The organism is Streptomyces sp. NPDC001156 (assembly GCF_053598275.1).
On the sequence record NZ_JBSFJX010000006.1, the window covers coordinates 56,631 to 171,973 of the forward strand.

Annotated in this window: 100 protein-coding genes and 1 pseudogene (2 of these 101 cut by a window edge); 34 read left to right on the top strand and 67 right to left on the bottom strand. The window is 71.1% G+C overall.

Going from position 1 to position 115,343, the window contains the following annotated elements; genetic code table 11:
• Positions 1–937, top strand: partial view of an NAD(P)H-dependent flavin oxidoreductase gene (locus tag ACWDA7_RS05235; RefSeq protein WP_450602835.1) — the 3' portion only. 122 nt of this gene lie to the left of the window's left edge; 937 of the gene's 1,059 nt are visible here — the last part of the coding sequence; its start codon lies beyond the left edge, outside the window; it ends in the stop codon at positions 935–937.
• Here ACWDA7_RS05235 and ACWDA7_RS05240 read toward each other — a convergent pair.
• Genes ACWDA7_RS05240 through ACWDA7_RS05250 form a run of 3 tightly spaced genes read right to left on the bottom strand, consistent with a single transcriptional unit; the run spans position 921 to position 3,557 of the window.
• Complete coding sequence (locus ACWDA7_RS05240; RefSeq protein WP_450602836.1) at positions 921–2,078, bottom strand: acetyl-CoA C-acetyltransferase; 1,158 nt, start codon at positions 2,076–2,078, stop codon at positions 921–923. The two genes, ACWDA7_RS05235 and ACWDA7_RS05240, sit on opposite strands and share 17 nt — an antisense overlap.
• A 39-nt stretch (positions 2,079–2,117) precedes the next feature.
• Entirely contained in the window at positions 2,118–2,729 is a 612-nt protein-coding gene (locus ACWDA7_RS05245) for a TetR/AcrR family transcriptional regulator (protein ID WP_450602837.1), read from the bottom strand.
• Between the two features lie 42 nt (positions 2,730–2,771).
• The gene (locus tag ACWDA7_RS05250; protein ID WP_450602838.1) at positions 2,772–3,557 is read right to left on the bottom strand and encodes an SDR family oxidoreductase; all 786 of its coding nucleotides are present in this window, start codon (positions 3,555–3,557) and stop codon (positions 2,772–2,774) included.
• A 59-nt stretch (positions 3,558–3,616) separates the two neighbouring features.
• Between ACWDA7_RS05250 and ACWDA7_RS05255 the strand changes: the two genes are divergently transcribed.
• Positions 3,617–4,756 (top strand): acyl-CoA dehydrogenase family protein, encoded by a 1,140-nt coding sequence (locus ACWDA7_RS05255; protein WP_450602839.1) that lies wholly within the window; start codon positions 3,617–3,619, stop codon positions 4,754–4,756.
• Positions 4,756–5,712, top strand: coding sequence for an acyl-CoA dehydrogenase family protein (locus tag ACWDA7_RS05260; protein ID WP_450602840.1), 957 nt, complete (start codon positions 4,756–4,758; stop codon positions 5,710–5,712). The genes ACWDA7_RS05255 and ACWDA7_RS05260 overlap by 1 nt, the downstream gene beginning before the upstream one ends.
• A 21-nt stretch (positions 5,713–5,733) precedes the next feature.
• On the opposite strand, the gene ACWDA7_RS05265 is transcribed toward ACWDA7_RS05260, so the two are convergent.
• On the bottom strand, positions 5,734–6,453 hold the full coding sequence (locus tag ACWDA7_RS05265; protein WP_450602841.1) for a vWA domain-containing protein: 720 nt from the start codon (positions 6,451–6,453) through the stop codon (positions 5,734–5,736).
• Positions 6,454–6,598: 145 nt separating this feature from the next.
• Between ACWDA7_RS05265 and ACWDA7_RS05270 the strand changes: the two genes are divergently transcribed.
• Positions 6,599–7,510, top strand: a complete 912-nt coding sequence (locus tag ACWDA7_RS05270; protein ID WP_450602842.1) for a rhomboid family intramembrane serine protease — start codon at positions 6,599–6,601, stop codon at positions 7,508–7,510.
• A 129-nt stretch (positions 7,511–7,639) separates the two neighbouring features.
• Here ACWDA7_RS05270 and ACWDA7_RS05275 read toward each other — a convergent pair whose 3' ends face one another.
• The 3 genes from ACWDA7_RS05275 to ACWDA7_RS05285 form a co-directional block, all read right to left on the bottom strand.
• On the bottom strand, positions 7,640–9,103 hold the full coding sequence (locus ACWDA7_RS05275) for a glutamate synthase subunit beta (RefSeq protein WP_450602843.1): 1,464 nt from the start codon (positions 9,101–9,103) through the stop codon (positions 7,640–7,642).
• Complete coding sequence (gene gltB / locus ACWDA7_RS05280; protein ID WP_450602921.1) at positions 9,096–13,694, bottom strand: glutamate synthase large subunit; 4,599 nt, start codon at positions 13,692–13,694, stop codon at positions 9,096–9,098. Before gltB ends, ACWDA7_RS05275 begins: the two co-directional genes overlap by 8 nt.
• 366 nt (positions 13,695–14,060) lie before the next feature.
• On the bottom strand, positions 14,061–14,792 hold the full coding sequence (locus ACWDA7_RS05285) for a VIT1/CCC1 transporter family protein (RefSeq protein ID WP_450602844.1): 732 nt from the start codon (positions 14,790–14,792) through the stop codon (positions 14,061–14,063).
• Positions 14,793–15,061: 269 nt separating this feature from the next.
• On the opposite strand from ACWDA7_RS05285, the pseudogene ACWDA7_RS05290 reads away from it, so the two are divergent.
• The 6 genes and pseudogenes from ACWDA7_RS05290 to ACWDA7_RS05315 all read left to right on the top strand — a co-directional run.
• Positions 15,062–16,069: pseudogene (locus ACWDA7_RS05290) on the top strand (ADP-ribosylglycohydrolase family protein); the annotation flags it as partial.
• A gap of 641 nt (positions 16,070–16,710) precedes the next feature.
• A complete protein-coding gene (locus tag ACWDA7_RS05295; RefSeq protein ID WP_450602845.1) occupies positions 16,711–17,841 on the top strand; it encodes an ADP-ribosylglycohydrolase family protein in 1,131 nt (376 codons plus the stop codon).
• 7 nt (positions 17,842–17,848) lie between these two features.
• Positions 17,849–19,003 (top strand): ADP-ribosylglycohydrolase family protein, encoded by a 1,155-nt coding sequence (locus ACWDA7_RS05300; RefSeq protein ID WP_450602846.1) that lies wholly within the window; start codon positions 17,849–17,851, stop codon positions 19,001–19,003.
• 1 nt (position 19,004) lies between these two features.
• Entirely contained in the window at positions 19,005–20,378 is a 1,374-nt protein-coding gene (locus ACWDA7_RS05305; protein WP_450602847.1) for an ADP-ribosylglycohydrolase family protein, read from the top strand.
• A complete protein-coding gene (locus ACWDA7_RS05310) occupies positions 20,375–21,565 on the top strand; it encodes a CoA transferase (RefSeq protein ID WP_432926581.1) in 1,191 nt (396 codons plus the stop codon). Before ACWDA7_RS05305 ends, ACWDA7_RS05310 begins: the two co-directional genes overlap by 4 nt.
• The gene (locus ACWDA7_RS05315; protein ID WP_450602848.1) at positions 21,562–22,407 is read left to right on the top strand and encodes an HpcH/HpaI aldolase/citrate lyase family protein; all 846 of its coding nucleotides are present in this window, start codon (positions 21,562–21,564) and stop codon (positions 22,405–22,407) included. The genes ACWDA7_RS05310 and ACWDA7_RS05315 overlap by 4 nt, the downstream gene beginning before the upstream one ends.
• Before the next feature lie 81 nt (positions 22,408–22,488).
• On the opposite strand, the gene lgt is transcribed toward ACWDA7_RS05315, so the two are convergent.
• The 11 genes from lgt to hisI all read right to left on the bottom strand — a co-directional run bounded on the left by lgt (position 22,489) and on the right by hisI (position 31,850).
• Entirely contained in the window at positions 22,489–23,574 is a 1,086-nt protein-coding gene (gene lgt, locus ACWDA7_RS05320; RefSeq protein ID WP_450602849.1) for a prolipoprotein diacylglyceryl transferase, read from the bottom strand.
• 120 nt (positions 23,575–23,694) lie between these two features.
• On the bottom strand, positions 23,695–24,471 hold the full coding sequence (locus ACWDA7_RS05325) for a DsbA family protein (RefSeq protein ID WP_450602850.1): 777 nt from the start codon (positions 24,469–24,471) through the stop codon (positions 23,695–23,697).
• Positions 24,472–24,591: 120 nt separating this feature from the next.
• Complete coding sequence (gene trpA, locus ACWDA7_RS05330) at positions 24,592–25,407, bottom strand: tryptophan synthase subunit alpha (protein WP_432926588.1); 816 nt, start codon at positions 25,405–25,407, stop codon at positions 24,592–24,594.
• Positions 25,404–26,690 (bottom strand): tryptophan synthase subunit beta, encoded by a 1,287-nt coding sequence (trpB, locus tag ACWDA7_RS05335; protein WP_450602851.1) that lies wholly within the window; start codon positions 26,688–26,690, stop codon positions 25,404–25,406. Before trpB ends, trpA begins: the two co-directional genes overlap by 4 nt.
• Positions 26,691–26,917: 227 nt before the next feature.
• A complete protein-coding gene (gene trpM / locus ACWDA7_RS05340; protein WP_359389319.1) occupies positions 26,918–27,109 on the bottom strand; it encodes a tryptophan biosynthesis modulator TrpM in 192 nt (63 codons plus the stop codon).
• A 79-nt stretch (positions 27,110–27,188) separates the two neighbouring features.
• Positions 27,189–27,998: an indole-3-glycerol phosphate synthase TrpC gene (gene trpC, locus ACWDA7_RS05345; protein ID WP_432926592.1), complete on the bottom strand. Its 810-nt coding sequence runs from the start codon at positions 27,996–27,998 to the stop codon at positions 27,189–27,191.
• A 178-nt stretch (positions 27,999–28,176) separates the two neighbouring features.
• On the bottom strand, positions 28,177–28,635 hold the full coding sequence (locus tag ACWDA7_RS05350; RefSeq protein ID WP_450602852.1) for a DUF2752 domain-containing protein: 459 nt from the start codon (positions 28,633–28,635) through the stop codon (positions 28,177–28,179).
• A gap of 102 nt (positions 28,636–28,737) precedes the next feature.
• Complete coding sequence (locus ACWDA7_RS05355) at positions 28,738–28,977, bottom strand: HGxxPAAW family protein (protein ID WP_359389311.1); 240 nt, start codon at positions 28,975–28,977, stop codon at positions 28,738–28,740.
• 158 nt (positions 28,978–29,135) lie between these two features.
• Entirely contained in the window at positions 29,136–29,765 is a 630-nt protein-coding gene (locus ACWDA7_RS05360) for a TIGR02234 family membrane protein (RefSeq protein ID WP_433132491.1), read from the bottom strand.
• Positions 29,766–29,943: 178 nt separating this feature from the next.
• A complete protein-coding gene (locus ACWDA7_RS05365; protein ID WP_450602853.1) occupies positions 29,944–31,437 on the bottom strand; it encodes an anthranilate synthase component I in 1,494 nt (497 codons plus the stop codon).
• Between the two features lie 11 nt (positions 31,438–31,448).
• Positions 31,449–31,850, bottom strand: coding sequence for a phosphoribosyl-AMP cyclohydrolase (hisI, locus tag ACWDA7_RS05370; RefSeq protein WP_450602854.1), 402 nt, complete (start codon positions 31,848–31,850; stop codon positions 31,449–31,451).
• A gap of 82 nt (positions 31,851–31,932) precedes the next feature.
• Here hisI and ACWDA7_RS05375 point away from each other — a divergent pair, with 82 nt between their 5' ends.
• A complete protein-coding gene (locus tag ACWDA7_RS05375) occupies positions 31,933–32,568 on the top strand; it encodes a TIGR03085 family metal-binding protein (RefSeq protein WP_450602855.1) in 636 nt (211 codons plus the stop codon).
• Positions 32,569–32,655: 87 nt separating this feature from the next.
• Here the strand turns inward: ACWDA7_RS05375 and ACWDA7_RS05380 are convergent, their stop codons facing one another.
• The 10 genes from ACWDA7_RS05380 to hisD all read right to left on the bottom strand — a co-directional run bounded on the left by ACWDA7_RS05380 (position 32,656) and on the right by hisD (position 40,426).
• Entirely contained in the window at positions 32,656–33,900 is a 1,245-nt protein-coding gene (locus ACWDA7_RS05380) for an MFS transporter (RefSeq protein WP_450602922.1), read from the bottom strand.
• 52 nt (positions 33,901–33,952) lie between these two features.
• Positions 33,953–34,543, bottom strand: a complete 591-nt coding sequence (locus ACWDA7_RS05385; RefSeq protein ID WP_450602856.1) for a helix-turn-helix domain-containing protein — start codon at positions 34,541–34,543, stop codon at positions 33,953–33,955.
• A gap of 137 nt (positions 34,544–34,680) precedes the next feature.
• Complete coding sequence (hisF, locus tag ACWDA7_RS05390; protein ID WP_450602857.1) at positions 34,681–35,436, bottom strand: imidazole glycerol phosphate synthase subunit HisF; 756 nt, start codon at positions 35,434–35,436, stop codon at positions 34,681–34,683.
• A gap of 25 nt (positions 35,437–35,461) precedes the next feature.
• Positions 35,462–35,854, bottom strand: coding sequence for a RidA family protein (locus ACWDA7_RS05395; protein ID WP_450602858.1), 393 nt, complete (start codon positions 35,852–35,854; stop codon positions 35,462–35,464).
• On the bottom strand, positions 35,851–36,576 hold the full coding sequence (priA, locus tag ACWDA7_RS05400; RefSeq protein ID WP_360989269.1) for a bifunctional 1-(5-phosphoribosyl)-5-((5-phosphoribosylamino)methylideneamino)imidazole-4-carboxamide isomerase/phosphoribosylanthranilate isomerase PriA: 726 nt from the start codon (positions 36,574–36,576) through the stop codon (positions 35,851–35,853). Before priA ends, ACWDA7_RS05395 begins: the two co-directional genes overlap by 4 nt.
• Positions 36,577–36,579: 3 nt before the next feature.
• Positions 36,580–37,236 (bottom strand): imidazole glycerol phosphate synthase subunit HisH, encoded by a 657-nt coding sequence (gene hisH / locus ACWDA7_RS05405; protein ID WP_450602859.1) that lies wholly within the window; start codon positions 37,234–37,236, stop codon positions 36,580–36,582.
• The gene (locus tag ACWDA7_RS05410) at positions 37,227–37,391 is read right to left on the bottom strand and encodes a hypothetical protein (protein ID WP_360989265.1); all 165 of its coding nucleotides are present in this window, start codon (positions 37,389–37,391) and stop codon (positions 37,227–37,229) included. Before ACWDA7_RS05410 ends, hisH begins: the two co-directional genes overlap by 10 nt.
• Positions 37,392–37,395: 4 nt before the next feature.
• Complete coding sequence (gene hisB / locus ACWDA7_RS05415; RefSeq protein ID WP_432926613.1) at positions 37,396–37,998, bottom strand: imidazoleglycerol-phosphate dehydratase HisB; 603 nt, start codon at positions 37,996–37,998, stop codon at positions 37,396–37,398.
• Positions 37,995–39,104: a histidinol-phosphate transaminase gene (locus tag ACWDA7_RS05420; protein ID WP_450602860.1), complete on the bottom strand. Its 1,110-nt coding sequence runs from the start codon at positions 39,102–39,104 to the stop codon at positions 37,995–37,997. The genes hisB and ACWDA7_RS05420 overlap by 4 nt, the downstream gene beginning before the upstream one ends.
• The gene (hisD, locus tag ACWDA7_RS05425; RefSeq protein ID WP_450602861.1) at positions 39,101–40,426 is read right to left on the bottom strand and encodes a histidinol dehydrogenase; all 1,326 of its coding nucleotides are present in this window, start codon (positions 40,424–40,426) and stop codon (positions 39,101–39,103) included. Before hisD ends, ACWDA7_RS05420 begins: the two co-directional genes overlap by 4 nt.
• A gap of 440 nt (positions 40,427–40,866) precedes the next feature.
• On the opposite strand from hisD, the gene ACWDA7_RS05430 reads away from it, so the two are divergent.
• From ACWDA7_RS05430 to ybaK, 4 genes are all read left to right on the top strand, one after another.
• Positions 40,867–42,447 (top strand): oxidoreductase, encoded by a 1,581-nt coding sequence (locus ACWDA7_RS05430; protein ID WP_450602862.1) that lies wholly within the window; start codon positions 40,867–40,869, stop codon positions 42,445–42,447.
• A gap of 152 nt (positions 42,448–42,599) precedes the next feature.
• Positions 42,600–43,604, top strand: coding sequence for a hypothetical protein (locus ACWDA7_RS05435; protein WP_450602863.1), 1,005 nt, complete (start codon positions 42,600–42,602; stop codon positions 43,602–43,604).
• A gap of 35 nt (positions 43,605–43,639) precedes the next feature.
• Positions 43,640–44,380, top strand: coding sequence for an LON peptidase substrate-binding domain-containing protein (locus ACWDA7_RS05440; RefSeq protein WP_450602864.1), 741 nt, complete (start codon positions 43,640–43,642; stop codon positions 44,378–44,380).
• Between the two features lie 25 nt (positions 44,381–44,405).
• The gene (gene ybaK, locus ACWDA7_RS05445) at positions 44,406–44,906 is read left to right on the top strand and encodes a Cys-tRNA(Pro) deacylase (RefSeq protein WP_359389258.1); all 501 of its coding nucleotides are present in this window, start codon (positions 44,406–44,408) and stop codon (positions 44,904–44,906) included.
• Between the two features lie 269 nt (positions 44,907–45,175).
• Here ybaK and ACWDA7_RS05450 read toward each other — a convergent pair whose 3' ends face one another.
• From ACWDA7_RS05450 to ACWDA7_RS05465, 4 genes are all read right to left on the bottom strand, one after another.
• The gene (locus tag ACWDA7_RS05450; protein WP_450602865.1) at positions 45,176–45,862 is read right to left on the bottom strand and encodes an AAA family ATPase; all 687 of its coding nucleotides are present in this window, start codon (positions 45,860–45,862) and stop codon (positions 45,176–45,178) included.
• 34 nt (positions 45,863–45,896) lie between these two features.
• A complete protein-coding gene (locus ACWDA7_RS05455) occupies positions 45,897–46,715 on the bottom strand; it encodes an ABC transporter permease (RefSeq protein ID WP_450602866.1) in 819 nt (272 codons plus the stop codon).
• Between the two features lie 91 nt (positions 46,716–46,806).
• Positions 46,807–47,781 (bottom strand): ABC transporter ATP-binding protein, encoded by a 975-nt coding sequence (locus ACWDA7_RS05460; protein ID WP_450602923.1) that lies wholly within the window; start codon positions 47,779–47,781, stop codon positions 46,807–46,809.
• Between the two features lie 111 nt (positions 47,782–47,892).
• Complete coding sequence (locus ACWDA7_RS05465) at positions 47,893–49,107, bottom strand: NYN domain-containing protein (protein ID WP_450602867.1); 1,215 nt, start codon at positions 49,105–49,107, stop codon at positions 47,893–47,895.
• A gap of 222 nt (positions 49,108–49,329) precedes the next feature.
• Between ACWDA7_RS05465 and ACWDA7_RS05470 the strand changes: the two genes are divergently transcribed.
• Positions 49,330–49,509 (top strand): hypothetical protein, encoded by a 180-nt coding sequence (locus ACWDA7_RS05470; RefSeq protein ID WP_359389246.1) that lies wholly within the window; start codon positions 49,330–49,332, stop codon positions 49,507–49,509.
• A 112-nt stretch (positions 49,510–49,621) separates the two neighbouring features.
• Here ACWDA7_RS05470 and dnaE read toward each other — a convergent pair whose 3' ends face one another.
• The gene (gene dnaE / locus ACWDA7_RS05475) at positions 49,622–53,158 is read right to left on the bottom strand and encodes a DNA polymerase III subunit alpha (RefSeq protein ID WP_450602868.1); all 3,537 of its coding nucleotides are present in this window, start codon (positions 53,156–53,158) and stop codon (positions 49,622–49,624) included.
• Between the two features lie 328 nt (positions 53,159–53,486).
• Between dnaE and ACWDA7_RS05480 the strand changes: the two genes are divergently transcribed.
• The 4 genes from ACWDA7_RS05480 (at position 53,487) to ACWDA7_RS05495 (ending at position 58,405) form a co-directional block, all read left to right on the top strand.
• Entirely contained in the window at positions 53,487–54,812 is a 1,326-nt protein-coding gene (locus ACWDA7_RS05480) for a DUF2252 domain-containing protein (RefSeq protein WP_450602869.1), read from the top strand.
• 90 nt (positions 54,813–54,902) lie between these two features.
• Positions 54,903–55,592 (top strand): hypothetical protein, encoded by a 690-nt coding sequence (locus ACWDA7_RS05485; RefSeq protein ID WP_450602870.1) that lies wholly within the window; start codon positions 54,903–54,905, stop codon positions 55,590–55,592.
• 74 nt (positions 55,593–55,666) lie between these two features.
• On the top strand, positions 55,667–56,509 hold the full coding sequence (locus tag ACWDA7_RS05490; RefSeq protein ID WP_359389235.1) for a thioredoxin domain-containing protein: 843 nt from the start codon (positions 55,667–55,669) through the stop codon (positions 56,507–56,509).
• 234 nt (positions 56,510–56,743) lie between these two features.
• Positions 56,744–58,405 carry an alkaline phosphatase D family protein gene (locus ACWDA7_RS05495; RefSeq protein ID WP_450602871.1) on the top strand — a complete coding sequence of 554 codons (1,662 nt, stop codon included), beginning with the start codon at positions 56,744–56,746 and terminating at the stop codon, positions 58,403–58,405.
• An 18-nt stretch (positions 58,406–58,423) separates the two neighbouring features.
• Here the strand turns inward: ACWDA7_RS05495 and ACWDA7_RS05500 are convergent, their stop codons facing one another.
• Entirely contained in the window at positions 58,424–58,993 is a 570-nt protein-coding gene (locus tag ACWDA7_RS05500; protein ID WP_450602872.1) for a dienelactone hydrolase family protein, read from the bottom strand.
• A 105-nt stretch (positions 58,994–59,098) separates the two neighbouring features.
• Here ACWDA7_RS05500 and ACWDA7_RS05505 point away from each other — a divergent pair, with 105 nt between their 5' ends.
• Entirely contained in the window at positions 59,099–60,208 is a 1,110-nt protein-coding gene (locus ACWDA7_RS05505) for a mechanosensitive ion channel family protein (RefSeq protein WP_450602873.1), read from the top strand.
• Between the two features lie 12 nt (positions 60,209–60,220).
• Here ACWDA7_RS05505 and ACWDA7_RS05510 read toward each other — a convergent pair whose 3' ends face one another.
• The 6 genes from ACWDA7_RS05510 to ACWDA7_RS05535 form a co-directional block, all read right to left on the bottom strand.
• The gene (locus ACWDA7_RS05510) at positions 60,221–60,961 is read right to left on the bottom strand and encodes an SDR family NAD(P)-dependent oxidoreductase (protein WP_450602874.1); all 741 of its coding nucleotides are present in this window, start codon (positions 60,959–60,961) and stop codon (positions 60,221–60,223) included.
• 90 nt (positions 60,962–61,051) lie between these two features.
• A complete protein-coding gene (locus ACWDA7_RS05515) occupies positions 61,052–62,635 on the bottom strand; it encodes a Na+/H+ antiporter (protein WP_450602875.1) in 1,584 nt (527 codons plus the stop codon).
• An 89-nt stretch (positions 62,636–62,724) separates the two neighbouring features.
• Complete coding sequence (locus ACWDA7_RS05520; RefSeq protein ID WP_450602876.1) at positions 62,725–63,192, bottom strand: GNAT family N-acetyltransferase; 468 nt, start codon at positions 63,190–63,192, stop codon at positions 62,725–62,727.
• Positions 63,189–64,133: an RluA family pseudouridine synthase gene (locus tag ACWDA7_RS05525; protein WP_359389212.1), complete on the bottom strand. Its 945-nt coding sequence runs from the start codon at positions 64,131–64,133 to the stop codon at positions 63,189–63,191. The genes ACWDA7_RS05520 and ACWDA7_RS05525 overlap by 4 nt, the downstream gene beginning before the upstream one ends.
• Before the next feature lie 52 nt (positions 64,134–64,185).
• Positions 64,186–64,812 carry a signal peptidase II gene (lspA, locus tag ACWDA7_RS05530; protein ID WP_450602877.1) on the bottom strand — a complete coding sequence of 209 codons (627 nt, stop codon included), beginning with the start codon at positions 64,810–64,812 and terminating at the stop codon, positions 64,186–64,188.
• Between the two features lie 82 nt (positions 64,813–64,894).
• Entirely contained in the window at positions 64,895–66,769 is a 1,875-nt protein-coding gene (locus ACWDA7_RS05535; RefSeq protein ID WP_450602878.1) for a TraR/DksA family transcriptional regulator, read from the bottom strand.
• Between the two features lie 628 nt (positions 66,770–67,397).
• On the opposite strand from ACWDA7_RS05535, the gene ileS reads away from it, so the two are divergent.
• Positions 67,398–70,538: an isoleucine--tRNA ligase gene (gene ileS, locus ACWDA7_RS05540; RefSeq protein ID WP_450602879.1), complete on the top strand. Its 3,141-nt coding sequence runs from the start codon at positions 67,398–67,400 to the stop codon at positions 70,536–70,538.
• A gap of 201 nt (positions 70,539–70,739) precedes the next feature.
• Here the strand turns inward: ileS and ACWDA7_RS05545 are convergent, their stop codons facing one another.
• From ACWDA7_RS05545 to rsmH, 16 genes are all read right to left on the bottom strand, one after another.
• Positions 70,740–71,867: a DivIVA domain-containing protein gene (locus tag ACWDA7_RS05545; RefSeq protein ID WP_450602880.1), complete on the bottom strand. Its 1,128-nt coding sequence runs from the start codon at positions 71,865–71,867 to the stop codon at positions 70,740–70,742.
• Positions 71,868–71,919: 52 nt separating this feature from the next.
• Positions 71,920–72,210, bottom strand: coding sequence for a YggT family protein (locus tag ACWDA7_RS05550; protein ID WP_359389193.1), 291 nt, complete (start codon positions 72,208–72,210; stop codon positions 71,920–71,922).
• A gap of 50 nt (positions 72,211–72,260) precedes the next feature.
• Positions 72,261–72,902 (bottom strand): cell division protein SepF, encoded by a 642-nt coding sequence (gene sepF / locus ACWDA7_RS05555; RefSeq protein WP_450602881.1) that lies wholly within the window; start codon positions 72,900–72,902, stop codon positions 72,261–72,263.
• 129 nt (positions 72,903–73,031) lie between these two features.
• On the bottom strand, positions 73,032–73,751 hold the full coding sequence (locus ACWDA7_RS05560) for a YggS family pyridoxal phosphate-dependent enzyme (RefSeq protein ID WP_450602882.1): 720 nt from the start codon (positions 73,749–73,751) through the stop codon (positions 73,032–73,034).
• Positions 73,752–73,757: 6 nt separating this feature from the next.
• Positions 73,758–74,486 carry a peptidoglycan editing factor PgeF gene (pgeF, locus tag ACWDA7_RS05565; RefSeq protein ID WP_450602883.1) on the bottom strand — a complete coding sequence of 243 codons (729 nt, stop codon included), beginning with the start codon at positions 74,484–74,486 and terminating at the stop codon, positions 73,758–73,760.
• On the bottom strand, positions 74,483–75,679 hold the full coding sequence (gene ftsZ / locus ACWDA7_RS05570) for a cell division protein FtsZ (protein ID WP_450602884.1): 1,197 nt from the start codon (positions 75,677–75,679) through the stop codon (positions 74,483–74,485). Before ftsZ ends, pgeF begins: the two co-directional genes overlap by 4 nt.
• Positions 75,680–75,957: 278 nt before the next feature.
• Positions 75,958–76,743: a cell division protein FtsQ/DivIB gene (locus tag ACWDA7_RS05575; RefSeq protein WP_450602885.1), complete on the bottom strand. Its 786-nt coding sequence runs from the start codon at positions 76,741–76,743 to the stop codon at positions 75,958–75,960.
• A 185-nt stretch (positions 76,744–76,928) separates the two neighbouring features.
• Complete coding sequence (gene murG, locus ACWDA7_RS05580) at positions 76,929–78,023, bottom strand: undecaprenyldiphospho-muramoylpentapeptide beta-N-acetylglucosaminyltransferase (protein WP_432926670.1); 1,095 nt, start codon at positions 78,021–78,023, stop codon at positions 76,929–76,931.
• Between the two features lie 33 nt (positions 78,024–78,056).
• A complete protein-coding gene (gene ftsW / locus ACWDA7_RS05585; RefSeq protein ID WP_450602886.1) occupies positions 78,057–79,391 on the bottom strand; it encodes a putative lipid II flippase FtsW in 1,335 nt (444 codons plus the stop codon).
• A gap of 202 nt (positions 79,392–79,593) precedes the next feature.
• On the bottom strand, positions 79,594–81,021 hold the full coding sequence (murD, locus tag ACWDA7_RS05590; protein WP_450602887.1) for a UDP-N-acetylmuramoyl-L-alanine--D-glutamate ligase: 1,428 nt from the start codon (positions 81,019–81,021) through the stop codon (positions 79,594–79,596).
• Positions 81,003–82,076 (bottom strand): phospho-N-acetylmuramoyl-pentapeptide-transferase, encoded by a 1,074-nt coding sequence (gene mraY, locus ACWDA7_RS05595; RefSeq protein ID WP_359389167.1) that lies wholly within the window; start codon positions 82,074–82,076, stop codon positions 81,003–81,005. The genes murD and mraY overlap by 19 nt, the downstream gene beginning before the upstream one ends.
• Positions 82,073–83,488 carry a UDP-N-acetylmuramoyl-tripeptide--D-alanyl-D-alanine ligase gene (locus tag ACWDA7_RS05600; protein WP_450602888.1) on the bottom strand — a complete coding sequence of 472 codons (1,416 nt, stop codon included), beginning with the start codon at positions 83,486–83,488 and terminating at the stop codon, positions 82,073–82,075. The genes mraY and ACWDA7_RS05600 overlap by 4 nt, the downstream gene beginning before the upstream one ends.
• Positions 83,489–83,492: 4 nt before the next feature.
• Positions 83,493–85,013 (bottom strand): UDP-N-acetylmuramoyl-L-alanyl-D-glutamate--2,6-diaminopimelate ligase, encoded by a 1,521-nt coding sequence (locus ACWDA7_RS05605; protein WP_450602889.1) that lies wholly within the window; start codon positions 85,011–85,013, stop codon positions 83,493–83,495.
• Between the two features lie 216 nt (positions 85,014–85,229).
• A complete protein-coding gene (locus ACWDA7_RS05610; RefSeq protein ID WP_450602890.1) occupies positions 85,230–87,227 on the bottom strand; it encodes a peptidoglycan D,D-transpeptidase FtsI family protein in 1,998 nt (665 codons plus the stop codon).
• Positions 87,228–87,232: 5 nt separating this feature from the next.
• Complete coding sequence (locus ACWDA7_RS05615) at positions 87,233–87,796, bottom strand: septum formation initiator family protein (protein WP_450602891.1); 564 nt, start codon at positions 87,794–87,796, stop codon at positions 87,233–87,235.
• 189 nt (positions 87,797–87,985) lie between these two features.
• The gene (gene rsmH, locus ACWDA7_RS05620) at positions 87,986–88,942 is read right to left on the bottom strand and encodes a 16S rRNA (cytosine(1402)-N(4))-methyltransferase RsmH (RefSeq protein WP_450602892.1); all 957 of its coding nucleotides are present in this window, start codon (positions 88,940–88,942) and stop codon (positions 87,986–87,988) included.
• Positions 88,943–89,380: 438 nt separating this feature from the next.
• Between rsmH and ACWDA7_RS05625 the strand changes: the two genes are divergently transcribed.
• The 4 genes from ACWDA7_RS05625 to ACWDA7_RS05640 all read left to right on the top strand — a co-directional run bounded on the left by ACWDA7_RS05625 (position 89,381) and on the right by ACWDA7_RS05640 (position 95,077).
• On the top strand, positions 89,381–89,923 hold the full coding sequence (locus ACWDA7_RS05625) for a beta-class carbonic anhydrase (protein ID WP_450602893.1): 543 nt from the start codon (positions 89,381–89,383) through the stop codon (positions 89,921–89,923).
• Between the two features lie 272 nt (positions 89,924–90,195).
• On the top strand, positions 90,196–91,218 hold the full coding sequence (locus tag ACWDA7_RS05630) for an AAA family ATPase (protein ID WP_450602895.1): 1,023 nt from the start codon (positions 90,196–90,198) through the stop codon (positions 91,216–91,218).
• Positions 91,218–92,576 carry a DUF58 domain-containing protein gene (locus ACWDA7_RS05635; protein WP_360989198.1) on the top strand — a complete coding sequence of 453 codons (1,359 nt, stop codon included), beginning with the start codon at positions 91,218–91,220 and terminating at the stop codon, positions 92,574–92,576. The genes ACWDA7_RS05630 and ACWDA7_RS05635 overlap by 1 nt, the downstream gene beginning before the upstream one ends.
• Entirely contained in the window at positions 92,573–95,077 is a 2,505-nt protein-coding gene (locus tag ACWDA7_RS05640; protein WP_450602896.1) for a transglutaminase TgpA family protein, read from the top strand. Before ACWDA7_RS05635 ends, ACWDA7_RS05640 begins: the two co-directional genes overlap by 4 nt.
• Before the next feature lie 421 nt (positions 95,078–95,498).
• On the opposite strand, the gene ACWDA7_RS05645 is transcribed toward ACWDA7_RS05640, so the two are convergent.
• From ACWDA7_RS05645 to ACWDA7_RS05655, 3 genes are all read right to left on the bottom strand, one after another.
• Entirely contained in the window at positions 95,499–95,891 is a 393-nt protein-coding gene (locus ACWDA7_RS05645; protein WP_450602897.1) for a DUF3040 domain-containing protein, read from the bottom strand.
• 451 nt (positions 95,892–96,342) lie between these two features.
• On the bottom strand, positions 96,343–97,113 hold the full coding sequence (locus ACWDA7_RS05650) for a methyltransferase (protein ID WP_450602898.1): 771 nt from the start codon (positions 97,111–97,113) through the stop codon (positions 96,343–96,345).
• A gap of 263 nt (positions 97,114–97,376) precedes the next feature.
• The gene (locus ACWDA7_RS05655) at positions 97,377–97,916 is read right to left on the bottom strand and encodes an SAV_6107 family HEPN domain-containing protein (protein WP_450602899.1); all 540 of its coding nucleotides are present in this window, start codon (positions 97,914–97,916) and stop codon (positions 97,377–97,379) included.
• A gap of 192 nt (positions 97,917–98,108) precedes the next feature.
• Between ACWDA7_RS05655 and ACWDA7_RS05660 the strand changes: the two genes are divergently transcribed.
• The 4 genes from ACWDA7_RS05660 (at position 98,109) to ACWDA7_RS05675 (ending at position 103,867) form a co-directional block, all read left to right on the top strand.
• A complete protein-coding gene (locus ACWDA7_RS05660) occupies positions 98,109–99,089 on the top strand; it encodes an ATP-binding cassette domain-containing protein (protein ID WP_450602900.1) in 981 nt (326 codons plus the stop codon).
• Positions 99,061–101,145 (top strand): YhgE/Pip family protein, encoded by a 2,085-nt coding sequence (locus ACWDA7_RS05665; protein WP_450602901.1) that lies wholly within the window; start codon positions 99,061–99,063, stop codon positions 101,143–101,145. The genes ACWDA7_RS05660 and ACWDA7_RS05665 overlap by 29 nt, the downstream gene beginning before the upstream one ends.
• 56 nt (positions 101,146–101,201) lie before the next feature.
• Positions 101,202–101,834 (top strand): TetR/AcrR family transcriptional regulator, encoded by a 633-nt coding sequence (locus ACWDA7_RS05670; RefSeq protein ID WP_450602902.1) that lies wholly within the window; start codon positions 101,202–101,204, stop codon positions 101,832–101,834.
• A gap of 536 nt (positions 101,835–102,370) precedes the next feature.
• Positions 102,371–103,867 carry a phytoene desaturase family protein gene (locus ACWDA7_RS05675; protein ID WP_450602903.1) on the top strand — a complete coding sequence of 499 codons (1,497 nt, stop codon included), beginning with the start codon at positions 102,371–102,373 and terminating at the stop codon, positions 103,865–103,867.
• Between the two features lie 36 nt (positions 103,868–103,903).
• On the opposite strand, the gene ACWDA7_RS05680 is transcribed toward ACWDA7_RS05675, so the two are convergent.
• The 5 genes from ACWDA7_RS05680 to ACWDA7_RS05700 all read right to left on the bottom strand — a co-directional run bounded on the left by ACWDA7_RS05680 (position 103,904) and on the right by ACWDA7_RS05700 (position 108,521).
• Positions 103,904–104,836, bottom strand: a complete 933-nt coding sequence (locus tag ACWDA7_RS05680; protein WP_450602904.1) for an SCO2102 family sporulation regulator — start codon at positions 104,834–104,836, stop codon at positions 103,904–103,906.
• A 56-nt stretch (positions 104,837–104,892) separates the two neighbouring features.
• Positions 104,893–105,816 (bottom strand): methylenetetrahydrofolate reductase [NAD(P)H], encoded by a 924-nt coding sequence (metF, locus tag ACWDA7_RS05685; RefSeq protein WP_450602905.1) that lies wholly within the window; start codon positions 105,814–105,816, stop codon positions 104,893–104,895.
• A 100-nt stretch (positions 105,817–105,916) separates the two neighbouring features.
• On the bottom strand, positions 105,917–106,567 hold the full coding sequence (gene thiE, locus ACWDA7_RS05690) for a thiamine phosphate synthase (RefSeq protein WP_450602906.1): 651 nt from the start codon (positions 106,565–106,567) through the stop codon (positions 105,917–105,919).
• A gap of 111 nt (positions 106,568–106,678) precedes the next feature.
• Positions 106,679–107,044, bottom strand: coding sequence for an Rv2175c family DNA-binding protein (locus tag ACWDA7_RS05695; RefSeq protein WP_450602907.1), 366 nt, complete (start codon positions 107,042–107,044; stop codon positions 106,679–106,681).
• A 250-nt stretch (positions 107,045–107,294) separates the two neighbouring features.
• Positions 107,295–108,521: an NAD(P)/FAD-dependent oxidoreductase gene (locus tag ACWDA7_RS05700; RefSeq protein WP_450602908.1), complete on the bottom strand. Its 1,227-nt coding sequence runs from the start codon at positions 108,519–108,521 to the stop codon at positions 107,295–107,297.
• Between the two features lie 371 nt (positions 108,522–108,892).
• Between ACWDA7_RS05700 and ACWDA7_RS05705 the strand changes: the two genes are divergently transcribed.
• From ACWDA7_RS05705 to ACWDA7_RS05720, 4 genes are all read left to right on the top strand, one after another.
• Positions 108,893–109,423, top strand: a complete 531-nt coding sequence (locus tag ACWDA7_RS05705) for a PadR family transcriptional regulator (protein ID WP_450602909.1) — start codon at positions 108,893–108,895, stop codon at positions 109,421–109,423.
• Positions 109,420–110,163, top strand: a complete 744-nt coding sequence (locus ACWDA7_RS05710) for an ABC transporter ATP-binding protein (protein WP_450602910.1) — start codon at positions 109,420–109,422, stop codon at positions 110,161–110,163. The genes ACWDA7_RS05705 and ACWDA7_RS05710 overlap by 4 nt, the downstream gene beginning before the upstream one ends.
• A gap of 3 nt (positions 110,164–110,166) precedes the next feature.
• On the top strand, positions 110,167–111,987 hold the full coding sequence (locus tag ACWDA7_RS05715; protein ID WP_450602911.1) for an FtsX-like permease family protein: 1,821 nt from the start codon (positions 110,167–110,169) through the stop codon (positions 111,985–111,987).
• A 91-nt stretch (positions 111,988–112,078) separates the two neighbouring features.
• Complete coding sequence (locus ACWDA7_RS05720; RefSeq protein WP_450602912.1) at positions 112,079–112,321, top strand: hypothetical protein; 243 nt, start codon at positions 112,079–112,081, stop codon at positions 112,319–112,321.
• Between the two features lie 330 nt (positions 112,322–112,651).
• On the opposite strand, the gene ACWDA7_RS05725 is transcribed toward ACWDA7_RS05720, so the two are convergent.
• The 3 genes from ACWDA7_RS05725 to ACWDA7_RS05735 all read right to left on the bottom strand — a co-directional run.
• Positions 112,652–113,152 (bottom strand): GNAT family N-acetyltransferase, encoded by a 501-nt coding sequence (locus ACWDA7_RS05725; protein WP_450602913.1) that lies wholly within the window; start codon positions 113,150–113,152, stop codon positions 112,652–112,654.
• A gap of 498 nt (positions 113,153–113,650) precedes the next feature.
• Positions 113,651–114,340 carry an HAD family hydrolase gene (locus ACWDA7_RS05730; protein ID WP_450602914.1) on the bottom strand — a complete coding sequence of 230 codons (690 nt, stop codon included), beginning with the start codon at positions 114,338–114,340 and terminating at the stop codon, positions 113,651–113,653.
• A 532-nt stretch (positions 114,341–114,872) separates the two neighbouring features.
• Positions 114,873–115,343, bottom strand: part of the annotated coding region (locus ACWDA7_RS05735) for a GntR family transcriptional regulator (RefSeq protein WP_450602915.1) (this coding region is incomplete at its 5' end). Its footprint extends 208 nt past the window's final position; 471 of its 679 annotated nt are in view.

Below are 115,343 nucleotides of genomic sequence, written 5' to 3' on the forward strand. Positions count from 1 at the left end.
GGCCTCCGCGACGATGACGCCCGACCGGCTGCGGGAGGCGATACGGGAGGTCGCGTCCCGCACGGACGCCCCGTTCGGGGTGAACCTGCGGGCAGACGCCGGGGGCGCGGGCGACCGGGTACGGATCATGATCGAGGAGGGTGTGCGCGTCGCCTCCTTCGCGCTGGCGCCCTCGCGGGAGCTGATCGCCGAACTGAAGGCGGCGGGAGTGGTGGTGATTCCGTCCGTGGGGGCCCGGCGGCACGCGGAGAAGGTGGCCGCCTGGGGCGCGGACGCGGTGATCGTGCAGGGAGGTGAGGGCGGCGGTCACACCGGCGAGGTCGCGACGACCGTACTGCTGCCGCAGGTGGTGGAGGCGGTGGACATACCGGTGGTGGCGGCGGGCGGCTTCAGCGACGGACGGGGGCTGGTCGCGGCGCTGGCGTACGGGGCGGCCGGCATCGCGATGGGCACGCGGTTCCTGCTGACCTCGGACTCGACGGTGCCGGAGGCGGTCAAGGCGCGGTATCTGGCGGCGACGGTGAAGGACGTGACGGTGACGAGGGCGGTGGACGGTGTGCCGCACCGCATGCTGCGTACGGAACTGGTCGACGCCCTCGAACGGTCCGGCCGCGCGAGGGCCCTGCTGCGGGCCGTGCGCCGGGCGGAAAGGCTGCGGAAGCTGTCCGGGCTCAGCCGGCGGCAGATGATCCGCGACGGTCTTGCCCTCAAGCAGGGCAGGGAGTTGACGTGGGGACAGGTCCTGCTGGCCGCGAACACGCCGATGCTGCTCAAGTCCGCCATGGTGGACGGGCGGACGGACCTCGGGGTGATGGCCTGCGGGCAGGTCGCCGGAGTGATCGACGACCTGCCGTCGTGCGCGGAGCTGGTGGACCGGATCATGGCGGAGGCGGAGGAGGTGCTGAAGGGCCTGGAATCGCTCAGAGCCGTTCGATGATCGTCACGTTCGCCTGGCCGCCGCCCTCGCACATGGTCTGCAGACCGAAACGGCCACCGGTCCGCTCCAGTTCATGGAGCAGGGTCGTCATGAGCTTGGCTCCGGTCGCGCCCAGCGGATGGCCCAGAGCGATGGCGCCGCCGTTGACGTTGACCTTCGCCGGGTCGGCGCCGGTCTCCTTGAGCCAGGCGAGGACGACCGGGGCGAACGCCTCGTTGATCTCGACGAGGTCGATGTCGTCGATCGTGAGACCGGTCTTCTTCAGGGCGTGCGCGGTCGCCGGGATCGGGGCGGTCAGCATGCGGATCGGGTCCTCGCCACGTACGGAGAGGTGGTGGATGCGGGCGCGCGGGGTCAAGTCGTGTTCGCCTACGGCCCGTTCCGAGGCCAGCAGCAGGGCCGCCGCGCCGTCGGAGACCTGGGAGGAGCAGGCGGCGGTGACGGTGCCGCCCTCGATGACCGGCTTCAGCCCGGCCATCTTCTCCAGCGAGGTGTCCCGGCGCGGCCCCTCGTCGACGATGACGTGCCCATAGGGGACGATCTCCCGCTCGAAGCGGCCCGCGTCGATGGCGCGCAGTGCGCGCTGGTGCGAGCGCAGCGCGAACTCCTCCTGGTCGCGCCGGGTGATGCCCCATTTGGCGACGATCGCTTCGGCGCCGTGGAACTGGTTGACGGGCTGGTCGCCGTAGCGGGCGCGCCATCCCTCGCTGCCCGCGAACGGCCCCTGGGTGAGGCCCAGCGGTTCGGCGGCCTGGCGGGAGGCGAAGGCGATCGGGATCTGGGACATGTTCTGCACACCGCCCGCGACCACCAGGTCCTGAGTGCCCGACAGCACGGCCTGCGCGGCGAAGTGCACGGCCTGCTGCGAGGAGCCGCACTGCCGGTCGACGGTCACACCCGGTACCTCCTCGGGCAGCCCGGCCGCGAGCCACGAGGTGCGGGCGATGTCCCCGGCCTGCGGTCCGACCGTGTCGAGACAACCGAAGACGACGTCCTCCACGGCTGCCGGGTCCACACCGCAGCGCTCCACCAGCGCCTTGAGCACATGCGCCCCCAGGTCGGCGGGATGGACCCCGCTCAGACCGCCCCGGCGCCGCCCGACGGGCGTACGGACCGCTTCGACGATGTAGGCCTCGGTCATGGTGGACTCCCTTGGAGAGGAAAGGGGTTGATGTACGGGTTACTCCCGTACGGCGATGCCGTCGAGCACCATCGACAGGTACTGCCGGGCGATCTCCTCCGGACTGTGCTGCCCGCCGGGCCGGTACCAGGACGCGGCGACCCACACCGTGTCGCGCACGAACCGGTAGGTGAGCCGGACATCGAGGTCGGACCGGAAGACCCGGGCGGCGACCCCGTGCTCCAGCGTGGACAGCCATGCCTTCTCGAACTTGCGCTGTGACTCGGCGAGGAACGTGAACCGTTCCTGTGCCACGAGTTGCTTGGACTCCTTCTGGTAGATCGCGACGGCGGCGCGGTGCCGGTCGATCTCCCGGAAGGACTCGGTGACCAGCGCCTCGAGCGTTTCGCGCGGGCCGAGTTCGGCGTCCAGGACGGTGTCGTAGCCGTCCCAGAGCTCGTCGAGGAACGTGCGGAGGATCTCCTCCAGCATCGATTCCTTGGAATCGAAGTGGTAGTAGAGGCTCCCCGCGAGCATCCCGGCGTGGTCCGCGATCTTGCGTACGGTGGTGGCGTTGTAGCCCTGCTCGGCGAAGACCTCGGCTGCGGTGTCGAGGAGTTCGCGGCGGCGCGCGGGCGCGGCGGTCACCTGGGGCTTCTTCTTGGTCGGCACGGGTCCATTGTGATCCCGGTGGAGCTGGTCCATCGCACGGCTCTAGGCGTGCTGGCTGCTGACGGCGACGACCTCGCCGGTCATGTAGGAGGAGTAGCCGGACGCCAGGAAGACGATCACATTGGCCACTTCCCATGGTTCCGCGTACCGTCCGAAGGCCTCACGCGTGGTCAGTTCCTCGAGGAGTGCGGGGGTCGTCACCTTCGCCAGGTAGGGGTGCATGGCGAGGCTCGGCGCGACCGCGTTGACCCGTACTCCGTACTCCGCGGCCTCGATCGCGGCGCAGCGGGTCAGGGCCATGACGCCCGCCTTCGCGGCGGCGTAGTGGGCCTGTCCGGCCTGGGCGCGCCAGCCGATCACGGAGGCGTTGTTGACGATCACGCCGCCCTCCGTGCCCTTCATCGCGCGCAGGGCCGCCCGGACACAGCGGAAAGTGCCACCCAGGTTCACATCGAGCACCTTCGACCACTGCTCGTCGGTCATGTCGGCCAGGGCCGCGGTGCCGCCCAGTCCGGCGTTGTTGACGACGATGTCGAGCCGGCCGTGCGACCTGGCGGCCGTGTCGAAGAGCGCCTGCACCTGGGACTCGTCGGTGACGTCGCAGGCGACCGCGGTCACCGCGCCGCCGAACTCCCGGCCGAGCTCCCGCTCGTACTCCTCGAGGCGGCTCACATGGGCGTCGCTGATCACCACGCGTGCGCCTTCCTCCAGGAACCGGCGCGCGGTCGCCGAGCCGATCCCCGCCCCGGCCGCGGCGGTGATGACGGCGGTGCGGCCCTTCAGCAGCCCGTGCCCGGGCACGTACGACGGACTCTCGACGCCTGTCATGGGCCCACGCTAACCTACCAAACACTTGTTAGGGAAGCCGCCTTCGAAGGGTACCGGACGTGGACCTCACCCACTCACCCGCCGACCAGGCCTTCCGCGCCGAGGCCCGGTCCTGGCTCGCCGCGCATGTGCCCGCGGACCCGCTGCCCTCCCTGGAGACGGAGGAAGGGTTCGCGGCCCACCGCGCATGGGAGGCCGAACTCGCCGCGACCCGCTGGTCGGTGGTGTCCTGGCCACGCGCGTACGGCGGACGGGACGCGGGTCTTGTGCGGTGGCTGATCTTCGAGGAGGAGTACTACGCGGCGGGCGCACCGGGCCGCGTCGGTCAGAACGGCATCAATCTGCTGGCGCCGACCCTGTTCGAGCACGGTACCGAGGAACAGCGGGCCCGGGTGCTCCCGCCGATGGCCACCGGCGAGGAGGTCTGGGCGCAGGCGTGGTCGGAGCCCGAGGCCGGCTCCGACCTGGCCTCCCTCAGGTCCAAGGCCGTACGGACGCGGGGGGGCTGGCTGCTCGGCGGGCAGAAGACGTGGTCCTCACGGGCCGCTTTCGCCGATCGCGCATTCGGTCTGTTCCGCAGCGATCCGGAGGCGGCCAGGCCCCACCACGGCCTCACCTACCTCATGTTCGACCTGCGCGCTCCTGGTGTGACCGTCCGGCCCATCGGCCGTCTCGACGGCAGGGCCGCCTTCGCCGAGATCTTCCTGGACGACGTCTTCGTCCCGGACGAGGACGTGCTCGGCGAACCCGGTCAGGGCTGGCGGGTCGCGATGGCGACGGCGGGCAACGAACGCGGGCTCACCCTCCGCTCTCCCGGCCGCTACCTCGCCGCCGCCGACCGACTGCTGGAGCTGTGGGGGGCCCACGGCAGCCCGCCGTCGGCGAGCGACCGGGTCGCCGACGCCCTGATCGGCGCCCGCGCCTATCAGCTCTTCACCTACGCGGGCGCCTCCCGGTTCCTGGACGGCGAGCCGATCGGTGCGGAGTCCAGCCTGAACAAGGTCTTCTGGTCGGAGTTGGACATCGCGCTGCACGAGACCGCGCTCGATCTGCTGGGCGCGGACGGCGAATTGGCGGACGGTGCCTGGACCGAAGGCTATGTCTTCTCCCTCGCGGGCCCCGTCTACGCTGGCACCAACGAGATCCAGCGCGACATCATCGCCGAGCGTCTGCTCGGCCTGCCGAAGGGCCGCCGCTGATGCGTTTCCTGCCGACCGACGAGCAGCGCGCCTTCGCCCGCTCGCTGGACGCACTGCTGACCGACGCCGACACGCCGGCGGTCGTACGGTCCTGGAGCGCGGGCGACCACACGGCCGGGCGAGCACTGTGGTCCCAGATCGCGGAGGCGGGGGTCTTCGCGCCGGCGGCCCCCGAGGCGTACGAAGGGGCGGGCTCGCTGCCCGTGGAGCTCGCGGTGGCCTTCGTGGAGCTTGGGCGCCACGCGGTACCGGGTCCCCTCGTGGAGACGGTGCTCGCGGCGGTCCTGCTCGCGGACCTACCCGAGCGCGCCCAGGGGCTGCTGCCCCAGTTGGTCTCCGGCAAAGCCGTGGCCACGGTCGGTGCGCCGTACGCCCTGGACGGGGACATGGCCGATGTCGTCCTCGCACTGAGCGACCGTCAGGTGTGGCTGTCGCCCGGCTGCCGACCGGGGACGAAGCCGTCGCTCGATCCGGCACGGCGGCTCGCCACACCGCTCCCCGGCGGAGAACTGCTGTGCGCCGGGGTTCCCCCGTCCGCGCTCGGCTGGGCGCGCCTGGCCACCGCCGCCCAGGCCCTGGGCGTGGGCCTCGCTCTCCTCGAGCGGACGGTCGCATACGTCAAGCAGCGCGCTCAGTTCGGCGTGCCCATCGGCTCGTTCCAGGCGGTCAAGCATCGGCTGGCCGACGCCCTGACCGCCTTGGAGTTCGCACGCCCGCTGCTCTTCGGAGCCGCCCTGACGATGACCCCGGCAGACCTCGCCGCGGCCAAGGTCGCGGCCTGCGAGGCGGCGTACACGACCGCACGCACCGCACTGCAACTGCACGGCGCGATCGGCTACACCGCCGAGTACGACCTCTCCCTCTGGCTCACCAAGGCACGTGCGCTGCGCACGGCGTGGGGCGGGCCGGCGGAGTGCCGCGCCGCCGTACTCAGCGGCGCCCGCCCGCGCGGCTGAAGGCCGGCGTGACCGGCGCCCTCACCTCACGATGCCCTGGGCCCGGGCCGCTGCGAGCCACTGGGGGAACTCGCCCACCAGCCGGTCGTACAGTTCGGCGTCGGACACCTTCCGCGGGTCCGAACCGGCGTGGAAGAAGCCCGCGTTGTCGACCATGCGCTTCTGCGGTACCGGCAGCTCGTCGAGTCTGCGCAGGAAGTCGAACTGCTTGCTGTCCGGGTCCCCGAACCCGATGAACTGCCAGAACATCGGCAGCTTGGCCGCCTTGCACAGATAGCGTTCCGCGGCGGCCCTGTTGATGGGGCCGCCGTCGGTCTGGAAGACGACGAGGGCCGGGTCCTTGGAGCCGCTGTCCAGGTAGTGGTCGATGACGGCGTCCATCGCCAGGTGGTAGCTGGTTTTGCCCATGTGCCCGAGTCCGGCCACGATCGTGTCGATCCGGCCCTGATGGTGGTCGAGCGATATCGCGCTCACGGCGTCGATGTCCGTGGAGAAGAAGACGAGCGGCACGCTGCCGTCGTCGTCGAGGTGCGCGGACAACCCGAGCACCCGCTCGGCGAGCGCCTGCACACTGCCGTCCTTGTAATACGGCTTCATGGACCCGGAGTAGTCGACGACCAGGTAGACGGCGGCCCGCTGTCCGCCCAGCCCATGCTTGGTGAGGGACACCCCGGCGCTCTTGTACAGGCTGACCAGCGCGGGGGCGGTCTCCTCGACCTTGCGGAGGCTGATCGCGGCCATGCGAACTCCTTGCGCCGGGCGGGACGGGAGGCCGACGTTACGCCACCGCCGCCCCCGCCGATCGCCTTCCCCGTAGGTTCGCTATTTTGTTCGCCGCCGTCCCCACCGGCTCACCACCCGTCCAACCCCGTTCGAGGAGCCGGCTGTGGAGTCCGAGTCCACCGTCACCACCTGCTACCGCCACTCCAAGGTGGAGTCGCATGTGCGCTGCGTCCGCTGCGACCGCTACATCTGCCCGGACTGCATGCGCGAGGCGGCTGTCGGCCACCAGTGCCCGGAGTGCGTGAAGGAGGGGGCCCGGTCGATCCGCCAGGCCCGCACGGCGTTCGGTGGCCGGATCACCACCGCCCCCGTGGTGACGTATGTGCTGATCGGCCTCAACGTGCTCGCCTACCTCGGTGAGCTGGTGCGCCCCGCGATCGAGGACCGGTTCGCGATGCTGGGGGCCGGGCTCCGGGACGCGATCGGCGGACACTATCTGTGGCAGTACCCGTATTCGCCCGAGTGGCACGCCGAGGGTGTCGTGGCCGGGCAGTGGGAGCGCCTGCTGACCGGCGCGTTCCTGCATCTTCCGCCCACTCAGGGGACGTTCGGGATCCTGCACATCGTGATGAACATGGTGTCGCTGTGGAACATCGGGCGGGTGGTCGAGGCACAGCTGGGCCGCGTCCGCTACCTCGCGCTCTATCTGCTGTCGGCCCTCGGCGGGTCGGTGCTCGTCCTGCTGCTCGCGCCCGGCACCTCGACGGTCGGCGCGTCCGGCGCCATCTTCGGGCTGGGCGCCGCGTACTACGTCATGGCCAAGCGGCTCGGCGCCGACATGAGCACCGTCAACCGTTTCATGGCGGGCCTGCTGGTGTGGCTGCTGATCTCCGCCGGCCTCACCTCCTGGCAGGGGCACCTCGGCGGTCTGCTGGCCGGCGGGCTGGTCACGCTGGTGTACGCGTACGTGCCCAGGGGCCCGCGTCGCGGCATGATCCAGACGGCCGCCTGCCTCGGACTTCTGGTGCTGCTGGTGCTGCTGACGGTGGGCAAGGTGACGGAGCTGACGGGATGAGCGGCGCGGACCGCCGTCGTTGAACCGTCCCCGGACGCGCCGCGGCGCCCGCCCAGAGTCCGGTCGGGGACAGAGGCGGGCGCCGTGCTCAGTTCCGTACGCCGTTGTACGGGACGTGGGTGGGGGCCGTCAGACCGCCAGACTACGGTCCGTGGGACGGATCGGGGCGGGCAGGTCGCTGGCGCCCGTGAGGAAGCGGTCGACACCGCGGGCGGCCGAGCGGCCCTCCGCGATCGCCCACACGATCAGGGACTGGCCGCGGCCGGCGTCGCCCGCCACGAACACGCCCGGAACGTTGGTCTGGAAGTCGGCGTCGCGAGCGATGTTGCCACGCGCGTCCAGCTCCAGGCCGAACTGCTCGACCAGGCCGTTCTGCTGGTCCGTGCCGGTGAAGCCCATGGCGAGGGTGACCAGCTGCGCCGGGATCTTGCGCTCGGTGCCCGGCTTCTGGGTCAGCTTGCCGTCCACGAACTCGACCTCGGCCAGGTGCAGCCACTGCACATTGCCGTCCTCGTCGCCCTCGAAGTGGGTCGTGGAGGCCGAGTAGATGCGCTCGCCGCCCTCCTCGTGGGCCGAGGTGACCTTGTAGAGGACCGGGAAGGTCGGCCACGGCTGGCTGACCGGGTGCCGCTCGTCGTTCGGGCGGGGCATGATCTCCAGCTGGGTGACGGAGGCCGCGCCCTGGCGGTGGGCGGTGCCGACGCAGTCCGCGCCGGTGTCACCGCCGCCGATCACGATGACGTGCTTGCCCTCGGCCGAGATCGGCGAGGTCACGTAGTCGCCCTCCTGCACCTTGTTGGACAGCGGCAGGTACTCCATGGCCTGGTACACACCCTTGAGCTCGCGGCCGGGGACCGGGAGGTCACGTGCGGTCGTCGCGCCCGCGGCGATGACCACGGCGTCGTACCGCTTGCGCAGGTCCGTCGCCTTGAGGTCCTGGCCGATCTCGACACCGGTACGGAAGCGGGTGCCCTCCGCGCGCATCTGCTCGATACGGCGGTTGATGTGTCGCTTCTCCATCTTGAACTCGGGGATGCCGTAGCGGAGCAGACCGCCGACACGGTCCGCGCGCTCGTACACCGCGACCGTGTGGCCGGCCCGGGTCAGCTGCTGGGCGGCGGCGAGACCCGCCGGACCGGAGCCGATGACCGCGACGGTCTTGCCGGACAGGCGCTCGGGGGCCTGCGGCTTGACGTCACCGCTGTCCCACGCCTTGTCGATGATCGAGACCTCGACGTTCTTGATGGTGACCGGCTGCTGGTTGATGCCGAGCACGCACGCCGACTCGCAGGGCGCCGGGCACAGGCGGCCGGTGAACTCCGGGAAGTTGTTCGTGGCGTGCAGCCGCTCGGAGGCCTCGGTCCAGTCCTCGCGGTAGGCGTAGTCGTTCCACTCGGGGATGAGGTTTCCGAGCGGGCAGCCGTTGTGGCAGAACGGGATGCCGCAGTCCATGCACCGGCTGGCCTGCTTGCTGATGATCGGCAGCAGCGAGCCGGGAACGTAGACCTCGTTCCAGTCCTTGACGCGCTCACCCACCGGACGGGACGTGGCGACCTCGCGGCCGTGCGTCAGGAAGCCCTTGGGATCAGCCATTGGTCGCCGCCTCCATCATCTTCTCGGTGATCTCGGTCTCGGTGAGACCGGCTCGCTCGGCGGCGTCCTTGGCGGCGAGCACTGCCTTGTACGTGCTGGGGATGATCTTGCTGAAGCGCTCCACGGAGACGGGCCACTCCGCGAGGAGCTTCTCGGCGACCGTGGAACCGGTGTCCTCGGCGTGGCGGCGCACCACGTCGTGCAGCCACTGCTTGTCCGTGTCGTCCAACGGCTCGATGGAGCCCTGGTTGCCGGCGTTGACGTTGTCGCGGTCCAGGTCGACGACGTAGGCGATACCGCCCGACATGCCGGCCGCGAAGTTGCGGCCCGTGGGTCCGAGCACCACGGCCTGGCCACCGGTCATGTACTCGCAGCCATGGTCGCCCACGCCCTCCGACACCACGAGCGCACCCGAGTTACGGACACAGAACCGCTCACCCGTACGACCGCGCAGGAACAGCTCACCACCGGTCGCGCCGTACGCGAGGGTGTTGCCCGCGATCGTCGAGTACTCGGCGAGGTGCTCGGCGGCGCGGTCCGGGCGCACGATGACCCGGCCGCCGGACAGGCCCTTGCCGACGTAGTCGTTGGCGTCGCCCTCCAGGCGCAGCGTGATGCCGCGCGGCAGGAAGGCGCCGAAGGACTGGCCCGCCGAACCCGTGAAGGTGATGTCGATGGTGTCGTCGGGCAGGCCCGCCCCGCCGAACTTCTTCGTCACCTCGTGACCGAGCATGGTGCCGACCGTGCGGTTGATGTTGCGGATCGCGACCTGGGCGCGCACCGGCTGGGCGTCGGCCTGGGAGTTCGCGGCCAGCGCGTCGGCGGCGAGCTTGATCAGCTCGTTGTCGAGCGCCTTCTCCAAGCCGTGGTCCTGGGCGATCACCTGGTGGCGCACCGCGCCCTCCGCCAGTTCGGGCACGTGGAACAGCGGCGCCAGGTCCAGGCCCTGGGCCTTCCAGTGGTCGACGGCCCGGGTGACGTCGAGGGCCTCGGCGTGGCCGACGGCCTCCTCGATGGAGCGGAAGCCCAACTCCGCGAGGAGTTCGCGGACCTCCTCGGCGATGAACTGGAAGAAGTTCACGACGAACTCGGCCTTGCCGGTGAAGCGCTCGCGCAGCACCGGGTTCTGCGTGGCGATGCCGACCGGGCAGGTGTCCAGGTGGCAGACGCGCATCATGATGCAGCCGGAGACGACGAGCGGCGCGGTCGCGAACCCGAACTCCTCGGCGCCGAGCAGCGCGGCGATGACCACGTCACGGCCGGTCTTCAGCTGTCCGTCGGTCTGCACGACGATGCGGTCGCGCAGGCCGTTGAGCAGCAGGGTCTGCTGGGTCTCGGCGAGACCGAGCTCCCAGGGACCGCCGGCGTGCTTCAGCGACGTGAGCGGGGAGGCGCCGGTGCCGCCGTCGTGACCGGAGATCAGGACGACGTCCGCGTGCGCCTTGGAGACACCCGCGGCGACCGTGCCGACGCCGACCTCCGAGACCAGCTTCACGTGGATCCGCGCCTGCGGGTTCGCGTTCTTCAGGTCGTGGATCAGCTGGGCCAGGTCCTCGATGGAGTAGATGTCGTGGTGCGGCGGCGGCGAGATCAGGCCGACGCCCGGCGTCGAGTGCCGGGTCTTGGCCACCCACGGGTAGACCTTGTGGCCGGGCAACTGGCCGCCCTCGCCGGGCTTCGCGCCCTGGGCCATCTTGATCTGGATGTCGTCCGCGTTGACCAGGTACTCCGAGGTCACTCCGAAGCGACCGGAGGCCACCTGCTTGATCGCCGAGCGGCGCGCCGGGTCGTACAGGCGGTCCGGGTCCTCGCCGCCCTCACCGGTGTTGGACTTGGCGCCCAGCTGGTTCATGGCGACGGCGAGCGTCTCGTGCGCCTCCTTGGAGATGGAGCCGTACGACATGGCGCCGGTGGAGAAGCGCCTGACGATCTCGGAGACCGACTCGACCTCGTCGATGGAGATCGGCGCGCGGTCGGACTTGAAGCCGAACAGGCCGCGCAGCGTCATCAGGCGCTCGGACTGCTCGTTCACGCGGGACGTGTACTTCTTGAAGATGTCGTAGCGGCCGGTGCGCGTGGAGTGCTGGAGGCGGAAGACCGTCTCCGGGTCGAACAGGTGCGGCTCGCCCTCGCGGCGCCACTGGTACTCGCCGCCGATCTCCAGCGCGCGGTGCGCGGGAGCGATGCCGGAGGCCGGGTAGGCCTTGGCGTGGCGGGCGGCGACCTCCTTGGCGATGACGTCGATACCGACGCCGCCGATCTTGGTGGCCGTGCCGTTGAAGTACTCGTCGACGAAGGCCTCGTCCAGGCCGACGGCCTCGAAGACCTGGGCGCCGCGGTAGGAGGCGACGGTCGAGATGCCCATCTTGGACATGACCTTCAGGACGCCCTTGCCGAGGGCGTAGATCAGGTTGCGGATGGCCTTCTCGGTCTCGATGCCCGGCAGGAACGTCCCTGCGCGGACCAGGTCCTCGACGGACTCCATCGCCAGGTACGGGTTGACCGCCGCGGCGCCGTAGCCGATCAGCAGGGCGACGTGGTGGACCTCGCGGACGTCACCGGCCTCGACCAGCAGGCCCACATGACTGCGCTGCTTGGTACGGATGAGGTGGTGGTGGACGGCGGCGGTGAGCAGCAGCGACGGGATCGGCGCGTGCTCGGCGTCCGAGTGGCGGTCCGACAGGACGATCAGGCGGGCGCCGTTCTCGATGGCGGCGTCGGTCTCCGCGCAGATCTCCTCGAGGCGCGCGGCGAGGGCGTCGCCGCCACCGGAGACCCGGAAGAGACCGGAGAGCGTCGCGGCCTTCATACCGGGCATGTCGCCGTCGGCGTTGATGTGGATGAGCTTGGCCAGCTCGTCGTTGTCGATCACCGGGAAGGGCAGCACGACGCTGCGGCAGGAGGCCGCGGTCGGCTCCAGCAGGTTGCCCTGGGGGCCGAGCGACGAGCGCAGGGAGGTGACCAGCTCCTCGCGGATGGCGTCCAGCGGCGGGTTGGTGACCTGCGCGAACAGCTGGGTGAAGTAGTCGAAGAGCAGACGCGGACGCTCGGACAGCGCGGCGATCGGCGAGTCGGTGCCCATCGAGCCGATCGGCTCGGCGCCGGCCTTGGCCATCGGCGCGAGGAGGACGCGCAGCTCCTCCTCGGTGTAGCCGAAGGTCTGCTGGCGGCGGGTGACCGAGGCGTGGGTGTGCACGATGTGCTCGCGCTCGGGCAGGTCGCCCAGCTCGATCTCACCGGCCTCCAGCCACTCCTGGTACGGGTGGGCCGCGGCGAGCGTCGCCTTGATCTCGTCGTCCTCGATGATGCGGTGCTCGGCGGTGTCGACGAGGAACATACGGCCGGGCTGCAGCCGGCCCTTGCGGACGACCCTGGCGGGGTCGATGTCGAGGACGCCGACCTCGGAGCCGAGGACGACGAGGCCGTCGTCGGTGACCCAGTAGCGACCGGGGCGCAGACCGTTGCGGTCGAGCACGGCGCCGACCTGGGTGCCGTCGGTGAACGTGACACAGGCGGGGCCGTCCCAGGGCTCCATCATCGTGGAGTGGAACTGGTAGAAGGCGCGCCGGGCCGGGTCCATGGACTCGTGGTTCTCCCACGCCTCCGGGATCATCATCAGCACGGAGTGCGGCAGGGAGCGGCCGCCGAGGTGCAGCAGCTCGAGTACCTCGTCGAAGGACGCGGAGTCCGAGGCATCCGGGGTGCAGACCGGGAAGATCCGCTCCAGCTTCTCCTGGGGGCCGAACAGGTCGGACACCAGCTGCGACTCGCGGGCGCGCATCCAGTTGCGGTTGCCCTTGACCGTGTTGATCTCGCCGTTGTGCGCGACGAAGCGGTACGGGTGGGCGAGCGGCCAGCTCGGGAAGGTGTTGGTGGAGAAGCGCGAGTGGACCAGCGCGATGGCCGTGGCGAAGCGACGGTCGGACAGGTCCGGGAAGAACGGCTCCAGCTGGCCGGTGGTGAGCATGCCCTTGTACACGATCGTGCGCGCGGACAGCGACGGGAAGTACACGCCGGCCTCGCGCTCGGCGCGCTTGCGCAGCACGAAGGCCTTGCGGTCGAGGTCGATGCCCTTGGCGGCGTCTCCCGCGGTGACGAAGAGCTGACGGAAGGCGGGCATCGTGGAGCGGGCGGCCGCGCCCAGCAGCTCGGGGGCGACCGGGACCTCACGCCAGCCGAGGACGGTCAGGCCCTCACCGGCCGCGATCGTCTCGATCTGCGAGACGGCCTCGGCGGCGCCCGGCTCGGGCAGGAAGGCGATACCGACGGCGTAAGCGCCCGCCTCGGGCAGTTCGAATCCGGCCACCTCACGGAAGAAGGCGTCGGGCACCTGGGAGAGAATGCCGGCACCGTCACCCGAGTCGGGCTCGGAGCCGGTGGCACCGCGGTGCTCCAGGTTGCGCAGTACGGTCAGCGCCTGCTCGACCAGCCCATGGCTCGCCTCGCCGGTGAGGGTGGCCACGAACCCGACGCCGCAGGCATCGTGCTCGTTGCGGGGGTCGTACATACCCTGCGCAGCAGGGCGAGCATCCATGAACGACCAGTTCTGGCCATTCGCGGAATGCTGGGACGGCTGGCGCGGCGTACGCATCGGCTCTCCCGTCGTCGTCATGTGGCATATGGCAGTGCCGAGGGACGACGTTGGCCCTCTGCGAAAAAATTTCGTGCAGGTTACATGATGGAGCGCTTCTCGGGAACCGGATAGATCGTTCCAGCATGCGGACGTCACCGGCACGTTGCACGGGTTTCACGTGCGGCGAAGAAAGGGAGGCGTTTGCGGACAGATCAGTGTCCGAAGACCCAGGGTACGGCAGGCTTCATCGCCCACTGTGCAGTGCGGTGCAGGCGTCGTTGCCCGCGGCGCTTACGGCTCATGCCCGCTGGTTAAGCAGTCGAAACCGCCGAGTAACAGAGGGACGGCTACTTATGCGGTCCCTCGCATAAGTCGCCCCGCGCGTCATCCTATGGCGGTACCGAACAGGCTGCCCAGGAGGTAGGTCACACCTGCGGCCGCGCCTCCGAGGGCGAGCTGCCGCAGACCGCTGTACCACCAGCTGCGTGCGGTCACCTTGGCCACGACCGCGCCGCACCCGAAGAGACCGGCGAGGGCGAGCAGCACGGCTGGCCACAGGGCGTGGGCGCCGAGCAGATACGGCAGCAGGGGCAGAAGGGCGCCGAGCGCGAACGAGCCGAAGCTGGAGACGGCGGCCACCGTCGGGGAGGGCAGGTCGCCCGGGTCGATGCCGAGTTCCTCGCGCGCGTGGATCTCCAGGGCCTGCTCGGGGTCCCGGGAGAGCTGCCTCGCGACCTCGCGGGCGAGCGCGGGGTCGACGCCACGCGCCTCGTACAACGCCGCCAGCTCCTCCTGCTCGTCCTCCGGATGCTTTCTCAACTCACGGCGCTCGACGTCGAGTTCGGCCTCGACCAGCTCACGCTGGGAGGCGACCGACGTGTACTCGCCCGCGGCCATGGAGAAGGCACCGGCGGCCAGGCCCACGAGCCCGGTGATGATGATGGTCTGCTGACTGACGGAGCCACCCGCGACACCGGTCATCAGGGCCAGGTTGGAGACCAGGCCGTCCATCGCACCGAAGACGGCCGGGCGCAGCCAGCCACCGTTCACATCGCGGTGGGTGTGGTTGTCGCGATGCGCCTCGTGCAGCGCCGCCTCGGTCTCGATGATGGCCATGCCCAGGTCCCCCAAAAGATGCTGGATTGGACTGCTTCCACTTTTCGACAACAACGAAAGTACGTCGGAAATTGCCTCGCCGCCAGCAAGGAAAGGCTGGGCTAACCTGCACTTTTACCTTCCCTTGCTCATACGAGTAAGGACTTGCACAGATGTCGGTCGGGTGATGCTGGGGCCCGTGAGGCTCTGCGGAACCGCTCCCGTGGCACAGATCCGCAAAGGGGTTCCACACCCCGGAACAGGGGGGTGCCCGAAAGGAGAGGCACCGTATGGCCATCGCCTGCATTCCCCCGGCCCCGGCGCCCGGCGACGCCGCCGGACTGCGCGAACGGGCGCGCGGCGCACTGCTCGGCCTCGCCGTGGGGGACGCGCTGGGGGCTCCCGCCGAGAACCTCAGGCCGTCCGAGATCCGCAACCGCTGGGGCCGCATCACCGGGTATGTGGCCGAGCGGCCCTCCGGCACGGACGACACCGAGTACGCGATCTTCTCGGGGCTGCTGCTCGCCCGGCACGGCTCGGCGCTGACCGTGGCGCATGTGGAGGCGGCCTGGCACCAGTGGATCGCGGACCGGGACGAGGGGCCGTTCCGCGGTGCGGGGTTCAGTGAGCGGGGCACGCTGGAGAACCTCCGCCGGGGCCTTGCCGCGCCCATCACGGCGCAGCACCGGCACGCCTGGAGCGACGGTCTCGCCATGCGCGCGGCGCCCTTCGGCGTATTCGCCGCGGGCCGTCCCGCGGAGGCGGCCCGGCTGGTGGCGATCGACGGCTCGGTGAGCCATGAAGGAGAGGGCATCTACGGCGGTCAAGCGGTCGCCGCCGGGGTCGCGGCGGCGATGGCGGGCGCGCCCACGGTCGCCGTGGTGGCCTCGGCCCTCGCGGTCGTCCCCGACGACTCGTGGACGGCCCGCTCCCTGCGCCGCGCGGTCGCCGCCGCCCACCGGGGCGCCCGAGCGGTGCGCTCCGCGGTCGTGATCGGCGGCTACCCCTGGACCGACCTCGCCCCGGAGGCGGTGGCCCTGGCCTTCGGCGCGTACGCGGCGGCCGACGGCGACTTCACGGAGTCGGTGCTCACGGCGGTCAACATGGGCCGTGACGCCGACACCACGGCGGCGGTCGCGGGCGCCCTCGCGGGCGCGACCCACGGGATCTCCGCGATCCCGGCCGAATGGGCGGCGGCGATCGGCCCGGCCCGAGGGAGCTGTCTGCCCTCCATGGAGGGCCACCACGTCCTGGACGTGGCGGAACTGCTGACGCCCGGGGACGGGAAGTGGGGGGCCGCCATCGCGGGGCTGTGGGGCAGGGGGACAGGCGTACGACCCGGCGTCCGGGTACGCCGCGAGGGCCACGCCCGGCGCGAGGGCGGCCCCGCGCGGCGCGGGGACACGGTGCGGGGCGGCCATGGGACGCGGGCCGGCGATGCGGTGCGGGACCGCGGTCCGGCGGGGCCGGGGCATCCTGCGCGGCGAACCGGCCGCACACGACGGGCCGACCCCGCGCGCCGCGGCGGCCCCACGCCACCGGCGGGCACCGCGGAACCCGACGAACACACAGAACTCGTTGGTACAGAAGAATGCGAGGAACCCGTCGGCACCAAAGAGCCCGGAAAACCCGTCAGCCTCGTGGAACCCGAGGACCCCGCAGAACCCGTCGGCACCAAAGAGCCCGAAAAGCCCGTCGGTCTCACGGAACCCGGGCATCCCTCGGAATCCGTCCGCGGCCTCACCGAACCCGGCGATCCCACGGAACCCGGCGATCCCGCCCCGTCGGCCGACCCCGCGAGTCACGGCCGCCCCGCACGCCACGGCGGCCCCCTGCCCCCTCGCGGCCCCGCGGCGCGCGTCCCGCGAAGGCAGCCCGGTCCCACGGTCCGCGAGGTAGCGGCGTACGTGGAGGTCCCGGACGAGGGCGAGGTGAAGCCGTGAGCGGCTCCGCGGCCCCGCGTCGTATCGAAGGCCTCCTGCTCGGGCTCGCCGCGGGCGACGCCGCCGGATGGCCCGCCGCCCGGCACCGGGCCGCCCGTATGCCCGAGTGGACCCGGCGGCTGACCCGGGAGCTGGACACCTTCGCGGAGCAGAACGCGACCACCACGCTGCCGGTGCCGATCGCCCTCAACCAGCCGCCGGAACCGCTCAGGCTCGGGCCCTCGGACGACGCCGAGTGGGCGGCGTTCGCGGCCCATGTCGTGCTGCGGGCCGGGGACGGCAGCGCGCTCGGCGACCTGGACCGGCAGCGCAGGATGCGCGCGGCCATCGATCTGTCCTGGAACGAGATCGCCGGCGAGGTCTCCGCCGCGGCCGACCGGGCCCCCGAGGTCGAGTCGGCACGGCTGACACTGCGCGCCCGTATCTCCGTACGCGCGGGTCTCGGCAACCTCGCCACCGGTCTGCGCCCGCCCGCCACCGGCCACGACAATCCGCACTACTTCGACGACGCGGCCTGCGTCCGGGCCTGCGTTCTCGCCGTGGCGCACCCGGGAGAGCCCCGGCTCGCCGCCGAACTGGCCGAGTTCGACGCCCGCTACACCCAGGACGGCGACGGGGTGCACGGTGCCCGCGCCATGGCCGCGGCACTCTCGCTCGCCCTCAGCGGTGAACCCGTGGACGCGTGCGTGGCCGCCGCGCTCGCCGAGCTTCCCGAGTCCACCGAGATCGGGCGCAACGCCCGGCACGCCCTGAAGCTGGCCCGTGACAGCGACGGGGCCTTCCCGGTGGTCCCGCAGCTGGAGCACCAGATCGTCGACCACGTCTACAGCTACGGCATCGCGGCCGCGGAGACGGTCCCGGTCGCACTCGCCCTGGCCACGGCCGCGCGCGGCCGGATCGCCGAGGCCGTGCCGGCCGCGGCCTGCCTGTCGAGGGTCGCCGACTCCGCCCCGGCCCTCGCGGGCGCGCTCACCGGGGCGCTCGGCGGCGGGCAGACGGTGCCGCCCGCCTGGCGGGACGCCTGCCGCACCCTCTCCGGCTGCGCGCTGCCCCGGCTCACCGGAACCGACCTCGTACACCTCGCCGAACTGCTGGAGACGACAGAACTGACCAGCCCAGGTGGATAATTCGGACATGACGCCCATTTCTGACGAGACGGTCCCTCTGGACGAACGCATCACCGGCGCCCTGGTCGGCGCCGCCGTCGGCGACGCCCTCGGCGGGCCCGTCGAGGGCTACTCCCCCGAGCAGATCACCGAACGGCATGGCGGCCGTGTGCACGGGATCGTCGGGCCCTGGCACGGCGACGACTGGCGCACGGCCCGCCCCGTCGCCCCGTACCACAAGGGCGACGGCCACATCACCGACGACACACTCATGACCCATGCGCTGGTACGGGTGTACGCGGCCGTCCGCGACCACCTCGACGCGTACGCGGTCGCCCGGCACCTGGTGCCCGACCTGATGACGAATCCGCGCTGGATCCCGGAGCTGGAGTCGGAGGCGATCCCCCTCCAGCGGATCTTCCTCGCGGAGAAGTGGCTGGTGGCCCGGCTGCACTACGGCCATGCCGACCCCCGCGAGGCAGGCGTCGGCAACATCGTCAACTGCGGTGCCGCGATGTACATGGCGCCGGTCGGCCTGGTCAACGCGGCCAATCCGGCGGGCGCGTACGCCGAGGCACTGGACGTGGCGGGGGCGCACCAGTCGTCGTACGGCAGGGAGGCCGCCGGTGTTTTCGCGGCGGCCGTGGCCGCGGCCTGCGAGCCGGGCGCGACCCCCGACTCGGTCGTCGCCGCATGCCTGTCCCTCGCGAAGGACGGGACACGCGCCGCCATCGAGACGGTCTGCGACGCGGCCTCCCGCTACTCGGACTTCGAATCGGCACTGCGGCCGCTGCGGGAGGCGGTGGCACCGTACGACACGGTCGGCCCCGACTACCGCGCGCCGTCCCTCGGTGCCCGCCGCCCCTCGCGGCTGCACACGATCGAGGAACTCCCGGTGGCGCTGGGCATGATGGTCGTGGCCCGCGGCGACTACCGCCACGCGGTGCTCGGCGCGGTGAACTACGGCCGGGACTGCGACTCCACCGCGACGATGGCGGGGGCGATCACGGGCGCCCTGGGCTCGGAGGTCCCCGAGTACTGGGCGAAGGCGGTGGCGGAGGCGAGCCGTCTGGACCTGCACGCCCCGGCACTGACCCTCACCGAGGTCACCCGCGAGATCTTCGCCCGCGACGTGAGCCGCCGCCGGGCCCACGAGGCGGCGTTCACCGGGATCGGAGGCTGAGGTGCTCCGACTCACCTGGGTCCAGCCGGAGGACCTCCTCGGACATGAACTGCGCCAGGCGGAGGAGGACGGCCGGGAACCGTCGGCCGTCGCGGCGCGGTGGGCGGCGGCACACGGCCCACTGGCCCCGCGGCGGGCAGGCGCGTCACCGGAACCGGCGTCGCCGTACCTGCGGCTGCTCGCCAACGACCTGCTGGACGAACTCGCGGATCTGCCGAGCGGGCTGGCGGAGCACGAGCCGACGGACCTGGCACGGATCAAGGCGCTGTGCCCGGCGTGGCCCCGCCCCCGGACCGCGGACGCGCGTGCCGCCGGACCGGCTTCGGAGGCTCGCCTGGAAGCCGCCTGGCTGGGCCGGGCCGCCGGCTGCCTCCTCGGCAAACCCGTGGAGAAACTGCCCCTGGACGGTATCCGTCAACTGGCCCGAGCCACCGGCAACTGGCCCCTGTCCACATGGTTCACGGCTCACGGAGTCCCCGAGGACCTGCTCGCCGCACACCCCTGGAACCGCCGCTCCGCCACCACCTCCCTCGCCGAGAACATCGACGGGATGCCCGAGGACGACGACCTCAACTACCCCCTGCTCAACCTGCTGTTGCTCGCTCGCCACGGCAGGGCCTTCACCACCGCCGACGTGGCCCGGCTCTGGCTCGACGAGATCCCCGCCGGCCGGACCTTCACCGCCGAACGCGTCGCCTACCGCAACCTCCTCTCCGGCATCGAACCCCCGTACACGGCCCGCCACCGCAACCCGTTCCGCGAGTGGATCGGCGCCCTCATCCGCGCCGACGTGCACGGCTGGACGAACCCCGGCGATCCGGCGGCCGCAGCCGAACAGGCCCATCGGGACGCCACCCTCACGCACACCGCGAACGGCGTCTACGCCGCCATGTTCACCGCGGCCACCATCGCCGAGGCGGCCACCGGCGCCCACGACGTGCACCACTGCCTGACCACCGGTCTCACCGTCGTCCCGCCCGCCTCGCGTCTGGCCCGGGCCGTCCGCCACGCGATCCGCCTGGCCGGCTCGACCCGGGACTTCGAGGCCGTCGTCGACGAACTCCACGCCGTCCACGGCACGTACCACTGGGTGCACGCCGTCCCCAACACCGCCCTGATCGTCGCCGCGCTCACCCACGCCGACGGCGACTTCACCGGCTCCGTCTGCGGGGCCGTGTCCGGGGGCTGGGACACCGACTCGAACGGTGCGACGGCGGGCAGCGTCGCGGGCCTGCTCGCCGGACACCCGAGGCGGCTCCCCGGCCGCTGGACGACCCCCCTCAAGAACCGGCTGGCCACATCCGTCGGCGACTTCAACGGCATCGGTTTCGACGCCCTGGCCCACCTCACGCACCGGGAAACCCACCGCTCATGACCGCACCCCTCACCGGCCTGCGCGTGCTCGATCTCGCCACGCTCTTCGCCGGTCCCCTCGCCGCCACCCTGCTCGGCGACTTCGGCGCCGAGGTCATCAAGGTCGAGCACCCGGCCAAACCGGACCCCTCCCGCGGCCACGGCCCGTCGAAGAACGGGACGGGTCTGTGGTGGAAGCTGCTCGGCCGCAACAAGCGCACGATGACACTCGACCTCTCCAAGCCCGGCGGCCGCACGACGCTGCTGCGGCTCGCCGGCACCGCCGACGTGATCGTCGAGAACTTCCGCCCCGGCACCCTGGAGAAATGGGACCTGGGCTGGGACGAGCTGTCGGCGGCGAACCCCCGACTGGTCCTGGCCCGGGTGACCGCCTTCGGCCAGTTCGGACCGTACGCGCGCCGCCCCGGCTTCGGCACGCTCGCGGAGGCGATGAGCGGGTTCGCGGCCATCACCGGGGAGCCGGACGGGCCTCCGACGCTCCCGCCGTTCGGGCTCGCCGACTCGATCGCGGGGCTGGCGACCGCGTACGCGGTGATGACGGCCCTCGCGGCCCGGGACCGCACGGGCACGGGCCAGGTGGTCGACATGGCGATCATCGAGCCGATCCTCACGGTCCTCGGGCCGCAGCCCATCTGGTACGACCAGCTCGGTCACGTCCAGCGGCGCACCGGCAACCGGTCCCAGAACAACGCCCCGCGCAACACCTACCGCACGGCGGACGGCGGCTGGGTCGCCGTCTCCACCTCCGCGCAGTCCGTCGCCGAGCGGGTGATGCGCCTGGTCGGCCGCCCGGAGCTGGTCGAGGAGCCGTGGTTCGCGACGGGCGCGGAGCGGGCCCGGCACGCGGACGTGCTCGACGAGGCGGTCGGCGAGTGGATCGCCCGCCGTCCGCGTGCGGAGGTCCTGAAGGCGTTCGAGGCGGCGGAGGCTGCGGTCGCACCGGTGCAGGACGTCCAGGACGTGATGACCGACCCCCAGTACGCGGCACTGGACACGATCACCACGATCCCCGACGACCCGGAACTGGGCCGGCTGCGGATGCAGAACGTCCTCTTCCGGCTGTCCGCGACGCCTGGCGCGATTCGCTGGGCGGGCCGTCCGCACGGCGCGGACACCAGGGCGGTCCTGACCGAACTGGGCCTTTCGGACCAGGAGATCGCCGCCCTGCAGACGGAGGGCGCCCTATGACGGGAAACCTGGCCTTCCCCCCTCTGACCTGGCTCTACGCTCCCGGCGACCGTCCGGAGGTGGTCGGCAAGGCGCTGGTGTCCGGGGCGGACGTGGTGCTGATCGACCTGGAGGACGCGGTCGCCCCGGACCGCAAGGGATACGCGCGTGCGGCGACCGCGGAACGGCTGGTCGAGCGCCCGCCGGTGCCGGTCCATGTACGGGTGAACGCGCTGGACAGTCCCTGGGCGGAGGCGGACCTCGCGGCGCTGACAACGTTGCCCGGCCTGGCCGGTCTGCGCCTGCCCAAGGTCACCTCGCCGTCGGAAGTCGTCCGGGTGGCGGAGGGCGCCGCCCCCGCGGAGGGCGGGGCGATCGCTCTCTACGCCCTCCTGGAGACGGCTCTGGGTGTGGAGCGGGCGTTCGCGATCGCGGCGGCCCATCCGGCCGTGCGGGGCATCGCGCTGGGTGAGGCCGATCTCCGGGCGGATCTCGGGGTATGGGAGGACGCGGGACTGGACTGGTCACGGGCGCGCGTGGTGGTGGCCGCACGCGCGGCGGCACTGCCTCCGCCGTCCCAGTCGGTCTATCCGGACACACGGGACCTCGAGGGCCTGGCGGCGTCCTGCGCCCACGGCCGCGCGCTGGGCTTCCTGGGTCGCGCGGCGATCCACCCGCGCCAGCTTCCGGTCATCGAACGCGCCTACGCACCCACCGCGGGGGAGATCTCCCGTGCCGAGGAGATCCTGAAGGCGGCGGCCAGGGAGCCGGGGGCCCAGGCGCTCCCGGACGGCCGCTTCATCGACACGGCGGTGGTCCGAGAGGCGCAGCGGACGCTGTCGCTGGCCCGCCGAAGACGCTGAGGACCCGGAGCGTCCTGAACACGCCGGGGGCGCCGTATCGTGCGATACGGCGCCCCCGGCGATGTACGGACGCGCTCAGGCCTACTTCGCCGACCCCGCTTCGTCCTTCGACGGCTTCGACGCCTCGGAAGCCTCGGTCGTCCCGGAGTCGTCGGCCTGCTCGGAAACCCCGGCGGTCCCGGAGTCCTCGGCGGCCGCAGACTTGTCGGCCGCCTCCGGGTCCTCGGTGGTCCGTGCCGCCTCCGTCTCCGTGGCGGCGGGCTCTGCGTCCTCCGGCTCGGACCCGGCCTTCTTCTCCGGCTCCCCTTCGGCGGAGTCCTCGTCGCTCGCGGGGGCACCGCCGTCGGTGGTCACGCCCGCCTCCACGACTTCCTCCCGGCCGGGCCGCAGCCGCGCCGACACCACGATGTAGGCCACGGCGAGCAGGAACACGAGCATCGCGGTCCAGTCGTTCAGCCGCAGGCCGAGGAAGTGGTGCGCGTCGTCGACCCGCATGTACTCGATCCAGCCGCGGCCCACGCAGTAGGCGGCCACGTACAGTGCGAACGCCCGCCCGTGGCCCAGCTTGAAGCGGCGGTCGGCCCAGATCACCAGGAGTCCGACCCCGATGCACCACAGCGACTCGTACAGGAACGTCGGGTGGTAGTAGCCCGGCACCCGGCCGTCCGTCGACGAGGTGATGTGCAGCGCCCAGGGCAGATCCGTCGGCCGTCCGTACAGCTCCTGGTTGAACCAGTTGCCCCAGCGGCCGATCGCCTGCGCGAAGGCGATGCCGGGCGCGACGGCGTCCGCGTAGGCGGGCAGCGGGATGCCCCGGCGCCGGCAGCCGATCCAGGCGCCGAGCGCCCCGAGCGCGATGGCTCCCCAGATGCCGAGTCCGCCCTGCCAGACCTTGAACGCGTCCACCCAGTTACGGCCGTCGCTGAAGTACAGCTCGTAGTCCGTGATCACGTGGTAGAGCCGGCCGCCCACGAGTCCGAAGGGCACAGCCCAGACCGCGATGTCGGCCACCGTGCCGGACCGGCCGCCACGGGCGATCCAGCGCCTGTTGCCGAGCCACACGGCTACGAAGACTCCGATGATGATGCAGAAGGCGTAGCCGCGCAGCGGAATGGGGCCGAGGTGCAGCACTCCGCGCGAGGGGCTGGGAATGTAGGCAAGTTCCATGGCAGGAACGACGCTACCTTGCCGGACACGCAGCGTGGCAACCCACCGGGCTACGGGTCCATAACGTAGCCCGCCCCCGGGCGCCATGGCACCGGGGGCGGTCACTGGACCACAGGCGCCTCAGGACTTGTTCTCTGCTTCCACCAACTGCTTCAGCTTGGCCGGTGTCATCGTCCGGTCCGCGTAGATGTCCTTCCCGCCGAGGAGGACGGTCGGCGTACCGCTGAAGCCGCCGCTCTGGAATGCGGCGTTCGACTTGGCCACCCAGCTGTCGTGCGTACCGTCCTTGGCGCACTTCTCGAACGCGGGGGTCCTCAGCCCCGGGACCTTGTCCGCCAGCTCGAGGAGCTTGCCGTTGTCCGCGTATGTGTCCTGCGTCTCCTTGGGCTGGTTCTGGTACAGCACGTCGTGGTAGTCCCAGAACTTCCCGGCGTCCTGCGCACAGGCCGCCGCGTTGGCCGCGCGGAGCGAGCCGCTGCCGCCCAGATTCCCGTCGATGAGGGTGACGAGGTGGTATTCGATCTTCAGGCGGCCGGCGTCGACCAACTCGTGGATGGTCGGGCGATAGGCGGTCTCGAAGGCCTGGCAGGCCGGGCAGCGGAAGTCCTCCCAGACCGTGAGGGTCGACTTGGCGGTGTCCTGGCCGACCGGGATCGCCAGGCCGTCCTTGCCCGTCGCCCCCGAGGGTGCGGTGGCGGGGCCCGAGGCGCCGCTCTTGCCGCTCTTGCCGGCGTTCGCCGCGAGGACGCCCACCACTGTCGCCAGGGCCAGGACACAGACGATCGAGGCGCCCACGATCAGCGTCCGGCGGCGCTTCTCCGCAGTCCTGCGCTTCTCTCGCTCGACCACCAGCCGCTCACGGGCTGTGCGCTTTCCATCACGGTTCTTCTCGCTCACATGTGGCAGAACGAACCGGGGAGGCGCAGCGCGCCTCCCCGGTCCCAGGTCCACCCGTTCGGGTGAGCGATTTTTTTCGTCATGGGGGACTTTCGCCCACATGAGTAATACCGCGAGGTGTCAGGCGTTGCCGCGCACGCCCTCGGCCAGCTCGCCCGCCAGGGTCCGCACGGCCTCGAGGGCGGCGGCCTCGTCCTCCGCGTCCAGCATGCGCTTGACGAACGCCGAACCGACGATCACTCCGTCGGCGAAGCCGGCCACCTCAGCGGCCTGCACGGCGTTGGAGACGCCGAGGCCGACGCAGACGGGCAGATCGGTGGTGGCCCGGGTGCGGCGGACCAGATCCTGGGCCTGCGCGCCGACCGTCTCACGGGTGCCGGTGACTCCCATCAGCGAGGCCGCGTAGACGAAGCCGGAGCCCGCCGCCGTGATCTCGGCGAGCCTCGCGTCCTTGCTGCTGGGCGCCACGACGAAGACCGTGGCGAGCCCGTGCTTCTCAGCGTGTTCCCGCCACAGGGCCGACTCCTGCACGGGCAGGTCGGGCAGGATGCAGCCCGCCCCGCCCGCCTCGGCCAGTTCGGCGGTGAAGCGTTCCACGCCGTAGCGGTCGATCGGGTTCCAGTACGTCATCACGAGCACCGGCTTCCCGGTCGCCTCGTACGCCTCGCGGACCGTGCGCATCACGTCGGCGATCTTGACGCCGCCGCGCAGGGCGATGTCGTCGGCGGTCTGGATGACCGGACCGTCGAGGACCGGGTCGCTGTGCGGCAGTCCCACCTCGACAACGTCGGCGCCGCCGTCCAGGACCGCCTTGACGGCCGCGATGCCGCCGTCGACGGTCGGGAAGCCGGCCGGCAGATAGGCGATGAGCGCGGAGCGCCCCTCGGCCCTGGCCGCGGCGAGGGTGTCGGACAGCAGTCGGATGTTCCCGCTCACTTGGCGTCCCCCTCGATCTCGGCGGCGTCGCTGTCGGTGTCCGCGGCGACGGCCGCGTCGGTGTCGTACAGGCCGAAGTAGCGGGCGGCCGTGTCCATGTCCTTGTCGCCGCGCCCGGACAGATTGACGACGATCAGCCCGTCCCTGCCCAGCTCCCTGCCCACTTCCAGGGCACCGGCGAGCGCATGGGCGCTCTCGATGGCCGGGATGATGCCCTCGGTCCGGGACAGCAGGCGCAGGGCCTGCATGGCCGCGTCGTCGGTGACGGCCCGGTACTCGCCGCGGCCGCTGTCCTTCAGGTACGCGTGCTCGGGTCCGATGCCCGGGTAGTCGAGGCCCGCGGAGATCGAGTACGGCTCGGTGATCTGGCCTTCGTCGTCCTGAAGGACGTAGGAGCGGGAGCCGTGCAGGATTCCGGGCTCGCCCGCGGTGAGCGTGGCCGCGTGCTCGCCGCTCTCGATGCCGTGGCCGGCGGGCTCGCAGCCGATGAGGCGGACGGAGGTGTCCGGGATGAAGGCGTGGAACAGCCCGATCGCGTTGGAGCCGCCGCCCACACAGGCGATGGCAGCGTCGGGCAGTCGCCCGGCACGCTCGAGGAGCTGCCGCCGCGCCTCCACACCGATCACACGGTGGAAGTCCCGCACCATGGCCGGGAAGGGGTGGGGGCCCGCCACGGTCCCGAACAGGTAGTGCGTGTGGTCCACGTTGGCGACCCAGTCGCGGAACGCCTCGTTGATGGCGTCCTTGAGGGTGCGCGAGCCGGACTTCACGGCGATGACCTCGGCGCCGAGCATCCGCATGCGGGCGACGTTGAGGGCCTGCCGCTGGGTGTCGATCTCGCCCATGTAGACGGTGCAGTCGAGCCCGAAGAGCGCACAGGCGGTGGCGGTGGCGACACCGTGCTGGCCGGCGCCGGTCTCCGCGATGACCCTCGTCTTGCCCATCCGCTTGGTGAGCAGGGCCTGACCGAGAACGTTGTTGATCTTGTGGGAGCCGGTGTGGTTGAGGTCCTCGCGCTTGAGGAACACCCGGGCTCCACCGGCGTGTTCGGCGAACCGCGGCACCTCGGTGAGGGCGCTGGGCCGGCCGGTGTAGTCGACGAGCAGGGCGTCGAGCTCGCGGGCGAACTCGGGGTCCGCCTTCGCCTTGTCGTACTCGACGGCGACCTCGTCCACGGCGGCGACGAGGGCCTCCGGGATGAACTTGCCGCCGAAGGCGCCGAAGTACCCCTCGGCGCTGGGGACCTGACCTTCGGGGTCGGGAATGAAGAACTCGCTGGGCATGCGCTTACCTCACAGGGGCAGAGCCCCGGTCGAGTGAGTTTCCGGGTGACGTCGGAAGCGTGCGCGCGCTGTCCATGGAGCCGTCTCCCCACGGCGCGAAACCGCCGTGGGCACATGGCCGCACCGCGAGGGCGACCGAGAACGGCAAAGTGGGTGTCGGACTCACCGCGGCCGCAGTGGGCGGACGACGGCAAGGCACCCCGGCCGACGGGCGAGGCCCGTTCAGCTCATCGCGGGTGACCGGCGCGCACGGGGCGACGCCATCGCATCCCGTTCACCTGACCCGGCTCGTCACCGATGACATACCGCACCCGTCGCCCGTGCACCCGCCGCGCGGGGGCCCGGCAGCCACGCGGCCGGCACCCACGGGCGAGACGGGCATACGGGTCCCTGGTCGCCACGGTCATCGGAAGCATCATCGACGCCAACCCTACCGGGGCACGGCCGCCCGCGTGACCGCCGGGTCCCGGCAGCCACTGGACCGATCCCGGCGTCACGTCAGTCCCGTCCGTGCCGCAGCGCCGGGTGGGCGCCCGCCGCCACCAGGTCGGCGACCGCCGTCTTCGGGTCGCGTCCGGTCACCAGGGACTCGCCGACGAGCACCGCGTCGGCACCCTCGTTGGCATACGCGATCAGGTCGTGCGGACCGCGGACCCCGGACTCGGCGACCTTGACAATGGTCTCGGGGATCTCGGGGGCCACCCGCTCGAACGTGGAGCGGTCGACCTCCAGGGTCTTGAGGTTGCGCGCGTTGACGCCGATCACCTTCGCGCCGGCGTCCACCGCACGGTCGACCTCGTCCTCGTCGTGCACCTCGACGAGCGCCGTGAGCCCGATGGACTCGGCGCGCTCGATCAGGGACTCGAGGGCGGGCTGGTCCAGGGCGGCGACGATCAGCAGCGCGAGGTCGGCGCCGTACGCCCGGGCCTCCCAGAGCTGGTACGAGGTGACGATGAAGTCCTTGCGCAGCACCGGAATGTCCACCCGGGCCCGCACGGCCTCCAGATCGGCCAGCGAGCCGCCGAAACGGCGCTGCTCGGTCAGGACGGAGATGACGGACGCACCGCCCGCCTCGTAGTCCGCGGCGAGCCCCGCCGGGTCGGCGATCGCGGCGAGGGCGCCCTTGGACGGGCTGGAGCGCTTGACCTCGCAGATCACCTTGACGCCTTCGCCCCGCAGGGCGGCGAGGCCGTCCTTGGCCGCGGGAGCCTTGGCCGCGCGCTCCTTGAGCTCGTCGAGGCTGACGCGTGCCTGCCGCTCCGCGAGGTCGGCACGGACTCCGTCGATGATCTCGTCGAGCACACTCACGCGAGCGGCCCCCTTCCTGACGGTTGATGTTTCAAGAGGCTCACTGGGGGTTGAGCCTTGGTCCACCGGACCGCCTCGGCGGGCGAAAACCGATGGTCACTGTGATGGTATCCGGAGGAAGGCGTAGGCCTCGCATCCGGTTGACGGCGGTCCCACTACCTGGACATTCGCCGGCTGATCAAGGGTGCAGCCAGCCTCCGAACGGCAAGTTCCGGACAACCGTGAAGACCAGCAGCAGGGCGCCCAGGCTCCACAGGTGCACGGGCCGCAGTTCGATGCGCAGCGGCCGTCCCCGCGCCGCGCGCACCGCCCAGAGGACCCAGACCACGGCGAAGAGGAGATAGCCGGCGACGGCCGGGGCGTTGTCCTGAAGTGCCGTCAGAAAGTCACCGTGGACGAAGGCGTGAGCACTGCGCAGTCCGCCGCAGCCGGGGCAGTACACGCCGGTGTAGCGCAGCAGCGGGCAGACCGGATAGTGCCCGGGCTGGTTCGGATCGACCGCCCCGACGTACGCGAAGGCCCCGAGGACGCCCGCGAGCACTCCGGCGGGAACGGCGGTCCGTCGCAATACGGCGGCGGCTCCGGTGTCCGGACGGGCGGGTGTCACGCTGGGGGATTCGGCGTTCACCCCACGCATTGTGCCGGTCCTCCGGTGGAGGCGCCCATCGGGCCCGGAAATGCGGGAGGCGGCCTCCGCGCTCATGGACGCGGTGCCGCCTCTCGTGAGCGGTCCGGGAGCTCAGCTCTCCGTGGCGCGCGCGGGCTGGTGCGCCGACTGGGCCTGGTGCTTCGGCTGGCCGAGGCCCATCTGGCGCATGAGGCCGCCGACGATGCCGCCGAGAGCGATGATCACCATGCCCGCCCAGAAGCCGATGGGCTGGGCCATCACGGTGAAGGCGCCCGCGACGCAGAAACCGACGAAGGCGATGATGACACCGGTCCAGGCGGCCGGGGTGTGACCGTGACTGCTGCCCGCCATGACTTGCTCCTCGTTTGCTGTATGTACATGTGTGAGCCGGACGCTCGGCGCCATTCTCCCGTACCCGCACGTATGAGGTGCGCTCGGGGTGGGGCCCGCACCGGGCACTCGGCATCCGGCACGCTTCTCCCCCGCCGGCCGGGGGGGCGGGCCGGCGGTCAGGCGCCTGTCGGGTCCTCGCCCCGGTCGAGGGCCTTCCACAGGTCCTCGGGGCGGTCCGGGTCGACGGGCCTCTCCTTGCGCGGACGAGGGGTGCCGTCGCGCTCGTAGCGGCCCGACATCGCGGGCCAGAGCCGCCCGTAGCGCAGCGCGAGCAGTCCGGCGACGAGGATCAGCGCGCCGCCGGCAACGGCCACGTAGGGCCAGGCGGTGTACGTGAGCCCGGTGGCGGTCGCGGCGGTGTCGCCGGCCGCCTGCGCGGCCTTCTCGTCGAGCGCCGAACTGTCCGTGGCGCCGAGCAGCGCCGCGGCGACGGTGCCCGCTCCGGAGAGCGCGAGGAGCCCGGCGACGAGCAGGCGCCCGCCCTTGCGAACCGCGAAGACGGCGACGAGTGCGGCGAGGCCCACTATGGCGAGGGCCGCGGGGACGCCGGTGACGTCGCTGCCCGTGACCTTCAGCGGGAAGTCGCCGCCGGCCACCGCCACGGTCCCCGCCGACCAGCGCTGGCGGGAGGCGAGCAGCGCCACGGCCGCGCCGAGCGCCCCGCACAGCAGGGCCAGAGCGAGGCTGCGGCGGCCGGACCGGTCGGGTGCGGCGGCCTCGTATCGAGGATGAGGTACGGCTGTCACACAACTACTATCACCCGAGCCGCCGGCCGGCCGTCACCCGGGTCGCGTCAAACCATGATCACGCAACTGTCGCGCCATGGCATTCCCGCGAACGTCACATGGAATTCCCAGGAACGGCGAAGGCGCCCCGCCCGGCTGCTCACTGCGGAAGGGCACGGCGGCCTTCACCGGCCGAACGTCACAGTGACACCAGCCTGTTGGCCGTGTGCACCGCGCGAAGCACGGCGGCCGCCTTGTTGCGGCACTCATCGTCCTCCGCGGCCGGGTCGGAGTCGGCGACGATGCCGGCTCCGGCCTGCACGTACGCCGTGCCGTCCCGCAGCAGTGCCGTACGGATGGCGATGGCGGTGTCGGAGTCGCCCGCGAAGTCCAGGTAGCCGACGCACCCGCCGTACAGGCCGCGCCGGGACGGCTCCAGTTCGTCGATGATCTGCATCGCGCGCGGCTTGGGCGCGCCGGAGAGCGTGCCCGCCGGGAAGCAGGCCGTCAGCACGTCGAAGGCGGTGCGGTCCGCGGAGACCCGGCCGGTCACGGTCGAGACGATGTGCATCACGTGCGAGTACCGCTCGATGGACATGAAGTCGAGGACCTCCACCGAGCCGGGCTCGCAGACCCGCCCGAGGTCGTTGCGGCCCAGATCCACGAGCATGAGGTGCTCGGCGCGTTCCTTGGGGTCGGCCAGCAGTTCCTCGGCGAGGGCCTGGTCCTCCTGCGGGGTGGCGCCGCGGGGCCGGGTGCCCGCGATGGGGTGGACCATGGCCCGGCCGTCCTCGACCTTGACGAGTGCTTCCGGGCTGGAGCCCACGACGTCGAATCCGTCGAAGCGGAACAGGTACATGTACGGGGACGGATTGGTGGCCCGCAGCACCCGGTACACATCCAGCGCGCTCGCCGTGCACGGCGTCTCGAAGCGCTGCGACGGGACGACCTGGAAGGCCTCGCCCGCGCGGATGCGCTCCTTGACGTCCTCGACGGCCTCCTGAAAGTCCTTGCCGCCCCACAGGGCCGTGTACTCGGGCAGTTCCGACGGCGGAAGGACCGCGGGCGGCTGGGCGACCGCACGGGAGAGGTCGGCCTCCATCGCGTCGAGGCGTGCCACCGCGTCCGCGTAAGCCTCGTCGACGCCCGTCTCGAGGTCGTTGTGGTTGATCGCGTTGGCGATCAGCAGGACCGAGCCCTCCCAGTGGTCCATGACCGCGAGGTCGCTGGTGAGGAGCATGGTCAGCTCCGGAAGCCGGAGGTCGTCCCGCTCCCCGGGGCCGATCTTCTCCAGGCGGCGCACGATGTCGTAGCCCAGATAGCCGACCATGCCGCCGGTGAAGGGCGGCAGGCCCAGGTCCTCGGCGAGGTCGCGGGGCGTGTGCAGGGTCTCGACGGTGGCGCGCAGGGCGGCGAGCGGATCGCCCTGGGCGGGGACGCCGACCGGCGGAGTGCCGAGCCAGTGGGCCTGGCCGTCGCGCTCGGTCAGCGTCGCCGCCGAGCGCACGCCCACGAAGGAGTAGCGGGACCAGGAGCGGCCGTTCTCGGCGGACTCCAGCAGGAAGGTGCCCGGGCGCTCCGCGGCGAGTTTGCGGTAGAGGGCGACCGGGGTGTCGCCGTCGGCGAGGAGCTTGCGCGTGACCGGGATGACGCGGCGGTCGGTGGCCAGCTTGCGGAACGTCTCGAGGTCCATGGCGGCCGACCCTACTGATCCGCGGACGGCACGCGGCGGGCGGCGTCCGCGAGCAGCACGTCGGCCTCGAAGCAGGTGCGGTCGCCGGTGTGGCAGGCGGCGCCCACCTGGTCGACCTTGACCAGCAGGGTGTCGGCGTCGCAGTCCAGGGCGACCGACTTGACGTGCTGGACGTGGCCGGACGTGTCGCCCTTGACCCAGTACTCCTGCCTGCTGCGCGACCAGTACGTGCAGCGCCCCGTGGTCAGGGTGCGGTGCAGCGCCTCGTCGTCCATCCAGCCGAGCATCAGCACCTCCCCCGTGTCGTACTGCTGGGCGATCGCGGGGAGCAGCCCGTCGGCGCTGCGCTTGAGGCGCGCGGAGATGGCGGGGTCCAGGCCGCTGGGCCTGTTGGGGTCAGACGTGCCGGTCATGCGGACCATTGTGCCGCGCCGCACCGGCGGGCCGGGCCACCGTCCGGTGGGCGGACCCTTCCCCGGGTCGTACGCTGACTGCATGTCGACCCATGCCAAGCGTGAACGACTTCTCCTCGCCGACCTGTTGGAGGCGACGGGCCCGGACGCCCCGACCCTCTGCGAAGGCTGGGACGCCCGTGACCTCGCCGCGCACGTCGTGGTGCGCGAGCGCCGCCCGGACGCCGCCGGGGGCATCCTGATCAAGCAACTCGCGCCGCGCCTGGAGAAGGTGATGGAGGAGTTCGCATCGAAGCCGTACGAGGAGCTGATCCAGCTCATCCGTACCGGGCCGCCGCGCTTCTCGCCCTTCTCGCTGAAGCAGATCGACGAGATGTCGAACACGGTCGAGTTCTACGTCCACACCGAGGACGTCCGCAGGGCGCAGCCCGACTGGACGCCGCGCGAGCTGGACCCGGTCTTCCAGGACGCGCTGTGGTCGCGGCTGGAGCGGACGGCCCGGCTGACCGGCCGGGGCGCGCCCACGGGTCTTGTACTGCGCCGCCCCGACGGGCAGACGGCTGTCGCGCACCGGGGCACGCCGGTCGTGACGGTCACCGGGGAGCCCTCGGAGCTGCTGATGTTCGCCATGGGACGGCAGCGGGTGGCGGACGTGGAGCTGGAGGGCGACAAGGACGCGATCGCCCAGGTGCAGGAAGCGAAGGAGCTGGGGATCTGAGAGCTGCTCCAGGCGCGCGCCGGGAGCGCGCGCCTGGAACACGCTCCCGGTCGCCGCGTTCGGCACCGTTGACGGCGGGCCGGGCGGTCAGCGAGGGAGTTCGGCGCGGCGCACGGGGCCCGAGCAGAGCGCCAGGATGCCGCTCACGGCGCAGATGACGGCACAGCCCGCGAAGACGGGACCGGTCCCCCATCGCTCCACGGCGACGCCGACCAGCGGGAAGGTGAGCGGTGCGACACCGAAGCTGACGAGGGTGGAGACGGCGGTCACCCGGCCGGCGTAGGCGGGGCCGGCCGCGGCCTGCACCAGCGCTCCGCTCAGTGCCCCGCCCAGCCCGGACAGCATCCCGATCAGCAGAGCGACACCGGCCGCGGCGGCCACGGCCGGCACCTGGGCGAGTGCGCCGATGGCCACCGCACCCGCGACTTCGGCCACCGCCAGGACCAGTCCCGCGCGGGGCAGCCGTCCGCGGAAGGTGAGCAGCAGTGACACGGCCCCCGCTCCGATACCGAACCCGGCGAGCACCCAGCCCATGCCGGACGAGCCCCAGCCGCGCTGCTGCGCCAGCAGGGTCAGCCCGAGGTTCATCGGACCCACGAAGCCGAGGTCGCTGAGGGCGATGACCGGGACCAGCGCGCGCAGGACGGGACTCCGGCGTACCTGCCGCAGGCCGTCGTGCAACTCGGCCAGGACGCCGTGCCGCTCCTCGATACCGTCGGGCCGGAGCGCCCCGATACGGAGGGTGGCCAGCAGCGGCAGGGAAGCGGCGATCAGCAGTGCGGCGAGTCCGAAGGCGCCCGCGGTGCCACCGAGCGCGACACCGAGTCCGCCGAGCGGCCCGCCGAGGACGGTGGCGAGCCGCACGGCGAGGCCCCGCATGCCCTGGACCCGGGCGAGCTGAGCCGGCGCGGCGATCCGGGCGGGCAGGGCGCCCGCGGCGGGCAGGAAGACCGCGTCGACGACGCCGAAGAGGACCGCCACCGCGCCCAGCGTCCACAGTCCGGGGCTGGTCGCGAGGAGCAGCGCCGCGGCGGCGATGACGAGGGCGCAGCGCACCGCGCTGCTGCCGACGACCACCCGGCGCGGTCCGTACCGGTCGGCCACCACTCCCCCGCCGAGCATCAGCAGCGCCCGCGGCATGGCACTGGCGGCCGTCACGAGCCCCGCCTCGGCGGGCGTCCCGGCCCGTACGGCGGCCCAGGACAGGGCGATGTAGTAGACGCTGTCGCCCATCGCGGCCGAGGTGTACGCGCCCAGCCAGCGCAGCACGTTCGGATCGCGGTGGGCGGGCCGGTCCACGGCGGAGGCCGGGCGTACGGCGGTGACGGTCATCGACGGGTCCCCCAGGGCGCGGGTCGTGGCACGGGCGCGGAGCAAGGGCGGATCAGATGCGGAACGGGAAGACGTTCGCGTGCAGGGCGACGGTCTCGCGGCCCTCGGTGTCCCCGGCCGCGTCGGCGGCCCGGCCGCGCTCCTCGTACCGGCGCAGGAGAGCCTGGAGTTCCTTGACCAGGGCGAGCAGTTCGCCGGGGGTCAGCCGGAGCACGGACTCCGTGGACTCGGCGGCGCGGTTCCACTCGGGGCCCCAGTACTCCCGCTCGTCCAGGTACCGCCGGTACATCTCGGCGCGCTGCTCGAAGAACAGCCGGCTCGCCGCCGTGTGCGCGGCCGCCTTCTCGGGGGCGTCGCGGAAGTCCTCGTGCCGGATGCTCACACCGTCGGAGGCGGGCTCCCACCAGCGCTCCCGGCTGTCGGTGCTGCGCGGTTCGGCCTCCTCGATGAGCCCGTAGTCGGCGAGCTTGCGCAGGTGGTAGCTGACCAGTGAGACCGCCTCGTCGACCTGCTCGGCCAACTGCGAGGCTGTCGCCGCGCGCGCGATGATCAGCCCTCGGTACAGCTTCATCCGCAGCGGATGAGCCAGTGCCTTGAGGGTGCCCAGGTCGGTGATGCGGCGGTCTCTCTCCTTGTCGCCCATGCCGCCAGGCTAGATACGAAAGAAAAATTGCGCAACGGATTTTGCGCAACTTCCCTTTCGCATCCGTCCGACCCGGTCCGGTCAGCAAGAAGCCCCGGCCGCCCGAAGGCAACCGGGGCTCGAGGCCCGGCGCATCGTCACCGCACCGGGTGTCCCGCTCCCCGCAGTGTCTCCTTCACCTCGCCGATCCGCAGGTCCCCGAAGTGGAAGACGGACGCCGCGAGCACCGCGTCCGCGCCCGCGGCGACGGCAGGCGGGAAGTCGGCCAGCTTGCCGGCGCCGCCGGACGCGATGACGGGCACGGTCACGTGCTTGCGTACGGCCGCGATCATCTCCAGGTCGTAGCCGTCCTTCGTGCCGTCCGCGTCCATCGAGTTGAGCAGGATCTCGCCCGCGCCCAACTCGGCGGCCCGATGTGCCCACTCGACCGCGTCGATGCCCGTGCCGCGGCGCCCGCCGTGGGTGGTCACCTCGAAGGCACCGGACTCCGTGCGGCGCGCGTCCACCGACAGCACCAGCACCTGCCGCCCGAACCGCTCGGCGATCTCGCGGATCAGGTCCGGGCGGGCAATCGCCGCGGTGTTGACGCCCACCTTGTCGGCGCCCGCCCGCAGCAGCCTGTCCACGTCCTCCGCCGTACGCACGCCGCCGCCGACCGTCAGCGGGATGAAGACCTGCTCGGCGGTACGCCGCACCACGTCGTACGTCGTCTCGCGGTTGCCCGAGGACGCGGTGATGTCCAGGAACGTCAGTTCGTCGGCGCCCTCGGCGTCGTACACCTTGGCCATCTCGACGGGGTCACCCGCGTCGCGCAGGTTCTGGAAGTTGACGCCCTTGACGACCCGGCCGTTGTCCACGTCCAGGCAGGGGATGACTCGGACCGCCAGGGTCATGAATCCACGGCTCCTCTTGCTGCTTCTAGCCTCTGAAGGCTTCCAGTTCCACTTCGACCAGAATGCGCGGGTCGACGAAGCCCTCCACGACCAGCAGGGTCGCGGCAGGGCGCACGGAGTCGAAGATCTCCTTGTGGGCCCGGCCCACATCGTCGACGTCCCGCAGATGGGTCAGGTACATCCGGGTCCGGAGCACCGACTCGGGACCGAGCCCGAACTCGGCGATCGCATCGAGCGCGCTGGTGAACGCCACCTTCGCCTGCTCGTAGGGATCGCCCTCCCCGTAGAGCACGCGGCCCTTGAAGGCCGTCGTACCGGCCACCAGCACGCGGTCGCCCGCCGCGACGGCCCGCGCAAAACCGAAGGTCTCCTCCCAAGGGCTTCCGCTCTGCACCCGCCGCACGGCATCCGACGTCATGACGACACAGCCTCCAAGGCCTCTTCCAGGGTGAACGCCTTCGCGTACAGGGCCTTCCCGACGATGGCCCCCTCGACACCGAGCGGGACGAGACCGGCGATCGCCCGCAGGTCGTCCAGGGACGACACGCCGCCGGAGGCCACGACCGGGCGGTCGGTGGCGGCGCAGACGTTCTTCAGCAGCTCCAGGTTCGGGCCCTGGAGCGTGCCGTCCTTGGCGATGTCGGTGACCACGTACCGCGCGCAGCCCTCCTTGTCGAGGCGCTCCAGCGTCTCGTAGAGGTCGCCGCCGTCGCGGGTCCAGCCGCGTCCGCGCAGGGTGGTGCCCCGTACGTCCAGACCGACGGCGATCCGGTCGCCGTGCCGGGCGATCACCTTGGCGACCCACTCAGGGGTCTCCAGGGCTGCCGTGCCGAGGTTCACTCGGGTGCAGCCGGTGGCCAGTGCGGCGGCCAGCGTGTCGTCGTCACGGATGCCGCCGGACAGCTCCACCTTGATGTCCATCGCCTTGGTGACCTCGGCGATGAGCGCGCGGTTGTCACCGGTGCCGAACGCGGCGTCCAGGTCGACCAGATGCAGCCACTCGGCGCCCGCCGCCTGCCAGGTGAGGGCGGCCTCCAGCGGGGAGCCGTACGAGGTCTCCGTGCCGGACTCGCCATGCACGAGCCGGACGGCCTGGCCGTCACGGACGTCGACCGCGGGGAGGAGTTCGAGCTTGGCCATGGTCTACAGGGTTCCGATCCAGTTGGTGAGCAGCTGCGCTCCGGCGTCGCCGGACTTCTCGGGGTGGAACTGCGTGGCCCACAGGGCGCCGTTCTCCACGGCCGCCACGAAGGGCTTGCCGTGCGTCGACCAGGTCACCTTGGGCGGGTGCAGCAGCGGGTTGGTGGGCTCCAGCCGCCAGTCGTGGACGGCGTAGGAGTGCACGAAGTAGAAGCGGGTGCCCGCGTCCAGGCCGGCGAACAGCTCGGAGTCGGCCGGTGCTTCGACCGTGTTCCAGCCCATGTGGGGGACGATGTCGGCCTCGAGCGGCTCGACCGAGCCGGGCCACTCGTCCAGGCCCTCGCTCTCCACGCCGTGCTCGATGCCGCGTGCGAACAGGATCTGCATGCCGACGCAGATGCCCATCACCGGACGCTCGCCGGACAGGCGGCGGTCGATGATCCAGTCGCCGCGCGCCTCCTTCAGCCCCTGCATGCAGGCGGCGAAGGCGCCGACTCCCGGCACCAGCAGGCCGTCCGCGTTCATGGCCACGTCGTAGTCACGGGTGATCACGACGTCGGCTCCAGCGCGGGCGAGGGCGCGCTCGGCGGAGCGGACGTTGCCGAAGCCGTAGTCGAAGACGACGACGCGCGGCTTCGTGCCCGTACTGCTCAATTCCACACCTCCAGCCGCATGACGCCCGCGACGAGACACAGGCCCGCGCTGATCGAGAGCAGCACGATGAGGCTCTTCGGCATCTGCTGCTTGGCGAAGGAGATGATTCCGCCGACGAGGAAGAGGCCGACGACGATCAGGACGGTGGACAGACCGTTCATGGATTTACAGCGCGCCCTTCGTGGAGGGGAGGATGCCGGCGGCGCGGGGGTCGCGCTCGCTCGCGTAGCGCAGCGCCCGCGCCAGGGCCTTGAACTGGCACTCCACGATGTGGTGCGCGTTCCGTCCGTACGGCACGTGCACGTGCAGCGCTATCTGCGCCTGGGCCACGAAGGACTCCAGGATGTGCCGGGTCATGGTGGTGTCGTACTCACCGATCATCGGGGCCATGTTCTCGGGCTCGGTGTGCACGAGGTAGGGGCGGCCGGACAGGTCGACCGTGACCTGGGCGAGCGACTCGTCCAGCGGGACCGTGCAGTTGCCGAAGCGGTAGATCCCCACCTTGTCGCCGAGCGCCTGCTTGAAGGCGGCGCCGAGCGCGAGGGCGGTGTCCTCGATCGTGTGGTGCGTGTCGATGTGCAGATCGCCGTCGGTCTTGACGGTCAGGTCGAACAGACCGTGCCGGCCGAGCTGGTCCAGCATGTGGTCGTAGAAACCGACACCCGTCGCGATGTCGGTCTTCCCGGTGCCGTCGAGGTCGATCTCGACCAGGACCGAGGTCTCCTTGGTGATGCGCTCGATTCTTCCGAGGCGCCCCTCGCGAGTCATGCGCTCTGCTCCTTCTTCAGTTCACGTACCGCGTCGAGGAACGCGTCGTTCTCCTGCGGGGTTCCGGCGGACACCCGCAGCCACCCCGGTACGCCGTTGTCCCGGACCAGGACGCCCCGGTCGAGGATCCTCCGCCAGGCTTCGTGGGCGTCGGCGAACCGTCCGAACTGCACGAAGTTCGCGTCGGACTCGGTGACCTCGAAGCCGATCGCGCGCAGTTCGGCGACCAGCCGGTCCCGCTCGGACTTCAGCTGCTCCACGTACTTCAGGAGCGTGTCGGTGTGCTCCAGCGCGGCCAGAGCGGTCGCCTGGGTGACCGCGGACAGGTGGTACGGCAGCCGTACGAGCTGGACGGCGTCCACGACCGCCGGGTGCGCGGCCAGGTAGCCGAGGCGGAGGCCGGCGGCCCCGAACGCCTTCGACATGGTCCGCGACACGACGAGATTCGGCCGACCTTCGAGCAGCGGCAGCAGCGATGCGCCGTGGCTGAACTCGATGTACGCCTCGTCCACGACGGCCATGGACGGCTTGGCCGCCTGGGCGGCCTCGTACAGGGCGAGGACCGTCGCGGCGGGCACCGCGTTGCCGGTGGGGTTGTTGGGGGTCGTGATGAAGACGACGTCCGGCCGGTTCTCGGCGATGGACTGCTCGGCGGCCGCGACGTCGATCGTGAAGTCCTCGCCCCGCGGGCCGGAGATCCAGCCGGTGCCCGTGCCGCGGGCGATCAACGCGTGCATCGAGTACGACGGCTCGAAGCCGATCGCCGTGCGGCCCGGTCCGCCGAAGGTCTGCAGCAGCTGCTGGATGACCTCGTTGGAGCCGTTGGCCGCCCAGACATTCTCGAGGCCGACCTCGTGCCCGCCGGTCTTCGTCAGGTACTCGGCGAGCCTGGTGCGCAGCTCGACCGCGTCCCGGTCCGGGTAGCGGTTGAGATCGCGGGCGGCCTCGCGCACGCGCTCCGTGATCCGTTCGACCAGCGGCTCGGGCAGCGGGTACGGGTTCTCGTTCGTGTTCAGCCGTACGGGGACGTCCAACTGGGGCGCTCCGTAAGGGGATTTGCCTCGCAGCTCGTCCCGTACGGGGAGATCGTCGATTCCGAAGCTCACTTGCTCTCAGGCACCTTCCAGCCGAACCTGGCCTTGATCGCCGCGCCGTGCGCGGGCAGGTCCTCCGCCTCCGCCAGCGTCACCACGTGGTGCGCCACATCGGCCAGCGCGTCCTTCGTGTAATCGACGATGTGGATGCCGCGCAGGAACGACTGGACGGACAGTCCCGAGGAGTGGCAGGCACAGCCGCCGGTCGGGAGCACATGGTTGGAGCCGGCCGCGTAGTCGCCCAGCGAGACCGGCGCCCAGGGGCCGACGAAGATCGCGCCCGCGTTCCGTACCCGCTCGGCGACCCGGGCGGCGTCCGCCGTCTGGATCTCCAGGTGCTCGGCACCGTAGGCGTCGACCACCCGCAGGCCCTCGTCGACTCCGTCCACGAGCACGATCGCGGACTGCTTCCCGGCGAGTGCCGGACGGATCCGGTCCTCGACGTGCCTGGTGGCCTCGACCTGCGGCGCGAGTTCCTTCTCCACCGCGTCGGCGAGCTCTGCGGAGTCGGTGACGAGGACGGCGGCGGCGAGCGGGTCGTGCTCGGCCTGGCTGATCAGGTCCGAGGCCACGTGCACCGGGTCCGCCGTCTCGTCCGCGAGGACCGCGATCTCGGTGGGTCCGGCCTCGGTGTCGATGCCGATCCTGCCGGTGAAGTAGCGCTTGGCCGCGGCCACCCAGATGTTGCCGGGGCCGGTGACCATGTCGGCGGGCGGGCAGGACTCGGTGCCGTACGCGAACATCGCGACCGCGGTCGCGCCGCCCGCCGCGTACACCTCGTCGACGCCGAGCAGGGCGCAGGCGGCGAGGATCGTGGGGTGCGGCAGTCCGCCGAACTCGGCCTGCGCCGGGGAGGCGAGGGCGATCGACTCCACGCCGGCCTCCTGCGCGGGCACCACGTTCATCACCACGGACGACGGGTACACCGAGCGTCCGCCGGGCGCGTAGAGGCCGACACGCTGCACCGGCACCCACTTCTCGGTGACCGAGCCGCCGGGTACGACATGGGTGGTGTGCGCGCTGCGGCGCTGCTCGCGGTGGACCAGGCGGGCACGGCGGATGGACTCCTCCAGGGCCGCGCGCACATCCGGGTCGAGCTGGTCGAGCGCCTTGGTGAGCGCCTCGGCCGGGACCCGTACGGACTCCAGGCGCACCCCGTCGAACTTCTCGGCGAAGTCGATCAGCGCCGCGTCGCCGCGATGATGCACGGCTTCGCAGATCGGACGCACCTTCTCCAGGGCGGCCTGAACGTCGAAGTCGGCTCGGGGCAGCAGGTCACGCAGGGCGGGACCCTCGGGGAGGGCGTCGCCGCGCAGATCGATTCGGGAGATCACAGGGCCAATTCTCTCAGACGGCCTTGCTCCGCTGGACGGCCGTATCAATGGCTGATACAGAGCGTGGGCACGCGGGCCGCTTCCGTGGCGGCCGGAGCGCGGGTGGTGACGCGGGCGGTGGGGACGGCCGGGAGCGGCGAAACGGGCACCACCCGGAACCCGCAGTCGCGCGTGTCGGACCCGCCGCCGCTGCGGCCACCCACCCGCGCCGCCCGGTCCCCGGCCCGGCCGCGGCGGCCAGGGGGCGCTGCCCGGCTCGCGGTTCCCGGGTCTCGCGGGCGGCCGGATCCGATGCCGGAGGCGGCGCCCTGGTGGCCGGATCAGGGTGACCGGTACCGAACCCGGAAGATCATCTTCACCAATAGCGTTCGGTCTGTCACACAGCGGGCATCAACGGTCGGTACGAAACCCGCGAGTAGCCGGGGAGGGAGGGAAGTGCTGTGACCGAGGGTGCCGGCATCCGCACCGGCGAGCCGCCGGAGGATCTGACCGCCGCCGAGGCCGGGATGTGGCAGGCCTTCCGCGACGGCAGCGTCTACGACCTGCGCAGCGGGGACGCCGCCGTGGACGATCCGCACGGCGACCACCCCTGGGGACCCGAGCGCAGCGTCCGGGCGCGGATCGTGGCATGGCTGCTCCTGGACGGGCCGCCCGCGCTGGCGGGCCGGGTCGCCTCCCTCAAGCTGACCGGAGTGCAGATAACGGACACGCTGGATCTGGCCGGCGGCACGATCGTGCCCTACGTGGAATTCAGTGGCTGCCGGTTCGAGAGGGAGGTCCTGCTGCCGGAGGCCCGCTTCACGACCGTACGGCTGGCGGACTGCTCGGTCCCGCGGCTGGAGGCAGCGCGACTGCAGACCGAGGGCGATCTGCACCTGCCCCGCTGCCGCTTCCACAACGGGGTACGGCTCACCGACGCGCATATCGGCACCGATCTGCTGCTCAACCAGGCCGTCGTCCACCAGGACCGGCGCGGCCGCTCGATCATCGCGGACGGACTGACCGTCGGACAGGACCTGCAGGCCGAGATGCTGGAGTCGCACGGCGAGCTGAGCCTGCGCAGCGCCACCGTCGGCGTCTCGCTGAGCCTGCGCGGGGCCCGGCTGAACAACCCGTACACCCGGTTGGCGCTGAACGCCCCCCAGCTGACGGTCGAGCGGACGCTGTATCTCACCCCCGCGGGCATCGGCAATCCGCTGCTGACCAGCGGCACCACACCCGCGCGCGGAACGCGGGTGCAGCGCTTCGAGTGCCGGGGCGGGGTCCGGCTGGACGACGGGCGGTTCGGTGACGCGCTCGACCTGGACCAGGCCCGGTTCGTGCTCGACGACGACCAGGAGCTGTCCCTGCGCCGGGTGCAGGCGCCCGAGCTGCGCTTCCTTGGCGAGCGGCCCGAGCGGGGGAAGGTGGTCCTCTCCGGAGCGAGGATCGTGACCCTCGTCGACCGGTGGACGAGCTGGCCTGCCCTCGGCAACCTGCACATGGGCGGCTTCACCTACGAGAACCTCGTCCCTCAGGACGCCTTCCCGCTCGCCCGGCGCCTGGAGTGGGTGGCGGCGGCGACCGCCGAGTACCACCCGGAGCCCTACGAGCGGCTCGCGACCGTGCTGCGCAACTCCGGGGAGGACGAGGACGCGCGGGAGGTGCTGCTCGCCAAGCAGCGCCGCCGCCGCGAGACCCTGCCACTCGCGGCCAAACTGTGGGGATACGCGCAGGACTGGACGGTGGCCTACGGCTACCGGCCGGGCCGCGCGGCGGTGTGGATGGCGGTGCTGTGGGCGGCGGCCTCACTCGCGTTCTCGCATGCGAGCCATCCGCCGGTGAACAAGGAGGGCCACCCGGCGTGGAACCCCTCCCTCTTCGCCCTCGATCTACTGCTGCCGGTCATCGATCTCGGCCAGGTGGGCCAGTGGCAGCTCAGCGGCGGCTGGCAGTGGCTGTCCGCGGTGGTGATCCTGCTGGGCTGGATCCTGGCGACGACGGTCGCGGCGGGGGCGACGAGGCTGCTGCGGCGGGGCTGACGGCCTCCGGCCGGGTGGTCTGCGCATAGGGGCCCAACACCTATGAAACAGTTGCATTTTACCTATTCTTGACTGCCGGGCGTACAACCAACCAGGGATTCCGTGACAGCTCTGGCGCATCCCCGACCTGCGGCTTTTCAATGGTCAGCACCATGGCAATGCTGCGCGCGTTCACCCGTCCGGGCCGGACTTCCCCCCACCTCGCCGCCGGGCTGCCCGCGGACGACGAGGTCCTGCTCGACGCGCCCGACGGGCGCCTCGCACCGGTGCTGGTCGCGGCGGGCCGCGGCGATCACGGCCCGGCGGCCACACTGCTCGCGACCACGCGGGAGGCCGCCGACTGGGAGGACCGCGACCGGTACGTGGTGCGGCTGGCGGCCTTCGCTCGCTCGCGCGGCGAGTGGTTCGCGGACTGGTGCGCCCTGGCACCGGACGATCCGGACGCGCTGCTGGTGAAGGCGGAACTGGCATTGGCCGGCGCCTGGGAGTCGCCCGCCCGCGCCGAACTCCTGCGCAAGATAGCCCCGTTGGTCAAGGCGGCCACCGAGGGCGATCCGCGCGACCCGGTGCCGTGGCGGGTGGCGCTGGACCACGCCCACGGCACCGGCGCGGGGCACCGTGAGTTCGAGCGGCTCTGGGGCGAGGCGGTGAGCCGCTCCCCGCACCACTACGGCTGTCATGTGGCGGCCCTGCGCCATCTCTCCTCGTCCTGGCACGGGTCGCACAGCGAGTGCTTCGACTTCGCCGAGACCGCCGCCCAGGACGCGCTGCCCGGCTCCCTGGTGCAGGCGCTGCCGCTGCGTGCGGCCTACGCCTATCTGCGGGACGACGGCGGGGCGGTCGTGGACCGCGGCCGGCTGGATGCGGCGGCGGACCGGGCGGCCGCATTGTCCGTGGGGTATGCGGCGGGCGACCCGGGGCTCGCCGAGGCACGCAACCTCCTCACCTTTGTGCTGGTCGGGCTGAGTCGCTGGGAGGACGCGCTGATGCAGCTGCGCATGACCGGCCCGTACGCCACGTCGTTCCCGTGGGACCGCGTCGGTGACGATCCCCTGGGTGTGTTCCTGGACCTGCGGCAGGGCGTGCTCCGGGAGGTGGCGGCGGCACGATCCGCGGATTCGGTGCGCCGGCTCCTTCCGCGGAGTGAGCATGCCTGACGCGCGCCCGCTCGCGACCATTAGGCTTTCCCGTCGTGACCACCGTCCGGCTCCCGCTCTTTCCGCTGAACTCGGTGCTGTTCCCGGGGCTCGTGCTCCCGCTGAACATCTTCGAGGAGCGTTATCGCGCCATGATGCGCGAGCTCCTGAAGACCCCCGAGGACGAACCGCGCCGCTTCGCCGTCGTCGCGATCCGCGACGGCCACGAGGTGGCGCCCAGCGCCCCGGGCATGCCGGATCCGACGGCGCTGCCCGCGCGCGGACCCGCCGCGGGCTTCGGCCCCGATCCGGCCAAGGCGTTCCACGGGGTCGGCTGCATCGCCGACGCGGCCACGATCCGGGAGCGGGCCGACGGCACCTTCGAGGCGCTCGCCACAGGGACTACGCGCGTCCGTCTGCTCTCGGTGGACGCGTCGGGCCCCTATCTGACGGCGGAGCTGGAGGAGCTGGCGGAGGAGCCGGGCGACGAGGCGGGCACGCTCGCCGAAGGCGTGCTGCGGGCGTTCCGGCAGTACCAGAAGCGGCTGGCGGGCGCTCGCGAGAGGTCGCTGTCGACGGGCGCGGACCTGCCGGACGAACCGGCGGTGGTGTCCTACCTGGTCGCGGCGGCGGTGATGCTTGACACGCCGACGAAGCAGCGGCTTCTCCAGGCCCCGGACACCGCCTCCCGGCTCCGTGACGAGCTGAAACTGCTTCGCTCGGAGACGGCGATCATCCGTAGTCTGCCGTCGTTGCCGGCGTCGGAGCTGACGCGCGGTCCGACAAGTCTGAACTGACGCGCACCCTCGAGGAACGGCCGGGATGGCTAAGAAGACGAAGAAACAGCAGCCGGGCGGGACGCCCGCGACGGTGGCGCTGACGGCCGCTGGGATGGAATTCACCGTCCACTCCTACGAGCACGACCCGTCGCACCCCTCCTACGGCGAGGAAGCCGCCGAGGCGATGGGCGTGTCCCCCGACCGGGTCTTCAAGACGCTGGTGGCGGACGTGGACGGCGCGCTGGTGGTCGGGGTGGTCCCGGTGGCGGGCTCGCTGGACCTGAAGGCACTGGCGACCGCGGTGGGCGGCAAGCGGGCCGTGATGGCCGACCCGGCGCTGGCGGAGCGCACGACGGGGTATGTGCGCGGCGGCATCTCTCCGGTCGGCCAGCGCAAGAAGCTCCGCACCGTGCTCGACGAGTCGGCGTCGGCGCACACCACGATCTGCGTCTCGGCGGGCCGCCGCGGCCTCGAGGTGGAACTGGCCCCGGGTGATCTGGCGAACGTCACGGAGGCGACCCTGGCGCCGATCGCACGCGCGTGACCGTCCGACGTGACCACTCGACGTACGGACCGTTCTCGGCTAGTACGGCAATATGTCGAAGAGGACGCGCAAGCGCAAATGGCGCATGAAGAAGGGCCACGCGAACCACGGCCACCGTCCGGCGTGAACACGCCTTGAATCCGGCGCCGGGCAGCCGCCCTCGGCTGCTTCGGCGCTCGGCGGAGTCCCGGGAGGGAACGGAGGCGGCAGCGGCCTTGATCCCACGGGCGTCCACCCGCGCCGTGGACCGTGTGAGCCGTGTACCCCTCTTACGCGGGCGGCACGGCCGATCCGTACGGTGCCCCGTACGGGTCAGGGTCGCGCGGGCCGAACAGGGCCGTGAGCCCGAGGTGGACCACCAGCGTGGCCACCGACCACGCCAGCAACGCACCCTTCGCGCCCAGCTTCAGCGGCGCGGAGAACGTCACGCCCTTGCCCACCGCCCTGGCGTGCGCGATCACGTTCTGCGAGGGACCCAGCCAGACCCCGACGCGCCAGGCGATCAGCGATCCGAGCAGCCCGCCCACGGCCAGCGCCACGACCAGCGGTACCCCGCCGCGCCTGCGCACCAGGAAGACGATCAGGGCGCTGACGACACCGAAGCCGATGGCGAGCAGGGTGAACGTTCCGTCCACCCCGATGGCCTGCTCCCCCTCGGTGTCCTTCAGATAGACGACCCAGTTCTTGTCGACCAGGTCCCCGACCAGCGGCACACGGGGCGCCAGCCACGCCCACAGCACTCCGAGCAGCACCCCGGCGAGCGCGACGCCCACCGTGATCACGGCTGCCTCCCGCACCTCGGTCTTCATACCGGGGCCCTCCGTCCCGTACAGGGAGGTGGCACCGTGCGGGGCGGGTCCGGCTCCCGGCGGGACGGACATGGCTTGCCAGGCATGGGGCGAAGAATGCGGGGACTGTTCATGCGGCGGCGGAGGCGGAGTCAACGGAGCGGTCACCTTCACATCCTGCCAGTCGAGTCTGTCAGAGGCGTCATCGGACGGCCGCCCGGCGGTAGGCCCAGGTCGCCAGGGCCAGCGAGGCCACACCGACGGCCGCGCACACGCCGAGGTCTCCGAGTACGGACGCCCAGTCAGGACGGTTCGCGAAAGTCCGCGCGAGCGCCTCCACACCGTACGTGGACGGCAGCAGATCCCGCGCGAACCGCACGGCCTCCGGCATCCGGTGCGCTGGCAGCACCCCGAGGAGCAGCGCTGCCGACATACCCAACTGGCCCAGCAGCGTGGCGAGCTCGGGCCGCGGTGCGAGCAGGCCGAGCGCGGCGCCGAGCCCGGACAGCGCGGCCCCGGCAAGGGGGATCACCGCGACCAGCACCCACAGATGGGCGAGCGGCAGCCCGAACAGCGCACTCCCGAACACGGCCGTCACCACGGTCCCCGGCACGGTGAAGGACGCGTACGCCCCCGCCGCTCCCAGCACCACCGCGGCCGCCGGCACCGGCAGGGTGGCGTAGTGGTCGAGCCCGCCGCTGCCGCGCAGCTGACCGAAGTACTGCGCCAGCAGGTTCAGTCCGACGTACGCGACCACCAGCACGGACGACCCGGCGACCACGGAGCGTGCGTCGGCCCCGCCGTTCACCACTCCCCGCATCATGATCATGATGCCGACCGACTGGAACGTCGCCACGAAGAGCAGCGGGATCCGCGCGACCCGGGCCCGGGACAGCTGCGCCCGGTACACGGCGGCGAGCGAAGGCCACAGCCGCGCCCGGGGGCCGAGGGCGGCCGCGTCCTGGAAGCCGCCGTCCACCGCCGCTGCGCTGGGCAGAACCTGTGCGGGTACGACACTCACGTCGCGCTGCTCCTCTTCGTTTCTGCCGCCGCCCCGCCCCCGACGGACACGGCGCCCTTACCGCTGCGTACGGCCACGGTGCCCCGCGCGCTCATGCCTTCACCAGCCCCTGGGTACTGCCGCCGCCGAGTGAGAGGTAGACGTCCTCAAGGCTCGGCGTGGCCAGTGTGAAGTCGTCGAGGGCGGTGAAGGCGGCACCGCCGGTGACGGTGGCGACGGCGGCGCGTGCCTCCTCGGGGGCCATCCGCAGCGACCATCGGCGGCCTGACTCGACCGCGCGGGCACGCAGCGCGGCCACCTCGGGCACCTCCAGCGGCGCCTGCTCGCGCCACACCAGCTCGACCCGCACCTCGCCCGCCACCCGCTCCTTGAGCCCCGCCGGGGTGTCGCAGGCGATGACACGGCCCCGGTCGAGCACGGCGACCCGGTCGAGCACGGTCTCCGCCTCGATCACGTTGTGGGTGACCAGCACCACGGTCGTCCCACGCTCGGCCCGCCGCCGGTCCACGGCAGCCCACACGGCCCGGCGGGCGACGGGGTCCATCCCGGTGGTCGGCTCGTCGAGCACCAGCAGGGGCCGCTCACCCACCAGCGCGGCGGCGAAGCAGGCGAGCCGGCGCTGACCGCCGGAGAGCTTCTTGAGCGGGCGGGAGGCGACCGCCGTGAGCCCGAGTTCCTCGAGGACGGCGTCCCGCTCCGCACGGGCCTGCCCGAGACCGAGACCGCGCAGCCTTCCGGTCGTCTCGGCGGCGAGCGAGACGGTCAGCTCGTCCAGGGCGCTGGACTCCTGCCCCAGATAGGCGAGGATGCGCGCGGCCCGCTCCGGGTGGCGCACGATGTCGTGCCCGAGGATCTCGACGCTGCCGCGGTCGGGGCGCATCAGTCCCGTCAGCTGCCGTACGAGGGTGGATTTGCCGGCGCCGTTCGGCCCGAGCAGCCCGAAGATCTCCCCGCGCCGGATGTCCATCCGCACGTCGTCGGTGGCCCGCACCTCGGGGGTTCCCGGCGTGCCGCGCCGGCCCCGTACCGCCGGGTAGGTCTTGGTCAGCCCGCGCACGGCGCACACGACATCGCGACCCTGCGGTTGTGCCTGTGCGGTGCGCGTACTCACAAGGGACGAGGGTACGGGGTGCGGCGCACCGCGCGGTTCCCGGGGCCCGGACACCGGCCCGGTGGGTCACTCCCCCACGGAGGCGTGCTCCGTCGCCGTGCGCTGGTCGATCTCCCGCCAGAACCCCGCCCGGATGGCGTAGCGGTCGTGCTCGTCGATCTGGTCGTCCTTGTGCGCGAGCAGGCCGAACCGCGCCGCGTACCGGAGCAGTTCCCCGTCGATGCGGTGCGGCACGCGCGGATACATGCCCGACAGCTTCTGCAGATGCGACTGGTCGGCGAGCCGCCCGATCCAGCGCCGCGCGAACACCTGTCCCACCTCGTAGGGATCACCGCCGACCGTGGTGATGTCCTCCTCGCGGTCGGCCCAGCGCTGCTCCGCGGTGGTCAGTTGAGCCAGCGTCGGCAGAGAGGCGGCGTCCGGCGACTCGGCCGCGACGGGCCGGTCCACCCAGCCCTTGTCGGAGGACCACCGCAGGGTGGCCCCTGCGGGCTGGTGCACCGCCTGGGGTCCGGGTGCCCGCAGTGCCGCGAGGTCCTTCGGCGTGGGGACGCCCCTGGGGGCCTGTGCGCGCTCCTGGGCCCCGTTCGGCGAGCCGGCCGCGACGGCGTGCTGCGGCTCGACGGACGGCCCCTCCGTGGCGGCGGGGAGCGCCGACTCGGGCAGCGGCGCCGACAGGATCGCGGCGATCTCCGGCCGCGGCGCGGGCGGGGGCGCGCAGATCCCGCCCAGTTCCTTGGCCCGTACGGCCTGGGTGATCCATGCCCGGTCGAGCACGCGCCGTTCGTCGGCCTCGGCGACCAGGTCCTCGGACTGGTTGTAGTCGCCGTCGGCCGCCTGCACGGCCCACAGGTGCACGGCGACCCCATGCTCCTTCGCGGCCATCATGCCCGGCAGCAGGTCTCCGTCGCCGGTGACGAGCACGACATCGGAGCAGGCGCGGTTGCGCGCCAGCTCGGTCAGCTCGGCGTGCATGGCGGCGTCGACGCCCTTCTGGGCCCATCGCCCGTCACTGCGGGTCAGTGCGCCGAGACGTACGGTCACCCGCGGCATCACCCGCAGCCTGCGGTGCTCGGGCTGCGGTACGCGGTCGGGGGCGCCGTCGAACCAGTAGATACGCAGCAGCGGTCGTTGCGTGTCCGCCTCGGCGCGTTCGCGCAGCCCCTGGATGAGGGCCGTGTGGTCGACAGTGATCCGGGACCTGGAGGGCTCCCCGGCGAGCAGGCTGGCGGCAGCCCCCAGCAGATACCCGGCGTCCACCAGGACGATGCAGCGGTCCACGCGTTCCACCCTCTTTCCGGGAGGTTTGCTTCGGGCTTCTTTCGAGTCTGCCCGACGGCGCCGAGGTTAACGGCCCGAACTCGATCTTCGGCGTGGCGGAACAGGGCCTTTCCTTCTCACTACCTTTGTCACACACGGTAATTGCACGAAATGCGTTCTTTATCAGCCTATGTGAATCTGGTCCCGGCCCTGGCCCCTAGATCCCCCACAGGAGGCATCACCATGGCCAAGAACAAGAACCGCAAGCAGGCCGGCCCGCAGAACCGCTCCTCGCAGGCCAAGGAGACACAGGAGCAGGCGCACAGGCCCGCAGCGGAGACACATCAGTCCTCGGTGCCGCAGGCCCAGGGCAGTCCCGCGGATGTCGCCCGTAAGAAGCAGAAGAGCTTCGGCCACAACTGAAGCCGGTGCCAGGGCCCTTGAAGCCCGGTGGGGCTGCTGAAGTCCCGACACGCACAGAGGGGCGCACCCATCAATGGGGTGCGCCCCTCGCGTCCGTGGGCGGTCCGGACGATCAGCCCGCCAGGCAGGCGGGTCCGAGCAGGACCTTCAGATCGCCGTAGAGCGCCGGGTCCGCCTTGACCCGGTGGCGGTCCAGCCTGAGGACGGTCGTCTTGCGCGGTCCCTGGAGCTTGATCCGCACCTCGCTGTCGCCCTTGTGCTGGCTGAGGATCTCGCCGAGGCGGCTCACCATCGGCGGGGTGACCTTCACCGCCGGGATGGTGAGCACCACGGGCGCGTTGGTGCCCGCGTTCGACAGGTCCGGGATCATCAGCTCCATCGCGACCAGCCGCGGCACGTCCTCGCGCTTGTCCAGGCGGCCCTTGACGAACACCACGGCGTCCTCGACGAGTTGGGTCGACACGAGCTGGTAGGTCGCCGGGAAGAACATGCACTCGATGGAGCCCGCGAGGTCCTCGACCGTGGCGATCGCCCAGGCGTTGCCCTGCTTGGTCATCTTGCGCTGGAGGCCGGAGATGATGCCGCCGATGGTGACCACCGCGCCGTCCGCGTGCTCGCCCCCGGTGAGCTGGGCGATGCCCGCGTCGGCCTTGTCGGACAGCACGTGCTCCAGGCCGAAGAGCGGGTGGTCGGAGACGTACAGGCCGAGCATCTCCCGTTCCTGGGCGAGCAGATAGGTCTTGTCCCACTCGTCGTCGGTGAAGGTGACGTCGAGGCCGAAGCCGGGCTCGCTGTTCTCCTCCTCCATGCCGCCGAAGAGGTCGAACTGGCCCTCCGCCTCCTTGCGCTTGACCGCGACCACGTTGTCGATCATCGGCTCGTACTGCGCGGTGAGGCCCTTGCGGGTGTGCCCCATCGTGTCGAAGGCGCCGGCCTTGATCAGCGATTCCGTGGTGCGCTTGTTACAGACCACCGCCTCGACCTTGTCGAGGTAGTCCGGGAACGACGCGTACTTCCCCTTGGTCTTGCGGGTCTTGATGACCGACTCGACGACGTTCGTACCGACGTTGCGCACGGCGGAGAGGCCGAAGAGGATCACTTCGTCACCCTGGGCGGCGAAGTTCGACTCGGACTCGTTGACGTTCGGCGGGAGCACCCTGATGCCCATGCGCCGGCACTCGTTCAGATAGACGGCCGACTTGTCCTTGTCGTCCTTGACCGAGGTGAGCAGCGCGGCCATGTACTCGGCGGGGTGGTTCGCCTTCAGGAAGGCGGTCCAGTACGACACCAGGCCGTACGCCGCGGAGTGGGCCTTGTTGAAGGCGTAGCCGGCGAACGGGACCAGCACGTCCCACAGGGCCTGGATCGCCTCGTCGCTGTAGCCGTTCTTGCGCGCGCCCGTCTGGAAGATGGTGAAGTTCTTCGCCAGCTCCTCGGGCTTCTTCTTGCCCATCACACGGCGCAGGATGTCTGCCTCGCCCAGCGAGTAGCCCGCGATGATCTGGGCGGCCTTCTGCACCTGCTCCTGGTAGACGATCAGGCCGTAGGTGACGTCCAGGACCTCCTTGAGCGGCTCCTCCAGCTCCGGGTGGATCGGCGTGATCTCCTGCTGGCCGTTCTTGCGCAGCGCGTAGTTCGTGTGGGAGTTCATGCCCATCGGGCCCGGCCGGTACAGGGCCGACACGGCGGAGATGTCTTCGAAGTTGTCCGGCTTCATCAGCCGCAGCAGGGAGCGCATCGGGCCGCCGTCGAACTGGAAGACGCCCAGTGTGTCGCCGCGCTGGAGCAGGTCGAAGGTCGTGGGGTCGTCCAGCGGCAGACTCAGCAGGTCGATGTCCGCGCCCTTGTTGGACTTCACCATCTTGACGGCGTCGTCCATGATCGTCAGGTTGCGCAGACCGAGGAAGTCCATCTTCAGCAGGCCGAGCGACTCACAACTCGGGTAGTCCCACTGGGTGATGGTCACGCCGTCGGTGTGCCTGACCCAGACGGGCACATGCTCGGTGATGGTCTCGCTGGACATGATCACACCGGCCGCGTGCACACCCATCTGCCGCACCAGGCCCTCGACGCCCTTGGCGGTGTCGATGACCTTCTTCACGTCCGGCTCGTTCTCGTACATCCCCCGGACCTCACCCGCCTCCGAGTAGCGGGGGTGCTCGGAGTCGGTGATGCCGGACAGCGGGATGCCCTTGCCGAGGACGTCGGCGGGCATGGCCTTCGTGATCCGGTCGCCCATCGCGTACGGGTAGCCCAGCACGCGCGCGGAGTCCTTGATGGCGTTCTTGGCCTTGATGGTGCCGTACGTGCCGATCATGGCGACCTTGTCGGCGCCGTACTTCTCCGTCACATACCTGATCACCTCGACGCGCCTGCGCTCGTCGAAGTCGATGTCGACGTCGGGCATGGAGATGCGCTCGGGGTTGAGGAACCGCTCGAAGATCAGACCGTGCGGGATCGGGTCGAGGTCGGTGATGCCCATGGCGTAGGCGACGATCGAGCCCGCCGCGGAGCCTCGGCCGGGGCCGACCGCGATGCCGTTGTTCTTGGCCCACATGATGAAGTCGGCGACGACGAGGAAGTAGCCCGGGAAGCCCATCGAGATGATGACGTCCATCTCGTAGTCGGCCTGCTTCTGGCGGTCCTCGGGGATGCCGCCCGGGAAGCGGCGCTCCATGCCGCGGTGGACCTCCTCCTTGAACCAGGTGACCTCGGTGTAGCCCTCGGGGATGTCGAACTTGGGCATGAGGTCGCGCTTCTCGAACATGCCGGTGGTGTCGACCATCTCGGCGACGAGGAGCGTGTTGGCGCACCCCTCCTGCCAGGCGTCCGAGGAGTCGATGGCGTACATCTCGTCCGTGGACTTCAGGTAGTAGCCGGTGCCGTCGAACTTGAAGCGGTCGGGGTCGGAGAGGTTCTTGCCGGTCTGGATGCACAGCAGGGCGTCGTGGGCGCCGGCCTCGTGCGCGTACGTGTAGTGCGAGTCGTTCGTGACCAGGGGCGGGATGCCGAGCTTCCGTCCGATCTCCAGCAGACCGTCGCGGACCCGGCGCTCGATCTCGATGCCGTGGTCCATCAGCTCCAGGAAGTACTTGTCCTTGCCGAAGATGTCCTGGTACTCGGCCGCGGCCTTCAGTGCCTCGTCGAAGTGGCCGAGGCGCAGCCGGGTCTGCACCTCACCCGAGGGGCAGCCCGTGGAGGCGACGATGCCCTCGGACCACTGGGCGATGGTCTCCTTGTCCATACGGGGCCACTTCTGCAGCCAGCCCTCGGCGTACGCGTCCGAGGACAGGCGGAAGAGGTTGTGCAGGCCGGTCCTGTTCACCGCCCACATCGTCTTGTGGGTGTAACCGCCGGAACCGGAGACGTCGTCCCTCTTCTGGTGCGGCTGGCCCCACTGGATCTTGCGTTTGTTGCGCCGGGACTCGGGGGCGACGTACGCCTCGATGCCGATGATCGGGGTGACGCCGGCCTTCTTCGCGGAGTGGAAGAAGTCGTACGCCCCGTGGAGGTTGCCGTGGTCGGACATGGCGATGTGCGTCATGCCCATCTCGTTGCACGCGTTGAACATGTCCTTCAGCCGCGCGGCACCGTCCAGCAGTGAGTACTGGGTGTGGACGTGCAGGTGCGTGAACGGCGGCTTTGACACGGCTTCGGCCTCCAAGGCGAACAGGCGTCGACGGGGGTCCGACAGGCTGCGGACAGTCTGGGGGACAGCGTCGAAGTCTATGCCTCGGCACTGACACCCGGCGGTCTTCCACACGTACCTTCATCCGGGGGACACGGGCCGCGCAGCCGTGCCTTCATGCGGCGGACACGGGCCGTGCACCCGTACCTTCGTGCGACGGACACGGGCCTTGTCGCCCGTGTCTTCGTGCGGGGGTCGCGGGCACTCGCGCGTACCGTCGTCCGTTGGAAGGGGGCGGACGGCTCCGTCCCACACGTCATGCATCACCTGTACCTGGAGGCACCCAGCGATGTCGGTTTCGCAGCTCAGCGCCGAGCAACGCGGCGAGGAGATCCTCGCCGTCTTCGACACCGCCTTCGGCGAGCTGCTCGCCGCCGACCCGGCCGCGTTCCGCGTGAAGTTCCGCAAGATGGCGGCCTCCGCCTTCGCGTTCTACCGGGGCACGGCGTGCCTCTTCTACCACGACGTGCACGCCGAGAAGCGCGGCGGTCCCTATCTGGACGAGCGCACCTCGCGCGTGTGGATCCACGGCGATCTGCACGCGGAGAACTTCGGCACGTACATGGACTCCACGGGCCGCCTGATCTTCAACGTGAACGACTTCGACGAGGCGTACGTCGGCCCCTTCACCTGGGACCTGAAGCGCTTCGCCGCCTCCATGGCGCTGATCGGGTACGCCAAGGCGCTCAGCGACAAGCAGATCACCGAGCTGGTCAAGATCTACGCCGCGGCCTACCGCGAGCGCATCCACGCCCTCGCGACCGGCGCCAAGCAGGACGAGGTGCCGCCCTTCACCCTGGACACCGCCCAGGGCCCGCTCCTGGACGCGCTGCGCGACGCCCGCTCCCTCACCCGCTTCGGGCTGCTGGACTCGATGACCGAGATCCGCGACTTCGAGCGCCGCTTCGCGCCGGGCGGCGGCTCCATCGAGCTGGACGCGGCCACCCGCTACAAGGTGCTCGCGGCCTTCGACGGCTATCTGGAGACGCTGCCGGAGTCGTCCCTGGCCCGTCCGGACTCCTACCGCGTCAAGGACGTCGTCGGCCGCCGCGGCATCGGCATCGGCTCCGCGGGCCTGCCGTCGTACAACATCCTTCTCGAGGGCAACAGCGACGCCCTGGAGAACGACGTCGTGATCTACATCAAGCAGGCCCAGACCCCCGCCGTCTCCCGGCACATCACCGACCCGGCGATCCGCGACTACTTCCAGCACGAGGGCCACCGCACGGTGATCTCCCAGCGCGCCCTGCAGGCCCACGCCGACCCGTGGCTGGGCTGGACCGAGCTGGACGGCTCCGGCCAGCTGGTCGCCGAGGTGTCGCCGTACGCCGTGGACCTGGACTGGAGCGACATCGACGACCCGGAGGAGATCGCGGCCGTCGTCGCCGACCTGGGCCGGTCCACGGCCACGATGCACGCGGCGGCGGACGACCAGTCCGGAGAGTCACTGGTGCCCTTCTCCACGGAGCGGGCCATCGACGCGGCGATCGCAGCCGACGAGGCCGGCTTCCCGGAGCTGCTCGTGGACTTCGCACACGGGTACGGGGCGCGTACGCGTGCCGACCACCAGATCTTCGTGGACCTGTTCCGCAACGGGCAGATCCCGGGCCTCTGAGCCGGCCCCGCCCGTCCCGCACAACGCTCCCGTAACGCATCCGGCCCTTTAAGGGGCCCTTACGGGAGCGCATGCGACACTCTCCACGCTATGGACATATCCGGGACCCAGCTCAGAGCCGTGCGCGCGGCGCTGTTCACGGCCGTGGTCGTGACGCTCAGCACCGCGTCGCACGTGCTGCTGTCCGAGGTCCCGCTGCCGACGGCGGCGGTGGCCGCGACCGCCGCCGCTGTCTTCGCCGTCGCGTACATGCTGGCGGGCAGCGAGCGCGGCTTCGGGAAGATCGCCGCCCTGCTGGTCCCCCTGGAGCTCACCGCCGACACCCTGTTCACCACCGGCCAGCACGCCTGCTACGGCCCGGCGGGCGGCCCGGTCACCGGTCCGCTGCACTCGGTCGGTCTGGACGTGCTGTGCAGCGGCGGCAGCGTGGGCAGCCCGCTGACCCAGGTCACCGGCACCGGCACCGACCGGGTCGCGGCCTTGCTCTCCCACTCCGACCCGGCGACCGCCTGGCTGCTGCTCGCCGCGCACGTGAGCGTGGGGCTCCTCGCCGCCGCCTGGCTGCGCCGGGGCGAGCGGGCTCTGGCCCAGTTGCTGAGCGCCGTGGCCGCGACCACCTTCCGGCCGTTCCTGGTCGCGGTGGCCGCCGTGACGGTACGGCTCGCCCCTGCGGGCCGGGCTCCGCGCCCCCTCCACCGCGTCACCACCACCGCCCGCACCCAGCTGTTCACGCACTCCCTGGGACGGCGGGGTCCGCCGCGCTCGGCCGCCTTCGCCTGAAGCATCCGAGCACCGGAAGTCCCCCTTACACATTCCGCGCACAGCGTGTGCGCGTTTCCCATGGAGATCACCCAATGAGCAAGCGAAACAGCCAGGACGCCAAGACGGCGGCCCGTGAGCGGCTGCGTGTCGAGCGCGAGCGGCAGGCCAAGCGGGCCAAGGTCAGGCGGCAGGTCATCGTCGCCTGTTCGGTCGTCGCCGTTCTGGCCGCGGCCGGTGGCATCGGTTACGCCGTCGTCCAGGCCAACAAGCCCGGCCACTGGGAGGCCATGAAGGACGAGAAGGTCGTCGCACCGGCCAACACCACAGGCACCGACGGCACGACCGTGGTCATCGGCAAGAGCAGCGCGCCCAAGACCCTCAAGGTCTACGAGGACCCGCGCTGCCCGATCTGCGCCCAGTTCGAGCAGACGGTCGGCTCGACCGTCAAGCAGGACATCGACGCCGGCAAGTTCAAGATCCAGTACATCGGTGGCACGTTCATCGACGGCGACGCCCTCGGCAAGGGCACGATCGGTTCGCGCGGCGAGGGCTCGAAGAACGCGCTGAGCGCCATGGGCGCCGCGCTCAACGTCAGCCCCGAGGCGTTCCTCGAGTACAAGACCGCGCTCTACTCGCAGAAGTGGCACCCCGACGAGACGGACGACAAGTTCAAGAAGGACGACTACCTCATCGAGGTCGCGAACACCGTCCCCGCGCTCAAGGACAACGCCAAGTTCCAGACCGCGGTGAAGAACGGCACCTATGACGCCTGGGCGATGGCGATGTCGAAGTCCTTCGACACCAACAAGGACGGCGTGACCGGCACCCCGAGCTTCGTCATGGACGGCAAGATGCTCACCACGCCGGGCAGCCAGAACCCGCCGATGACGGTGGCCGACTTCACCTCGGTGGTCGACGCGGCCCTCAAGGCCTGACCGACCGGCAGGGCACGGACACCAAGGGCCGTGGTGCGAGCGGGCGTTACCCGCCGCACCACGGCCCTCGTCCGTCGGGGCGCGAAGGCGCAGGACGACAACAACGGCTGCGGCAGCCGCTGTTGAACGGCGCGGTCTTCCACGACCGGATGCGATTCAACGCCGGTGGAAGAGCGGGCGAACTTTTGTCGGTCCGCCCGCTCAAGCGCCTACTGGCCAGTAATCTGAGCGCCCGTGACCAAACCAAACAGACCACTGGAGAGTGACAACTCCCTCTCCCCGCGTCGCCGTACGGTCGTCAAGGCCGCGGCCGCCACCGCCGTTCTCGGTGTTCCCCTCGCGGCCGCCCTCCCCGCGCGGGCGGCCGCCGAGGCCCCCGCCTTCCTGCACGGTGTGGCCTCCGGCGACCCGCTGCCCGACGGCATCCTGCTGTGGACCCGGGTGACGCCCACCTCCGACGCGCTGCCCGGCTCCGGAATCGGACCGGACACCGAGGTGAGCTGGGTCGTCGCCAAGGACAAGGCTCTGACCAACATCGTCGCCAAGGGGTCCCTCACGGCGACCGCCGCCTCCGACCACACCGTCAAGGCGGACATACGTGGCCTCGCCCCCGCCACGACCTACTGGTTCCGTTTCTCCGCCGGCGGCACTGACTCCCCCGTCGCCCGCACCCGCACGGCCCCGGCCGCCGACGCCGCCGTGCCCGGGCTCCGCTTCGGCGTGGTCTCCTGCGCCAACTGGGAGGCCGGCTACTTCTCGGCCTACCGCCACCTGGCCGTCCGTGGCGACCTCGACGCCTGGCTGCACCTGGGCGACTACATCTACGAGTACAAGAGCGGCGAATACGGGACCCGCGGCACGGTCGTCCGCCCGCACTCCCCGGTGAACGAGATCATCACACTCGCCGACTACCGGACCCGGCACGGCCGTTACAAGACCGACCCCGACCTCCAGGCCCTGCACCACACGGCGCCGGTCATCGCGATCTGGGACGACCACGAGTTCGCCGACAATGCCTGGTCGGGCGGCGCGGTCAACCACACCGAGGGCGCCGAGGGCACCTGGACGGCCCGCAAGGCGGCGGCGAAGCAGGCCTACTTCGAGTGGATGCCGGTCCGGCCGGCGATCGAGGGCACCACCTACCGCCGGCTGCGCTTCGGCAAGCTCGCCGACCTCTCGCTGCTCGACCTGCGCTCCTTCCGGTCGCAGCAGGCGTCCACGGCGAGCGGTTCGGTCGACGACCCGGACCGCACGATCACCGGACGCGCCCAGCTCGACTGGCTGAAGGCGGGCCTGAAGGCGTCCGACACCACGTGGCGGCTGGTCGGCAACTCGGTGATGATCTCGCCATTCGCCATCGGCTCGCTCACCGCCGACCTGCTCAAGCCGCTGGCGAAGCTGCTGGGCCTGCCCCAGGAGGGCATCGCCCTCAACACCGACCAGTGGGACGGCTACACCGACGACCGCCGCGAACTCCTGGCCCACCTGCGCGGCAACGCCATCAGGAACACGGTGTTCCTGACCGGCGACATCCACATGGCATGGGCCAACGACGTGCCGGTCGACGCCGGCACCTACCCGCTGTCGAACTCGGCGGCCACCGAGTTCGTGGTCACCTCGGTCACCTCCGACAACCTCGACGACATCGTCAAGGTCCCCGAGGGCACCGTCTCGGCCCTGGCTTCGCCGATCATCCGCGCGGCCAACCGGCACGTCCACTGGGTGGACACCGACCGCCACGGCTACGGCGTGCTGGACATCACCGCCGACCGGGCGCAGATGGACTACTACGTCCTGTCCGACCGGACCAAGGCCAACGCCACCTCATCCTGGACGCGTTCGTACCGCACGCGCACCGGCACACAGACGGTCGAGCGCACCTACGACCCGGTATAACCCGGCGGATCCGTATCGCTACAGGCTGTCGAGGAAGCCGAGCGCCACCCGCCAGGTGGCCTCGGCCGCCTCTTCGTCGTAGTCCGGCAGCTCCGGGTCGGTGTAGAGGTGACCCGCGCCGGCGTACCGGTAGATCTCCACGTCCGCGCCCACCCTGCCCATCTGCAGATACCAGGCGCTCAGCCAGTCGTCCGTCTCGAACGGGTCCGGCTCGGCGACGTGCAACTGGACCGGCAGCGCGTCCACCGAGGCCGTCGGCGAGATGTCCGAGGTGCCGTGCAGCAGCAGGAGTCCGCGGGCGCCGCTGTCGCCGAGCGCGAGGGTCTGCGCGGTGGCGGCGCCCAGCGAGAACCCCGCGTACACGAGTCCTCGCCCCGCGTAGGGCGCGGCGGCCAGGACCGCCCGCTTGAGCAGCTCCTCCTTGCCGATCTCGTCCTTGAAGGCCATGCCCTCCTCGACCGTCTCGAAGGTGCGGCCGTCGAACAGGTCGGGGGTCCACACCTCGTGCCCCGCGGCGCGGAGCCGGTCGGCGGCGGCCCGGACGGCGGGCCGCAGTCCGTACGTCGAGTGGAAGAGCATGATGTTCATGAGGCCATGGTGCCAGCCGGGACCGACAGTGCCGTCAGCAGCGCGTTCACGACGGGACCAAGGTCACAGGTTCAGGATCCCGTGGGCCTGGTTACGTTCGAAGGCATGGAGAACGTACTGCGCCCGGTGATCGTCGTCGGCGGCACGGTCGTGCTCACACTGCTCATCGGGTGGGGCACGGACCTGCTGCTGCGCAAGGCGAACGGCCGGCACCCCGAGACGCCCCTGTGGGAGCTGCTCCGGCGCGGCCGGGTCCCCTACCAACTCGTCCTGTGCGCGGCCCTACTGAGAGGTTCCTACGACCAGGCGGAGGTCCTCGAGGCGCACCGGGTCGGCGTCGGGCGGACCCTGACGCTGGTGCTGATCGGTTCCGCGGCCTGGCTGGTGATCCGTATCGCGGCCGCGGTCGTCGAGACCTCGTACACCCGCTACGCCCGCGCCCACCACGACCCGGCCCGGGTCAGGCGCGTGCGCACCCAGGTCTCGCTGATCACACGCGTGGTGGCCGCGGTCGTCGGAGTGGTGGCCGCCGCCGCCATGCTGCTGACGTTCCCGGCGATGCGGGCGGCCGGAGCCTCGCTGCTGGCCTCGGCCGGCATCCTCGGCATCGTCGCCGGTGTCGCCGCCCAGTCGACGCTCTCGAATCTCTTCGCCGGGCTGCAGATCGCGTTCGGCGACATGGTGCGGCTCGGCGACACCGTCGTGGTGGACGGCGAGTGGGGCACCGTCGACGAGATCACGCTGACGTTCCTGACGGTACGGACATGGGACGAGCGCCGGATCACCATGCCGGTGTCGTACTTCACCTCCAAGCCGTTCGAGAACTGGTCCCGGGGCAGCCCGCAGATGACCGGCATCGTGTACTTCCACCTCGACCACGCAGCGCCCATGGAGGCGATGCGCGACAAGCTCCGCGACATCCTGCGCGAGTGCCCCGCGTGGGACGGCCGCGCCTACGGCCTCCAGGTCACGGACACGACGCCCAACACCATGCAGGTGCGAGCGCTGGTGACCGCCAAGGACGCGGACGACATCTGGACGGCCCGGATCACGGTCCGCGAGCAGCTGATCCGCTGGCTCGTCGACCACCACCCGTACGCGCTGCCGCGGGTCAACACGGCGGAAGCGGAGCAGCCGCCGAGCCGGAACGGGCATGTACCGCCGGGCGGGCCGGTGCACAGGGCGTACGAGACGCCGCGGACGGGACGGGGCTGAGGTACTGCCGCGTCAGTGGCCGCGCTCGGCGCCGCCGTTCACCTGGATCACCTGAGCGGTGATGTGGCCGGCCCCGGGGGAGGCCAGCCAGTGCAGGGTCTGTGCGATGTCGCCCGGTGTGCCGGCGCGGCCGGTCGACGTCTCCGCGATGCGCTGGTCGCGTCGCGCCGGGTCCATCGGGCCGCCGAAGAACTCGGTGTCCTCGATGTACCCGGGCGCGACCGCGTTCACCGTGATCCCGCGCGGACCCAGTTCCCGGGCCAGATCGAAGACGTATGGATGCAGCGCGGCCTTGGCCGCGGCGTACGCGCCGCTGCCGGAGCCGCGGTAGGCGGCGATGGAGCTGAGGAACAGCACACGGCCGCCGGGTGAGGCGAGCCGGTCCCGCAGCGCCTCTGTGAGAAGGACCGAGGTCAGCACGTTCAGCCGGAAGTTGACGGTCCAGGTGTGCGCGACGGCCTCGAGCGGCTCCTCTACGGCGGCGCCGGGCTCGAGGCCGCCGTTTCCGCCCGCGTTGTTGACGAGGACGTCCACGGTGCCGAGCTCCTCGGCCACGAACCGGGCCACGCCGCGCACCCCGTGGGGATCGCTCAGGTCGGCCGCGTAGGTGAATGCCCCGGGCACTTCGGCCTTCTCCAGTACCTCCGCCCGCCTGCCGAGGAGCAGCACCCGGTCCCCGTCCGCGGCGAACGCCCGCGCCGACGCAAGCCCGATTCCCGTCCCGCCACCGCTGATCACCACATTGCGCGCCATGATCCCGATCGTACAAAGCCGGGTGCTCGCGGAGCGATTGCTCGGCCGGGCCGTTCACGCGCGTCGGCCCCCGCGCACCCGTCGTGGCGGTCAGCGCAGACTGCGCACGTCGAGGTGGCGCAGCACCCGGTCGACGACCTCCGGGTCCGCCCCGGGTTCGCTGCGCGCCGCGAGCACCTCGTGCCGTGCCGCGCTGAGCATCTCCTGCTGGATCCGGCGGAGCCGTTTGAGGCGCCTGGCACGCTGCTGGTGCGCTTCGCGCCGCTCCTCGTCCGCGAGGTCGGGGCTGATCCGGACGCCGATGTCGGAGGCCCGCCGCAGGAGTTGCTCGGACAGGTCCTCCGGCAGCTCCTCGACCTCCTCGATCTCCCTCAGCCTCCGTTTCGCCGCCTTGGCCGCGCGGACCGCCAGCCTGCGCTCGAACGCCTTCTCGCTCTCCGGGTCGGCCCGCACCCCCAGCCCCTTCACCAGCCACGGCAGCGTGAGTCCCTGGAACACGAGCGTCGCCATGATCACCCCGAACGCGATGAAGACGATCTCGTCCCGGTCGGGGAAGGGCGACCCGTCGGCCATCCGCAACGGAATGGCCAGGGCCAGGGCCACCGACGCCACTCCCCGCATTCCGGACCACCACATCACGATGGTCTCCCGCCAGGACGTCGGGATCTCCTCGTCGTAGTCCCGGATGGCGTGTAGGCGCTTCGTCAGCCAGGTCGCGGGCAGCAGCCACACGAGCCGTACCAGCACCACGACGGCCACGATCGCGGCGGCCCAGCCGAGCAGCTCGCCCCACCGCCCGGACGCCGTGCGGATCGCCTGGGGCAGTTCGAGCCCGATCAGACCGAACGCGACCCCGGTGACCAGCGTGTCCACCACGTCCCAGAACGTGTGCCCCGCCAGGCGCATCAACACATCGTCCGGGTCCTTGGACTCGGCCAGGAACAGCGCGGTGACGAGCACGGCCAGCACACCGGAGCCGTGCAGTTCCTCGGCCAGGACGTAGGAGGCGTACGGCACCAGAAGCGTCAGGCCGACCTGCAGGGTGGCGTCGTCGAGCATGCCCAGCAGCCTGTTGGTGATCCAGCCGAGCGCAAGCCCGACGGCGAGGGCGACCACTGCGGAGAGCGCCAGTTCGAGCACGGCGCCCGGCAGCGAGAACGTCCCGCTGACGGCGACGGCGATGGCCACGTGGTAGAGCACGATCGCCGTCACGTCGTTGAACAGCCCCTCGCCCTCCAGGATCGACACCAGCCGGCGGGGCAGCCCAAGCTGTCCCGCGACGGCCGTGGCCGCGACCGGGTCGGGCGGCGCGACCAGCGCGCCGAGCACGACCGCGCCGGCGACCGGCAGCCCCGGCACGATCGTGTGGGCCACGACGGCCACACACACGGTGGTGATGAAGACCAGCGCCACCGCCAGCAGGAAGATCGGCCGCTTGTTGGCGGCGAACTGCCGCCAGGAGGTGCGGCGTACGGCGGCGTAGAGCAGCGGCGGCAGCAGGGCGGGCAGGATCAGCTCGGGCGGGATGTTCACGTTCGGCACGAAGTTGAGCAAGGCCAGCGCGATCCCGACCAGCGTCATCAGCACCGGGGCGGGCAGTTTCAGCCGGTCCCCGACCGGGACGCTGACCACGGCCCCGAGCAGCAGCAGGAGCAACAGGGCCAACTGATCCACGTCAGGCGCTCCGGGGGAGTTCGGCGTTCACACAGCGGACCCCCAGCCTGCCACGCGGCCCTCCCCACGGGGCTTTTCGGCACCTTCGGCTACAGGGTGTGCCGCATCGCTCGGTGCGCGATCCCCGCGTCGGGGAACTCGGGTCCGTACGCCTCGTACCCCAGCCGCTCGTAGAACCCGAGCGCATGGGTCTGGGCGTGCAGGTCCACCGCCGCCAGTCCACGCGCGCGTGCCGCGTCCTCGATCGCCCGCACCAGCGCGGCGCCCACACCGAGCCCGCGCGCCTCACGGGTCACCGCGAGCCGGCCCAGGGCGCCCACGGACGGGTCGCCGCCGTTCTTCGCCGCGGCAGCCTCCCCGTACAGCAGCCGGCCCGTGCCGAGCGGCAGACCGTCCTCCCGGACGGCCAGCACATGCACGGCACCGGGGTCGTAGGCGTCGTACTCGATGTCCTCGGGGACGCCTTGTTCACGGACGAAGACCTCTTTGCGGACCGCGAAGCAGGCTTCCCGGTCGGCGGGGTCCTCAGCGACCCGTATCACGTAGGCGGCGGTCATGCCCAGCTCTCCTCACGTACCTTGTCCAGCGCCTTCTGCAGGTCGGCGGGGTAGGCGCTCTCGAACTCCACCCACTGTCCGTCCGCCGGGTGCTCGAAGCCGAGCCGCACGGCGTGCAGCCACTGGCGGGTCAGACCGAGCCGCTTGGCGAGCTTCGGGTCCGCGCCGTACGTCAGGTCGCCGACGCAGGGATGCCGGTGCGCGGCCATGTGGACCCTGATCTGGTGGGTGCGCCCGGTCTCCAGCTTGACGTCGAGCAGGGAGGCCGCGCGGAAGGCCTCCACCAGGTCGTAGTGGGTGACCGAGGGTTTGCCGTCGGCCGTGACCGCCCATTTGTAGTCGTGGTTCGGGTGGCGGCCGATGGGCGCGTCGATGGTGCCGCTGGTGGGGTCGGGGTGTCCCTGGACGAGGGTGTGGTAGCGCTTGTCGACCGTGCGCTCCTTGAACTGGCGCTTGAGCGAGGTGTACGCGCGCTCCGACTTGGCCACGACCATCAGACCGGAGGTTCCGACGTCGAGCCGGTGCACGATGCCCTGGCGCTCGGCGGCGCCCGAGGTCGAGATGCGGTAACCGGCGGCGGCGAGACCGCCGATCACGGTCGGCCCCGACCAGCCGGGCGACGGGTGCGCGGCCACGCCGATCGGCTTGATGATCACGACCACGTCCTCGTCGTCGTGCACGATGTCCATGCCCTCGACGGGCTCGGCGACCACCTGCACCGGCGCGGGCGCCTGCGGCATCTCGACCTCGAGCCAGGCACCCCCGCTCACCCGCTCCGACTTGCCGACCACCGCCCCGTCGACGTGTACCTTGCCCGCCGCGGCCAACTCGGCCGCCTTCGTCCGGGAGAAGCCGAACATGCGGGAGATGGCGGCGTCGACGCGCTCGCCCTCCAGGCCGTCGGGTACGGGCAGGGTACGGATCTCGGGAAGCGTGCTCACCCGTCGAGTATGCCGGACGGGGCAGACACAACCGTACGAGAGTCCCGGGCGCTCAGTCCTTGTGGACCGTTCCGTCCGGGTCCAGGCCGCGGAAGGACAGCAGCACGATCAGGATGCCGCCGCAGACGATCGCCGAGTCGGCCAGGTTGAAGACAGCGAAGTGCTTCGGCGCGATGAAGTCGACCACGGCCCCTTCGAAGACTCCCGGCGACCGGAAGATGCGGTCGGTGAGATTGCCCAGGGCGCCTCCGAGCAGCAGGCCGAGCGCGATCGCCCAGGGCAGGCTGTAGAGCTTGCGCGCGAGTCGGGCGATCACCACGATCACGACGGCCGCGATCACCGTGAAGATGATCGTGAAGGCCTCGCCGAAGCCGAAGGCCGCGCCCGGGTTCCGGATCGCTTCGAGCTTCAGCCAGTCCCCCACGATCTCGATCGGCGCGTGGTGCTCCAGCTTGGCGACCACGATCAGCTTGCTGACCAGGTCGAGGGCGTAGGCGAAGGCGGCGACCGCGAACAGGACCGCGATCCTGCGCCTGCCCTTGGGGCGCTCGGCTGCGCCGGACCCCGACTCTCGCGGGCCGGTGCCGTCGGCGGGTGCCTGCCCGCCGGACTGCTCCGGCCCGGCCCCCGACGCGTCTGGGATGTCCGGCGTACCGATGATGCGCTCCGCCTCTGCCACGTGAGTCCCTCAACCTAGGTGCCCTGACTGAGGACGAGACTACGACACCACCCGACTCTGCCAGATGCTCAGGAGGGGATCGTCAGCGGCGTTCCTGCTTCTGCTTGCACTCCACGCACAGCGTGGCACGGGGAAACGCCTGCATACGGGCCTTTCCGATGGGGTCGCCGCAGCTCTCGCACAGCCCGTAGGTCCCGGCGTCGAGGCGGTCCAGGGCACGTTCGGTCTGCTCGAGCATCTCGCGCGCATTGGCGGCGAGCGCCAGCTCGTGCTCGCGCGTGATGTTCTTCGTGCCGGTGTCCGCCTGGTCGTCGCCCGCGCCGTCCCCGGAGTCGCGCATCAGGCCGACCAGCGCCTGCTCGGACGCGTCGAGCTCACCGCGCAGCCGCGCCTCGTCCGACTCCAGCTCCGTGCGCGCCTCGGCCACCTCCTCGGCGGTCCAGGGGTCCTCGCCGGGGCGCACCGCAAGCTCGCCGGGCTCCGCGGCGACGACCCGTGCCTTGGGGACCGCGGTGGGGTTCTTCGCCGCTGTGGCCGTGCCAGGTGTCTTCTTCGCAACCACCGTCGTGGCTCCCGTCTGCTTCGCGGCCTTCGCGACGCCCGCCTTCTTGGCCGTGCTCTTCTTGGCCGCACTCCTTGTGGGCGTGCTCTTCGTGGTGCCGCCTTTCGCGGCGTTCTTCGCGGCAGCGGCCTTGGGAGGGGCCGTCTGAAGTGCGGCGGTCTTCCCGCCCGCCGCCTTCTTGCCGGTCGCCTTCTTGCCGGGGGGCCTCTTCGCCGCCGTCTGCTCGGCGGCCGCCTTCTTGGCCGCCGTCGCCTCGGCGGCGGGCTTCTTCGCCGCTGCCGCCCGGTCGACGGCGCTCGGGGCCGCCTTCTTGGCGGCGGGCTTCTTCGCCGTTGCCGCCTTCTTCACGACGGTGCTGGTCACGGCTGCCTCCTTGGCGACGGACCTCTTCGCTGCCGGCTGCTTCGCCGCCGCCTTCCTCACGCCGGCACCGGCCTCCGCTGCCTCCTCGCCGGCCGCCTTCCTCGCGACCGGTTTCCTGGACCCGCCTTTCTCCTCGGCCGCCTTCTTCGACGGGACCGCTTTCCCGGCCGTCCCGGCAAGGGTCCGCTTCCCGGCAGCCGCCTTCTTGCCGACCGCCTTCTTGCCGGTTGCCTTCCTCGCGGGACTCCTTTCGGCGGCCGACGTGGTTTCGCCCGTCTTGGAGACCGGTTTTCCGCCCCTCGGCTTGGTGGCCACCGCCTTTCCCGCGGCCGCCGAACGAGCGGCGCCCGTGGTGGAGGCCGTCCTGCCGACGGTAGTCCTGGCGGCGGCCGTCTTCCTCCCGGCTGCCGTCCGGTCGGCCGTCCGCTTGCCGGAGGCCGCCTTTCCAGGCGTCTTCGTCGAGGCCGCCTCGGCCGCCGTCGCCGCGGACGTCCCCTTCGGGGCCTTGGCTCCCGTGGAGGCCGCCCTCCCGGCGGTCGGACCCGCGGTGGAGTCCGCCCGCCCGGCCGTCGCCCTCGCCCCGGCCTTCTTCGCGGGACCCGTCGCCTCCGACGACGCCCCCTTCGCGGCGCCCGCCGCCCGTGGGGCCTTTCCCTCCTGGGCCACCGCCTCCGCGATCCGCGTCCTCCCCGCAGCGGTCGGTCCGGCCGACGTCCGGGCGGCGACCCGCCCTCGGCCGCCCCCGGAGACCTTCCCGGCATCGCGCGGGTTCCCGGCCGGCGCCCGTCGCCCCGTCGCACCCGTGCGTCTCCGTACCGCCGTCCGGGCGACACCCGGCTTCTCGTTCCCGGCCTCGGCGCCTGTCCCCCTCGGAGCCACGCCGACAGCCGCGCCCAGCCTCTTGACCAGCCCCGCCGTCCGGCTCGCCAGAGTCCTCCCGCGCGTGTCCTTGGACAGCGAGCCGCCGGAGGCGGCCGCATCCGAGGTTCTGCCGGACGCGGACTGCTGTACGGCGGTCTTTTTCGCCACCATGGGAGCAGCCCCTTCACATATTGTGATCTTGCGCGCGAATCGTGCTGGGACGATAAATCGACTTCCGGTCCGCGGCAACGGGGCACGCCAACGATTCGCCCGCCGCGCGCGTGCCGCACGGCGAGCCTGCATCCGTTGTGCCCAGCTCTCCGCCGGGTAATCCGCCGTCTCCGGCGTCCTGTGCGATCCGGGAGCCCGCGCCGCGCCCGTTCGGGGCATCGGCAAGCAGATGCGTCCCCCGGCCACGGGAGAGGAAATCCGGTCGGCCGCCGTCCGTGTGGCGCCGTACACTGGGCGAAGCGAAAAGCGTGGATGGGGACGAGTAGCGGCGTACGCAGCCATGAGCGACCCGGGGACGGTGGAAGCCCGGGGGCGAGCGCGACGTGAACATCACCCCGGAGCCGCCGGAAGAAAGCCTTGGACAGTGGGCATCGCCCACGGGACGGCCAGGGCCGGTAGAACCGGCATCGCGATCCCAATGAGGGGGTTCACCGGCGCGTTCGGCGCACCGGGGAGCCAAGGAGGGTGGTACCGCGGGAGCGCGCCGCACAGGGCGTACGGAGAATGCACGACATTCCCGGCTCTCGTCCCTCCGACGGAAGGCAGCACATCCGCCGGAGGAAGATCGATGACGCAGTACCGCCAGGTGCCCGCCCAGGTCGACCTGCCCGCGCTCGAGCACGCGGTGCTCGACTTCTGGCGCGAGCAGAAGATCTTTGCCAAGAGCCTGGAGCAGTCCGAGGGCCGCCCCGAGTGGGTGTTCTACGAGGGCCCGCCCACCGCCAACGGCATGCCGGGCGCTCACCACATCGAGGCCCGCGTCTTCAAGGACGTCTTCCCGCGCTTCCGCACCATGCGCGGCTACCACGTGGCCCGCAAGGCCGGCTGGGACTGCCACGGCCTGCCGGTGGAGCTGGCGGTCGAGAAGGAGCTCGGCTTCAGCGGCAAGAAGGACATCGAGGCGTACGGCATCGCCGAGTTCAACGACAAGTGCCGCGAGTCCGTGCTCCGCCACACCGACGCGTTCTCTGAGCTGACGACCCGTATGGGCTACTGGGTCGACCTCGACGAGGCGTACGTCACGATGGAGCCCGAGTACATCGAGTCCGTGTGGTGGTCGCTGAAGGAGATCTTCAAGAAGGGCCTGCTGGTCCAGGACCACCGCGTGGCCCCCTGGTGCCCCCGCTGCGGCACGGGCCTGTCGGACCACGAGCTGGCGCAGGGCTACGAGACGGTCGTCGACCCGTCGGTCTATGTCCGTTTCCCGCTGACCTCCGGCCCGCTCGCCGGTGAGGCCGCCCTCCTGGTATGGACCACGACCCCGTGGACCCTGGTCTCCAACACCGCGGTCGCCGCGCACCCCGAGGTCACCTACGTCGTCGCGACGAACGGCGAGGAGAAGCTCGTCGTCGCCGAGCCGCTTGTCGGCAAGGCACTCGGCGAGGGCTGGGAGACCACGGGCCAGACCTTCACCGGCGCCGAGATGGAGCGCTGGACGTACCGGCGTCCCTTCGAGCTGGTCGAATTCCCTGAGACCCCGGGCGGCACCCACTACGTGGTGAACGCCGAGTATGTCACCACCGAGGACGGTACGGGTCTGGTCCACCAGTCCCCCGCCTTCGGTGAGGACGACCTCAAGGTCTGCCGCGCCTACGGCCTGCCCGTCGTCAATCCGGTGCGCCCCGACGGCACGTTCGAGGAGGATGTCCCCCTGGTCGGCGGGGTCTTCTTCAAGAAGGCGGACGAACGGCTCACCGAGGACCTCCAACAGCGCGGACTGCTCTTCAAGCACATCCCGTACGAGCACAGCTACCCGCACTGCTGGCGCTGCCACACCGCCCTGCTCTACTACGCGCAGCCGTCCTGGTACATCCGCACCACGGCCATCAAGGACCGCCTGCTCGAGGAGAACGAGAAGACCAACTGGTACCCGGAGACGGTCAAGCACGGCCGCTTCGGCGACTGGCTGAACAACAACATCGACTGGGCACTCTCGCGCAGCCGCTACTGGGGCACCCCGCTGCCGATCTGGCGCTGCGAGGACGACCACCTCACCATCGTGGGCTCCCGCGCCGAGCTCACCGAGCTGAGCGGCACCGACCAGTCCGAGCTCGACCCGCACCGCCCCTTCATCGACGAGGTCACCTTCGGCTGCCCGCAGTGCGGCAAGACGGCCACGCGGGTGCCCGAGGTGATCGACGCCTGGTACGACTCCGGCTCGATGCCGTTCGCGCAGTGGGGCTACCCGTACAAGAACAAGGAACTGTTCGAGTCCCGCTACCCGGCGCAGTTCATCTCCGAGGCCATCGACCAGACCCGCGGCTGGTTCTACACGCTGATGGCGGTCGGCACGCTGGTCTTCGACAAGTCCTCGTACGAGAACGTGGTGTGCCTGGGCCACATCCTCGCCGAGGACGGCCGCAAGATGTCCAAGCACCTGGGCAACATCCTGCAGCCGATCCCGCTCATGGACCAGCACGGCGCGGACGCGGTGCGCTGGTTCATGGCAGCGGGCGGCTCACCGTGGGCGGCCCGCCGCGTGGGCCACGGCACCATCCAGGAGGTCGTGCGCAAGACGCTGCTGACCTACTGGAACACCGTCGCCTTCCAGGCGCTGTACGCCCGCACCTCCGCCTGGGCGCCGAGCGAGGCCGACCCGGCCCCGGCCGACCGCCCGGTGCTGGACCGCTGGCTGCTCTCCGAGCTGCACGCGCTCACCGACCAGGTGACCCAGGCTCTGGAGTCGTACGACACCCAGCGTGCCGGCAAGCTCCTGTCGGCCTTCGTGGACGACCTCTCGAACTGGTACGTCCGCCGCTCGCGCCGTCGCTTCTGGCAGGGCGACAAGTCGGCGCTGCGCACGCTGCACGAGGTCCTCGAGACGGTCACCAGGCTCATGGCGCCGATCACCCCGTTCATCACCGAGCGGGTCTGGCAGGACCTGGTGGTGCCGGTGACCCCGGGCACCGTGGAGTCCGTGCACCTGGCGTCCTGGCCGGAGGCGGACCTGTCCGCGATCGACCCGGAGCTGTCGAAGCAGATGGTGCTGGTCCGCCGCCTGGTGGAGCTGGGCCGTGCCACGCGCGCGGAGTCGGGCGTCAAGACGCGCCAGCCGCTGTCCCGCGCGCTGATCGCCGCGGCCGGCTTCGACACCCTGGACCGGGAGCTGCACTCGCAGATCACCGAGGAGCTGAACGTCGAGGCGCTCGCCTCCCTCGCCGAGGTCGGCGGCTCGCTGGTCGACACCACGGCGAAGGCGAACTTCCGCGCGCTGGGCAAGCGCTTCGGCAAGCGCGTCCAGGACGTGGCCAAGGCCATCGCGAACGCCGACGCGGCGGCACTGTCCCTGGCGCTGCGCGAGGGCACGGCGTCGGTGGACGTCGACGGGGAGAGGGTCGACCTGGCCCCCGACGAGGTGATCATCACGGAGACCCCGCGCGAGGGCTGGTCGGTGGCGTCCGACGTCGGCGCGACGGTCGCCCTCGACCTGGAGATCACCGAGGAGCTGCGGCAGGCGGGCCTCGCCCGTGACGCGATCCGGCTGATCCAGGATGCCCGCAAGAACAGCGGCCTGGACGTCGCCGACCGGATCGCGCTGCGCTGGACCGCGACGGACCCGGAGGTCATCGCGGCCCTGAGCCGGCACACGGAGCTGCTCGCCGAGGAGGTGCTCGCCACGGACTTCGCCCAGGGCGAGGCGGACGACAGCTACGGTGAGCCGTTCACCGACGAGTCCCTGACCCTCACCTTCCGCCTGCGCAAGGCGTAGCGGCACACGCGAAGGCCCGGGCCCACCAAAAAATCTTGGTGGGCCCGGGCCTTCGGCGTTGCGTACGCACGCACAACCGCTCCCACACTCGAACACAGAGGGCATAACCCCCCGAACACGCGTAGCAACAGGGCGGGGCTCCGGATCGAATCCGGAGCCCCGCCCTGAATGTTGCCGACGCCTACGGCCTGGTCGTTCCCGTCAGTTGTCGTCCTCGTCGATGAGGAACCCGCGCATCGGCGAGGGTGCCTGACCCATCGGTCCCGGACCCTGCGGACGCACCGGCGCCATCGGCTGGGTCATCGCCGGGGACATCTGCTGCTGACCGCCGTAGGACGGAGCAGCGGGACCACCGTGACCGTGACCGTGACCGCCCATCGTCTGGTTGCCGCCGTACGACGGGGCGCTCGCCCCTGCGGGAGCCATCGAGGGCGCCGCCGGCGACGGCAGGGAGGGGGCGGCCGGGGTGCGCGGCGGGGCCAGCGAGTCGTCGGCCTGGGTCTCCAGCTGGCGCAGCTGCGACTCCAGGTACGACTTCAGCCGCGTGCGGTACTCGCGCTCGAAGCCACGCAGGTCCTCGACCTTGCGCTCCAGCGTGGCGCGGGCGGACTCCAGGGAGCCCATCGCGACACGGTGCTTCTCCTGCGCGTCCCGCTCCAGGGCGTCGGCCTTGGCACGGGCGTCGCGCTCCAGACCCTCGGCGCGGCTGCGGGCCTCGCCGACGATCTTGTTGGCCTCGGAGCGGGCCTCGGCGATCGCCTGGTCGGCGGTCTGCTGGGCCAGCGAGAGGACACGCGCGGCGCTGTCGCCGCCGGGGCCCTGACCGGGCATGCCCGGACCGCCCATGGGGCCGCCCATCGGACCGCCCATGGGCCCGCCCATCGGCTGCTGCATCGGGGGCTGGCCCATCGGCCCCGGACCCATCGGACCCTGGCCCATCGGGCCGGGACCCTGCGGACCGCCCGGTCCACCCGGACCGGGGGGCAGCTGCGGGGCACCGCTCGGCAGCTGGGGCGGGCCACCCATGGGGCCACCCATCTGCTGCTGCGGCGGGCCCGATATCCCGGCGGGGACAGGAGCACCCGGACCGCGCATGCCCTGCGGCTGGTCCTGCGGCTCCGGGGGCTTGCGCATGTTCTGCTGGTTCTGCGCCGCGGCACGCGTGGCAGCGGCCAGCTTGGCGCGCAGGTCCTCGTTCTCCCGCAGCAGACGGGTCAGTTCGGCTTCGACCTCGTCGAGGAAGGCATCGACCTCGTCCTCGTCATAGCCTTCTCGGAGGCGGACGGTCGTGAACTGCTTGTTCCGCACGTCCTCGGGGGTCAACGGCATCTCTTCACCTCAACGTAGTCATCGGCAGTCGGCAAGACCGTATCGTCCACATTCACCTCGCGAGACTGCCCACGATGGAGATCAGGATGTAGACGATGATCATCAGAACGAAGAAGGACAGGTCAAGCGCCACGCCCCCGAGACGCAGCGGCGGAATGAACCGCCGCAGAAGCTTCAACGGTGGATCGGTGACAGTGTAGGTGGCCTCCAGAACGACCACCATCGCCTTGCCGGGTTGCCATGAGCGGGCGAACTGGAAGACGTAGTCCATGACCAACCGGAAAATCAGCACCACGAGGAAGCACATCAGCACGATGTAGACAACCTCCAGGAACACGCCCATGATCCGTGTGCTTCCCTCTCCCCTGTTCCGCGCTCTCTCCGGTGGTGCTCTCAGCTCTGGTTGAAGAACCCGCCCTCTGCGATGCGGGCCTTGTCCTCCGCCGTGACATCGACGTTAGCAGGAGACAACAAGAACACCTTCTGCGTCACCCGCTCGATACTTCCATGAAGACCAAACACCAAACCGGCCGCAAAGTCGACAAGTCGCTTCGCATCTGTGTCATCCATCTCAGTCAGATTCATGATCACCGGCGTGCCCTCACGGAAGTGTTCCCCGATGGTACGGGCCTCGTTGTAGGTCCGGGGGTGAAGCGTGGTGATCCGGTACGGCTCTCGTTCGGACACGACCTTGGGCATGATCACCGGCGCGTTCTTCTCCAGACTCTGACGTTCTTGTGTGATGGACGCCACGGGCGCGATGCGAGCCGGACGCCCTGATTCCGCGGGTAGCGAAGCCGATTGGGGTGCCGGATCGCGCGGTGCCGGCGGCTGCACCATTCGCATCGATTCGTCCCTTTGAGGCTGAAGTGCCTGATGTGACTGGTGAGACGGATCATGCCGCCTGCGATCCCGCTCCGGCTCCGGGTCGAGCTCGGGCTCGAAGTCGTCGTCGGGGTCGAAGCCCCGGCCGTCGTACCCATCGTCCTCCACGAGGCCGAGGTAGACCGCCATCTTGCGCATCGCGCCGGCCATGCTCTGAGTCCTCCGCTCTGTGGTGGATCTGCTGACGACTGCCAAGTGCCTGCGATCCACGAGGTCGTTATGCCCGTCTATGGGCGGTAATGACCATATTTTCTGCTGTGGTCCGACTTCTTGGCGACGTTACCCGAGCCTGGGGCGGACTCCGAGTACCGCAGTGCCGACGCGCACATGTGTCGCCCCGGCGGCCACGGCCTCCTCGAGGTCCGCACTCATTCCCGCCGAGACCATGGTTGCAGCCGGATGGGCTCGGCGCAGGTCGGTCGACAAATCCATCAACCGTCCGAACGCCGCCCGTTGACGCCCCGCGTACTCTCCGGTGAGCGGCGCGACAGTCATCAGCCCGTCCAGCCGCAGTCCCGGAGCGTCCGCTACAAGGTCGCCCAACTCTTCGATTCCCGGGGGCGCCACGCCCCCGCGCTCTCCGCGCTCGCTCTCGTCCGCGTCGAGTGCGACCTGGATGAGGCAACCCAGCTCGCGGCCGGTCCGCACGGCCTCCTTCGAAAGCGCCGTGACGAGCCGGGAACGATCGACGGACTGCACGAAATCCGCGTAACCGACCACGGATCGCACCTTGTTGGTCTGCAACTGACCGACAAAATGCCATCTGAGCGGCAGATCCGAGCAAGCGGCCGCCTTGGGCGCCGCGTCCTGGTCGCGGTTCTCGGCGACGTCCCGGACGCCCAGTTCCGAGAGAATGCGCACATCGCTCGCGGGATAGGTCTTGGTGACCACGATCAGGGTCACCTCCTCGCGCTTACGCCCCGCGGCCGCGCACGCAGCCGCGATGCGGTCCTCGACCTTCGCGAGGTTCGCGGCGATTTGATGCTTACGGTCCGTCATGCCCCATCAGTCCAGCCAGACATATCCCGCGAGTCGCCCGGTGGTGCGGTCGCGGCGATACGAGAAATGATCGCCCGATTCCAGCGTGCACACCGGCGACTGCGCCCGGTCGCACACCCCGAGCCGTTCGAGCTGCGCGTGCACGCCGGCGGCCACGTCGACCGCGGGTGTACCCCAGCTGGTCTCGGCGTGTGCCGCCGGTTCGACGGCGGACACCTCGGCGCGCATCGTCTCGGGCACCTCGTAGCACCGACCGCAGACCGTGGGTCCCGTGCGGGCGACGATCCGGGACGGCTCGGCGCCCAGTTCCATCATCGCTCGCACCGCGGCGGGGACGACTCCGGCGACCATGCCGGGTCGGCCCGCGTGGGCGGCGGCGGCGATCCCGGCGACCGGATCGGCGAGCAGGACGGGGGTGCAGTCGGCGGTGAGCACGGCGAGGGCGAGTCCGCGCCGTGCGGTGACGATCGCGTCAACCTCGGGCACTGGATTTTCACCCCAGGGTGCGTCCACCACGGCGACGCCGGACCCGTGCACCTGGTTCATCCAGACCACGTGGCCGGGGTCGAGCCCCAGCGACCTCGCGGCCAGACCCCGGTTGGTGGTCACGGCCCCGGGATCGTCCCCGACGGCGCCGCCGAGGTTGAGCTCCTCGTACGGAGCGGCGCTCACCCCGCCCCACCGGTCGGTGAAGGCGAAGTGCGCGCCGCTCGCGGTGTCGCGCTGTCCTATCACTTGAGGAAGTCCGGGACGTCCAGCTCCTCGGCCGTGCTGTCCGAGTAGGTCCGCGACGACGGGATCGGCGGGGTGATCGGGCGCTCGCTCACCGGCTCCGGAGCGGGGGCGGGCTCCGGCACCTCCTTCGGCGTGACGCTGCCGAGCGAGCCGAAGGACGGGCGGCTGTCGGCGGGACGCGACGGAGTCGGCTCCTCGCGCCGGGCCGAGGACGAGCCGAGGACGTTCTCCCGCTTGGCCGGGGGCTGGCCGCCGTCGAAGCCGGCGGCGATCACGGTGACCCGGACCTCGTCGCCGAGGGCGTCGTCGATGACGGCGCCGAAGATGATGTTCGCCTCGGGGTGCGCGGCCTCGCTCACCAGCTGGGCGGCCTCGTTGATCTCGAAGAGACCGAGGTCGGAGCCGCCGGAGATGGACAGCAGCACCCCGCGGGCGCCGTCGATGGAGGCCTCGAGCAGCGGCGAGGAGATGGCCATCTCGGCCGCGGCCACCGCGCGGTCGTCGCCGCGGGCCGAACCGATGCCCATGAGGGCCGAACCGGCTTCGGACATAACGGACTTCACGTCGGCGAAGTCGAGGTTGATCAGACCGGGCGTGGTGATGAGGTCGGTGATGCCCTGGACACCGGAGAGCAGGACCTGGTCCGCCGACTTGAAGGCGTCGAGCACGGAGACCTGGCGGTCCGAGATGGACAGCAGTCGGTCGTTCGGGATGACGATGAGGGTGTCGACCTCTTCGCGAAGCTCGGCGATGCCGTCCTCGGCCTGGTTGGCCCGGCGCCGGCCCTCGAAGGTGAACGGGCGCGTGACCACACCGATGGTGAGGGCGCCCAGCGAGCGAGCGATGTTGGCCACGACGGGCGCGCCGCCGGTGCCGGTGCCGCCGCCTTCACCGGCCGTCACGAAGACCATGTCGGCCCCCTTGAGGACCTCCTCGATCTCCTCGCGGTGATCCTCGGCGGCCTTGCGGCCGACGGCCGGGTTGGCTCCGGCGCCGAGTCCGCGGGTGAGTTCGCGGCCGACGTCCAGCTTGACGTCGGCGTCGCTCATCAACAGAGCTTGCGCGTCGGTGTTGATGGCGATGAACTCGACGCCCTTGAGACCGACCTCGATCATCCGGTTGATGGCATTGACACCACCGCCGCCGACACCGATGACCTTGATGACTGCGAGGTAGTTCTGCGGTGCTGCCACGTCGAAGGCCTCTCGCCTCGAATTACGTGCCGCCGTCCCGCGGGTGCTCCGCGGCCCGACGGCTGATGCCGAATGGGACGGTCCGAACGCCGACCCGAACCCTAACCCTGAAGTTTAGGGTTACCAGTGTGTCTGTTCCTTGGACTCTTCCGAACAGGACACTAAGTCGACAAGTGGCGCACGTTCAACGAACACGCCGAACCTCCCGTCTTTCTTTTCACCCTATGTGATCAGCCGTAGCGCTGCCCAATCAGGGTGCGGGCCTGTTTCGACGGGCGTCAACTCCCCGATGACGCAGGGGCGGTGGGAACACTCACGTCGAAGTGCCGGGCGCCGGGAGCCGCTTTCATCAGCGCAATCAGCGTGACCGCCTTCGCCCGGCCCTTCTCGCTACTGCCCCACATGACGGTCCGCCCGCCGCTCAACTCCAGGGAGATGGAGTCATAGGAGCCGACCTTGACGTTCCTCACGTCGCGGGCCACTGCGGCGGGAATATCCTGGACCACACGGGCCGCGGCTCGGTCGAGCCTGCCGACACCGAAGCGCCGCTGAGCGGCGGAGTGCCCCACGGTCAATTGCAGCGTGGGAACGGCCTTCGGAGGGCTCGAAACCGTGGCGAACCGCACGCCTTCCCGGTCCACTTCGATGAACTTTCCGGCGTTCCCTACGAGCAGAACCGGAGTACGCTCAGTCACTTTCAGCCCGACGCCCTGCGGCCAGGACCGGGCGACCTCGACCGAGTCGATTCGGGGCAATTTCCGGCGCAGCCGTGCCTCGATCGCATCGGTGTCGAGTGAAATCAGGGGCGTTCCGAGCCGTACGCCGGCCGCCTCACGCACCTCGGCGCGGCTGAGGACGCGCGTGCCGGAGACGGAGACATGCTGCACGCGCAGCCACGGAGAGCCGTACAGCAGCCAGATGGAGCCACCGCTCGCCAACACCACCACGAGCGTAAGGATGATGAGCATACGAAGACGGAGCAATCGCCGCAGACGGGACAGCCGGGGCGAAACGGACTCCAACTTCTGCCGTTCGCCGCGTTCGGCGGTGGTAGGTCCGGCCACGCTCCCTGCCTTCCCTCGTTCCGGTGCGGTTCGCCTCCGGGGCACGCCGTCCGGTGCCGGGAGCCCGGTCGTGCTCAGCCCTGCGGGCTTCCGCGTTCCCCCGGTGTCCCGGCCTTGCCGGAGCCGGGGGAACCCCACGACCTCCCGGCACCGGTGCGCGCCCCTTCGGCTCACTCACCGATGCGTTACTGGTGGTGACGCGAGGCGATCGCCTCGTACACCATGCCGACGAGCAGGTCGTCGGCGTCCCGGCGGCCGAACTCACCGGCGGCACGGGACATCTCGTACAGCCGGTGCGGGTCGGCGAGCACGGGCAGAACGTTCTGCTGGATCCACTCGGGCGTGAGTTCCGCGTCGTCGACCAGCAGCCCGCCCCCGGCCTTGACCACCGGCTGGGCGTTCAGCCGCTGTTCACCGTTGCCGATGGGCAGCGGAACATAGGCGGCCGGAAGTCCGACGGCGGACAGTTCGGCGACGGTCATCGCGCCCGCGCGGCAGAGCATCATGTCTGCCGCGGCGTACGCGAGGTCCATCCGGTCCACGTACGGTACCGGGATGTACGGCGGCATCCCCGGCATCTGGTGCACCTGCGGCAATTCGTTCTTGGGGCCGACCGCGTGGAGAATCTGGATACCGCACTGCTGGAGGTACGGGGCGACCTGCTGGATCACCTCGTTCAGCCGGCGGGCGCCCTGCGAGCCGCCGGAGACCAGCAGTGTCGGCAGGTTCGGGTCGAGCCCGAACGCGGCGCGGGCCTGCGGGCGTACGGCGGCACGGTCCAGGGTGGCGATGGAGCGGCGCAGCGGGATGCCGATGTAGCGGGCGCCCCGCAGCTTGCTGTCCGGGGTGGAGACGGCGACCTGGGCGGCGTACCGCGAGCCGATCTTGTTGGCCAGACCGGGCCGTGCGTTGGCCTCGTGGATGATGATCGGCACCCCGAGCCGCTTGGCGGCCAGGTAGCCGGGTAGGGCGACATAGCCGCCGAATCCGACGACGGCATCCGCCTTGGTGCGCTCCAGGATCTGCTCCGCCGCCTTGATCGTGCCACGCAGCCGCCCGGGGACGGTGATCAGCTCGGGGGTGGGCCTGCGCGGCAGAGGGACGGCGGGGATCAGCGCGAGCTCATAGCCCCGCTCGGGGACGAGCCGGGTCTCCAGGCCGCGCTCAGTACCCAGGGCCGTGATCCCCACGGTCGGGTCCTGCCTGCGCAGAGCGTCCGCGAGGGCGAGCGCGGGCTCGATGTGGCCGGCGGTCCCCCCACCGGCGAGTACGACATGCACCGAAATTCACCGCTCTCCGGACGGACGCGCCACTCAGGCACGCCGTCGCATCGTGTTCCATCTCCGAGGCCCCCGGTTGGGCACGGCGCCTCCAGACCGCTTTCTACCAAAGCGGGGTTGCCGCATGGCAAGCGCCGCCCGCGCAGCGGGCTCCTCGCGCGCGAAGGCGATCAGCAACCCGATGGCGAACATGGTCGGCAGCAGGGCGGATCCCCCGTAGGAGAACAGCGGGAGGGGGACACCGGCGATCGGCAGCAGGCCGAGCACCGCGCCGATGTTGATCACCGCCTGAGCGATGATCCAGGTGGTCACACCTCCCGCGGCATACCTCACGAAGGGGTCCTCCGTGCGTCCGGCCACGCGGATACCCGCATAGCCTAGAGCCGCGAAGAGGGCGAGCACCGACAGCGTCCCCGCGAGACCCAGTTCCTCACCGGTGACGGCGAAGATGAAGTCGGTGTGCGCTTCGGGTAGTTGGCCCCATTTCTCCACGCTCGCACCGAGTCCGGAACCAAAGATTCCGCCCGAGGCCAGGGCATAGATGCCGTGCACGGCCTGCCAGCAGTCGACGGGACCCGCCTGGGGTTCGGTGGCTCCGATGCAGTCGAGGCGGGCCATGCGGTTCGGGCTCGTCTTGATCAGGAGGAAGCCGATGGCCGCGGCGACGGACAGCACCCCGGCGAACATCCGGGTCGGCGCCCCGGCCAGCCACAGCAGCCCGAAGAGGATCGCCGTCAGGATGATGGCCGTGCCCATGTCACCGCCGAGCATGATCAGCCCGAGCAGCAGGAACGCCACCGGGACCAGTGGCACCAGCATGTGCTTCCACTGCCCGAGCAGCCGCTTCTCCTGCTTGCGCGCGATCAGGTCGGCGCCCCACAGCACGAGCGCGAGCTTGCCGAACTCACTGGGCTGGATCTGGAAGGAACCGCCCAGCGAGATCCAGTTCTGGTTGCCGTTGACCGCCATCCCTATCCCCGGCACCTGCACCAGCACCATCAGGAAGACGGCACCCGCCAGGATCGGGTACGCCAGCGCCCGGTGCAGCTTCACCGGCATCCGGGTGGCGACGAACAGCAGCACGGCCCCGATGGAGGCGGCCAGGAACTGTTTGCGGAAGAAGTAGGACCCGGGCAGCGACATCTGCAGCGCGGTGATCTGGGAGGCCGAGTAGACCATCACCAGCCCCAGCACGGTGATCAGCAGACTCCCGCCGAGGATCAGGTAGTAGGCGGTGAGCGGCCGGTCCCAGGCCCGCCGGGCGCGGAGGAAGAGACGGACGACCGCCTTGTCGCGCGGGACCCGGGAGCCTGCGGGCCGCTTGGGGGTGCGTTGGACGGGAGGACGGCCCGTACGGCTATCGGCCACCGGCGCTCACCCCATCCCGCCGTCGCAGAACGTCCCTCCCCCGGGCTCGGCTTCGCCCGTCCCGGGGGCACCCCCAGGGCGGCAGCGGCTGGCACGGCACCGTGCCGCCGGCGGGAAACCGCCGACGACGCCCCGACCACATCCGAGTCACGCGTCCCTCCAAGGGTCCCCGAAGCGCACCCGCCGTGGCGGAGACCCGCCGTCAGGCGCCCGCTGAGCCGAGCTCGCGCACCGCTTCCGCGAACGCGTCCCCGCGCTTGTTGTAGTTCGCGAACATGTCCATGGAGGCGCACGCGGGGGCCAGCAGCACCGTGTCCCCGGCGTGTGCAAGCCGTTGTGCCTCCCGCACAGCCGCACGCATCGCCCCAGTGTCGGTCCGTTCGAGGTCGACGACGGGTACCTCCGGCGCGTGTCGCGCGAGGGCCTCGCGGATCAGCGCACGATCCGCGCCGATGAGCACCGCGCCCCGAAGCCGCTTCGCCGACGCGGCGACCAGTTCGTCAAAGGTCGCGCCCTTGGCGAGCCCTCCCGCGATCCAGACGATCGACTCGTACGCGGCCAACGAGGCCTGCGCCGCATGCGTGTTGGTGGCCTTGGAGTCGTCGACGTACGCGACCCCGTCCACCTCCGCCACGTGCGCGATGCGGTGGGCGTCCGGGGTGAAGGCCCGCAGGCCGTCCCGTACGGCCTGCGCGGGCACCCCGAAGGCGCGCGCGAGGGCCGCCGCGGCAAGGGCGTTGGCGATGTTGTGCGGGGCCGGCGGGTTGACGTCGGAGATCTCGGCCAGCCCCTGCGCGTTCTTCTGCCGGTTCTCGACGAACGCGCGGTCGACCAGGATGCCGTCCACGACGCCGAGTTGGGACGGGGCGGGCGTGCCCAGCGTAAAGCCGACGGCCCGGCAGCCCTCCTCGACGTCCGCCTCGCGCACCAGGTCCTCGGTCGCCTTGTCGGCCACGTTGTAGACGCAGGCGACCCGATTCCCCTCGTAGATGCGGCCCTTGTCGGCGGCGTACGCCTCCATGGAGCCGTGCCAGTCGAGGTGGTCGGGCGCGAGGTTGAGCACGGCGGCCGAGTGGGCGCGGAGCGACGGGGCCCAGTGGAGCTGATAGCTCGACAACTCCACCGCGAGGACGTCGTACTGCTCCTCGCCGAGGACGACGTCCAGCAGCGAGACCCCGATGTTGCCGACGGCGGCCGTGCGCAGGCCCGCCGCCTTCAGGATCGAGGCCAGCATCTGCACGGTCGTGGTCTTGCCGTTGGTGCCCGTCACCGCGAGCCAGGGCGCGGCGTCGGGGCCGCGCAGCTGCCAGGCCAGTTCGACGTCGCCCCAGACCGGGACGCCCGCCTTCGCCGCGGCCCCGAAGAGCGGCTTGTCGGGCTTCCAGCCGGGTGCGGTGACGATCAGCTCGGTGCCTTCGGGCAGGGTCGCTCCGTCGCCGAGCCGGACCGTGACGCCGAGCGCCTCCAGCTCCGCGGCCTGCGCCCGGGCGCGCTCGTCGTCGCCGTCGTTGACGACGGTGACGATCGCGCCGAGCCCGTGCAGCACCTTGGCCGCCGGGACGCCGGAGACGCCGAGTCCGGCGACGGTGACGTGCTTGCCCTGCCAGTCGGTCACTTTTCCGCTGCCCATCCCGCGTAGAAGATGCCCAGACCCACGATGACGCAGATGCCCTGAATGATCCAGAAGCGGACCACCACAAGGACCTCGGACCACCCCTTGAGCTCGAAGTGGTGCTGGAGTGGAGCCATCCGGAAGACCCGGCGGCCGGTGAGGCGGAACGAGCCGACCTGGATGACCACCGACATGGTGATCAGGACGAAGAGGCCGCCGAGCAGCGCGAGCAGCAGCTCGGTGCGGGAGCAGATCGCGAGACCGGCGAGCGCGCCGCCCAGGGCCAGCGAGCCGGTGTCGCCCATGAAGATCTTGGCGGGCGAGGTGTTCCACCACAGGAAGCCGAGGCAGGCGCCCATCAGCGCGGAGGAGACGACCGCCAGGTCGAGCGGATCCCGTACCTCGTAACAGGCGGCCGGGTTGGTCAGGGTCTGCGCGTTGGCGCAGGACTCCTGGAACTGCCAGACGCCGATGAACGTGTAGGCGCCGAAGACGAGCACGGAGGCGCCGGTGGCGAGGCCGTCGAGACCGTCGGTGAGGTTCACGCCGTTCGACATGGCGAGGATCATGAAGATCGCCCAGACCACGAAGAGCACCGGGCCGATGGTCCAGCCGAAGTCCTGCACGAAGGAGAGCTTCGTGGAGGCCGGGGTGTTGCCCCGGGCGTCGGCGAACTGCAGGGCCAGCACGGCGAATGTGATGCCGACGATCAGCTGGCCGGCCATCTTCGCCTTGGCCCGCAGACCGAGCGAGCGCCGCTTGACGATCTTGATGTAGTCGTCGAGGAAACCGACCAGGCCCATGCCGGCCATCAGGCCGAGCACCAGCACCCCGGAGAAGGTCGGCGGCTTGCCGGTGATGACCTTGGACAGGAAGTACGCGGCGATCGTCGCCAGGATGAAGGCGATACCGCCCATGGTCGGCGTACCGCGCTTGCTGTGGTGCTCGCGCGGGCCGTCGTCACGGATGTACTGGCCGTAGCCCTTGCGGGCCAGCAGCTTGATCAGCAGCGGGGTGCCGATCAGGGTGAAGAACAGACCAATGACTCCTGCGAACAGGATCTGCTTCATCATCGGGCGGCAACCTCACCCTCGGCACCGGTCTCGAGCAGCGCCTGCGCCACGCTCTCGAGTCCGACCGACCGGGACGCCTTCACGAGCACGACGTCTCCTGGGCGCAGCTCGCTGCGCAACAGGTCGACCGCCGCCTGTGCGTCGGACACGTGCACCGACTCCTCACCCCACGAACCCTCGTTATATGCGCCCAGTTGCAGCCAGGACGCTTCCCTGCCCCCGACCGCGACGAGCTTGCTGACGTTGAGTCGGACGGCGAGCCGTCCGACGGCGTCGTGCTCGGCGAGCGCCTCGTCCCCGAGCTCGGCCATCTTGCCGAGCACCGCCCATGTGCGCCGCCCCTTGCCCATCGCCACGAGCGCGCGCAGGGCGGCCCTCATGGACTCGGGGTTGGCGTTGTAGGCGTCGTTGACGACCGTCACGCCGTCCGGGCGCTCGGTGACCTCCATCCGCCAGCGGGAGAGGGTGCCCGCCTCGGAGAGTGCGGTGGCGATCTCTTCCGCGGACATGCCCAGCTCATGGGCGACGGCGGCCGCGGCGAGCGCGTTCGACACGTGGTGCTCACCGTACAGGCGCATGGTCACATCGCTGCACCCGGAGGGTGTGTGAAGGCTGAAGGCAGGCTGTCCACTGTCCGTGAGTCGCACATTCTCGGCGCGTACGTCCGCTTCGTCGGACTCTCCGAAAAGCAGCACCTTCGCCGGCGTACGGGTCGCCATGGCCCGTACGAGCGGATCATCGGCATTGAGCACCGCGACGCCGCCCTCGTCCTTGGAGGGCAGGCTTTCGACGAGTTCGCCCTTCGCCTGGGCGATCTGCTCCCGGCCGCCGAACTCGCCGATGTGGGCGGTGCCGACGTTGAGCACGACGCCGATCCTCGGCGGGGTGAGCCCGGTGAGGTAGCGGATGTGGCCGATACCGCGCGCGCCCATCTCCAGGACGAGGAACCGCGTCTCCTCGGTGGCGCTGAGAGCCGTGAGCGGCAGCCCGATCTCGTTGTTGAACGAGCCGGGCGTCCACACCGTCGGCGCCTTGCGCTGGAGCACCTGGGCGATGAGGTCCTTGGTGCTGGTCTTGCCCGCGGAGCCGGTGAGGGCCACGAGGGTCGCCCCGAGCCGCCGTACGACGTGCCGCGCGAGGGCGCCGAGGGCGGCCTGTACGTCGTCCACGACGATCGCGGGCACACCGACGGGGCGGGACGCCAGGACGGCGGCGGCACCCGCCTGCACGACCGCGGGCGCGAAGTCGTGTCCGTCCACGCGCTCGCCGACGAAGGCGACGAAGAGGCAACCGGGCTCCACCTCGCGGGAGTCCCGGACGACGGGCCCGGTGACCCGGGCGGACGGGTCCGGTATGTCATGCATCTGCCCGCCGACGACTGTTGCAATCTCGGCGAGGGAGAGGGCGATCACAAGTTCATCCCTGGGTCTTCTGGATAGCTTCGCGAAGCACCTGGCGGTCGTCGAAGGGACGGACCACTCCGGCGATGTCCTGGCCCTGTTCGTGGCCCTTGCCCGCGACCAGCACGGCGTCCCCGGGCCGCGCACGGGCGACGGCGGCGGCGATGGCGGCGGCACGGTCCTCGAAGACCTGCACCTCGCCGCGCTCGTGCGCGGGTACGGACGCCGCGCCCTCGAGCATGGTGGCGAGGATCGCCAGGGGATCCTCGGAGCGAGGGTTGTCGGAGGTCAGCACGGCGGTGTCGGCGAGCCGGGCCACGGCGGCGCCCATCGGGGCGCGCTTCGTGGTGTCCCGGTCGCCGCCGCAGCCGAGCACGACGTGCAGCTTGCCCTCGGTGACCTTGCGCAGGGCGCGCAGCACCGATTCGACGGCGTCGGTCTTGTGCGCGTAGTCGACGACCGCGAGGTAGGGCTGCCCGGCGTCCACGCGCTCCAGGCGGCCCGGGACACCCGGCACCGCGGCGACACCGTCGGCGGCGGTCTGCGGGTCGACGCCGGCCTCGGCGAGGGCGGCGATCGCGGCGAGAGTGTTGGCCACGTTGAAGGGGCCCGGGAGCGGCGACCTGGCGGCGACGCGCTGGTCCTTGGGGCCGATCACGGTGAACGTGGAGTCCAGCGGGCCGACCTTGACGTCCTCGGCACGCCAGTCCGCGTCGGGGTGCCCCTCGGCGGAGTACGTGACGACCGGGACGTCGGCGTCCTTCACCAGCCTGCGGCCGTACTCGTCGTCGTGGTTGACGACGCCGAGGCGGCTGCGCCTGCGGGTGAACAACTGTGCCTTGGCCCGGTAGTAGTCCTCCATGTCGGAGTGGAACTCCATGTGCTCCGGGCTGAGGTTGGTGAAGACCGCGATGTCGAAGACGCAGCCGTCGACCCGGCCGAGGACCAGCGCGTGGCTGGAGACCTCCATCGCGACCGCCTCGACACCGCGCTCGCGCATGACCGCGAACAGGGCCTGCAGATCGGTCGCTTCGGGGGTGGTGCGCTCGGACTTGATGCGCTCGTCGCCGATGCGCATCTCGACGGTGCCGATGAGTCCGGTGCTGCGGGTGGTCCGCAGACCGCCCTCGACGAGGTAGGCGGTCGTGGTCTTGCCGGAGGTGCCCGTGATGCCGATCTGGAGCAGGTCGCGTCCCGGGGCGCCGTAGACGGTGGCCGCCAGTTCGCCCATCCGCCCCCGTGGATCGTCGGCCACCAGGACCGGGAGTCCGGTGGCGGCGGCGCGCTCGGCGCCGGCCGGGTCGGTCAGCACGGCGACCGCACCGAGGCCGGCGGCCTGGGTGACGAAGTCGGCGCCATGGGCCCGGGCACCGGGCAGGGCGGCGTACAGGTCGCCGGGGCGGACGGCGCGTGAGTCATGGGTGATGCCCGTGACCTCGGCGGCGTTCTCCGGGGCGGCGACTCCCAGCTGATCGGCGAGCTCCGCGAGGGACGTGGCGGAGACGTGCACCGGTCGCGGCGGTCCCGGATATGTCACGGAAGCGCCTTTCTGGGTGGTGGGGGACTGATCAGCGTGTGGCACGGCGGTGAGCGTACCGGGAGTACCCCCGACGGGGCTAAAAGGGAGCCCGGCCGAAGCGTGGTCCGGTGGTGCGGCACGGGTGGGCGGGGACGAGGGCGGGGCGTGGTTTCCCGGATCTGGGGTGATCGTTGTCACGAGCTGGTTCCTGGTCGGTCTTTCCCGTAGTGCTGATCATGGCGTGAACGTGACAGGCAGGTTCGCGGCGGGTGCCCCGGTGGGCGGGACCTGGAGCGTCTTCAGGGCGAACTCCATGACCTGCTTGAAGATGGGGCCGCAGATCTGGCCGCCGTAGTAGCTGCCCTTGGTGGCGTTCTGGATGGCGCAGTAGACGGTGACACGGGGGTTGTCCGCGGGGGCGAACCCGGCGAAGGAAGAGGTGTAGCCGCGGTACTTGCCGGTGGCCGGATCCACGCGGTTGGCCGTACCTGTCTTGCCCGCCACCCGGTAGCCGGGGATACGGGCCTTGGTGCCCGTGCCCTCCTGATCGTCCACGACGGACTCCAGCATCTGGGCGAGAGTCTTCGCCGTCCGGTCGCTGACGACCCTGCTCTCCTCGGGCTTGGGTGCCGGTGTGAAGCGGCCGTCCGGGCCCTTCGTGCCGCGCACCAGGGTGGGCTCGACGCGCACGCCGCCGTTGGCGATGGTCGAGTACACGGATGCGGCCTGGACCGCGTTGATCGACACGCCCTGACCGAAAGGAATCGTGTACTGCTGCGACGTCGACCACTTGTCCGGCGGTGCGAGGATGCCGTTCGTCTCGCCGGGGAACCCGAGGCCGGTGGGGCTGCCGATGCCGAACTTGCGCAGATACGAGTAGAGGACCCGGTTCGCGTCCTGCTGCGTCTTGCCCAGCTGGCCCGTCGCGAGGATGGTGCCGATGTTGCTGGACTTGGCGAGGACGCCGTTGAGCGTCAGGTCCCAGGTCGCGTGGTCGATGTCGTCCTGGAAGAGCCGGTCGCCGCGGTGCAGCCGGTTGGGCACGACGACGTGGGTCATCGGAGTGGCGACGTTCTCCTGGAGCACGGCGGCCATCGACATGACCTTGGCGGTGGAACCGGGCTCGTAGGCGTCCTGGAGGGCCGCGTTGCCGAGCGCCGAGGCACTGGCCTTGGACAGGTCGTTGGGGTCGAAGCCGGGCGAGTTCGCCATGGCCAGGATCTGGCCGGTCCTGGTGTCCTGCACCACCACGTATCCCCGGTCGGCCTTGGACTGCTTCACCTGCTCGGTGATGGCGTTCTGGGCGGCCCACTGGATGTCGCGGTCGATGGTCAGCTCGACTTCGGAGCCGGCCACGGCGGGTGTCTCGGCGGAGCCCGCGGTGGGCACCAGCCGCCCGCCCGACTGGGCGTAGCGGATCTTCCCGTCCTTGCCGGCCAGCTCCTCGTTCAGCTGCTGCTCGACACCGCCGCCCCCCTTGCCCTCGGCGTTGACCCAGCCCAGTATCCCGGCGCCGAGGTCGCCGTTGGGGTAGACGCGCTTGGTGGTGGGCTCGGCGAGGACGCCCGCGAGGACGTTGACCGTGCCCTTGTCGGTCCTGGCCTTGGTCGCGAGCGTGTTCTTCAGGTCCTTGATCTGGTTCCACACCTGAGGGGTCTGCCGGTGGGCCAGCAGGGCATAGCGGGTGTGGGGGGTCCTGAGCTTCTTGGTGACCGCGTCGGTGTCCTGGCCGATGATCGGGGCGAGCAGCGCGGCGGCTTGCTCGGGGGCGTCCGGGACACCGGTCGAGTCCGAGCTGAACAGGGTCGGGTCGGCCGTGATGTCGTACGCGTCCTCGCTCGTCGCGAGCTCGACGCCGTTGCGGTCGACGATCTCGCCGCGGACGGCGGCCAGGGTGCGGCCGACATACCGGTTCTGGTCCGCCTTGGCCGCGTACGCGCTCGCGTCCACGGCCTGCACCTGGAGCAGCCGAACGACAAAGGTGATCAGCACCAGGGTCAGGGCGAGTCCGACCATCCGCAGCCGGGGGCGGGGGCTGCCGAGCCGGATGGCACCCCGCGCGGCGCCGTGGGCCTGGACCGGGCGCCGCGCGGGGCGGGCGCCGGGGCTCGGGCGGGCACCGGGGCTCTGCCGGGCGCCTGGGCTCTGGCGGGCGCCGGGACCCGGGCGGCGCCGGGGGTCGGGGCGCGCGGGGCCGGGCACGCGGCGCCGAGGCGATTCCCTGTCGGACACTTCCGTCACCTGCCGGGGGTCGTGGAGGGGTGTGCGGACGGGGTGGAGGAGGCCGTCGGGGAGGTGGGTGCGGTCGGTGAGCCGGACGCGGCCGAGGGGCCGGCCGCCGGGCGCCCGCTCGGTGACGGCGACGCCGCCGTGCTGGGGTAGGAGCCGAGCACCTCGGGCGGGCGCAGGGCGGCGGGGCTCGCAGCGGGCTGCTGGGGGGCGGCCGAGGGCGCGCCCTTGACGCTGCCGCCGGGATTGAGGAAGGCGGGGTCGCCACCGGGGACCATGCCGAGTTCGCGGGCGCGGCGCTGAAGGGCGTCGGGGGCCGAGTAGGCGTCCACGTCGCGCTGGAGCGCCTGCTCCTCGTCGGTGAGGTTCTTGGTCTGCCGCTGCAGGTCGTCGAGCTGGAACGACCCCTCGCTGAGCGCGGAGTTCAGCACCAGGAGCCCGAGGAGTCCGCCGCCGAGCAATGCGACGACGAGCAGGACGAAGGGGGTGCGGGCGGCTCCGGAGCCACCGCCGACGGGGATCAGCCGGGCGAGCCGCGCGGCCCGCCCCTTGAGTACGGGTTTCCCGCTCACACACCCTCCCGCCGCGCGTTCACGTCCGCACGTCCCCTCGTCATCGGCAACCGGCGCCCTCGAGGTGGCCCGGTGGGGGCGCAGTACCGCTTCCCGGGCGTCCGGGGCCCGGGCGGGCGCCCGGCGGCCGTCCGCACGCCCGCGGGTACGCCGGGTCTCCTGGTCACTCCCCCACCCCTCCCGTACGGCTCACTCGGCGTCCTCACGGATTCGCTCGGCGCCACGCAGACGTGCCGGGGCCGCCCGGCGGTTCACGGCGACCTCCTCCTCGGTGGGAAGTTCGGCACCGCGGGTGAGGAGCTTGAGCCGGGGTTGGTAGCGCTCGGGGACGACCGGCAGCCCGGGCGGGGCGGTCGTGGCGGCTCCGGCCGCGAACACATGCTTGACCAGGCGGTCTTCGAGGGAGTGGTAGGACAGGACAGCGATCCGGCCCCCCACGGCGAGCGCCTTCACGGCCGCGGGGATCGCCCTCTCCAGGACGGCGAGTTCGCCGTTGACCTCGATACGCAGCGCCTGGAACGTGCGCTTGGCCGGGTTGCCGCCGGTCCGCTTGGCGGCCTGCGGCAGCGCGTCCCGGATCAGCTCCACGAGGCGCGCGCTGTTGCTGAAGGGCTCCTTCTCGCGCTCGCGCACGATCGCGGACACGATCCGCTTGGCCTGCTTCTCCTCGCCGTAGGTGCGCAGGATCCGCACGAGTTCGCCCGCCGGGTAGGTGTTGAGGACCTCGGCGGCGCTCATGCCCGTCGTCTGGTCCATGCGCATGTCGAGCGGGGCGTCCTGGGCGTAGGCGAAACCGCGCTCCGCCTCGTCGAGTTGCATGGAGGAGACGCCGAGGTCGAACAGCACTCCCTGGACCCTGGGGGTGCCCAGCCGGTCGAGCACGACGGGGAGTTCGTCGTAGACGGCGTGCACCAGGGTGGCCCGCTCCCCGAACGGGGCGAGCCGCTCACCGGACAGGCGCAGCGCCTCCTTGTCACGGTCGAGCGCCACGAGCCGGGCCTCGGGGAAGCGCGTCAGCAGCGCCTCGCTGTGGCCGCCGAGCCCGAGGGTGCAGTCGACGACGACGGCCCCCGGCTCGGCCAGGGCCGGGGCCAGCATGTCCAGACACTGCCGGAGCATGACGGGCACGTGTCGACTCTTGCTCAACGAGGCCTCTCAGTCCGGCGCGGCCGGGTCCGCGCGGCCGGTCCCCGCCCTCACCCGGCCGTCGCCGGGGCCCCGGCGAATGGGATGGCTGCCGGCGCCGGAAGCGTCAGCCGACCGGGACGGGAGGAGGCCGAGCCGTACGTACGCGCCGCGCACGCGGGGAGAAACCGGCGCGCTGCCGGTGGCTCCGGGGTGAACAGTCCGCAGGGAGATCATCTCGTCTCCCGTTCGCGTCACTTTAGTCCACCCTGTCTTGCGGTCAATCAACCGCCCTGCGCGTCGTGCTTCCGGGCCTCACGGTGGCACGGTTCGAAGGGTTTCACACGTCCGGCGGAGGTTTCGCCTTCTGTGTGGGTTGCCTCACAACAAGCATCGAAGACGTTCTTTGTGCGCTCTCACAGCAGGCCGGGATCATCTGTGACCAGTAACGTCGTGGGTATGACGACTTCCGCATCCGTTCCCGCCGGTCCCGAAGGCGCCATAGTAGGCACCGTCACCGATCGCCTCGTCGATGCCAATGAGCGGTACGCCGCCGCGTTCACCGATCCCGGGATGGACGCCCGCCCCGTGCTGCGCGTGGCGGTGGTGGCGTGCATGGACGCCCGACTGGACCTGCACGCCGCACTCGGCCTCGAACTGGGCGACTGCCACACCATCCGCAACGCGGGCGGCGTCGTCACCGACGACGTCATCCGTTCCCTCACCATCAGCCAGCGGGCGCTCGGCACCCGCAGTGTCGTCCTGATCCACCACACCGGCTGCGGCCTCGAGTCCCTGACCGAGGAGTTCCGGCACGACCTGGAGATGGAGGTCGGCCAGCGGCCCGCCTGGGCGGTCGAGGCCTTCCGCGACGTCGACCAGGACATACGGCAGTCGATGCAGCGGGTGCGCACGTCGCCGTTCCTGCTGCACACGGACGACGTACGCGGCTTCGTGTTCGACGTGAAGACCGGACTGCTGCGCGAGATCGACCCCGCATGACGCGACGGGCGGGGACCCACCCGGTCCCCGCCTCTGTCGTCTGCGAACATCCATTCGGGAAAAAAATCATGGCTGCGGTGCGCCAAAAAGGCCGTAAGACCGACATATCGCAGTCAGTTATCCACAGGCGAGTGACACGAACCGGTAACGGCAACAAGAATGCGGTTGTGGCGTCACGCGGAACTATCCCCGCGTGGTGTCCGTGTTTCGGGGTGGGCCGGTCCGCATCGCAGAGCGTCGGCCCGGAGCAATAACGGGCCGAGGAGGGCCGGGTGACGACCTATGACGATCGAGCGAGCCTTACTGATCTGACTGCCACTGTGGAGCGCGTCCGCAGCTCGGTGGAAGGAGTGATCGAGGGCAAGCCGGAGGTCGTACGGCTATCGCTGACCGTGCTGCTCGCCGAGGGTCATCTTCTGATCGAGGATGTCCCCGGCGTCGGCAAGACGATGCTCGCCAAGGCGCTGGCGCGATCCATCGACTGCTCGGTACGGCGTATCCAGTTCACTCCCGACCTGCTGCCCTCGGACATCACGGGTGTCTCCATCTGGGACCAGCAGCGCCGGGACTTCGAGTTCAAGCCAGGTGCCATCTTCGCCCAGATCGTGATCGGCGACGAGATCAACCGCGCCTCGCCGAAGACGCAGTCCGCGCTGCTGGAGTCGATGGAGGAGCGCCAGGTCACCATCGACGGCGAGACATACGCACTGCCGAGCCCGTTCATGGTGGTCGCCACCCAGAACCCGGTGGAGATGGAGGGCACCTATCCGCTGCCCGAGGCCCAGCGCGACCGCTTCATGGCCCGCGTCTCCATCGGCTACCCCAGCGCGGAGGCCGAGCTGCAGATGCTCGACATCCACGGCGGGGTGAACCCGCTGGACGACCTCCAGCCCGTGGCGCACGCACACGAGATCGTGAAGCTGGTGGAGGCCGTCCGGGGCGTCCACGTCGCTGAGGCGGTCCGGCGCTATGCCGTGGACCTGGTCGCGGCCACGCGTACGCACCCCGACCTCAGACTCGGCGCCTCGCCGCGCGCCACCCTGCATCTGCTGCGCGCGGCGAAGGCGTCCGCAGCCCTCAGCGGCCGGGAGTACGCGCTGCCCGACGACGTGCAGGCCCTCGCCGTCGCCGTCCTGGCGCACCGGCTGCTGCCCACCGCGCAGGCCCAGCTCAACCGCCGGACCGCGGAGCAGGTCGTCGAGGAGATCCTGCAGCGCACCCCGGTACCCGCGGCACCCCAGCAGGGCCTCACGCTGGGCCGCGGCTACGGCGAGCAGCCGCCCCGGAGGCTGTGATGGCGCCCGCGGGGACGGCCCGCACCGGCGCGGAGGACAAGGGCGGGCTGCGTACGACGCTCGCCGGGCTGACCACGCGGGGGCGCTCCTTCCTGGCCGCCGGAATCGCGGCCGCGATCTGCGCCTATGTCCTCGGCCAGAGCGATCTGCTCCGGGTCGGGCTCCTGCTCGCGGTGCTGCCCCTGCTGTGCGCGACGGTGCTCCACCGCACGCGCTACCGCGTCGCGGGCAGCCGCCGGCTCTCCCCCTCGCGGGTGCCCGCGGGGTCGGAGGCCCGGGTCCATCTGCGGATGGACAACGTCTCCCGGCTGCCCACCGGTCTGCTGATGCTCCAGGACCGGGTGCCGTACGTGCTCGGACCGCGCCCCCGCTTCGTCCTGGACCGGGTGGAGGCGGGCGGCCGGCGCGAGGTGTCGTACCGCGTGCGCTCGGACCTGCGGGGCCGCTATCCGCTGGGTCCGCTGCAGCTGCGCCTGACCGATCCGTTCGGGATGTGCGAGCTGACCCGCTCCTTCTCGACCTACGACACCCTCACGGTCATCCCGCGCGTGGAGCCGCTGCCGCCGGTACGGCTGACGGGTGAGGCGAGGGGGTACGGCGACGGGCGGCAGCGCTCGCTGGCGCTGGCGGGCGAGGACGACGTGATCCCCCGGGGTTACCGGCACGGCGACGACCTGCGCCGGGTGCACTGGCGCTCCACCGCGCGCTACGGCGAGCTGATGGTGCGCCGCGAGGAGCAGCCGCAACGGGCCCGGTGCACGGTCCTGCTGGACACACGGGCCATCGCCTACCGCGGTTCGGGGCCGGACTCGTCCTTCGAGTGGGCGGTGGCGGGCGCGGCGTCCGCGCTGGTCCACATGCTCGAACGGGGCTTCTCCGTCCGGCTCTTGACCGATACGGGCAGTTCGGTGCCGGGTGAGGGCGCGGACGGCTTCGCGGGCGCGAGCCAGGAGTCCGCGGACGCGGCCGGGCTGATGATGGACACGCTCGCCGTGATCGACCACTCGGACGGGGCCGGCCTGTCGCGCGCCTACGAGGTGCTCCGCGGCGGCAACGAGGGCCTGCTGGTGGCCTTCTTCGGGGACCTCGACGAGGAACAGGCCACGGTGGCCGCCAAGATGAGCAAGCGCAGCGGCGGAGCCCTCGCCTTCCTGCTGGACAGGGATGCCTGGGGACGCGAAACGGCCGACGCTCAGGGCTCGTTGGACCGGAGTGAGGAGCGGCTGCGGATGCTGCGCGAGGCGGGCTGGACCGCGCTGACGGTGCCGAGGGGCGTCTCGCTGGCGGAGCTGTGGCGCGAGGCGGACCGGCAGCGCACGGGTGTGGGCTCCCTGAGCGCCATGGAGGGACGGTCATGAGCGGAAGGGCCCGGATGACGCTGTGCGCCGCGACGGCGACGCTGCTGGCGTCCTGCGCCCTGCTGCCGCTGGTGTCACCGGCCACCTGGATCCTCCAGGCGGCGTTCATGGTGGCGGTGCTGAGCGGCGTGGGGGCGCTGGCCCGCCGGGTGCCGCTGGCGCGTCCGCTCACCATCGTCTGCCAGGCGGTCGCCGTTCTGCTGCTGCTGACGCCGGCCTTCGCCCATGAGCAGGCCATCGCCGGGTTCATCCCCGGCCCCGAGGCCTTCCGCCACTTCGGCGAGCTGCTGCAGTCGGGTGGGGAGGACGTCGGGCGGTACGCGATCCCGGCGCCACTGACCTCAGGGATCCGGCTGATGTTGGTCGGCGGCGTGCTGGTGATCGGGCTCCTCGTGGACGCCCTGGCGGTGACGTTCCGTGCAGCGGCTCCGGCCGGACTGCCGCTGCTCGCGCTGTACGCGGTGGCCGCGGGCCTCTCGGGTGGCGGCACCGACTGGCTGTGGTTCCTCTTCGCCGCGGTCGGCTATCTGACGCTGCTGCTGGCCGAGGGCCGCGAGCGGCTCTCCCAGTGGGGCCGGGTCTTCAGCGGTGCCTCCCGCACCGCGGGCGCGGACACCGGCGGCGCCGTCGCCCCGGTACGCACCGGACGGCGCATCGGCGTGGTCGCGCTGGGCACCGCCCTGGTGGTGCCGCTCGCTCTGCCCTCGCTCTCCGGCGGGCTGCTGCACGGCGCCGGGGCCGGCGTCGGCGCGGGCATCGGTGACGGCAGCACCATCTCCGCGGTCAACCCCCTGGTGTCACTGCGCGACAGCCTGAACGTGGACCAGGACCGCCAGGTCCTGGCGTACCGCACCAACACGGACGACACCCAGGACATGTATCTGCGGATCGTCGCCCTGGACGACTTCGACGGCACGACCTGGAAGCCCGCCCAGCGCCACATCACGGGCGTGCCGGACACGTTCCCCACACCGTCCGGCCTCGCGGGCAGTGTCCGGCGGACCGAGATCGAGACCCAGATCTCGGCGGCGGACTGGTACGCGCAGGACTGGCTGCCCATGCCGTACCCGGCGACAGGCGTGAGGATCAAGGGCAGCTGGCGGTACGAGCCGGTGGGCCGGACGCTCGTCGGCGACCACGGGCAGAACACGCGCGGCCTGCGGTACACCGTGGAGAGTCTGATCGTGCAGCCGACCGCGGAGCAACTGGCCACGGCACCGGAGCCGTCGGCGGCGCTGAAACGCGAGTTCACGAAGGTGCCGGGTTCCCTGCCCTTGGTGGTGGCCCAGACGGCCCGCAAGGTGACGGCGGGAGCGTCGAACCACTACGAGGAGGCGGTCAAGCTCCAGGACTACTTCGCGCTCGACGGCGGCTTCACCTACAACACGCAGGTGCAGGTCGGCACGGGGCCGGGTGCGATCGCCCGGTTCCTGAGGGACAAGCAGGGTTTCTGCGTGCACTTCTCCTTCGCGATGGCCGCGATGGCACGGACGCTGGGGATACCCGCGAGGGTCGCGGTGGGCTTCACTCCGGGCTCGCCGGAGGCCGACGGCTCGATGGCGGTGGGCCTACGGGACGCGCACGCATGGCCGGAGCTGTACTTCGAGGGCGTGGGCTGGACCCGTTTCGAGCCGACCCCGAACCGGGGCACGACACCGGTGTACACGCAGTCGACCGCACCGACCGGTCAGAACCCGATCGCGCCGCATCCGTCGCTGTCGTCGTCCACGGCGCCCTCCAGCGCCCCGTCGGCGAGTGAGAGCTGTTCGCGGGTGGCGCGCAAGCTGGATGCGTGCCCGAGCCAGTCCGCCGGCGCCGCGGTGGTCTCCGGGGACGACGGGCCTCCGTGGTACCAGATCCTGGCCTGGGCGCTGCTGGGACTGGCCGTGGTCGCGGTACCGCTGACGCCGATGCTGTACCGGCTGCGGGCCAGGTCGGTGCGCCTGTCCTCCGCCCGGCACGCGTCGTTCGCCCAGTCGGCCCGCCTGCGCCCAGGGAATCGCGGAGCGGCCGATTCGTACACGGACGACGTCTCCGTGACGACCCTGCCGGGCCGGACAACTCCTCCGGAGCGGATGACCGAACTGGCCCTGGGACACACCTTGGCCGTGTGGCGCGAGCTCACGGACACGGCGTGGGACTACGGCATTCCGCCGGACGACGCGCTGACCCCGCGCCGGGCCGCCGAGCGCATCGTGCGGCTGGGCCGGCTGGAGACACCGGCGGCCGAGGCCGTGCACCGGGTCGCGGGCGCCGTCGAGCAGGTGCTCTTCGCACCAGAGCCGCGCCCACAGGCCGGTCTGGTCGACGATGCGCGCAAGCTGCGGACGTCACTGCGGTCCACGGCGAGCAGGCGGACCCGGGTACGAGCCGTCGTGGCTCCGCGCTCGGCCAGGCGTGCCGTGTGGGCCATGAGCGACCGCTGGGCGGACCTCAAAGACCGCTGGACGGCCCGCTGGTCGACCCTGCTGCGCCGCCCCTCGGGACAGCAGAGCAGCTGACGCCACGGCCCCGCCCGCGCGGGGCCGTGTGCGGTGGTTGGGACGCGGGTCGCTGCGTGCCGGAGACCGGGCGGGTGCAGGGTCGTGTGCACCGCCCGGGAGGCCGGCTCGGCGCCGGACAGGGCCGTGGCACCGCCCCCGAGACGGCCGACTCCGCCCCCGGAGACCGGGGCTGGCAAGACCGTGTGCACGGCCCAGGACGGCCGACTCCGCGTTCACGCTGCTGACCAGGGCGGCAGGGGGCCTAAGCGGCATGCGGGGGCACGGCCCCACGCGTGTCCAGGGGCGCGGCGCGAGTCGCCCTGGGGCGCGGGCGCCGCAGGTCTCCGGTGGGCGGCCGTGCGAGCCCTGGGCATGGCACAAGGGGGCGACCACCTCACCGGTGGTCGCCCCTGCGCTTGTGTCTGTGTCGCCCTGTGGGCTAGTGGCCCTGTTCGTCCCGGCGGCGCTGCCACCGCTGCTCGATACGGTCCATGAACGAGCGTCGCTGCCGGGTCTGCCTGCGCGCACCCTGCGTGCCCGGCGCGCTCTGCTCGCCCGGCTTGGGAACTTTGCGCCAACCGGTCACCACGAGCACCGCACAGCCCAGCATGACGAGGAAACCCACCACGCTGATCCAGATCTGCTTCGCGACCATTCCGGCCATGAGGAGCGCGATACCCACCAGGAAGCCCGCGGCCGCCTGGTAGACCCGTCGCCGGGTGTACGTACGCAGCCCGCTTCCCTCAAGCGCTGTCGCGAACTTGGGATCTTCGGCGTACAGCGCTCGCTCCATTTGCTCGAGCATTCGCTGCTCGTGCTCCGAGAGCGGCACGGAGTCCTCCTCATCGTGCAGTCGCCTGGGCGACCGGGGGTCCCCTCCAGGATAGGCAGGGAATCGCCCCCTTGAAACCCGCCCCTCTACGCCAATTGGCCAACCGGAACCCGCCATGGGCGTCCCGGCTCACTGAGGCTTCCATTCCCCAGCGGCCGACCCGTCATGCCGGGTGGTCTCCCTCGATCATACGGCGCGGACCGTCTGTTCGGAGGGCCTGTGGCGTACTCCATCTGCCGCCAAGGCGCTGATCAGCGGGGCGCCTCTCCTATGGGGGCTCGCCGACCCGCCGGGCGCCCCGGCCGGCTTCGAAGAAACCCACCGTGCCCAGCCCTGCGGACCTCCGTCCCTGCCCGGGGCCCTCGGCACCGCCCGCCCTGCCTGGGCCTCACGGTCTCCGGGGCACCGGCGCGCCCCTACACGGCTCGCTCCAGCACGGCAGGCGGGCGGCTCAGCCCTCGGCCGCCTCCTGGGTCTCACCGAGGACATGGAGCTGCGTGGCCACCGAGTGGAAGGCGGCGACCTCGGCGGCTGCGGCCTCCAGCTTGAGCAGCGCCTCCAGGGCCCCGGGCTCGGTGTCCACCAGGACCCCGGGCACCAGGTCCGCGAAGACCCGGACGCCGTGGACGGCGGCGACGCGCAGCCCCGCGTCCTCGACCAGGGTGGTGAGCTGCTCGGCGGTGAAGCGGTGCGGCACGGGGTCGCTCTCGCCCCAGCGGCCGTCGGCGTCCTCCAGGGCCCGCTTGGCCTCCTTGAAGTGCCCGGCGAGGGCCCGGGCGAGCACGGCGCCACCGAGCCCGGCCGCGAGAAGGCTGAGGACTCCGTCGGGGCGCAAGGCGGCGACCGTGTTGCGGACGCCTTCGGCGGGGTCCTCCACGTACTCCAGGACGCCGTGGCACAGGACCACGTCGTAGCCGCCTCGCTCGACGACGTCGAACAGGCCATGGGCGTCGCCCTGGACGCCCTCGACCCGGTCGGCGACGCCGGCCTCGGCAGCCCGGCGCTCCAGCGCGAACAGCGCGTTCGGGCTGGGGTCGACGACGGTGACGCGGTGGCCGAGGCGGGCGAGGGGCACCGCGAAGTTGCCGCTGCCGCCGCCGGTGTCGAGGACGTCCAGCACGTCCCGCCCCGTGGCCTTCACGCGGCGGTCCAGGGCGTCCTTGAGTACCTCCCAGACCACGGCGGTACGGAGAGAGGCGCGGGGGCGCAGCGGGTCCGACACGGCAGTTGACTCCTCGGCGCGGCACCGCCTGGTGTTCGGCGGAGCGATCGGACGGCTTTCCGGCCCCGGTACCAGGGGGAAAGGCTTCAGGCGCCTCCAGCCTATTGCCTACGCACCCATGGCCGACGCCCCGTCCACCCGCCGGACGACGCGCCGCCCGCGCCGTCCGCCGCCGCCGGAAGACGTCCGGCGGATGCGCCCCCGCGAGCAGGCCCGGCATCCCCCGGCGGCGGCGCGGCGCGTGGCTCTGGGCCCCGTACGGCTCACCCCGCGTCCGGTATCTCGTGGTCGGGCCCCTGGCGTGGCTGCGGCAGCACCGGCTGCAACACCAGCATCCGCTCGACCAGGCGCAGGAACATCGCCACGTCGCGGATCAGGTCGTCCGCGTCGCGTGTGCTGGCCGCACCCTGTATGCCGGCCTCGGCGCGGGCGCGTCGGGAGGCGCCGGAGGCGAACAGCGCGCTCCATTCCGTGAGTTCGGGCGCGATCTCGGGAAGCACTTCCCACGCGCTTCTGATCCTGGCACGGCGTCGCACAGTGGGCTCCGGGCGCCCGCGGGCGGCGAGCACGGCGGCCGCGGTTCGCAGGGCCGCGAGATGGGCGGTCGCGTACCGCTCGTTGGGCGTGCGGAGAACAGCCGCCTCGTCGAGTCCGGCGCGAGCCTGGGCGAGCAGGTCGAGCGCGGCGGGCGGGGCCGTGGCCCGGCGCAGCACGGGGTGCACGTCGCTCGCCAGGCCGGTCAGTGAGGGGGCAGGGCCGGTGCCGCGGCGCCGGCGTGCGGCGGCTGCGGGGTGGCTGGCCATGACGAACCTCCTGTCGTCTGCGTGACGGCACTGTGGCCGTATGTGCCCATCGTGAGGTATGCCACTGACAATCCGTTCTGACCTGGGCTTTTGCTTCGTTCAGGAGTTCGGAGTAGTTTTTGCACTGACCAGTCAGTTCAAAAGGGTCGCCGTGACCTGGCGGCCCGACAGAGGAACGAGGGGGACGGGCGCATGCGCGAGCACGAGAAGGCTGCCGGGGTCGCCGTCGCTGCCGCGGACTTCGGGCTGAAGGGACCACGGGGATGGGCGTTCCGGGGTGTCGGCTTCGATGCCGAGCCCGGTTCGCTCATCGCGCTCGCGGGACCTTCCGGCAGCGGCAGGACGAGTCTGCTGCTCGCGCTCACCGGGCGGATGAAGCCGAGCGAGGGGCGGGCCACGGTCGGCGGCCACCTGCTGCCGAAGGACATGTCCGCGGTGCGCCAGCTCAGCGCGCTCGCGCATGTGCCCGGCGTCACCGACCTCGACCCGGCCCTGACCGTCGGCGAGCACCTGCGCGAACGGGCCCTGCTGGAGAGCCGGTTCGGGGACTCCCTGCGCGCGCTGCTGCGCCCGCGGGCCGACCGGGCGGCACAGGCGGGGCGGCGGATCGACACCGCCCTCGCATCCGCCCGGCTCGACCTGGCGGCGCTGCCCAAGGGCTCCCGGACCGCCGTACGCGACCTCGAACGTCTGGAGGCGCTGCGGCTGTCCGTGGCCCTGGCCCTGATCGGCCGTCCGCGCCTGCTGGCCGTCGACGACGCCGACCTGAAGCTCGCCGACGCCGAACGGTCCGCGGCCTGGGCCCTGTTGAGGTCGCTCACCGAGGCCGGCATCACGGTTCTCGCGGTGTGCGCCGAGGCTCCCGAGGGTGCGGTCGTGATATCGACCGAACCCGAGACCGGCGGACGACCCGACGACGGCAACAAGCACTCCCCCGAGGGCAGCCGGTCCGGCAACGGCGAACGGCCCCCCGCGGACCGGCGATCCGGCGACGACGAGCGGACCCAGCGGCCGGACGAGGGCGAAGTACCGGCGAAAAGCGCACCCGAGGAGCGGCAGACACACCGGCAGCCGGACGCGCGTCCCGAGACCACCCCCGACGAGCCGTCCGAGGACGGCGGAGACGACGACAAGGAGACGGCGGATGCGCTCGCCGAGACTGGCCGCGCTTGAGCTCAGGCGCTTCGGCAGGGGGAAGCTGCCGCGCGCCGCGCTGGTAGCGCTCCTGCTGCTGCCGTTGCTGTACGGGGCCTTGTATCTGTGGTCGTTCTGGGACCCGTACGGGCGCCTCGACCGCATCCCGGTCGCCCTCGTCAACAGTGACCAGGGCGCGACCGTGGCCGGCCGGAAGGTCGCTCTCGGCGACGACCTCGTCAAGGAGCTGCGCAAGAGCGGCACCTTCGAATGGCACGAGGTGAGCCCGGCAGAGGCCAGGAAGGGTGTCGAGGCGGGCACGTACTACCTGTCGCTGACCATGCCGTCCGACTTCAGCAGGCGGATCGCCTCGAGTTCCGGCGACACCCCCGAGACGGGGGTCCTCCAGGTGCGCACGAACGACGCGAACAACTACATCGTCGGGCAGATCTCCAAGACGGTGTTCAACGAGGTGCGGGCGGCCGCGTCCACGAAGGCGTCGCGGTCGTTCCTGGACAAGATCTTCATCTCGTTCTCGGACATCCACGGGGCGACCGCGAAGGCCGCGAAGGGTGCGGACCAGCTCTCCAGTGGCATCGGCAAGGCGGAAAAGGGCTCCAAGGACCTCGCCGACGGGCTGCGGGAGGCCGAGAAGGGCAGCGGAAAGCTGTCGAACGGCCTCGGGAAGCTGGGCCGGGGCGCGGGAGACCTTGAGGATGGCGCGCAGCAGCTCGCCGACGGCACCGGGGTGCTGGCCTCGCGGGTGGACGGCGCGGCCGACGAGGTGCGTCCCTTCCTCAAGAAGAACGGCAGGCAGATCGCCGACACGGCCACCCTGGTGGCCGACTCGGCGGACGTGATCAGCGACCACCTCGACGCGTTCGTCACCACGGCGCCGGTCGCCGAGAACGGAACCCGCACGGCTTACGAGGCGCTGGACGCGGTCTACGAGAAGCGCTGCCTCCAGCAACTCGTGCCCGACCTCGCGTGCGACGACCTGAAGAAGGCGAAGGACGCCGCGGCGCAGGCAGCCCGGCTCGCCAAGGACGTCAACACAGTGGTGCGGGACTACCACGGTGACATGACCGCCATGAAGCAGGACCTCAAGGCCCTCCAGCAGCAGGCCCGAGCGCTGGCCAAGGCCGCGCCGCACCTCTCCGACGACCTCGACGACGCGGTCGCCAAGGTGGACGCGCTCCACAAGGGCGCCGCCGAGGTCGCCAAGGGAGCGAGGACGCTGCACACCGGTCTGGGCACGGCAGGCACGGCGGCGACGGACCTGAACACGGGCGTCGGCACGCTGAGCACGGGCGCGACCGATCTCAACGGGGGCATCTACAAGCTCGGTGACGGCTCCGGCAGGCTCGCCGGCAAGCTGCACGACGGCGCGGAGAAGATCCCCGACTACGACAAGAGGGACCGCGACCTGCGCACCCAGGTCATGGCCGACCCGGTGCAACTCGCCTCCAGGGACCTGCACCACGCGCCCAACTACGGCACCGGCTTCGCGCCGTACTTCATTCCGCTCTCCCTGTGGGTCGGCGCGATGGTGGCGTACATGCTGATCCCGCCGATGAACCGACGCGCGCTGGCCGCGGGCGCCACTGCCTGGCGCATCGCGCTGGCGGGATGGCTGCCGGTGGCCGTCGTGGGCGTGCTCCAGACCTCCGCGCTCATGGCGGTGCTGCACTGGGCGATCGGCCTACAGATGACGCGGGCGGCCGGGACGATCGGCTTCCTCTTCCTCGTGGCGGCGTGCTTCGCGGCGCTCGTGCAGTGGCTGAACGCACGCTTCGGAGCGGCGGGCCGCATCCTGGTCCTCGCCCTGCTGATGCTCCAGCTGACGTCCGCGGGCGGCACGTACCCCGTACAGACCAGTCCGGGGTTCTTCAACGCGATCCACCCCTTCCTGCCGATGAGTTACGTCATCGAGGCACTCAGAAGGCTCATCACCGGCGGCGGCCTCGGGCCGGTGTGGCAGGCGTGCGCCGTGCTGACGGCGTTCACCGCGGGCGCCCTCGCACTGACCGCCCTGTCGGCCCGCCGCAAGCAGGTGTGGACCCTCGACCGGCTGCACCCGGAGCTGAACCTGTGAGCGGGGCAGCCGGGCCTGTGCCCTCTCGCGCGAACGCTGCTGTGACAATCGACGCCATGGAACGCAGCAGCACCGCCGCGGGCGGCGGCTCGAGCCGTCGCGAGGCGACCCGACAGAAGCTCTACGAGGCGGCCGTCACCCTCATCGCGGAGCAGGGCTTCTCCGCCACGACCGTCGACGAGATCGCCGAACGGGCCGGGGTCGCCAAGGGCACGGTCTACTACAACTTCGCGAGCAAATCCGTTCTCTTCGAGGAGCTGCTGCGGCACGGCGTGGGTCTGCTCACCGCGTCCCTCAAGGAGGCGGCCGAGCAGACCCGCCTGGCCGGGGGCACCAAGGTGGACGCCCTGGACGCGATGATCCGCGCGGGACTGGGTTTCATCGGCCGCTACCCGGCCTTCACCCAGCTCTACGTGGCCGAGCTGTGGCGCACCAACCGGGCCTGGCAGTCCACGCTCATGGTCGTGCGGCAGCAGGTCGTCGCGGTCATCGAGGACGTGCTGCGCGAGGGGGTGGCGAACGGCGAGTTCAGCGACGAGATCGACGTGCCGCTGACGGCGTCGGCGCTGGTCGGGATGGTCCTGGTGGCGGCCCTGGACTGGCAGGCGTTCCAGCCGGAGCGGTCACTGGACGACGTCCACGCGGCACTGTCGCGGCTCCTGCAGGGCCGTGTGAGCGGCAGCCGGTAGGGCAACCCGGCAGACCGCAGCAGCAACCGGTTGGGGCAGCCCGGCGCACCGGAGCGCCGGCCCGGCAACCGGCACACGAAAGCGCCGGTCCGGGCCGGCCGCGTCGTCCGCGGGCCGCCCGGAACCGGCGCTCCGTCGTGCTCCCCCGTCGGACCCCCCGTTCGGTCGTTCCCCCGGGTCCCCCGTGCCTCGCTTCCGCCGAACCAGGCCGACGGAAGGAACGGCCGAAGGGCGGGCACCGTTCCGCCGCCCCGTGCCGGCGGTACCGGAGCCGCACCCCTCACCGTGTCTCCACTCTCTCGTTCCCGCAGGTCGGGGCCCATCCGCGCGGGTACTCAACTCATCGACTGGGTACGGATACTCAGTCCTGCGCGCTCACCCCAGGACGCTCTGGGGCTCCCTGGTGACCATCGCGTCCGTTCCGGTGCTCCCCCCGCCCCGCCCCGAGTGGGCCGAAGACGGTTCCACGGGCCGATGAACGCCCTGGTCACAGGCCCCCGACGGGGTTGTCGGCAGTGGCCGATAAAGTCACCGACATGGCACGGATTGCGGTGATCGGCGCCGGGACGGGCGCGATGGCGGCCGCCGCCCGGCTGGCCGTCGCGGGCCACCGGGTGGTGGTGTACGAGCGTTCGCAGACGTACGGCGGCGCGGTCCGCCGTTTCACACGCGACGGCTTCCGTTTCGACACCGGCCCGGGCCTGCTGCCGCTGCCCGCCGTCTACCGCGATCTGTTCGTCAAGACCGGCAAAGAGCCCCTGGAGGCGTGTGCCGAGCTGGTCCAGGTGGATCCGTCGGCACGGCACGTCTTCGCGGACGGCACAGAGGTCTCACTGCCCAACGCCTCACGCGCGGGCACGGTATCCGCGTTGAACACGGCGCTCGGCGCAGGCGCGGGTGACCGCTGGAGCGACTTCCTGGTGCGGGCCCGCGAGGCCTGGGACCGTACGCGCCGCCCGCTGCTGGAAGAGCCGCTGTGGCCCGACTGGCAGGTGCTCGCGGAGCGCGAACCGTATCCGGCCGTGCCGCACAAGCGGCTGCTGCGCACCCGGCGGGCCTCCACGCTCGCGGAGATCGGCGCCTGGGAGCTGCGTGACCCGCGGCTGGCGGCCCTTCTGGAGAGCCATGCGCTGGCGTACGGCCTCGACCCCCGGACCGCTCCGGCGAGCGCGGCCGTGCTGCCGTACATGGAGCATGCCTTCGGCACCTGGTACGTGCGCGGCGGGCTGCGGGAGCTGGCGCGTGCCGTGTACGAGCGGTGCGTGGCCCGGAAGGTCGAGTTCGTCTTCGGGGCCGAGGTGGCCGGGATCGTCGAGAAGGACGGCCGGGCGGCGGGGGTGCGGCTCGGGGACGGGTCGGTGGCGGAGGCGGACCGTGTCGTGGCCGGGGTCGCTCCTGCTGTCCTGGACCGTCTGCTGCCGGGGACGGCGGGTGGACCGGGCCCCGGTGAGGTCCCTGCGCAGCACGGGATGCCCAGCCGGCTGATGGTGCTGCTGGCGCTGCGCGGCGGCCGGCCGGAGGGCACCGCGCACCGCACGGTGGTGCACACGCCGGACCGCGAGGGCGAGTTGGGCAGCCTGTTCGGGGAACCCGCAGGGCTCCCGTCCGCTCCCACGGTGACCGTGCTGCGCCCGGACGATCCCGCACTGGTGCCCGACGCCGAACACGAGGCGGTCACCCTGACGGTCACGGTGCCCACGGGCCTGACTGTGTCGGCGTCGGATGCGGACCGCATCGTCGGTGCCGCCGAGCGGGCAATACCGGGCCTCGGCGACCGCGTCCTGTGGCACGAGGTGCGCACCCCCGCCGATATCGCCGAGGACACCGGGGCGCCCGGCGGCGCGGTCCCGGCACCGGCCCTGGCCGCGGCGGCCGGCGTTCTGCTGCACCCGTCGAACAGCACCCGCGTCCCGGGCCTGTTCACAGTCGGCGGCTGGTCCCACCCAGGCGGCGGTCTCCCCCACGCCGGCATGTCCGGCGCCCTGGTGGCCGGGCTGATCGTGGAGGGGCCGGACTTCCGGGGCTCGCAGTGAGGTCACCGGCGCGCCGGTGACCTCGACCGCGGTCGCTCAGAAGCGGTACTGCTCGTCGAAGCCGTGACCGTGCCCGTGCCCGTGGGTGGTCTGGTTGGCCTGACCCTGGTAGGGGTACTGCTGCTCCGGCGGGAGCTCACCGCCGTACCCGTCCTCCGTGGTGCGCTGTTGGGGGACCCAGACACCGCCGGCCGGGGTCTCGCCGTAGGTACCGGTGGCGTACTGGTCCTGGCCGTAGGCCTGTTGACCGTACTGCTGCTGCCCGCCGTAGGACTGGTCGTACGAGCCGCCGTAGGCCTGCGTGCCCTGGTAGGGGTCGGTGTAGGCGGCGTACTGCTGCTGGCCATTGTCGTAGCCGTACTGCTGCTGGCCGTATCCGGCGTAGCTGTCGTACGCGTAGGCCTGCTGGTCCTGGGGCTGACCGGCACCGGCGTAGGACGCGTCGGCCGCGGCCGCATACGTCTCGTGGGTGTAGACGCCGTAGGAACCGGTGTCCTCGGGCATGGGCTGCGGCTCGTACACGGCGGTCGACTCGGCCGCGCTCTCCATGGGCTGCAGCCCGGAGAAGACGTTGTCGTGGTCGTCGTCGTACGCCCCACCCTGGTGGTACGTTCCAGCACCCGTCGTCTCGAGGTCGCCGTCCTCCGGCTCCAGCTCCGGGTCCTGGTGGGCGCCCTCGCCCCGGCGGCGCTTGCCGTCGCCGTCCTCGCGGGAACGGTTGCCGACCGCCCAGCCCGCGGCGAACCCGCGGCGGAACGACAGTGTGACGTAGGTCTGTCCGACCGCGAACGCGGCCGCACCCACTCCGATGACCACCACGGAGGGGATCAGCACGCCGAACACGACGCCTAGGAAGCCGGCGAAGGCGAGCAGCCGCCAGCGCAGGCGTGCCTTGTACTGCAGCAGCACCTCGCCGAGCAGCCACAACGCGACGATGCCGAACGCGATATAGAGGACCGTCCAGCCCATGTACGCCCCTCTCCCAGTGGCCGCTACGCAGTGTGTCGTATGGCGGTGCGGCCGGTCTAGGCCCGCTGCGGATGGTGCAGACCTAGATTTTCGTAGATTTCCAGCGTCGCCGTGGAGTTGTTGAGTGTAATGAAGTGCAGTCCGGGGACCCCCTCGGCCAGCAGCCTCGAACAGAACTCGGTGGCGAACTCGATCCCGATCGAGCGTACCGCCGCCGGATCCTCTTCCGCTGTGAGGATCCGTTCTTTCAGTCCGGAGGGGATCCCGGCGTTGCTCAGCTGAGGCAGCCGCTCCAGCATCCGAACGCTGGTGACCGGCATGACCTCGGGAATGACCGGGGTCGCGCAGCCGGCCGCGGCGACGCGGTCGCGCAGGCGCAGATACGCCTCCGGCTGGAAGAACATCTGTGTGATTGCGTAGTCGGCGCCGGCCCGGCACTTGTCGACGAAGTGCGTGACGTCCGTCTCCCAGTCCTCGGAGCGCGGGTGCATCTCGGGGAACGCGGCGACGCCCACGCAGAAGTCGCCCGACTCCTTGATGAGCCGGACGAGTTCGGCCGCGTAGGTCAGACCCTTGGGGTGCGCGACCCAGTCGCCCATCGGGTCGCCGGGCGGGTCGCCGCGGACGGCGAGCATGTTGCGGATCCCGGCGTCCGCGTACTGGCCGATGATGTTGCGCAGCTCCGCGACGGAGTGGTTGACCGCGGTGAGATGGGCGACTGGAGTGAGCGTCGTGTCGGCGACGATCTGCTGGGTCTCCCGCACCGTGCCCGCACGGGTGGAACCACCTGCTCCGTACGTCACGGAGACGAAGTCCGGGGCGACGGCTTCGACCCTCCTCAGCGCGCTCCACAAGTTCCGCTCGCCCTTGGGGGTCTTCGGCGCCGAGAACTCGAACGAGTACGTCGTCTTGCCGGCGGCGAGGATGTCGCGCACGGTCCGTGCGCGATCAGTCCTGGTGGATGCGGTTCCAAGGGCCATAGTCGCAGGTTAACCAGGGGGCGGCGGTCGCCCAACCGAAAGCCGGAATATTGCCCGAATTGTCGACTTGTTGTCCACCTGTCGGACAGCCTCCGTTCGGTTAGGCGGCGCGCAGCCGCTTGGCGAACTCCGCTGCCGCGGCACCCGGGTCGTCCGCCTCCGTGATCGCGCGCACGACGACGACCCGGCGGGCACCGGCCTCCAGCACCTCGTCCAGGTTCCCGAGGTCGATGCCGCCGATGGCGAACCAGGGGCGGTCGCTGCCCAGGGCGGCGGTGTGACGGACCAGGCCGAGACCGGGGGCGGGGCGGCCGGGCTTGGTCGGAGTGGGCCAGCAGGGGCCGGTGCAGAAGTAATCGACGCCCTCCTGCACCGCGGCGGCCTCCGCCTCCGCCTCGGAGTGCGTGGAGCGGCCTATGAGAACGTCGTCGCCGAGGACGGCGCGGGCTGCCGGCACGGGAAGGTCGCCCTGGCCGAGGTGCAGGACGTCGGAGGCTGCGGCATGGGCGACGTCCGCGCGGTCGTTGACCGCCAGCAGCTTGCCGTGGCGGGCGCAGGCGTCGGCGAAGACTTCGAGGTGCGCCAGTTCCTCGGCCGCTTCCATGCCCTTGTCGCGCAGCTGCACGATGTCCACGCCGCCGCTGAGGACCGCGTCGAGGAACTCCGCGAGGTCGCCCTGACGCTTGCGGGCGTCCGTGCACAGGTAGACACGGGCGTCGGCGAGCCGGGCGGTGCGGGCGGTGTCGGGCACGATGGGTCCCCCCCGTGGTCGGTGGCGTACGGGCCGCGGCGGCGCGCGATCGCCCAGGGCCGTGGCCGGTGGACCGCGGCCCGTACGCCGGACGGTTGTTCTCAGATCGGATCAGACGGCGAGCGCCTGAGCGCGGCGCTTCACCTCCGTACCCCGATTCTCGCCGAGAGCCTGCGCGGGGGTGCCAGGCAGGGTCGGGTCAGGGGTGAAGAGCCACTCGATCATCTCTTCGTCCGTGAAGCCGTCGTCCCGCAGGAGCGTCAAGGTGCCGGACAGGCCCTTGACGACCTTGTCCCCGTCGATGAAGGCGGCGGGGACGTGCAGCGCGCGGTTCTCACCTCGGCGGACGGCGATGAGCTGGCCCTCCTTGACCAGCTGCCGCACGCGGGTCACCTCGACGTCCAGCGCTTCGGCGATGTCGGGCAGGGTGAGCCAGGCAGGGACGAGAGCATCGATGTTTGCGTCAATCTCGGTCACGGGATCAAGCGTGCCATCCCGGACCGACAGTCGGAAGCGGGGCACCTCCGGAGGAGGTCCGGTTGCCTCCGGCGGCGGATGCGGTGTCGCCGGTACGGGCCACCTCCGGACCGTGTGGTCAAACGCACGGCAGCACCGTGACGGGCGCCGACGGCGACTTGCGGAGCCGTGCGGTCCCCTGGCAGCGACACCGGCTCGCGGCCGTGCACAGCCGTACGGCACACCGGCCCCAGGCCCCCGGAACCGGTGGTCAGGCCGTCGCCTCTTTCAGCGGGCGGGACGGGTCCGACAACAGGTCCGGGTCCATGGGGGTGCCCGATTCGATCAGGCGGCGGCCCTGGGCCAGGTCCCGGGGGCGGCCCACCGCCAGGAGCGCCACCAGGCGGTCCGAGCGCAGCCAGCACACCGACCAGGCGGCGCCCTCCGGGTCACCGCGCCACACCGTCGTGTCGGCGCCCGCGTGGTGACCCACGTACTGGACGAAGCGGCCGAACTGCTCCGACCAGAAGTAGGGCACCGGGTCGTACGCCACCGGGGTATGGCCGATGATGTTCGCGGCCACCGTGCGGGGACCCTGGAGGGCGTTGTCCCAGTGATGGACCAGCAGGCGCTCCTCATAGCGGCCGGACGGGAACGACGCGCAGTCGCCGACCGCGTACACGTCCGGCAGCGAGGTGCGCAGGTGTTCGTCGGCCAGCACCTCTCCGTGGACGCCCAGGGCGATGCCCGAGCCGGCGAGCCAGGCCGTGGCCGGGCGCGCCCCGATGCCTACGACCACCGCGCCGGCGGGCACCCGCGAGCCGTCGTCGAGCACCACGGCCCCCGGCTCGACGCGCTCCACGCGCGCGTGTGTGCGCAGCTGCGCGCCGCTGTCCGCGTACCAGGCGGTCATCGGCGCGGCCACTTCTTCGGGCAGCGCTCCGGCCAACGGCCGGTCGGCGGCCTCCACCACGGTCACCGCGCAGCCCGCCTCGCGCGCCGCGGTGGCGAATTCGGCACCGATCCAGCCCGCGCCCACGACCACGACGTCGTGCTGCTGGGCGAGGACAGGGCGCAGCCGCTCGGCGTCGTCCAGCGTGCGCAGCAGGTGCACCCCGGGCGCGCCCTCGGCACCCGGCAGCTGGATCGGTTCGGCGCCGGCCGCGAGCACCAGGACGTCATAGCCGACGGGCCCCTCGGCGGTGTCCAGCTCGTGGTCGCCGGGGCGCAGCCCGACCACCTCGCAGCCCAGCCGGAGTTCGATGTCGAGGGCCTCGAAGTCGACGTCGAAGGCGGAGCCCTCGGCCCTGCCGAGCAGCACCGCCTTGGACAGCGGCGGCCTGTCGTACGGCTGGTGCGGCTCCGCGCCGATCAGCGTCACACCGCCCGTGAAGCCCTGCTCCCGCAGGGCGACCGCGGTCTGCACCCCGGCCATGCCCGCGCCCACGACGACGACGCGCCGCGCCCCATCGTCCCGTGCCTGCGTCTGCTCGCTCACCTGATCACCATAGTCTCGTGAGAGGTAACGCCTACCCGGAAAGGTGTTACGCCATACCCGCGTGACCAGCGTCGTCTGGCTCGTCGTCTGTCGTTACCTGTCGTCGCCAGCCACCCTCGGACGGCCCACAGACGGCCCAGCCCGCACCCGAAAAGCACGAGACCAGAGGCCCGGACAAAGCGTCCGGGCCGCGCCGTTCCGGGCCCGTGACGCTCGTACTACTCGGGTAGCGGACAAGGCCCCCTAACCCGCCAGCGGGGAATGATCCACCTGCGCGCCACCGTGGCGGAGCGCCGTCGGCCCTGGCCCTTGGCATTGACCTCTCGATGGATAACGGCTATCTATATGGCTAGCCGTTATCTGGGGGTGCCGTGCGGCAAGAAGTAGTACTGGCGATGCTGGCGAAGGAGCCGTCCCACGGCTACGAGCTGCGCGGCCGCCTGCGTGACCTCCTGGGCCCGCTCGGGGAGTCGATGAACGCCGGCCAGATCTATGTGGCGCTGACCCGGCTGGAGAAGGCGGGCCTGGCACGGTCGGAGCAGGCTGCCGGGCTTCCGGACCGGCCGGAGCGCAAGGTCTACGCCCTGACCTCGGCCGGCCATCAGCGGGTGGCCGCCTGGGTCGGCGCGGTCACCTGGCCCAAGCCGGACCTGGCCGAATTCCACCTGAAACTCTTCGCCGCGGCCGCCGCGGGCCTAGCCGACCCCGTCGCCCTCGTGGACGCCCAACGTGCCGAGCTGCTCCAGCTCCTAAGAGACGCCCAGCGCGCGGCGATGGAACTGGCGGAGGGCTCGGAGTCGGCGCTGCTGCTGGAGGGCATCGTGCTGCGGCTGCAAGCGGATCTGCACTGGCTGGACGCCTGCGAACGGACGTGGACGGAAAAGAGGGGGGACACCCGATGAAAGACGGCGGCAGGCCCGTGGTTATGCGGGTCCGCGGGCTGGAGAAGCGGTACGGCGCCGACGAGGGTCTGGTCAGGGCCGTCGACGGCATCGACCTCGACATCGCCCCAGGAGAGACGGTCGCCGTCACGGGACCCAGCGGTTGCGGCAAGTCCACGCTGCTCCACCTACTGGGCGGCCTGGACCGGCCCGATTCCGGCCAGATCACGCTAGCTGGCCAGCGCATCGACCAGATGCCGGAACGCTCACTTGCCCGGCTGCGCCGCACCTGTATCGGCTTCATGTTTCAGGCGTTCCACCTGGTGGACGAACTCACCGCGGTCGAGAACGTCGAGCTGCCCGCGCTGCTCGCTGGCTGCTCGGCCCGCTTGGCCCGCAAGCGCGCCAGCACACTGCTGGAGCAGGTGGGCCTGGCCGAGCGGGCCCGGCACCTGCCCAGCCAGCTGTCTGGTGGTCAGCGCCAGCGGGTGGCGGTGGCCCGGGCACTGATCAACGAGCCGGTGATCGTGCTCGCCGACGAGCCCACCGGCAACCTGGACAGCGAGGCCACCCTCGACGTGCTGCGACTGTTCGAGGCCCTGCACACGGCCGGGCAGACCCTGATCATCGTCACCCACGACCAGCGGGTCGCCGCCACCGCGGGCCGCATCCTCAGCATGCGCGACGGCATGCTGGTCGGCGAGACCCGACTGGCGGACGGCCCGCGCGATCTCGGCGCACTCGTCGACCTGGAGGGCTGAGCCATGGGACGCCTACGGCTTCTCGCCCGGCTCGCGGCCCGCGACCTGCGTCGCCGCCGAACGGAAGCGCTGCTGTTGCTGCTCGCGTTCACCGCCGCGATGACCACACTGACGCTCGGGCTCATCCTCGGCGACGTCACCGACCAGCCCTACCAGCAGACCCGCGCGGCGACCCACGGCCCGGACATCGTGGCACTGGCCTACCCACCGGCCCGGAATGCCGGACCGGCCCCGAAGACATTGACACAGCTGGTCTCCACCTCCGGCGTCACCGCCCACAGCGGGCCGTTCCCGGCCGTCTGGGTGCCCCACCTGCAAGCCGACAGCCACACGGCCTCCGCCCAGGTGATGGGCCGCGCCACCCGGACGGTCCCGGTCGACCAGCCGCACGTCACCAACGGGGGCTGGCTGACCGGCGACGGCACCGTCGTGGTCGAGCGCAGCTTCGCCGACGCCCTCGGCATTCGCGTCGGTGCCACGCTCAGCCTCGACGGGCGACCCTTCCACGTCGTCGGCATCGCGGTGACCGCGGCGGTGCCGCCCTTCCCGCAGGTGTGCACGATCGGGTGCGAGCCCGCCACAACTCGTGCCCAGGGCGACCGGACCGGCCTGCTGTGGGCCACCGACACAGCCACCCGGAGCCTGGCCACCACCGAGCACCGACTGTCCTACCTACTGAACCTCAAACTGTCCGATCCCGACGCGGCCCAGCAGTTCATGACGGCCCACAACCTCGCCCCGGACACCACGACGGGGCCATTCATGAACACCTGGCATACCATCAGTTGGCAGGACGGCAAGGTCATCGAGATGGAGCAGCGGGACCTGGCCATCGGCAGCTGGCTGCTGGGCCTGCTGGCCGTGGCCAGCGTCGCCGTGCTGGTCGGCGGTCGCATGGCCGACCAGATCCGACGGGTCGGGCTGCTCAAGGCGGCTGGCGCCACACCCGGTCTCATCGCCATGACCCTGCTGGTGGAATACGTGTTCCTGGCGCTGGTGGCAGCAGGACTCGGGCTGATCGGCGGCCGACTGGCGGCCCCGCTTTTCACCGGCCCCGGCGCGGGGCTGCTCGGCACCGCCCAGGCCCCCTCGATCACGGCCGGCACCGTCACCAAGGTGGTCTTCACGGCCGTGGCGGTCGCTGCGGCAGCGACCTTCGTGCCGACGTTGCGCGCAGCGCGCACCAGCACGGTACGGGCCCTGACCGACGCCGCACGGCCGCCACGGCGCGCGGCCGTGCTGATTACGCTGTCGGCCCGGTTGCCGGTGACCCTGCTCATCGGCTTCCGACTGGCCGCGCGCCGGCCCCGCCGCACGCTGCTCAGCATCGCCAGCGTCATGGTCACGATCGCCGGGCTGGTCGCCGTCCTCACCTCGCGAGCGCAGACGAGCGCCCAGGTCCAGGCAGCCGGGCTGGGCAACCCACAGGTCGACCGACTGGCCAAGGTCCTCCTGGCGCTGACGGTGACCATGGTGGTGCTGGCCGCGGTCAACGCCATCTTCATCACCTGGGCCACGGTGCTGGACGCCCGGCACATCTCGGCGCTGACGCGCGCCCTGGGCGCGACGCCGCGCCAGGTCAGTGCCGGCCTTTCTGCGGCGCAGGTGCTGCCCGCACTGCTCGGCGCGACGCTCGGCATTCCGGTCGGGATCGGCCTGTTCGCGGCCGTCCGCCACGGCGGCACCATGACCTATCCACCAATCTGGACGTTGGTGGCCACCGCTGTCGTGACCGCACCCACCGTTGCCGCACTCACCGCGCTACCTGCCCGTCTGGGTGCACGCAGACCGGTAGCCGAGACACTGAGCGCGGAATCGGCATAAGAGGCCACCACGGCGAAGCCAACCGGGGATGGCGGCGGGCAACGATCAGCTCAAACGCGGGAAGCCATAGCGCCATCGCCCAGAACGCTGCTTGTCAGAGGCTCAGTTGCCCGCGCTGACCGTGATCTACGATGAGGAAGACGACTGGTTGGTCTGTGACGATGTCCACGACCCGAACGAAGACGGCGGGTCGACGGTCCAACGCCTGCACCACGTCTTGGCCTTGGACCCGTCACTCGCCGAGCTGGTCACGATGCCACCCGGCTTCGCTGCCCACCGCACGAGTGCGACTACATCCTGGGAGATCAGTGAGTGGGTCTACGCCGACGACTAGAGAGGCGGGGACTCACGGTCACTCAATGACAACCGGCGCGGACAGCGAGACGACGCCCGTGCGGCGATGAGACTGTAAATCTGCCGGCTCAGCCTTCCCAGGTTCGAATCCTGGCGCCGCCACACTAGGGAGTGTCGGCCCCTGACCAGCAAGTTTGGTCAGGGGCCGATCTCTTTCGCGATCGCTCCCTCTCCCCGTTGTTCCCCGCTGGTTCCCCCTTGTTCTGGCACGCGTGTGGCACGGCCCAGCGTGGCCGTCAGTCCGCCGCTACTCGTTCCGGCACGCCTACGGCCCGCCTCGGCGACCTTGGTCCACCCACAAGATCACGGTCTACGGCTGGAGCGCCAGGTCGAGCTGATACCAGGTGCCCGGCTTACCGCCGAGGTCGGCCGGGTCTGCCGAGCCGACCGGGACGAACCCGGCCTTGGTCAGCACCCTCTGGGACGCGGCATTGTTACGGGAGGTGGCCGCCCGCAGTGTGCGCAGCCCGTGCCGCACCACCGCCAGCCGGCACAGCTCCCGGACGGCCGCGGTCGCCACGCCGCGGCCGGCGACGTGCTGCGCGACCCGGTAACCGAGCTCAGCGGTGCCGTCCCCGAAGCGGTACAGGTTGAACCGGCCCAGAACCGAGCCATCCTCGGCAACGAGCACGTAGAAGGCGCTAATGCCGGCCTCTTGCTCAGCCAACAAGGTGCTGTACTGGTCGGCGAACTGGTCGAAGAACTCGTCACCGCGGTCGGAGACCGAGGCAGCGAAGTAGGCGCGGTTCGCCAGCTCGAAGGCCAGGGCCGCCGGGGCATGGTCGGCATGCAGCCGCTTTAGCTCGGGCACCGCCCGACTCTACCCGGATGATGCGTTGAGGCCACCTGAGTTTCCGACAGCGGCGGAGAGCCCCCAAGACCAGGGCACATAACGATCTACGGCTGGACTAACCCGGCCAACGCTCCACGGGGTCCACCAGCAAGCCGCGTGGTCGGTGAAGTCCTAATGACCCAGTGAAGCGCCGCCGCGCTCGGATCCTGGAGCACTAGTTTGGAAGACGCCGTATGCGGATCGCGGCTGACCTGGCAAGGCACTGACCTGGGTCGGAACGCGATCGGCGCCGCTGTTCCCCGTGAGCCCCCGCTGCGTCCCGCCGGATCGGGCACGCAACGGGCACGCAGGGCACAGCCGACTTTCGGCTTTTCAGGCGAGTCGATCGTGCGGCCAGGATCATGATCCGGCCAGACAACGACAGACGTCGACACCCCGTGACATACCACTGCGTACGCTGACGTCCGTTGTCGTTGCCGTCAGACTGCCGCCAAAGGCCGCTCCGGCCCAACCGCGTCAAAGGAGTTGGAGCACCTCGGTCAGTGCGCCCGGACGCTGGTCGACGGGCACGGGATCGACCAGGTGAACCCGGCACCCCAGCGCGGCAGCACCCACGTCCGCAACGCGATCGTCTCCCACCATGAGTGCATCGCCGGGCGCCACTGCGAGCTTGTCGCACGCCATCTGGAAGATCCGGGGATCGGGCTTCTCCACCCTGCACTCGAAAGAGAGGAAGTAGGCGTCCACGAGGTCGTCGACACCGTGGTCGCGGAAGACAGGGCGCATGTCCCAGCCGATATTGCTGACGACAGCAACCGGGATGCCTCGCCCGCGCAGGGCACGGAGGGTTTCCTCGGCGTCGGGATACGGATGCCAAGCCTCGGACACCTGTGAACGGTCATACAGGGCCTCAGCCAGGTCAGCCGACGGCCACCCCGCCTCCCGAGTGAGGGCCGTGAAGGCGGCCCGGTGTCGTTCAGCGGTCAGATCACGCCCCCGCCACAGCTCCTCCAGATGGGTGGGCACTCGGCACGGAGGCACCCCTCCCGGTTGAGCCCCGAACTCTTCCAGCCTGCCAGCGCACGCATCGAGTTCACCCTCGGGCACGGCCAGACCCGCATCCGCTACCACCGCACGCAGCCACTGCGCGGTCGATTCGATCCGGAACAGGGTCCCAGAGAAGTCGAACATCACACCCTTGATCATGCCGCCGATCCTGGCCGCGCCGGCGAATGGCCCGCAAGCCCACGACCGACCAAGATTCTCAACCCGAGCGATCCATCAACGCCCTCAGATCCTTGAATCCCGAATCAGCTGAGGAACAAGAGCCGACCTGGTCGATTTCAAGAATCGCCATCAACGGCGGTCAGTTGGGCACGCGGTCGGCGTAGCGACTTTGGCCGGGAGCTGCTTTGGCGCGAGTGATCATGGCCCCGTAAGCTTCCGGCGCGTCGGGCAGTCTGTGGACCTGCCCGGTAAAGCACGACGTTGGGGCCATGATCTTCGAGGCTCGCGCCAAAGTGGCTGGCTAAAGTCGCGGAGCCGACCGCCCCAGCCACGACGCGTTCTGACCTCATGCACGGTGTGCCTGCCTCGTGGGCGGGAGCGGGCGGCCGGCGGTGCCGAGCGGGGCGGAGACATGAGCGCGGGCGCCGCCGGCCGCCCGCGCCCGCCCAGAGGAGCGAAGCGACGACGGGCGCTTGATGAGGTAGAGAAACCTGTAACAGCTTGCGCGGGGTCACGCGTCGAAGTCGTACTCCAGGATGTAGGAGGCGGCATCGAGCGTCATCTCGTTGATCTCGACGGGGCGGCCTTCGTCCGCGAATGCGGTGCGGCAGATGAGGATGACAGGTGTGCCCGCGGAGATGCTCAACTGCGCCGCCTCATGCTTCGAGGGCATGCGTGAGCGGATCTCCTCACGGAAGTGCACTGGCTTGTAGCCGAGTTCGGCAAGCCGTGCGTACGTTCCGCCGGGACCTGTGTCCTCCTGGGTGATTGCGGACCCTGCGACCACCGACGTGGGCAGGTAGCTCGTCGCGAGCAGGACGGGCTTCCCGTCCAGGACGAACCGCCGGCGCCTCACGCAGACGCTGTCTTCCTCGGCTAGGTCGAGGACCAGGCTGACGCGCTCGGGAGCGGCCTCCTCGGACACCGTCACCTGGTCCACAACGAGTGCGCGGCTCTCGGTGTCGGCAGACCAGATAGAGCG

Coding starts and splice junctions, on each gene's coding strand:
- ACWDA7_RS05240 (WP_450602836.1), bottom strand. CDS start 2,078: ATGACCGAGGCCTACATCGTCGAAGCGGTCCGTACGCCCGTCGGGCGG.
- ACWDA7_RS05250 (WP_450602838.1), bottom strand. CDS start 3,557: ATGACAGGCGTCGAGAGTCCGTCGTACGTGCCCGGGCACGGGCTGCTG.
- ACWDA7_RS05260 (WP_450602840.1), top strand. CDS start 4,756: ATGCGTTTCCTGCCGACCGACGAGCAGCGCGCCTTCGCCCGCTCGCTG.
- ACWDA7_RS05265 (WP_450602841.1), bottom strand. CDS start 6,453: ATGGCCGCGATCAGCCTCCGCAAGGTCGAGGAGACCGCCCCCGCGCTG.
- ACWDA7_RS05275 (WP_450602843.1), bottom strand. CDS start 9,103: ATGGCTGATCCCAAGGGCTTCCTGACGCACGGCCGCGAGGTCGCCACG.
- gltB (WP_450602921.1), bottom strand. CDS start 13,694: ATGCGTACGCCGCGCCAGCCGTCCCAGCATTCCGCGAATGGCCAGAAC.
- ACWDA7_RS05285 (WP_450602844.1), bottom strand. CDS start 14,792: ATGGCCATCATCGAGACCGAGGCGGCGCTGCACGAGGCGCATCGCGAC.
- ACWDA7_RS05300 (WP_450602846.1), top strand. CDS start 17,849: ATGACGCCCATTTCTGACGAGACGGTCCCTCTGGACGAACGCATCACC.
- ACWDA7_RS05310 (WP_432926581.1), top strand. CDS start 20,375: ATGACCGCACCCCTCACCGGCCTGCGCGTGCTCGATCTCGCCACGCTC.
- ACWDA7_RS05315 (WP_450602848.1), top strand. CDS start 21,562: ATGACGGGAAACCTGGCCTTCCCCCCTCTGACCTGGCTCTACGCTCCC.
- lgt (WP_450602849.1), bottom strand. CDS start 23,574: ATGGAACTTGCCTACATTCCCAGCCCCTCGCGCGGAGTGCTGCACCTC.
- trpB (WP_450602851.1), bottom strand. CDS start 26,690: ATGCCCAGCGAGTTCTTCATTCCCGACCCCGAAGGTCAGGTCCCCAGC.
- trpM (WP_359389319.1), bottom strand. CDS start 27,109: ATGATGCTTCCGATGACCGTGGCGACCAGGGACCCGTATGCCCGTCTC.
- ACWDA7_RS05350 (WP_450602852.1), bottom strand. CDS start 28,635: ATGCGTGGGGTGAACGCCGAATCCCCCAGCGTGACACCCGCCCGTCCG.
- ACWDA7_RS05355 (WP_359389311.1), bottom strand. CDS start 28,977: ATGGCGGGCAGCAGTCACGGTCACACCCCGGCCGCCTGGACCGGTGTC.
- ACWDA7_RS05365 (WP_450602853.1), bottom strand. CDS start 31,437: ATGGACCTCGAGACGTTCCGCAAGCTGGCCACCGACCGCCGCGTCATC.
- hisI (WP_450602854.1), bottom strand. CDS start 31,850: ATGACCGGCACGTCTGACCCCAACAGGCCCAGCGGCCTGGACCCCGCC.
- ACWDA7_RS05375 (WP_450602855.1), top strand. CDS start 31,933: ATGTCGACCCATGCCAAGCGTGAACGACTTCTCCTCGCCGACCTGTTG.
- ACWDA7_RS05380 (WP_450602922.1), bottom strand. CDS start 33,900: ATGACCGTCACCGCCGTACGCCCGGCCTCCGCCGTGGACCGGCCCGCC.
- ACWDA7_RS05385 (WP_450602856.1), bottom strand. CDS start 34,543: ATGGGCGACAAGGAGAGAGACCGCCGCATCACCGACCTGGGCACCCTC.
- hisF (WP_450602857.1), bottom strand. CDS start 35,436: ATGACCCTGGCGGTCCGAGTCATCCCCTGCCTGGACGTGGACAACGGC.
- ACWDA7_RS05395 (WP_450602858.1), bottom strand. CDS start 35,854: ATGACGTCGGATGCCGTGCGGCGGGTGCAGAGCGGAAGCCCTTGGGAG.
- priA (WP_360989269.1), bottom strand. CDS start 36,576: ATGGCCAAGCTCGAACTCCTCCCCGCGGTCGACGTCCGTGACGGCCAG.
- ACWDA7_RS05410 (WP_360989265.1), bottom strand. CDS start 37,391: ATGAACGGTCTGTCCACCGTCCTGATCGTCGTCGGCCTCTTCCTCGTC.
- hisB (WP_432926613.1), bottom strand. CDS start 37,998: ATGACTCGCGAGGGGCGCCTCGGAAGAATCGAGCGCATCACCAAGGAG.
- ACWDA7_RS05435 (WP_450602863.1), top strand. CDS start 42,600: ATGGCAATGCTGCGCGCGTTCACCCGTCCGGGCCGGACTTCCCCCCAC.
- ybaK (WP_359389258.1), top strand. CDS start 44,406: ATGGCTAAGAAGACGAAGAAACAGCAGCCGGGCGGGACGCCCGCGACG.
- ACWDA7_RS05470 (WP_359389246.1), top strand. CDS start 49,330: ATGGCCAAGAACAAGAACCGCAAGCAGGCCGGCCCGCAGAACCGCTCC.
- ACWDA7_RS05480 (WP_450602869.1), top strand. CDS start 53,487: ATGTCGGTTTCGCAGCTCAGCGCCGAGCAACGCGGCGAGGAGATCCTC.
- ACWDA7_RS05485 (WP_450602870.1), top strand. CDS start 54,903: ATGGACATATCCGGGACCCAGCTCAGAGCCGTGCGCGCGGCGCTGTTC.
- ACWDA7_RS05490 (WP_359389235.1), top strand. CDS start 55,667: ATGAGCAAGCGAAACAGCCAGGACGCCAAGACGGCGGCCCGTGAGCGG.
- ACWDA7_RS05500 (WP_450602872.1), bottom strand. CDS start 58,993: ATGAACATCATGCTCTTCCACTCGACGTACGGACTGCGGCCCGCCGTC.
- ACWDA7_RS05505 (WP_450602873.1), top strand. CDS start 59,099: ATGGAGAACGTACTGCGCCCGGTGATCGTCGTCGGCGGCACGGTCGTG.
- ACWDA7_RS05510 (WP_450602874.1), bottom strand. CDS start 60,961: ATGGCGCGCAATGTGGTGATCAGCGGTGGCGGGACGGGAATCGGGCTT.
- ACWDA7_RS05520 (WP_450602876.1), bottom strand. CDS start 63,192: ATGACCGCCGCCTACGTGATACGGGTCGCTGAGGACCCCGCCGACCGG.
- ACWDA7_RS05535 (WP_450602878.1), bottom strand. CDS start 66,769: ATGGTGGCGAAAAAGACCGCCGTACAGCAGTCCGCGTCCGGCAGAACC.
- ileS (WP_450602879.1), top strand. CDS start 67,398: ATGACGCAGTACCGCCAGGTGCCCGCCCAGGTCGACCTGCCCGCGCTC.
- ACWDA7_RS05545 (WP_450602880.1), bottom strand. CDS start 71,867: ATGCCGTTGACCCCCGAGGACGTGCGGAACAAGCAGTTCACGACCGTC.
- ACWDA7_RS05550 (WP_359389193.1), bottom strand. CDS start 72,210: ATGGGCGTGTTCCTGGAGGTTGTCTACATCGTGCTGATGTGCTTCCTC.
- sepF (WP_450602881.1), bottom strand. CDS start 72,902: ATGGCCGGCGCGATGCGCAAGATGGCGGTCTACCTCGGCCTCGTGGAG.
- ACWDA7_RS05560 (WP_450602882.1), bottom strand. CDS start 73,751: ATGACGGACCGTAAGCATCAAATCGCCGCGAACCTCGCGAAGGTCGAG.
- murD (WP_450602887.1), bottom strand. CDS start 81,021: ATGGGCAGCGGAAAAGTGACCGACTGGCAGGGCAAGCACGTCACCGTC.
- mraY (WP_359389167.1), bottom strand. CDS start 82,076: ATGATGAAGCAGATCCTGTTCGCAGGAGTCATTGGTCTGTTCTTCACC.
- ACWDA7_RS05625 (WP_450602893.1), top strand. CDS start 89,381: ATGACGACTTCCGCATCCGTTCCCGCCGGTCCCGAAGGCGCCATAGTA.
- ACWDA7_RS05635 (WP_360989198.1), top strand. CDS start 91,218: ATGGCGCCCGCGGGGACGGCCCGCACCGGCGCGGAGGACAAGGGCGGG.
- ACWDA7_RS05640 (WP_450602896.1), top strand. CDS start 92,573: ATGAGCGGAAGGGCCCGGATGACGCTGTGCGCCGCGACGGCGACGCTG.
- ACWDA7_RS05655 (WP_450602899.1), bottom strand. CDS start 97,916: ATGGCCAGCCACCCCGCAGCCGCCGCACGCCGGCGCCGCGGCACCGGC.
- ACWDA7_RS05660 (WP_450602900.1), top strand. CDS start 98,109: ATGCGCGAGCACGAGAAGGCTGCCGGGGTCGCCGTCGCTGCCGCGGAC.
- ACWDA7_RS05665 (WP_450602901.1), top strand. CDS start 99,061: ATGCGCTCGCCGAGACTGGCCGCGCTTGAGCTCAGGCGCTTCGGCAGG.
- ACWDA7_RS05670 (WP_450602902.1), top strand. CDS start 101,202: ATGGAACGCAGCAGCACCGCCGCGGGCGGCGGCTCGAGCCGTCGCGAG.
- ACWDA7_RS05675 (WP_450602903.1), top strand. CDS start 102,371: ATGGCACGGATTGCGGTGATCGGCGCCGGGACGGGCGCGATGGCGGCC.
- ACWDA7_RS05680 (WP_450602904.1), bottom strand. CDS start 104,836: ATGGGCTGGACGGTCCTCTATATCGCGTTCGGCATCGTCGCGTTGTGG.
- metF (WP_450602905.1), bottom strand. CDS start 105,816: ATGGCCCTTGGAACCGCATCCACCAGGACTGATCGCGCACGGACCGTG.
- ACWDA7_RS05710 (WP_450602910.1), top strand. CDS start 109,420: ATGAAAGACGGCGGCAGGCCCGTGGTTATGCGGGTCCGCGGGCTGGAG.
- ACWDA7_RS05715 (WP_450602911.1), top strand. CDS start 110,167: ATGGGACGCCTACGGCTTCTCGCCCGGCTCGCGGCCCGCGACCTGCGT.
- ACWDA7_RS05730 (WP_450602914.1), bottom strand. CDS start 114,340: ATGATCAAGGGTGTGATGTTCGACTTCTCTGGGACCCTGTTCCGGATC.